The organism is Rhodococcus sp. BH5 (assembly GCF_027583855.1).
Taxonomy (GTDB): domain Bacteria; phylum Actinomycetota; class Actinomycetes; order Mycobacteriales; family Mycobacteriaceae; genus Rhodococcus_F; species Rhodococcus_F qingshengii.
The window spans coordinates 57,672-173,014 of the sequence record NZ_JAJHVW010000001.1 but is presented as its reverse complement, the minus strand read 5'-3'; the positions used below and the strand labels follow the sequence as shown (position 1 = coordinate 173,014).

The following is a 115,343-nucleotide window of genomic DNA, read 5'->3' as shown; positions in this document are numbered from 1 at the left end:
GGCCAATTCGCCGCTGTGCGCTTCGTCGAGGGTCACTTCCGAGATCGGCAGCCACGGCACTTCGCCGTGCTCGGGATCCGAGCCGGCAAATCGTCCGAGGTAGTTGAACGAGATCTGCGGCGTGGGCAGCTCACGAAGTTCCTCGTTTCGATCGAGGTACTTCAGGATGCCGAACCCGATTCCGTTGTCGGGCAGGCCGAGCAGCGTTTCCTTGACGAGTTTCACGGCGGAGGCGGCGGTTGATCCCCCGGCCAGTGCATCGACGACATCGAGTCCGGTGAGATCGATCCGGACGGGGAACAAGGTGGTGAACCAACCGACCGTGCGCGAGAGGTCGGCGCCCGGTACGGCGTTCTCCTCCCGGCCGTGCCCTTCGAGGTTGACGAGCACGTCCCCGCTGCGCTGTCCGCGCGATCGACGCCAGGCGGTGACGGCAATCGCGAGAGCAGCGAGCAGTCCGTCGTTCACCGAGCCTCCGAAATGCTGAGGCACCGTCGAGATGACGTTCTCGGTCACGGAGGTCGGAACGTCGACGCTGACTCGGTCGACGGTGGCTCCGACATCGACGGCTGGGTCGAGCCCGCGTGCCCCGAGCAATGGCTCGTCGGTCCGCATTCTCGACCACAGGTCGATCTCGTCGCGTCGCAGCGCAGCGGTCTCGGCGAGCGCTGTCGCCCAGCGACGTATCGACGTTCCGCCCGGCGGAAGTATGGGTGTTTCTCCGTCGAACGCCGAGGCATAAGCAGTGACCAGGCCCGGGACGAGCATGCGCCAGGACACACCGTCGACCGCGAGGTGATGAAGGACCAGGAGCAACCGTCCGGCTTCGGCCCGGTTGCCGTTCGAGCTGACGGGATCCAACCAGACTGCGCTGATCATCTTCCCGTGCTCGGGATCGAGGCGGCTGGATGCGTCCTGCATCGCGGTTTCCGCAGCGGCGACGAATTCTTCGCCGCTGGTGGACACGATGGGGGTTCGGCGCAGGATGTCGGGGGCGGTGATGCTCCCTGGCTCGCGGATCTCGAGTTGGTGAGTCGCGGCGTCCAGGCGCGCCCGCAGCACGTCGTGACGATCGAGGATCGTTTGCAATGCTCGTTCCAGCGCGGGGCCGGAGACATCCGCGGGCAGTGCGATCAGCGCGCTCTGGCTGTAACTGCGGATCGTGCTCAGGTCACCGCGACTGCGTTCGACGAGCCACTCCATGATCGGCGTGAGCGGTAGCGGGCCGGCTCCCCCGCCGGGTAGCTCCGTGAGAACCGGTGCCGTTTCCGATGATTCGATGAGGAGCACTTTGGTGAGGCCGGCCACGGTCTTCGCTTCGAAGACGTCCCGCGGAGTGAAGACGAGGCCTGCGGACTTCGCCCGTGAGACGAGTTGGATCGACATGATCGAATCGCCGCCGAGACCGAAGAAGGAATCGTCCACTCCGATACTGCCCCGACCCAGCACCTCCGCGAAGAGGTCCGCGAGGACCGCTTCGGTAGCGGTGGCCGGCGCCCGCGTCGCCTCGGTTGGTCCCGTGACGGTGAAGTCCGGAGCCGGGAGGTTGCGTCGGTCGAGCTTTCCGTTGACCGTCAGTGGAAGCGATTCGAGGACGACGATCGCGGTGGGCACCATGTACTCCGCGAGTTCGGCGGCGACGAAGTCGGTCACCGTCGCTGAATCGACGGTACTGCCTGTTTCGGCGACCACGTACCCGACGATCCGCGGTGACGCTCCCTCTGTCCGAACAAGTGCTACCGAGGCAGCGACGCCGGGGCAGCGGAGCATTGCGGCTTCGATCTCTCCGAGTTCGATGCGGAAACCACGCACCTTCACCTGGAAATCACTGCGGCCCACGTACTCCAACTGCCCCGCGTCGTTCCACCTCGCCAGGTCCCCGCTCCGATACATTCGATCCCCCGAACTACCGAATGGATCGGGAAGGAACCGCACCGAAGTCAATGCGGGTTTCCCGAGGTATCCCCGAGTCACCTGATCACCGGCGACGTACATTTCGCCGACGACACCTGGTGGTACCAAGTTCAGTCGCCGATCGAGTACGTAGACGGACAATCCCGGTACTGCTCGCCCGATGATGCTCGCCGACGCGTGCTCGCTGTCGTTGCGGTCGAGTGCGATTCGACTGACGTGCACTGTCGTCTCGGTGATCCCGTACATGTTGACCAACGTCGGAGCCGTGTCGGCCCGCCTGTCGTACCACTTGCGTAACTGCCCGAGGTCGAGCGCTTCGCCACCGAAGACGACGTAGCGCAGTGCAAGGTCGGGATCCGTGCCGTTCGGTGAGTACGCACGGTCGGCTTCGGCGAGTTGGTAGAAGGCGGTGGGTGTTTGGTTCAGCACCGTCACTCGCTCCCTGCGGAGCAGTTCGTGGAACATGTCCGGTGATCTGGTCGTGTAGTAGTCGACGACGACCAGCCGGCCCCCGTGTAGCAGCGGCCCCCACAGCTCCCAGACGGAGAAGTCGAATGCGTACGAGTGGAACATGGTCCACACGTCCGTGTCGTCGAACCCGAACGTCGGGGCGGTGTTGTCCATCAGAGTCAGGACGTTGCGGTGGCTGACCTGGACACCTTTGGGGCGCCCTGTGGATCCGGAGGTGTAGATGATGTACGCGATCGCGTCGGGCAGAAGTGGTGTCGTCCGGTCCGCGTCGGTGATGCGATGGGGCGCGGAGTGATCGAGGCGTACCGCGATCTCCGGCGATCCGAGTTCGACGACGTCTATGCCGGATTCGATGATCTCCGAAGGTAGGTCGCTTCGGAAGTCTCCGGTCGTGACCAGGCATACCGGCCGCGCGTCGTCGAAGAGGAACCGCATGCGCTCGGCCGGGTAGGTGATGTCGACCGGCAGGTATGCCGCTCCGGTTTTGATGACGGCGACGAGGGCGAGCACGAGATCGGTGGTTCTGGGCATTGCAACGGCAACCACGGATTCCGGACCGATACCGCGGCCGATCAGGAGTCGGGCCAGGCGGTTAGCGCGCCCGTCCAGTTCGGCGTACGTCATGGCGCCGTCGCTGTCGTTGACCGCGGTCGACGACGGATGTGCTGCAACAGCCTCGAAGAATCGGTCCGCGATGTTGTCCGCTGGAGCCGGTTCGGCGTGAGTGTTCCACTCGGTCAGCATCTGTCGACGCTCGTCGGCGCCCACGACGTCGATGTCACCGGTAGGAGTCGACGGCTCTCGGGAGACCGCCTCGAGGATGGTGAGCAGTCTGCGTGAGAACGAATCGATCAAGTCACCGTCGAACAGGTCTGTGGCGTAGATGAATTCGGCGTCGATTCCATCCGTTCCGCCATCCGCGTCGTAACGCTCGGTGACCGAGAGTTGCAGATCGAACTTGGCGACGGGTAGGTCGAACTCGACTCCCGAGACCGACAGCCCCGGCAATTCGAGTTGTGGGAGTGCATTGTTGCGGAACTCGATGAGGATCTGGAACAACGGAGTGTGCGAAGTCGAGCGTTCCGGGTCGAGTGCGTCGACCAACCTTTCGAAGGGCAAATCGGTGTGCTGGAACGCGCCGAGGTCGCCTTCGCGAACCTGGGCGAGGACGTCCTCGAACGACGCGTCGGGCGTGATCTGTGTTCGCAGCACGAGAGTGTTGACGAACATACCGACCAGGTGATCGAGTTCGGCCTCGCCGCGGCCGGCGACGGGTGTTCCGATGGCGATGTCCTCGGTACCGGCCAGGCGCGCCGCAAGTACCGCCAGTGCTGCGTGCATGAGCATGAACATGGTGGTGCCGTGCTCACGTGCCAGGTCGGTCAGCGCCCGATGGGTCTGCGGCGATACCGCGAACCGGTGGACCGAGCCGACCATGGACGGCTTTGCCGGACGTGGGAACGACGTCGGCAACGCGATCGGCTCGCCCAGTCCCGCGAGTCGGTCCTTCCAGTAATCGAGCTGACGGGTCAGAGCCGAGTCCGGATCTTCCTCGGAGCCGAGCACTTCGTGCTGCCACACAGCGAAGTCGCCGTACTGCACGGCCAGTTCCGACCAGTTCGGCGCACTGCCGGCACTGCGGGCCGCATAGGCCGCTGCCACGTCCGCTGCCAGGGGGTTCATCGAGAACCCGTCGGCGACGATGTGGTGGACGACGATCACGAGTACGTGCCTGCGCTCGTCCCCGTCGACGCGCAGGACCGCGCAGCGAATCGGAACTTCGGCCGAGGCGTCGAAGCCTGCCGAGGCCAGCTCGAGGATTCGATCGGACACTCTGGCAGCAGTGACGATTTCCGGTTCCAGGATCGGCATGACCTCGTCGCTGGACATCACCTGCTGAACCGGCTGTCCGTCGATCGAGGGGAACTTCGTCCGCAAGCTCTCGTGGCGCCCCAGTACGTCCGCTACCGCGGCCTGCAATGCGGCGAAGTCCAGATCGCCGTCGAGGCGCACTGCCAGGGGAACGTTGTAGGCGGGAGACGTCACGTCGAACTGGTTGAGGAACCACATCCGCTTCTGTGCCAGTGACACGGGCAGTGGGTCCGGGCGGGATCGCCGAGTCAACGGTGGTCTGGGGTTCTCTCCGCGGCCGACGCTCTCCGCCAGACGCGAGAGCTGCCGAACTGTCGGAGACTCGAACAGTCCTCGAACGCCGATGTCGGTGCCGAGAAGTGCGTTGACGCGGGCGATGACGCGGGTCGCGGTCAGTGAGTTTCCGCCGACGTCGAAGAAGTGAGTGTCGATACCGATCGGAGACACTCCGAGCACGTCCTCGAAAACGCCCACCACCAGCCGTTCCAACTCGGTGGCCGGTGCAGTGAGTGTCTCGGCATCGGTGTCGAAACGAGGCGCCGGAAGAGCAGCCCGATCGACCTTGCCGACGCCGGTCAGCGGTAGTTCGTCGAGCACGACGACGCTTGCGGGCACCATGTGTGCCGGCAGTAGATCCCGTGCCGCCGCCCGGATGTCCTCGGCGCTCACCCGGCGTTCGTCGTCGCAGACGACATATGCCGCCAAGGCCTGCTCGTCGGAGGGTCCGCGCACCGCCAACGTGACCGCGTACTCCACGCCGGGCAGCTGACCCAACGCCGTGTCGACCTCGCCGAGTTCGATACGGAAGCCGCGGATCTTGACCTGGAAGTCGCTGCGTCCGAGGTACTCGATGGTGCGGTCGCTGCGCCAGCGCACCACGTCGCCCGTGCGGTACATCCGCTCCCCCGGCTCGCCGTACGGGTTGGCGACAAATCGTTCGCTTGTCAGTGGTGAGCGCCCGTGATAGCCGCGCGCGAGTCCGACTCCGGCGACATACAGTTCGCCGGGAACTCCGACGGACACCGGTTGAAGTCTGCGATCGAGGACGACCTCGCTGAATCCGCGGTTCGGCGGTCCGAGATAGACCTTCTCGCCGGCCGGGATGGGGTCGCTGAGGTTGCAGGAGATGGTGGTTTCGGTGGGTCCGTAGACGTTGACGAACGATCTTCCCGGCGCCCAGGTGCGCACCAGGTCCGCCGAGGGCGCCTCGCCGCCCACCGTGATGGTGGTCAGTTCGTCGATTCCCTCGGGATCCACCGACGTCAGCGCTGCAGGCGTGATGAACGCGTGGGTGACATGTCCCTCGCGGAGAACGTCGGCCAGTTCGGTTCCTCCGTAGACGGTGGTGGGAGCTACGACCAGTTCGCCGCCGACGGCGAAGGCGAGCAGGTACTCGAGAACGGAGGCGTCGAAGCTCGGAGAGGCGAAATGCAGTGCGCGTGAATTCTCGGTGAGACCGTAGCGATGACGCTGTTCGTCGGCGAAGTTCTCGAGACCGGTGTGCGTGACGACGACGCCCTTGGGTCGGCCGGTCGAGCCCGAGGTGTAGATGAGGTAGGCAGTGTTCTCCAACCGCGGGGTTCCTCGACGCTCGTCCTCGCGTAGCGGCGCCGCGGATACTCCGGAGAGCCGAGCGATGCTCGTCGGGTCGTCGAGTTCGAGCCACTTCGTCACACCGCCGTCGCCGGGTCTGTGGGCAGCCGTGGTCAATCCGAGCGAGGATGCCGAGTCCTCGAGCATGAACGAGATCCGGTCACTCGGGTAGCGAGGATCGATCGGCACGAAGGCGGCGCCGGTCTTGGTGATCGCCCAGACCGCTGCGACGGATTCGAAGGAGCGTTCCACACAGATCGCCACCCGTGAGTCCGGGCCGGCGCCTTCCGAGATGAGCACGCGCGCCCACTGGTTCGACGCCTCGTCCAGCTCTCGATAGGTCATCTTTCTGTCACCACAGGACAGTGCGACCCGTTCGGGGAATCTGCTCGCAGTGTCCGAAAAGATGCGATCGAGTGTCCTGACCGAGCGGCCCTGCCGGCCGCGCGCGGGAACCAATTGCTGCACTTGCGAATCCGGCATCAAACGCAGTTTCGCCAGCGGGAGATCCGGTTGCGCGGTGATCAGCTCGAGGGTGCGGAGCAGCCGGTCGGCGATCGCGTCGATGTCGTGATCGCCCAGGACTCCCGGGAAATACTCGAATTTGAGCCGCAGTCGCCCGTCTGCCGCAGAGGCAACGATCGCGAGTGGATAGTGCGCGGCATCCTCGGCGTCGTGGACGTCGAGAACGTGCATTCCGGCTATGTCGGTGCCGGAGGAGAGTCCACCGCGGTCGACGGGATACGACTCGAACACAGTCAGCGTGTCGAACGATGCAGCGGACCCCACAGCCGAAGTGATGTGCGAAAGCCCGACATGATGGTGATCGGACAACCGCGCCTGTTCCGCTTGGACGCGAACGCACAGCGCCGCCAGGGACTCTCTTGGATCGAGGCGAACTCGGACGGGGACGGTGTTGATGAACAAACCCACCATCGACTCGACGCCGGACACCTGGGGTGGTCGGCCGGAGACGGTTCCACCGAAGACGACGTCGTCGCGGCCGAGGAGTTCGGCGAGCACGATTCCCCAGGCCACCTGGATCAAGGAGGCTGTCGTCAGGCCACGGGAGCGGACGAATCCACGCAGAAGTTCCGTCTCACGTTCTCCGAGCGCTGTGGTCGTCGAGCGTGAGGTAGCGCCGTCCTCGTCGACGGCGTGAGTTCCGGTGAGCAGCGTCGGGTCGTCGAGTCCGCGGAGTGCTTCGCCCCAGGCCTCGATCGACACGCTGTCGTCGCGAGTGCTGATCCAGCTCAGATAGTCCCGGTAGGGGTGTACGCGTGGGATGGCACTGTGATCACTGTCTGTCGCGTAGAGCGTCAGTAGGTCGCGGACCAGCAGCGGCATCGACCATCCGTCGAGGAGGATGTGGTGGTTGGTCAGGATCAACCGATACGCGTCGTCACCGGTTCGCAGAAGCAGGAACCGCAGCAGGGGCGGAGTGGCCATGTCGAAGCCGCGGACCCGATCCGCATGGAGAAGCTCGCGTATCTCGGTCGCTTGTTCGGTGGGGGCCAACGGAGAGATGTCGATCTCGGTCCACGGCACGTCAACGTCTGCGTTGATCACCTGCACCGATCGTCCACCGGTGTCGGTCGTGAACGCCGCGCGTAGGTTCTCGTGTCTGTCGAGCAGTGCCTGTGCGGCACGGTGCAACCGGGACGCGTCGACGCCGTCGAGTTCGAGTGCGAGTTGGACGGTGTACGCGTCGACTGTGTGTTCGGCGTAGCGGGCGTGGAAGAGCAGTCCGGATTGCAGCGGTGAGAGGGACCAGACGTCGGTCAGTGTCGGGAACTCGCGCTCGAGGTGGTCGATGGAATCCTGGTCGAGGTCGATCAGGTCGATGTCGGACGGGGTGAGTCCCCCGCGTTCGCTGTGTTCGGCATAGGTGGCCAGCGCGCGCAACGCCTGCACCCAGAGGTCGGCGATGGCGCGAGCATCGCGCTCTGCCAGCACGCCGGTGGGATAGGCGATAGTGGCACCGATGTGCGGTGCGCCCGAGATCTCGGTGGTGACGACGTTGACGTCCAGGACCGAACCCACTGGCATCTCGGACCGCGCTGCCGCTTCCAGATCGACGTCCCGGGCCAGTGCCCAGTCCCCCAGTGACTCTCCTGCTTCGGTGCCGGAGAAACGGCCCAGATAGTTGAACGAGATCTGCGGTTGGCGGAGGTCTTCGAGTTCCGCTCGACCCACCTCGTCGAGGTAACGCAGAACTCCGTAGCCGATGCCGCTGTCCGGAACACCCAAGAGTTCTTCCTTGACACGCTTGAGCACCACCGCTGCCTCTGGGGCGCTGCTCATCACTTCCGCGATGTCGATGCCGGCGAGGTCGATCCGCATCGGGAAGACGCTGGTGAACCAGCCGACCGTGTGCAGGACGTCCGCACCGGGCACCACGTGAGCTTCGCGTCCGTGGCCCTCCATCGAGATGAGTACGTTGTCGGTTCGTATGCCCTGTGCCTGCCTCCACTGCGTCAGTGCCAGTGCGAGAGCAGCAACGAGACCGTCGTTGACTGATCCACCGAAAAGCGCCGGAAGCGTGGTCAGGACTGTGTCGGACAGTTCGACGGGTACGTCGGCGACAACTCGGCCGACCGAATCGAACGTGTCGAGCCGCGGGTCCAGCGGCCGGGTTCCGATCAGCGGGTCGGCACCTTCGAGTATCGAACGCCACCGGGGCAATTCGACTCTTCGATCGGGCGCGATGTCGCGGAGCGCATGCGACCAACGACGAACCGACGTGCCCGAGTACGACGGCTCCGGTTCCTCGCCTGCATCGATGCGGTGGAAAGCCGACGCAAGTTCCGGCACGAGGACGCGCCAGGAGACACCGTCGACGGCGAGGTGGTGGATCACCAGGAGCAGCCGGCCGGTGTTGCGCACGCCGGACAACCAGACGACCCGCACCATCACGCCCCGGCCGGGGTCGAGTTCTCGACGCGCACCGCCCAGTGCGTCGACGATCGCCCCGTCGAACACCGCGGTGCCCGGCTCGGCCTCTACCTCGATCACCCGGCAAATATTCTCGGCTGCAACAGATCCCGGCTCGCCGACAACAAGCCTGCGCTCGCCGTCGAGCTCGAGGCGTGCGCGAAGGATGTCGTGACGATCGAGAACAACTTGAAGAGCCGCGGTCAACTGCTCCACACTGTGAAGCCCGTGCGGCGCGTTGAGAAGAGTCGCTTGGGAGAACGAATCGAGACCTCGGAGATCGGAGCCGAGCCGGTCGAGCCACCACTGAGCCACCGGCATCAACGGCACGTGGCCCACGCCGTCTCCGGGAAGTTCCTCGAGCACCTCGGGTTCGTCGTCCTTGGTCGATGCCAGCAAAACCGCAAGACCGGCGACCGATTTCACCTCGAAGACGTCACGCGGGGTGAAGACGAGCCCGGCATCGCGGGCACGGGCGACGAGCTGAATCGACATGATCGAATCGCCGCCCATCGAGAAGAACGAGTCGTCGACGCCCACCGATTCGACACCGAGGACATCGACGAACAAGGCGGCCAGCGTGCGTTCGGTATCGGATTCGGCGGCCCGCGAGCGTGCCTGGGTTGCTCGCAAGTCGGGAACCGGCAGGGCTCGGCGGTCGAGCTTTCCGTTGGCAGTCATCGGCAGTTCGTCGAGAACGACCACGACCGCAGGAACCATGTACGGGGCCAGAGCCGAGCCCGCGAACGCGATGACGGCCTCGGGATCCACAGTCTGAGCGTCGTTGGCAGGCACGACGTATCCGACGATCCGTGCGGCGCCTCCGTCACGTTCGAGCGTGGTCACCACGGAATGTGCAACGCCGGGATAGCGAGCCAGAACTGCCTCGATCTCGCCGAGTTCGATGCGGAATCCGCGAATCTTGACCTGGAAATCGCCTCGACCCTGGTACTCGAGTTCTCCGTTCTTGTTCCACCTGGCGAGGTCGCCGGTTCGGTACATCCGTGTGCCCGCACTGCCCGCGGGATTGGGCACGAATCGTTCGGCGGTCGTGCCGGCGCGGTTTCGGTAACCGCGGGCGAGTCCGTCGCCGCTGACGTACAGCTCTCCCGTCACTCCGACCGGGACGCGGTGCAGGCGATTGTCGAGGACCCACGCGGTGATGCCTGTCGACGGGCGACCGATCGTCACTCGATCGGTCGGGGACATCGGCTCGGTGAGGCTGGCGACGACCGTCGATTCGGTTGGTCCGTAGGCATTGATCATGATCCGGTGATCGCTGACCCAGGCGGCGACGAGGTCGGGTGGGCAGACGTCGCCGCCGGTTCCGATGCACACCAGCTCGTTCAGTCCGCTCGGATCGACCGTGGCCAGTGCGGCTGGTGTGATGAAGGCGTGCGTGACGTGCTGGTCGGCGATCAGGCTCGTCAGTTCGGTTCCGCCGATGATGCTCGGTGGGGCGATGACCATCGTGGCGCCGGCACCAACAGCCATCAGGAGTTCGAGAATCGAGGCGTCGAAGCTCGGTGAGCTGAAATGCAGCGTGCGCGAGGTCGACTCGACGCGGAAGCGACTGCGTTCCTGCTCGGCAAGTGCCGAAAGCCCACGGTGAGTGACCATGACGCCTTTGGGGACGCCGGTGGAACCGGAGGTGTAGATGACATAGGCCGGGTTGTCCAGGGACACCGCAGCCAGCAGCTCCGAGGCATCTATCCGCTGATCACCGATCTGTTCGAGGGTTGCGAGTGTCTTTGCCTGATCGAGCAGAACGGCGTCTGCCTCGTCGGGGACGACACCCACATGCTCGGCGGTGGTGAGAACGACGCCCGCTCCCGAGTCGTTGATCATGTGGTGCACGCGGTCGACGGGATACGCCGGGTCGACGGGTACGAATGCAGCGCCGGACCGGGCAACCGCCCAGATCGCGACCACGGATTCCAGTGAGCGTGGTAATGCCAGGGCGACAACGGATTCCGGACCGACCCCGCGGCTGATCAACAGTCGTGCAAGCCGGTTGGCGCGGCGGTCCAGATCGGAGTAGGTCAGATGGCGGTCGCCGAAAATCAGTGCAGTCCTCTGCGGTTCGTCGACGTACTTCCGCTCGAGCAACGTCGAGAAGTGAACCTGCTCGGGAAGTTCCGGTGTGACGGCGCGAATCGTGTCGAGATCACTCACGAGATCGATGTCGCCGACCGGCGTGTGCGGTGATTCGGTGACAGCACCGAGAATCCGAACCAGGTATCGAGCGAAACCTTCGACGGTCGACTCGTCGAACAGGGCGCTGGCGTAGGTGAACCCGGCCTCGATTCCGGCCGGCCGGCCGTCGTCGTCGAAGGTCTCGGCAAGCGTGAGTTGCAGATCGAAATTCGAGACGGCGGATTCGAGTTCGAGGACCTCGACGTCCAAATCCGTCAGACTAACTGCTGGCCGAGTGGTGTTCTTGAACTCCAGCATCACCTGGAACAACGGTGAATGCGATGTCGACCGCTCCGGAGCCAGCGCATCGACGACGCGCTCGAAGGGGACGTCTGCGTGAGCGAAGGCGTCGAGGTCGGTGCTGCGAACTCTGGCCAACAGATCGGTGAACGAGGCGGCGGGGTCGACGTCGGCGCGCAGGACCAACGTGCCGACGAACATACCGACCATCGGATCCAGCAGGGCATTTCCGCGCCCGGCGATCGGTGAGCCGATCGTGATGTCTTCCATGCCGGACAATCTCGCCACGAGCACTGCGTATGCGGCGTGTACCGCCATGAACATACTGCTTCGGTGTTCGATCGCGGTTTCGCTCAGACGGCGGTGGATGCCGGCATCGATGTCGAATCGAACGACGCCGCCCGAGAGATCCTGCACACGCGGACGCGGTCGATCTGCGGGGAGCGCAAGAAGTTCGGGAACACTCGCCAGTTGACGTGTCCAGTACTCGAGCTGACCGGCAAGAGTGCTGTCCGCTTCGTCGATCCGACCGAGAGCCCTTTCCTGCCAGATGGCGAAGTCCGCGTACTGGACCGGAAGAGGAGACCAGTCGGGCGCCTCACCTCGATCCCTTGCCGAGTACGCGCTCATCACGTCGAACGCCAACGGTGCCATCGAGAATCCGTCGGCGCAGATGTGATGGACGACCACGGTCAGGACGTGATCTTCTTCGTCGACCTCGATCAGTTCCGCCCTGATCGGTGGAGCCTGCGTGACGTCGAAGCCCCTCGAGGTGAGACGTTCGATCTCCCCGAGTACCGCTTCGGCGTTTGCGGCGACAACCGGCAGCGCGCCCAACGCTTCACCGGGTTCGACGATCACCTGCGCCGGCACTCCCTCGATCATGGGAAACAGCGTGCGCAGCGATTCGTGGCGAGTAAGCACGTCGGTGATCGCGCCCTCCAACACGGCAACGTCCAACCGGCCTCTCAGCCTGATCGCTATGGCGACGTTGTACGCCGCGGACGTGACGTCGAATTGATTGACGAACCACATGCGCTTTTGTGCCAGCGACAGCGGGATCGTCTGTGGCCGCGGCAATGCCTCGAGCGGAAGGACTGCCGGTCCCCCTCGTGCCGTGGCGCACTCGACCGCCAACTGCGCAACGGTCGGCGCGTCGAACAACTCTCTGATCGACAAGTTCAACGACAGCGAATCGTTCACGCGCGCCACAGCGCGTGCAGCGACGAGGCTGTTTCCGCCGATCTCGAAGAAGTTGTCGTGAACACCGACTGCCCCGGATTCCAGAAGCTCCTCGAAGATCGCCGCCAACTGCGCTTCGAGCGGTGTTCGCGGCGCCAGATACGTCTGCGAGCTGTCGAAGCTGGGCGCGGGCAGAGCCTTCCGATCAAGCTTGCCGGTCGAACCGAGAGGGAACACGTCGAGGGCGATGACCACAGCGGGAACCATGTAGGCCGGAAGGAGACCTCTCAACTCGGTGCGTAGGCCGTCCGTGTCGATCGAAGTGCCGGTGTCGGCGATGACGTAGCCGACCAAACTGTCACCGACCACGTCGTCGTGATGGACGAGAGCAGCAGCTTGCGCGACACCGGGCAGCCTGAGCAACGCTGCTTCGACCTCGGCGAGTTCGATGCGCTGCCCGCGGATCTTGACCTGGAAATCGCGTCGACCGACATAGTCGAGCAGCCCGTCGGCGCGCCACCGGACGACATCACCGGTTCGGTACATCCGGGTGCCAGACGGGCCGTACGGGTCGGCCACGAACCTGTCGGCGGTGAGATCGCTGCGCCCGAGGTATCCACGCGCCAGTTGCACTCCCGCCAGATACAGCTCGCCGTGAACGCCGACCGGAACCGGATGCAGCCGCCCGTCGAGGACATAGAGCTGGGTGTTCCACACGGGCGCACCGATGGGAACGGTGACGGTCATGTCGGGGGTGAATTCGGCGGCGCTGACGTCGACGGCAGCCTCCGTGGGTCCGTACAGGTTGAACAGTCCCGCAGAACTCAGACGGGTGAACGCCTCCGCAGTGGTAGGCGCGAGCGCTTCACCGCTGCAGAACACCTGACGCAGGCTCGCACACTGCCCGGCAGTCGCGGCAGCGACGAATTCCGCGAGCATCGACGGAACGAAGTGCGCCGTCGTGACGCCTCTGTCGGCAATCAACGCCGACAGGTACCCGGGATCACGGTGCCCGTCCGGTTCCGCGATCACCAACTGCGCGCCGGTCTGCAGGGGCCAGAACAGTTCCCACACCGAGACGTCGAAGGTCACCGGGGTCTTGTGCAGCACCACGTCCGACGCGTGAAGGGGGTACGTGTCCTGCATCCACAGCAGGCGATTGACGATCGAACGGTGTGATACTGCAACACCTTTCGGTCGACCCGTCGATCCGGACGTGAAGATCACGTAAGCAGCATTGTCCGGGCGGAGGGGTCCGAGCCGATCAGCGTCGGTGATCGGCGCCGTCGTGGACACCTGACGATCGAGATCGACGTCCACGATCGGGACTCGCGCGGGAAGAGCGCCGTGGTCCTGGGGCCGGCTCAGCACGCAGATCGGTTCCGCGATGTCGAAGACGTACGCGATGCGCTCGGCGGGATGATCGGGATCCACCGGGACGTATGCCGCACCGGCACGGATCACGGCGTGGACCGCGACGAGTAGTTCCGGTGACCGTCGAATCGACACCGCGACGCGCATGTCCGGGCCGACCCCGCGGGCGATGAGGGTTCTGGCAAGTTCACCGACCCTCGCGTCGAACTCCGCATAGGTCAGTGTCCGCTCGCCGAAGACCAGCGCGGCCCCCTCGGGTGTCCGGGCTGCCTGCTCCGCCACCAGGTCCGAGAGGGTGGTGATCGGTACGGCGTGTTCGGTGGCATTCCAACGCTCGAGGACCAGTTCCGCCTCGCCCGGAGCTGTGAGATCGACGTCGCCGACGACGGATTCCGGGTAGGCAGCTACCGCGTCGAGGAGCATCGTGAAGCGATCAGCGAGGCCGGACATGGTGTCCGAGTCGAAAAGCTGGCTGGCGTAGTTCAACTGGCCGTCGAGATGGTCGCCGCGGTCGGTGAGAATGACCTGAAGATCGAACTTTGCCGCGCCCGTCGACAGTTCGTCGACCGTGACCTCGAGCTCGGGCAAAGTGACCTCGGTGGGAGCGGCGCCCTGCATCACCAGCATCACCTGGAACAGCGGCGCCTGGTTGTCTGCGAGGGATTCGACGAGTACGTCGTACGGCACTTCGGTGTGCTGCAAGGCCGCCACGTCGACGTCGCGGACGCGGGTGAGAACTTCACCGAAGGTGAGTCCCCCCTCGAGAACCGTCCTCAGCACCACCGTGTTGACGAACATTCCGACGACGTCGTCGAGAGCGCGCTCGCTCCGCCCGGCCACCGGAGTGCCGATCGTGATGTCGTTCGCTCCGGATTCTCGGCTGAGCAGGACGGCCAGCGCGGCGTGGATCACCATGAACACGCTGACATCGCTGCGCGCCGCGATCTCGCCGACCCGGCGGTACGTCGCGGAGTCGATCCGGAAATCGAGATCGTCACCGCGCAGCGAGACACCCGCAGGGCGCGGATGATCCATCGGCAGTTCCGCGAGCTCACCGCGTTCGGTGAGCGTGTGCGACCAGAACCGCAACTGCTCGGCAAGAATCGAATCCGGGTCGGACGCTTCACCGAGCGCTCCGCGTTGCCACTCGCTGAAATCGCCGTACTGCACTTCGAGTGGCAGCCACGCCGGCACGCGTCCGCTCGCCCGCGAGGCGTACGCCACCATCACGTCACGAGCCAGCGGCGCCATCGACAGGCCGTCTGCTGCAATGTGGTGCACGACGAGGACCAAGGTGTGCTCGCGTTCGTTCACCTCGAGCAGAGTCGCGCGGATCGGCACCGATTCGCTGACGTCGAATCCCTCTCGCGCGAGCTCACTCGCCCGCGCCGAGGTCGCTGCGGCAGGTACCGTTTCCACCTCGAGATGATCGAACATCTCGTCCACATCGAGAACGTGCTGGACGGGGCCACGCGCACTCTCGGGGAAAACGGTCCGCAAGATCTCGTGTCGAACGATGACGTCCCGCAGCGCGGTGAACAGTGCATCGACGTCGAGATCGCCGGTCATCGAAACCGCGATCGGAATGTTGTACGCCGGCGAACTCGGATCGAGTTGATTGGTCAGCCACATTCGTTGCTGCGCCAGAGATACCGGTATCCGGTCAGGGCGATCGATACGCGTCAGTGCCGGGGCACGTGTGTTCCGCGAGTCCGCGAGGTCGGCACGTGCTGCCAGAGCGGAGACGGTCGGCGCCTCGAAGAGGTCGAGAACGCTCAGCGTCGTTCCGAGAGCTCCGTTGACTCGCGACACGACGCGGGTCGCGATCAACGAGTCACCGCCGAGGTCGAAGAAACTGTCGTCTGCTCCCGCCCGGGTGATACCGAGCAGATCGCAGAACACCGCCGAAATTCGCTTCTCGGTCGAGGTCTCGGGGGCACGGTATTCAGCCGACCCGCCCACAGAATCGATGTCCGGTAACGCTTTCCTGTCGATCTTTCCTGCCGGAGTCAACGGAATGGAGTCGAGGACGACGATCCGCGCGGGAACCATGTGGGCTGCCAACGAAGATCTCGCGTGGGCGACCAGCTCGGAGTTGTCGATGTGTGTGCCCGCAGCCGCCGTGACGTACGCCGCCAACAGTGTTTCCCCACTCGGGCCCGCAACTCCGGCGGTGACTGCCTGTGCGACGCTCGGGTGGCGGCGCAGCACGTCGTCGATCTCGCCGAGCTCGACGCGGAAACCGCGGATCTTGATCTGGAAGTCGCTCCGGCCGAGGTACTCCAGCTCACCCTCGCCGTTCCACCGCGCGAGGTCACCCGTGCGGTACATGCGCTCTCCCGCAACACCGTTGGGGTCGGCAACAAATCGTTCGGCCGTAATCGTGGCACGCGCGTGGTACCCGCGCGCCAAACCGACACCGCTCACATAGAGCTCGCCGGCGACACCGATCGGCACCGGTTGAAGCCGCGAGTCCAGGAGGACGGTTGCGGCTCCGCGCATCGGCTTCCCGATGGTGACGGGAACATCGCTGCTCAGCGGTCCGGTCAGAGTGGCGACGACGGTGGTTTCGGTCGGTCCGTACGCGTTGAACATCGAGCGTCCGTGTGACCACTGATCCACCAGCGCGGGTGAGCATGCGTCGCCGCCGGTCACGACCACTCGTAGATCCGGTAGGCCGGCGGGATCGACTGTTGCCAGCGCGGCCGGGGTGACGAAAGCGTGGGTGACCCGTCCGATACGCATCACCTGTGCCAGTTCGTCGCCGCCGTACACGGTGGGCGGCGCGATCACCATCGTTGCCGCGCCCCCGAAGGCAAGGAGGAGTTCGAGGACCGAAGCGTCGAAGCTCGGCGAAGAGAAATGCAGGGTGCGGTCTCCAGGTTCGACTCCGAACCTGACTCGTTCTTCGTCGGCGAAGCTGCTCAGCCCGCGGTGACTGACCACGACGCCTTTGGGGACACCGGTGGAGCCGGACGTGTAGATGAGGTATGCCGGATCGTCGTAGCTCAGGCGCGTACGCCGCTCGGCGTCGTCGACCGGTGCATCGGAATGGTGCGAGGTGTCCAGTTCGTCGAGGAGCAGCCAATCCACCGAATCGGCGAGCCCGCCGTGGTGCTCCCCCACACTGATTCCGACTACAGCTCCCGAATCGGTGAGCATGTGCCGAATACGATCCTCGGGGTAGTGCGGATCGATCGGGAGGAAGGCACCGCCGGTCTTGGCCACCGCCCACGTCGCGGTCACCGATTCGAGAGACCTCGACAGCGCAAGGGCGACATAGGTGCCGGGGCCGACTCCCCTGTTGATCAGTTCACGGGCGAGTGTGTTCGACTCGGCGTCGAGATCCCGGTAGCTCACCTCACGATCACCGAAAACGAGCGCTGGGGCATCGGGGTTCACAGCCGAGGCCCGGCGCAGAATATCGGGGAGAGTCAACGGGGAGGACGCGGTCGCCCCCCGCGCCGGTACCAGGGACTCACGCTCGAAGTCGTCGAGGAGATCGAGGTCTCCGACCGGCGTTCGCGGGGCTGCTGCTGCGCCTGCAAGGATCCGCACCAGTCGCGAGAGGAAGGCTCGGACCGTGGATTCGGCGTAGTGCTGCGTGGAGTACGCAACCTCGAGGGCGCCGGTATCTGCGTGGACGTCGATCGCCACGTCGAGGCCGGCAATCGTGGTCTCCTGCGAGCCGTCGTTGAGGTGGACGTGCAACTCGGGCAGTGCGGGGACACCTGCCGCCGATCGAATCGACAACGTATCGCGTTCTCGAGCAAGAGAACTCACGAACTCGTCGAACGGCGCCACCGGATCGACCTCGCAGCGCAGGGGCAGAGTTCCCCACTCGGTCCTCGTTCCGATCAGCACGTCCCGGCGCTCGGTCGATCTCGACAGCAACGTAGCAAATGCGGCATGGACAACGGCAAAGAGGGAGACGCCTTCCGTGCGCGCAAGTTCGGCGACCGCGGGATCGAGTGGGACGCTCAGCCGATTCGTACCGGTGGGCTCCGATTCGGCGTCGATTCGCTCGAGGCCCAGTGTCTCGAGGTCCAGTGTGGAGCCCTCGTCGGAGTCCCCCAGGTATCTCGCCCAGAACCGCTCGAGTTCCCTGCGCTGTGCACTGCGCGCCCCTGCCTCGGCACTTGCCGGATGAATCCGGTTCATCGGCGTACCGGCCGATGCTGCTGTCAGTTCTGCGACCAACTCGGTGAACGCCCGGTGATGCTCGGCCAGTTCGTCGTGTCCGTAGCGATTGGGGTTTCCGCGAAAGTCGATCAACGTCTGCGCCGGATCGCCGCTCTGGTACACGTTGACCAGCAGATCCTCGACCGGACCCGACGTGACGATGTGATACTCACCGGTCAGTGGCCCGAGGGTTATCTCCTGCCGGAAGAGCATCACATTCATCATCGGGCCGGACAGACGCGCGTCGCCGACGGTCAGACCGGCATCACGCCGGATGTCCTCGAGGCTGCATCGCTGATGACGAAGCGCACCGAGAAGTTCGAGTTGCACGCGCCCGACCAGATCGTCGACACTTTCGTCCGGGTTTACGTGGATGTGTAGCGGCGCGACGTTGACCAGCATTCCGCCGGACCGCTGCAGCGGTGCCGTCGTCCTCGCGGAAACCGGCAGGTTGATCAGCACGTCGTCGTAGCCGGTACTGCGGGACAGGTAGCACGCCAGTGCCGAAATCAACACTGCGGCCGGAGTTGCACCGGAACGTGAATTCCACTCGTCCAAGGCAGCAAGGCTGTCCGCCGACATCGCGGCACTGACGAGTTCACTGCGTGCAGTCGGGGGTCCCTCACGGGTGGCCAACGTCGAACCGTGTTCGACGCCCGACACACGCTGGGCCCAGTACTCGCGGTCGGCTTCGAATCGGCTCGATTCGCGGTACTTCTGGTCGAGCTCGGACAGCGTCGTGACGTCGAGCGCCTTGTTCACCGCAGGTTCTCGACCTTCGACGGCTGCGGTGTAGATCGCCGCAATCCGATTGACGATCGTCATACCGCTGTAACCGTCGAGAGCGACGTGATGAATCCTGGTGTACCACAGGTAATCCCGATCACCAGTTTGAAGAATTGTCATCTCGACGAGACGATCGCGAGTCAGATCGAGCGTCGTCGCGTAATCGTTGTCCATCCACTCCGAGGCAGCCTGCCGAGGGTTCTCACGCTCGCGGAAGTCGAAGTAGTCGATGCCCGGGTCGATCGTGAAGTCCACGATCTGGCAGGGCTCCCCATCCGGGTACATCAACCGTAGAAACGGTGATTCGAACTCGTGGGCAGCCTCCACCGCGGCGCGACTGAGCAGTTGCATGTCCAAATCGCCGTGGAACTCGATGTACTGCGCGATGAAGTACGGGACCGTCGGGTGAAGTTGCTGCGCAAACCACATGCTGCGCTGCACCGCAGACAGGGGGAACGCTCCTGCCGGCAGGCTTCGCGATCCGGTGAGCGGGTCGATCCTCTTGTCGGTATCCATCACGACCACCCCCACACAGCGTTGTGACGATCAGCGTTGTCACGATCAGCGCCGGGAAGTGTGGCTCGGGGATTGAAGAGAAACATCGCACCGCCTCGATATCGAGTGGAAACCATGTGGCGATCCTGCGAGAGCGCAGCCGAAGGTCATCGACCTCGACGAAGGGTCGCTTCGAAGTCCGAACCTCCCCGAAGGTCCGAACTCAGGATCAAAATTTGTCGTCGTCAGGCGTCAGGAGCGCCGCAGTGTTGCAGTGCTCGACGCAAGGCTAGAAACCGGTTGCCCACACCTGCTCTACCGGAAACGTTCGGCTTCGCGGGCAAGTTCGGTCAACCGTTCACACAACTGTGTGAGCTCTGAACTCTCTGCGCCCTCGGCAACTGCTGTCGCCACATCTTCGGCAGCGCATCGGACCTCGAACATCCGATCCACGAGTTCGACCGCTTCGACTGCGGTCAAGATGACGGCGTCAGCCGGGATCGACGTGCCCTTGACGGCATTGCGCTGCTCGTACGCACGCTGTCGACAAGACTGGCTGCAGTACCGGCGTCGACGACCGACACCGGTCACCGCGACCTCTCGACCACACCACACACACGGGTTTCCCGAACGCGCAGACTGCGGTGATCCGACGCGTGTGCTCTCAGCCATGAATCGACACTGTACTCGAGATTCGGACGCCTTCGATGAACGCGCACGGTACCCGGTAAGATGGAGAGGTTGCGTCTTCTCGCCACACGGGAACCAATCGGGTGCTCGTGGCGTTGTAGATGAGTGTGAGCGTCTACTCCCCAAGTCAGGGCGCCCACCAGCGGTGACGAACGAAGAGAGGACACCACCATGGCAGATCGCGTACTTCGAGGTAGCCGACTCGGAGCTGTGAGCTACGAGACCGACCGTGACCATGACCTCGCGCCCCGTCGTATGGCCAAGTACAAGTGCGAGAACGGCGAGATCTTCGACATCCCGTTCGCGGACGAAGCCGAGATCCCCGGCACCTGGTTGTGCCGAAACGGCCTCGAAGGCACCCTCATGGAGGGGACTGCTCCCGAAGCCAAGAAGGTCAAGCCTCCCCGCACCCACTGGGACATGCTGCTCGAGCGTCGCTCGGTCGAGGAACTCGAAGAGCTCCTCAAAGAGCGTCTCGATTTGCTGAAGGCCAAGCGTCGCGGCGCATGAACTAGCACTTCGATCAAGACCGTCCGGTTCTACACCGGGCGGTCTTTCTCGTTCTTCGGGGAGTGATCGTTCACAAGTCGACGTCATACTTCGGCCCTTCTTCGACGTGGCAACTTCAGGATGCTTCGCGGTCCTCAAAGACACTTCAGGGCAACGTCATTCAGCATCCAGGCGCACTCGCGGGCCGACAGTGCGCAAATCCTGGACTTGCGCTGGAGAACCATCGGCACTGCTTCGTGCACCAGTGTGAGCTGTATCCCCCACCCCGCGACACACCAAACTTCGGTACACCAAACTTCGATACGGAGTGAACTGGTAGCCCAGTCACTCGGCCGGGTTGCTTGCCAAGTGACGATGGCAAGCAACCCGGCCGACTGGGGTGTGGGTGAATGTTTTGCGGTGCTGAACGGTTCTTCCGCTACTTCCCGGTCACCGAGTGATGCTCTGTGCCGCGGTTCCTTGGCGGAGGCGGGTGATTTCGTTGCGTGATTCGACGACCTGGGGGCTGTCGTCGCCCTTGCTGACAGCTAGGTCGCTGCACAGATCCAGCGCGGCACGAACGATATGTCGTCGTTGGCGACGTTCGGTGCGAGTGGGTGCGGCTTTCGCGTAAGTGCGTTGTTGTCGCCATCCGCCGGCGGCTGTCACCTCGGCGTCGGTCAGGACGCCGGACTCGATTTCCGGGGCGAGAATGTCACGGACGAAGTGGGATTCACGTGGGTGCGCCCAGACGAACGCGATCCACAAGGCAGTGAACGCGAAGACGATGTCGCCGATCATGATGACGAACACGAGCGAACTGCTGCCGCCGGCGATCGCGAGCATGGAATCCCACACGCCGTGGATCAGGATGGGTGCCACGATCAACGCCAATCCGCGTCCGATCCGCCGGGGCTGGGCCGGGGTGCCGATCAGATAGATCACGCCGGCGCAGAAAAGGGCGGTGAACAGGGGATGAGAGACGATGTCGGAGTAGGTGCGGGTGGCGATGGAACCGAGCAGGCCGTCGGTTTGGTGGGCGCCGAAGCCCTGTGTTGCGCCGGCAATCGAGTACAGAAAGTCTTCGCTGGTCTGAAATCCCAAGCCGATGAAAGCACCGAGGAGCAGGCCGTCGGTTGCGGTGCGCACCAGGCGTGGTGCAAGCGCGAGGAGGACTACGATGCCGATGCCTTTGGCGGTTTCCTCCACGAAGGGTGCAGAGAGGCCCGCATGCCAGTCCTGAGCCCATACCTGCCCGAAAATCTTCGAGTAGAGCGAACCGACTGCTCCGTTCGCGGGTACTGCGATAGTGAACGTTGCTGCGGTGGCGCCCCAGATGAAGCCGGTGACCACTAGTCCTACGGGTTGGCGTTCGTAGCGGTCGATGTGCCGGAACCACCATGTCCAGACCGCGGCGCTGATGACGCCGACGATGCCGGCAACGAGGAGTGCGCGCCCGAAGTATCCGGCGAAGGGAGCAAACATCTGCCAGCCTTTGACGAGGCCGAATCCGCACATCCACAGGTATATCCAGAACACGACGTTGCGTGGCTGGAAGAAGTGAAATTTCTCGCCCCAGGCCGTCGTATCGAATGCGCGGGAGCGGGTTTCGAGGAGATCGGTGCTCACTTGGTGTCTCCCTCGTGTGTGCCGATAGAGGCGATCATGTCGGTGATTTCTCGACTGCGGGCGGCGATCTGATCGGGTGGGCCGACTACCTGTACCCGAATTCCCTTGCCGTCGACGACGAATGTGGTCACCGATCCGGCGGACCGCGGAGTGTCAAAGCTGACCTGGACGCCGCCCAGACCCCCGGCGGTGCTGATCGGCTGGCGCGCACCGGAGACCGCAAGCACGGAACTGCCGTTCGTCGCAAGACTCACGGCATCTGTTTGGGAGAGGAGCTCGTCGGCAGTTCCACTGAATGTGTCGGCGTCGACGCTCACGGTGACGGTGCCATCGGTCAACGTCACACGTGGGAGCGAATCGGACGCGCCATGTTGGTCGGTTCGGAAACCACTGTCGACATTCCAGCCCGCAGGTGCGGCGAAGGAGACCGTTTCGGTCACGGCCATCCGGTCTCCGGCTCCGGTTGGATCTTCGGAGGAGACAGCGGAATCGATGGCGGGCACGATCACGGTCCAGAGCATCCACACCGCCAAGATCGCGAGGGCGTGTGGAAAGACTCGTGTGTCGAATCCGAGGAAGCGGTGATCCGCTGGTGGACGTCTTCCGTGTAGGGGCTCGTGCTTGTGTGCAGTACTCGAAATAGCGCTCAATTTCCCTCGTTTCCATTGCACGGCAGGTGTACTGACTATCGCAGAAACGGACAAATTCCGTGCATCAGCCGGCACCTGCCGGTCATCGAGACGATCGTGCACCAAGTTCCCGTAGGCGCGAGATCACCGAGAGCTCCTAGTCGACGGTGAACCGTCGCATCGCCAGATGTCCGAACACGCCGACCAGAATCAACGTGACGCCTGCGGTCACGGAAACGGAGTCGGTCACCAACCCCGCGATGCCGGTCACGGCTACGAACACCGGCAAAAAGTCGAACAGCCTGAAAATCGACTGCGGTGGTTCGGTTTCGAGGCCCTGAGCCTGAGCGGCCTTGTTCGGCGCATACTCGGGGTACCACTCGGTGAAGGAGATCGCGAAGAAGGTTCCGAGCAACTGCAGAATCCATCCGGTCCAGAAGTTGTCACCGTCGTGCAGCAGTGCGTCTCCGAACAGGCCCACTACGGCCGACCAGGTGAAGGCGAGAGCCCACACCGCCGTAATGACGTAGTTGATGTGCAGAAACAGTGGCGTCGTCCAATACTCTTCGGGCGTCGACTCTTTCGCGTACTGCAAAGTGAAAGGATTGCGGAGCAGGATCGATCCGAAGGCAAAGACCACCAGCGCGATGTTGGTCAGTTCGCCTCCCCAGAGTTCGAACCACCGAATCGTGTTCGCCGACGCGAGGAGGCCGATGGCCGCCAGAACGCCGAAGAACACGACGTCGAAGACCTCCAACAGCTTCACGGTGCCGCCGCGCCGGTGACTGGCCGCCAAGATCAGCAGCGACAACCCGAGGGCTGCGGCCGCGGATTCCTCGAACCTTCCCGGCCCGGAGAGCAAGGACAGCAAGATCCACGGCGACAGGCCGGCGAGCGGTGACTGCAGAACCGCGTCGACGACACTGGTTTTGTGAACTGCATCCCGGGGCTCGGACTTGTCTGGCTCGGTTTTCTCAGGCTCGGTCACAAGAAGCCGCCTTACGCAGGAACGGGTGGCACAGCGAGTACCCGCGTAGGCGCTCCTCGGAACATCGGCAGCCCTAATATCCGATGCTCGGCTCAGATTGCCGCGGTCTCCTCGGGTGAGTGCTCAGCCTGATCTCGGCGCCGGGCCAGCACTGCCATGGCAATCGCGCCGACCGCGATGATGCTGAGCACGATCTCCGGCACCGGACCTACTCGGCTGGCAAGGGTGGAGCTGGTCGAGAGCGGCACCTTCGCCACCAGGGCCGCCGGCACGAACAGGTCGGTTTGCGAAGTCACCGCACCGTCGGGAGCGATAATGGCGCTGACACCACTGGTTGCGGCGACAACGACGGCGCGGCCGTGCTCGACTGCCCGCACACGCGACATTGCCAGCTGCTGATAGGTCATCTCGGTGTCCCCGAAAGTAGCGTTGTTGGTCGGTACCGCCAGCAACTGTGCACCGTTGCGCACCGATTCCTGGAACGCCCGGTCGAACGCCACCTCGTAACAAGTCGCGACACCGATGGGTACCCCCGCTGCATGGACAACGCCGTTGCCCTCGCCGGGAACGAAATTGCCCGCGCGATCGGCGTACGAGGAGAAGTTCCGGAAGAAGCTTCGGTAGGGCAGGTATTCGCCGAACGGCTGAATGATCTTCTTGTCGTGCTGTTCCTGAGGACCGTTGGCGCCGTCCCACACGATCACCGAATTGGTGGTCGTACGATCGGCATTCACGAGTACGGTGCCGACAAGAATCGGCGCTCCGATCGCTTCGGAGGCCCGGGTGATGTCGGCAGCGGCATCGGCGTTTCGCAGGGGGTCGATGTCCGAGGCGTTCTCCGGCCAGATCACGACGTCAGGCTGATCGACGCGGCCCGCGTCCACCTCGGCAGCAAGTTTCACGGTTTCGGCGACATGGTTGTCGAGGACCTGCTTGCGTTGCGAGTTGAAGTCCAAGCCCAACCTCGGAACGCTTCCCTGAATGGCGGCGACGGTGATCGTTCGATCACCGGAATCCATGGTGGACAAGAACGGCGACACCACGAGAGCAATGATCACGGGCACGAGGGCAGCGGCAACAGCTCCGAAGAATCCTCGGTCCCATCGTTTGGCCGCGACAGCGACTGCAACTGCTGCCAAGCCGGTACCGGTCAGGGCCACCGCGAAGCTGAGCAGCGGCGCACCGCCGACACTCGCAAGAGGGAGGAGCCACCCTTCGGATTGACCGAATGCGAGCCTGCCCCAAGGAAATCCGCCGAAAGGAACGCTGGAACGAAGCCACTCGGTGAGCGTCCAGGTCGCAGCAATCCACAAGGGTGCCCATGGCAACCTCGCCACCAGAACCGCAAGCAGCCCGAACAGTCCGATGAACAACGACTCCACCGCGGCCAACGCGATCCACGGGACCGCACCTACGAACACACCGATCCACGGAAGCAACGGCACCAGAAATCCGAGACCGGCCAAGTATCCGTAACCGAAGCCGGCACGAAGGCGCAGTCCGCCGCGCCCGAAGTTCGTCAACACACACGTCAGAAGAGCGATCCCGACGGGCGCCAAGAACCACAGCGGGCGGGGTGGGAACCCTGCGAAGATCAGGAATCCACCAGCGGTCGCGTAGAGCGAACGTAGCCATGCGGAACCGGTGAGCACAGCGCTCACACGGGAGCGATCACCGACAGACGCCTCTGCGCCGGCCTCACTCACTCGACGAGCCGCGCTGATAGACGACGCGTCCGCGATGCACCGACTTGATGCAGACCGGGATCGGCGCATCTTCCGCCAGCCTCGGCAGAGCGGGTACGCGCGAGCGCGGATCGGTAGACCATCGCTGAACCGAGTCGGCGGGTGCGCTCACTTCGAGTTCGCCTGCCTCCCACAACACGTAGGAGGCCGGTGCGCCCGGATTGAGGGTTCCCGCGGCGCCGTCCCGCACTCCGCCCGCGCGCCAGGCGCCGCGAGTGGCCGCGGAGAAGGCCGCACGCGGCGAGATTCCACTTCCGTCGGTGCGGTGCTGGACAGCGGCGCGCAGCATCGCCCACGGCTCGATGGGGGTGACCGGGGCGTCGGAGCTGAATGCGAGCGAGACACCCTTACCGGCAGCAGGTGCAAACGGATTCAACGCTGCTGCGCGCTCTACTCCCAGGCGCGTGGCGTAAAGACCGTCGGTGCCACCCCACAGTGCGTCGAACACTGGTTGGACGCTAGCGATGACACCCAAGGCGGCAAAGGTTTCCGCGTCGGCCATAGACATCATTTCCGCGTGCTCGAGGCGGTGACCCAACGCGGCGACCTTGGGGCCACCCAGTTCGTCGGCGACCCTGCGGAACGCGGCAGCTGCCGACGAGACGGCGCCGTCACCGATGGCATGGAACCCGGCCTGGACGCCCGCGAGGGTACAGGCCCGGATGTGTGCGGCGATCGCGTCGACGTCGAGGTAGGCATTGCCCGTCGAATCAGGTTGGTCTGCATAGGGTTCGAGCAACCACGCGGTATGCGAACCGAGCGAGCCGTCGATGAAGAGATCCCCGCCGAGTCCGTCTGCTCCGGTTTTGTCGAGGAGCGCGCGAGCATCCTCTTCGCTGTCGACACGCTCACCCCAGTAGCCCCGAACCTCCACGCCGTGATCGTGGGCCAACAGTTCCTGGAAATCGGTCAATCCCGAGATGTCCGGTCCCCCGCACTCGTGAACGGCCACGATTCCGCGTGAGGCGCAGAGATCGAGCGCAGCGGTACGAGCAGACGCGCGCTGAGTTTCCGTCAGCAGATTCCGAGCGGAATTGCGCGCCAGGTGGTGTGCGTCGAACGTCAACGGGCCTTCGGCTGAGTATCCAGCGGTGTCGGCGAGGCCGGAGATCCCGTCGCGCAATGCGCTCGAGCACGCGGCCGAGTGAACGTCGATCCGCGAGAGATACACCTTGCGGCCAGGGGCGGCCGCGTCGAGATCTGCGGTCGACGGCGGGGTCTGCTCGGCCCACTCGGTGTCGTCCCAACCGTGTCCCCAGATGACTGCGTCGGGATGGGCAGTTTCGGGGTTCGCGGCTGCGAATGTTCGTACTCGCGAGAGACATTCGTCCAGAGAGTTCGCGCCCACGAGATCGAGGCCGACGAGATTGAGTCCCAGTGCGGTGATGTGTACGTGGGTGTCGACGAACCCGGGAGTGACAAACGCACCACCCAGGTCTTCGATCTCCGCGGCGGGGTGCAACGCCCGTCCGGCGCGCTCGTCGCCGACCCACACGACGGTGCCGTCGGTGATGGCGATCGAGGTCGCGTCAGGTGCAAATGAACTGTAGATCCGGCCGTTGACCAGCAGACGAGTAGTCACGAGCACCCAGTCTGCCTGTTAGTACTGCGGCCCCCGCGAACGGGTGGGTGTATCCGTGTCCAGAATCTCACCCTCGAGGACGAGTTCCTTGCCGTTGCTGGCGACGTACTCGGTGGTTTCGGGTGTCTCGACGATGATCTCGCCGTCGATCACCTCGCCGTTTCCGCGCATCCGCGCCGCGTAGCCGACGGTTCCGGCGAAGGCGTCACCACCGGCGGCAAATGCTGCTGCGCGCTTACCTGCCAGGAGCACTGCAAGCGGGCGCAGCGCCCAGCGGGTCGGCGGAATCAGAAGCAGCAGGCCCAGAACCGAAGTCACGAGTCCGGGTACGAACATCAACGCGGAGCCCGCCGCGACCAAGGCGCCGTCGGCGACCGCCAGTGACGGCGATCCCTCACCCCGCGTGGCCTTACGGAACCCGTCCATGACCCGTCGCCACTGCGAGCGCATGAGGATCAATCCGACAAGCGATCCGGCGAGAAACAGCAGCACTGTCCAGGCGACACCGATGGCGTTGCCCACGATGACCAAGGCTGCGATCTCGACGATCACGTAGAGGAGAAATACGGCGGCGATCATGACGTCCCCTTTCAGACGGTCTATTCGTTCAACGCTCGAGAGGCCGGTTTTTCTCCCGACAACGACGCAGAGGTGCAAAACAGGTGGGTGCCGTGAGTCACACGGGCCTTCTCTCACGCACGTGCGACTTGCCTGGCGTTAACTAACGCTCCGCTAACGATTCTAAACCTCAAGTTGACGTTGAGACTCTGCGCATGGTCAAGTCACTTCGGACCGCATTTCCCGGCCTCATGAAATGAAGGAGCCCGACATGAGCCGACTCCCCGGCAAGACACTCGCCCGACGCATTCCCGCTGCCATCGCCGGCACTGCCGCCGTCGTGGCACTCACCGCCGGCAGCGCGATGATCAGCGCGGGAACCGCGGCCGCAGAACCGGTGGTACCCGAAGGAATTGCCGCACTGATCGCGCAGGCCGCAGCCATCTCCCCCGAAGCCTCTGCTGCTGTTCAGCAGTTGATCGGCACGGCAGGCGCTGATCAGATCACGACCGCTCTCGATCTCCCGGACATCGGCGTCACCAAGCCGCAGTCGTTCATGTACCCCGCACCGACGGTCGGGTGTGGCGTGGCCGGTGAACCCGTCACCGTCACCCTCAGCTCCGCACAGGCCGGTCCGAACTTCCCGTTGCCGCCGTGGGTCGAGGCCGACCATCTCCGGTTCCAGGCAATCCCGGGTTACGTCGGCATACCCAAGACCTCCGGGTTGAGTGTTGCCTGGATCAACGTCGGCACGTTCAAGGGCGGCATCGTCCCGTTGGACGAGAAGTTGCCCGTACTCGATACGCCGTTGCTCTCGAAGGTCGTCGACACCGGTGACGGCAAGGTGTTTGCCGCTCTGTTCGGCAATGTCGATTACGCAGACGGGAAGACCTGCATCGTGCTGCCAACAGTGGGCGCTTTTGATGCTTGAGCAGAGCGAAACGCTCGCTGCCTGACAGGCGGCTGGCCTACGCGCCCGGAGTCACCAGTCCGGTCTCGTAGGCCAGCACCACAGCCTGCACACGATCACGCAGATCGAGTTTGGTCAGAATGCGTCCGACGTGCGACTTGATCGTCGATTCGGACAGGTACAGCTGCTGTGCGATCTCGATGTTCGACAGCCCCGTGGCCACGTGTCCGAGGACTTCGCGTTCGCGTTCGGTCAGGACGTCGAGAACTACCGGATCGCGCCGGGGCGCTGGACCGTCCACGATGAACCTCGACAGCAGACGACGTGTCACCTTCGGGGAAACAACCGCGTCACCGGCTGCCACGCTGCGGATTGCCGACACGAGATCCTCGGGCGGGGTGTCCTTGAGAAGGAAGCCGCTGGCTCCGGCGCGCAAGGCACCGAGAGCGTGTTCGTCCAGGTCGAAGGTCGTCATCACCAGGACCCTGGATTCGATCCCGGAGGCAAGAATCTGCTCGGTCGCTTTCACCCCGTCGACAATCGGCATCCGCACATCCATCAACACGACGTCAGGCTTCAGCGCCACCGCCGCTGCGACCGCCGCGGCCCCGTCGCCGGCCTCACCGATAACCGAGATGTCTTCATGTGCTTCGAGCACCATGTTCAGGCCCATCCGCATGAGTTCCTGGTCGTCGACTAGCAGCACGGTGATGGGCACGGCGTAAACCTATCGGGCCTGAGACGTCGGTGCCAATGCGATTGCGGCGAGCCGGTATCAATCGTGGATCTCGAGCGGCAGCTCTGCGTACACACGCCAACTGCCGTCGGGGCGTCGTCCGGTCTCGAGCGTCCCGTGCAGTACCGCCACCCGCTCACGCATTCCGACCAGTCCATTCCCCGAACCGTGGGAGAAGGTCGAACTCGACGTTCCGTTGTCGACGACCTCGAGTAGTACCGCGGTGTCGGTGCGGCGCACGGTGACTCGTGCCTTCGGGTTTGCGCCGGCGTGGCGGAGGACATTGGTCAGTGATTCCTGAACGAGGCGATGAATTCCCAGGCTGACTGAAGGACTGACGTCGTCGAGCTCGCCGGTCAGCTCGAGGCGCACGCCGAGACCAGCGGCCCGCATCATCTCGACGACCTTGGCGATGCCGGCAGTTCCGTGTTGCGGCATCGCATCACTACTGACCTCGGTGCGCAGCAGCGAGACGGTCCGGCGAAGCTCGGCAAGGGCGTCGCGTCCGGTGCTGGAGATGTTGCCGAGCGCCTTCTTGGCCAACGCGGGATTGGAATCGACCGCATACGACGCGCCGTCCGCCTGGACGATCATCACGCTGACCGCGTGGGCGACGACATCGTGGAGTTCGCGGGCGATTCGGGTTCTTTCCGTGGCCACCGCATCCTCGGCACGCCGATCCCGTTCGTATTCGGCCACTTCGAGTCTGGCGGCCACTTCCTCGTCGTAGGCGCGGCGGGCGCTCAAGAACTCGGCGGTGATCCAGGCCAGTGCATAGAGCAGGGTCGCGATGATGATCGTGAGGATCACGTCTTCGCGGATGACGAGCAACGAGAGTGTCATGTCCAGGGCAAGGAAGCACGCGAAAATCGCCCCGGTGCGTCGATCGACATACGCAACGAGTGTGTAGAGCGAGACCCCGAGCGCCAACAGGCCTGGATGTTCCGCAGCCGGATCCCCGGTCGCCCACATCATCAAGGTTGCGAAGTACGACATCGACAAAATGGACGCAGCGGACACACGCGGATATTTGCGACGCCACACGACGGGAAGGCAGATCAGAAATCCGACGACGAGCTGAGGCCACCGCTCCTCACGCGGCGAACTGACGAACGTGACTACCTCGAGCGCGAAGAACACGAGCGCCAGCGCGCTGTCCGCGATCATCGGCTTTCCTCGCAGCCACAGGCTGAACCTCCGCATGTGCTCAAGAGTGTCACAGCTGTGAAAGAGTCACCGCCGTGGATATTGCTGATTGGGGACTGCTGATGACGGCAGCGACGGCGGCGGGTTGGGTCGACGCCGTGGTCGGCGGCGGTGGATTGATTCTGTTGCCGGCGCTCTTTCTGGTCGCACCCCAATTGACCCCACAGGCGGCACTGGCCACCAATAAATTGACGGCATTCACCGGGACGAGTGCTGCGGTGTACACGTTCTCCCGTCGAATCCCGATGGAGTGGCGGCAGATGGCGCCGGCAGCCGCGTTGGCTGCGGTGACGGCCGCGTGCGGGGCGGCGGCCGTTTCGCTGATCGACAAGAAGTACTTCATTCCGATCGTGATGGTCGTCCTCGTCGCCGTCGCCGTCTTCGTGACCATGCGTCCGACGCTGGGCACCACGATCGCGACCCATCGTCCGACGCAGCGCAAGACCGTCCTCGTCCTGCTGCTCTCCGCCGGACTCATCGGCCTCTACGACGGTCTGCTCGGACCCGGCACCGGCACCTTCCTCATCATCAGCTTCGCGACCTTCCTCGGAACCGAATTCGTTCGGAGCGCAGCGATGGCGAAGGTGATCAATCTCGGTTCCAATTTCGGCGCGCTCGCCTACTTCGCCGTCACCGGGCATGTCTGGTGGAGTTTGGGTTTGGCGATGGCGGTGTGCAACGTTCTCGGCGCGGTCATCGGTTCGCGGATGGCGCTGAGCAAGGGATCCGGATTCGTGCGGATCACGCTGTTGGTGGTCGTGATCGCCATGGTGATTCGCCTCGGATGGCAGCAGTTCGGCTGAGATCGGCGGTCGTCGGCTAGCGTCGTGTGCGTGACCGTCACCCGAGATGTCGATGCAGATTTCCTCGCCCTCCCGCTGCGAGCTGTCGCTGATGCGGCGCTGTCGGCAGCGAGAACGGCCGGCGCCCAGCACGCCGATGTTCGTGTCCACCGCGTGCTCACACAGTCGATCAGGTTGCGCGACGGCGTAGTTCAGGCGGTGTCCGACGGAGACGAGATCGGGGTCGCCGTCCGTGTGATCGTCGACGGCACGTGGGGATTCGCCTCGCACGCCGAGGTGTCCCCCGATGTCGCTGCTGCGCTGGCACGCCAAGCGGTCGAGGTCGCGAAGGCATTGCGCTCGCTCAATCGGGATCCGGTCACCCTCGCCGACGAGCCCGTCTACGCCGACGCGACGTGGGTGTCGCCGTACCTCGAAGATCCCTTCGCGACACCGACGGCCGAGAAGGTAGGCCTGCTGGTCGACTACTCCGGACGGCTTCAAGCCGCCGACGGCGTGGATCACGTCACGGCGAGTGTCCTCCAGGTCAAGGAGCAGACCTTCTACGCGGATCTGGCCGGTTCGTCGATCACCCAGCAACGGGTGCGTCTGCACCCCGAGTTCGAGGCGACCGCCGTCGACAAGTCGGCCGGCAGCTTCGAATCGATGCGCACCTTGGCGCCGCCGGTAGGCCGCGGATGGGAGTACCTCGGGGCGGAGAGCACATGGAACTGGGGCGATGAGCTCGCGCAGATCCCGGAGTGGCTGGCCGAGAAGACCAAGGCACCGACCGTCGAAGCAGGTCCGACCGACCTCGTGATCGATCCGACCAATCTGTGGCTCACGATCCACGAATCCATCGGACACGCCACCGAATACGACCGCGCGATCGGCTACGAAGCGGCCTACGCCGGTACGTCGTTCGCGACGCCGGACAAGCTGGGAACGCTGAAATACGGAACGCCACTCATGCACGTGACCGCCGATCGTAACGAAGAGCACGGCCTGGCCAGCGTCGGATTCGACGACGACGGCGTCGCCTCTCAACGGTGGGATCTGGTGGCAGAGGGAACACTGGTCGGGTATCAACTAGACCGCGTGTTCGCGCCGAGGCTGGGGCTGACGCGTTCCAACGGTTGCTCGTACGCCGACTCCGCACATCACGTTCCCATCCAGCGTATGGCCAACGTCTCGCTCTCCCCCGATCCTCACACGGACACGTCGACCGCAGACCTGATCTCGCGAGTCGAGAACGGCATCTACGTCGTCGGAGACAAGTCCTGGTCGATCGACATGCAGCGCTACAACTTCCAGTTCACCGGTCAGCGGTTCTTCAAGATCCGTGACGGAAAGCTCGACGGTCAGGTGCGCGACGTGGCGTATCAGGCGACGACGACGGATTTCTGGGGCTCGATGGAAGCCGTCGGCGGTGAGTCGACCTGGCGTCTGCAAGGCGCATTCAACTGCGGCAAGGCGCAACCCGGTCAGGTTGCGGCGGTCAGCCACGGCTGCCCGTCCGCACTCTTCCGCGGAGTCAACATCCTCAACACTCGTTCGGAGGCTCAGCAGTGATCGATCCGCAGCAGGTCGTCGAGCGTGCACTGGCCGCGAGGACGGTAGACGAATCGTTGGTGATCGTGACCGATGCGAGTGAGGCGTCGCTGCGGTGGGCCAACAATTCGATGACCACCAACGGAGTTTCGCTGTCCCGGACGTGGACGGTGATCTCGATCGTGCGCGAGGGTGACATCGCGAAGGTGGGCACTGTCAGTTCCAGCAGTGTCGATCCGGAGCAGATTTCCGCACTCGTACAGGCAAGCGAAGAAGCTGCGCGCACAGCCACTCCGGCTGACGACGCGTCCGACCTGATCACGCAGTCGGCGGCGGAGACCGACTGGGACCTGCCGGCCGCCCTGACCGACATCGATGTCTTTGCGCCGTTGGCTGCCGACCTGTCCACGGCCTTCGACGGCGGCGACCAGTTGTTCGGCTTCGCTCACCACCAGTTGCACACCACCTGGCTCGGCACTTCGACGGGCGTGCGACGTAGAACGGCTCAGGCCACCGGCTCCGTGGAAATCAACGGCAAGCGCGGCGACGCCAGCGCCTGGGTCGGATCCGGAACTGTCGATTTCAGCGATATCTCGATACCGAAGCTCTTGTCGCAGTTGACCACTCGACTCGACTGGGCGGGTAACTCCGTCAGTCTGCCTGCCGGCCGCTACGAGACAATTCTTCCGCCGTCGGCTGTGGCGGACCTGATGATCTATCTGATGTGGACCATGGAGGGTCGCGGCGCCGAAGAGGGCCACACCGCACTGTCCACCACCGGTGGTACCCGGATCGGCGAGAAGCTCGGATTGCCACTGACACTCACCTCCGACCCCGGCGCCGAGGGCTTGCAATCCGCGCCGTTCGTGATCACGACGTCGTCGAGTGAATCCGTCTCACTGTTCGACAACGGTATGGAGATCGAACCCGTCGACTGGGTCCGAGACGGCGTCGTCAATGCGCTGGCGTACCCGCGCCACGCTGCACGAGAATTCGGTCGACCTGTCGCAGTTCCCGGCGACAATCTCGTCCTGACCGGTGGTGACGACACCTCGATCGAGGACATGATCGCAGGTACCGAGAAGGGTCTACTGCTCACAACCCTCTGGTACATCCGTGAGGTGGATCCGACGACGCTGCTGTTGACCGGACTCACCCGTGACGGGGTGTATTTGATCGAGGACGGCAAGATCGTCGGCGCCGTCAACAACTTCCGTTTCAACGAGAGCCCTCTCGATCTCCTGCGGCGGGTCACCGAGGCTGGACGTACCGAGATCACGCTTCCCCGGGAGTGGAAAGATTGGTTCACCCGCACGGCCATGCCGCCCATGCGGATTCCCGACTTCCACATGTCCTCGGTCAGCCAGGCGCAGTGATGACGAAGGTCGTGATCGCCGGCGGCACCGGCGCTCTCGGCCGCCGGATCAGCGACGATCTCGCGGACCGTGGGTATGACGTCGTGGTCCTGACTCGCTCACCGAAACCTGGCAGGCACAGGCAGGTTCAGTGGGACGGTGTCACGGTGGGCGACTGGGCGGGAGAACTCGGCGGCGCCGCGGTGATCAATCTGGCCGGCGAGTTGGTCGATCGCCGACCCACCCCGGCAAACATCGCACTACTCACCAACTCCCGGGTCGATCCGACCCGCGCGCTGGTCGAAGCGTCGAAACTACTGGCGAACCCTGTTCCGGTGTGGATCCAGGCGAGCACGCTCGCGATCTACGGCGATGCGGGTGAGGCACGATTGGACGAGGATTCTCCCCTCGCTGACGGGCCACCTCAGATGACCGACGTCGCAAAGGACTGGGAGGCAGCGGTCGAGGGTGCAAACGCGTCACGAGTGGTGATCCTGCGAACCAGTGTCGTGTTGGAGAAGGGCACACCGGCGCTCGAGCGATTGCTGTTGCTCGTGCGTCTCGGACTGGGCGGACGCGTCGCCTCGGGTAGGCAGTGGACCAGTTGGATTCACATCGAGGACTGGCTGTCGATCGTTCGTTGGGCACTCGAACCCGTTTCGGCTGCCTCGGGGGTGGTCATCGCGACGGCTCCGGATCCCGTCCGAAACTCAGAGCTGATGGCCGGGCTGCGCAAGCACCTTCACCGGCCACCTGCGCCGCCGACGCCCGCTTTCATGGTCAGATTCGGCGCGTTCCTTCTTCGCAGCGACGCTGCCCTGGGCCTGACGGGTCGTCATGCCGTATCGAAAGTGTTGGCGGACAAAGGCTTCCCCTTCACGTATCCGCGGTTCGATTCAGCGTTGGACGATCTGCTCGGCAACTGACGCGCGGTCAGGCTGCAGTGATGGCAAGTCCGATCGTTCCGGTCTTGCCGCGGCGCAGGAGACTGCCTTTCATGGTGATCCAGCCGAGGATTCCGTACCGACGTGCTATCGCGTCGCGAGCATGATCGGTGCCCGGTCCGTCGAGGATCTCGGCGACGGCGGCCACCGGTTCACCCTTGGGATTTCCCCGAGCGTCACACGCAGCGACGGTGACCGACGGGTTTCGCCTGATGCGCTTGACCTTGTAGGAATCGGTGACGGTCCACATGAGGAGCTTGTCGCCGTCCGGCGCGGCCCAGAGTGGAGTCGCCACCGGAGTTCCATCCTTGCGGAAGGTCGTGAGTAGGACGTACTTGGCCTCGGAGACGCGCTTGAAGTCGGGGTTCACTCCTTGAGGATAGGTGCGAGCGCCTCTCGCTGAACACCGACAAGATTCCGCGACTATCTGGTGACCGATCAGTACCACCCAGGAAGTGCCACTTATGCACGTTTTATCCGGTTCTTCATGACGTCAGACACGCCGTTTCGTCCCCGAACTCCATCTCGAGTTATTCCGAGGCAAACCGTCGAACTGGGGAGTCGAATTTACACATGCAGCGCCGTGACATGCAGCGTCGTGACTTTTTCAAAGCCGCCGGGGCGGGGGCGGCAGTTGCAGCCGCGGCGCCGCTCATGTCGACGTCGACCAGCCACGCCACCCCCGCACCACTGCGGGCGCTCCCGATGGGTGCTGATCACTACCGCGCGCTCGTCCCCGAGTTGTTCGCACCATCTCCTACTCCCCCGGAGCATTCCGAAGCCATCGTCATCGGGTCCGGATTCGGCGCAAGCGCCACCGCTCTCCGGTTGGCGCAGAGCGGCACCCAGGTCACCATCCTCGAACGCGGACTCCGATGGCCGCATGATCCGCAACGGGAGATTCACACCTCCGACATGCTGGCCGACGGCCGCGGAGTTTTCCGGCGCACATCGTTCACCAACCTCACCGGACTCCCGGTGGTGTGCGACTACTTCAGCGGCGTCCTCGATGCCACCGACTACGAACACATCTCGGTCTGGCGCGGCGCTGCAGTCGGCGGTGGTTCCATCATCTTCACCGGCGTGATGATCGCGCCCGAGCGCCGATTCTTCGACGCAGTCTTCGGCAACTCCCTCGACTACGACGAGATGGCGTCCACCTGGTACCCCAAAGTGCGCCAGATGCTGCGTCTGAGCCCGTTGCCCGAAGACATTTACCAAACCCCGAACTTCGGCCACTCGCGTCGTTGGGATCAGGACGCTCGTCGTGCCGGATTCGATCCGCAGCGGATCGACGGGATCTGGAACTGGGACGTGGTGCGCTCAGAACTCGGCGGCCGAACCCGAGCCTCGGCCACTGTCGGTGACAGCAACATGGGTAACTCCAACGGCGCGAAGTTCGACCTCACACAGAACTACATTCCCGCCGCCGAAGCCACCGGACGAGCCACCGTCTGTTACGGACATCAGGTGCTCGCGATCAGTCGCGAACGTGATGGACGCTACGTCGTCGACGTCGAATCGACGGATCCGACGGGTGGCGTTCTGGCCCGGAAGACTCTTACCTGTGACCGTCTGTTCCTCGGCGCCGGCTCGATCGGCACCTCCGAACTGCTGGTACGCGCCCAGGCGACGGGCGCGCTGCCGAACCTCAACGAACACGTCGGTAAGGGCTGGGGAACGAACGGCGACGCCGGGATGGTGCGCTCGTTCGGCTTCAGTGACGGCACTGCGCAAGCCTCACCGTCGGCATCACGCATCGTCGACGAGTCGGGAATGCCACTCTCCCTCGAGAATTGGTATGTCCCCGGCTTGCCCGTCAACATCGGCATGCTCGGAACATTGGGGATGACCCTCGACTCGCAGCGCGCCGACTTCGCCTACGACGGCGGCTCCGATCGGGTGGTGCTGAACTGGCCGAAGAACGGCAACGACGCCACCGTCGAGGCACTACGCGCCGTCCAGAACAAGATGGCCTTCGCCGGCACCACGCTGCCGTCGGCGTTGCCGTTCGCGAAGGACGTCAATTCCTCGTTCACCGCGCATCCCCTCGGCGGTGCGGTTCTGGGCAAGGCCACCGACGGTTACGGGCGAGTCAAGGGCTACGACGGCCTGTACGTGATGGACGGCGCCGCTATTCCGGGCAGCACCGGCACCGTCAACCCGTCACTGACCATCACCGCTCTGGCGGAGCGGAACATCGATCAGATCATCAAGTCCGGACGCTGACTCACTTCAGCGCCCGGATCTGCCGGTGATCGAGGTTTACTCCCCCTCGAGTTCGCCTTCGGTTTCGAGGTACACCTGACGCAAGCCGTCGAGTGTCTTCTGCTCGGGGTGCTCCCACATGTTGCGCTCGGCGGCTTCGAGGAGCCGCTCGGCGATTCCGTGCAAGGCCCACGGGTTGGACTGCGTCATGAACTTCTGGTTCTGCTCGTCCAGAACGTAGGTCTCGGCGAGCTTTTCGTACATCCAGTCCGCGACCACGTTGGTGGTGGCGTCGTACCCGAAGAGGTAGTCGACCGTGGCCGCCATCTCGAACGCACCCTTGTACCCGTGACGGCGCATCGCGTCGAGCCAGCGGGGATTGACCACGCGCGCCCGGAAGACACGTGCGGTCTCTTCCGAAAGTGTGCGTGTGCGAACCGATTCCGGCCGAGTGCTGTCGCCGATGTACGCCTCGGGCGACTTTCCGGTCAGCGCGCGCACGGTCGCAACCATGCCGCCGTGATACTGGAAGTAGTCGTCCGAATCGGCGATGTCGTGCTCACGCGTGTCGGTGTTCTTGGCCGCCACGTTGATTCGACGGTATGCACTGCGCATGTCGTCGGCTGCCGGGATTCCGTCGAGCCCACGGCCGTACGCGAAGCCGCCCCAGTTGGTGTACACCTCGGCGAGGTCGTCGTCACCGCGCCAGGTCTTGGAGTCGATGAGTTGCAGCAGGCCGGCGCCGTAGGTTCCGGGCTTCGAACCGAAGATGCGAGTGGTCGCACGCCTGGCATCGCCGTGCTCGGCAAGGTCGGCCTGCGCGTGGGCGCGCACGTAGTTCTGCTCGTCCGTCTCGTCCAATGCGGCGACCAACTGAACAGCGTCGTCGAGCAGTGCGAGCACGTGCGGGAACGCATCACGGAAGAATCCGGAGATGCGGACGGTGACGTCGATGCGCGGGCGGCCGAGCTCTTCGAGATCGATGACCTCGAGGTTGACCACGCGTCGGCTTGCTTCGTCCCAGACAGGGCGAACACCGAGGAGCGCGAACACTTCGGCGATGTCGTCGCCGGAGGTACGCATGGCGGCGGTACCCCACACGGACAGACCCACCGAGCGCGGGTACTCGCCGTGATCGGCGAGATATCGAGCGGCGAGCGACTCGGCCATCGCCTGACCGGTCTCCCACGCCAGTCGTGAGGGAACTGCCTTGGGATCGACGGAGTAGAAGTTACGACCGGTGGGAAGCACGTTGATCAGGCCGCGCAGCGGTGACCCACTCGGGCCGGCGGCGATGAAGCCGCCGTCGAGCGCGTGCAGGACCTGCTTGATCTCGTTGTTCGTCTGTCGGAGGCGTGGAACCACTTCGGTGGCCGCGAACTGAAGGATCTTCACGACGGTCTCGTCGTCGCTGAGTTGTTCTGCCGCAGCGGGGTTCCAATCGGCGTCGTACATGCCGCGAACCAGAGCGTGCGCCTTTTCCTCGACGTCGTCGACACGGTTGCGGGACTCGTCGCCGTCTTCGCTGAGCCCGAGAGCTTCGCGCAGACCAGGGACACTCTGTTCGCCGCCCCACATCTGACGGGCACGGAGCATGGCCAGGACCAGTTCGATTTCGGCGTCGCCCTCGGGTGCGCGGCCGAGAATGTGCAGACCGTCGCGGATCTGGACGTCCTTGATCTCACACAGCCAACCGTCGACGTGCAGGAGCATGTCGTCGAACACGTCTTCTTCGGGACGCTCCGCGAGGCCGAGGTCGTGGTCCATCTTGGCCGCCCGCATCAGCGTCCAGATCTGCTGGCGAATGGCCGGCAGCTTGGACGGGTCCAGTGCGGAGATGTTGGAGTGCTCGTCGAGCAGTTGCTCGAGACGGGAGATGTCGCCGTAGCTTTCGGCGCGGGCCATCGGCGGGATCAGGTGATCGACGAGAGTCGCGTGGGCGCGACGCTTTGCCTGTGTTCCTTCACCCGGGTCGTTGACGAGGAACGGGTAGATCAGCGGCAGGTCGCCGAGGGCTGCGTCGGTACCGCAGTTGCTCGACATGCCGAGTGTCTTGCCGGGCAACCATTCGAGGTTTCCGTGCTTGCCGAGGTGCACAACGGCGTCGGCGCCGAATCCGCCGTTGTCCGGTGTTGCAGCGATCCAGCGGTAGGCCGCGAGGTAGTGGTGGCTCGGCGGCAGATCCGGGTCGTGGTAGATCGCGACGGGCTTTTCACCGAATCCCCGCGGCGGCTGGACCATGAGCACGATGTTGTTGAATCGCAGTGCCGCGATGACAATTTCGCCGTCGGGATCCTGCGAGCGGTCGACGTACAGCTCTCCGGGCGCTGCGCCCCAGTGCTCTTCGACACCGCTGCGCAGTTCCTCGGGCAGGGTGGCGAACCATTCGCGGTACTTCGCTGCCGAGATGCGGATCGGATTGCCCTCGAGCTGCTCGGCAGTGAGCCAGTCGGGATCCTGTCCGCCGGCCGCGATCAGGGCATGGATCAGCGCGTCGCCGTCCTTCGCCGCCAGGCCGGGAACTACGTCCGGACCGTCGACCGGACCGAGATCGTAACCGGCAGAACGCATTTCGGTGAGCAGGTCGATTGCGCTCGCCGGAGTATCGAGACCGACCGCGTTGCCGATGCGGGCGTGTTTGGTCGGGTACGCCGAGAGCATCAGAGCAACGCGACGCTCGGTGGTGGGAATGTGGCGCAGCTTGCCGTGACGGACCGCGATCCCGGCGACACGGGCGGCGCGCTCGACGTCGGGGACGTAGGTGGACAGTCCGTCGGAGTCGATTTCCTTGAAGGAGAACGGGACGGTAATTATGCGACCGTCGAACTCCGGCACCGCCACCTGCGTCGCGACGTCGAGAGGCGACAGTCCGTCGTCGTTCTCGTCCCAGGTGGCGCGGCTACTGGTCAGGCACAGCCCCTGCAGAATCGGGACGTCGAGTGCAGCGAGTGCGGCGACATCCCAGGCTTCGTCGTCCCCACCGGCGGACGCGGTGGCGGGCTTGGTGCCGCCGGCGGCGAGAACTGTCACGACCATGGCGTCGGCGCGGCGGAGCATGCTCAGAAGTTCGGCTTCAGCTGTTCGCAGAGATGCACAGTAGATCGGGAGCGCGGTGCCACCGGCCTCGGCGATCGCGTCGCACAACGCCTGGATGTACCGGGTGTTGCCGGCCAAATGCTGAGCGCGGTAGTACAGAACTGCGATGACCGGACCGCTCGCCGAGTCGAGATCGGGCGCGAAATCAGCGATGCCCCAGGAAGGCAGGTGAGCCGGCGGCTCGAACCCGTGGCCGGTGAGCAGGACGGTGTCGGACAGGAAGTGGTGCAGCTGTGCCAGATTCTGTGCGCCACCCTCGGCCAAGTAGTTGTGAGCCTCGGCAGCGACACCGGCGGAAACCGTCGAGCACTCCATGAGGTCGGCGTCCGGCGCGTGCTCGCCGCCGAGAACGACTACGGGGAGTCCGGAGGCGAGGACCATGTCCAGGCCGTCTTCCCAGCTGCGACGGCTACCGAGGATACGAACGATCACGAGGTCGACGCCGTCGAGCAAGGGCGGCAAGTCCTCCGAGACCAGCAAGCGTGAGGGGTTGGCCCAGCGATAGGAGACGCCGTCGCCGGCTTCCTGGCTGGCGCGGGCGCTCAGCAGATCGGTGTCGGACGTGGAGAGCAGAAGAATCACGGGTGAAGCCTTCCTGGGGTTTCGCGCCCCGTGGCACAGATCTGTCATCGACGGCGGTTGAGGGTCTGACTCGTGTTTCCGAGCGGAAACACGTCCCGCTCGAGCAACACTCACAGTGGCGCGACCGCACCGGACTTTCACCGGTTTCCTCAACTGCCGTCACTGGTGGTGGTGATGCTACCGGTCCGCAGAAGGCACTCATGACAGGTCGTACCCTGGAGCCATGCCCACGGACCGTTCACAGCCAGACGCGTGCCCGGGTGCACTGCAAGTTCACCACGCCGCCGACGGCGCACTGGCACGCGTGCGCCTACCCGGCGGACTCCTCACCCCCACCCAGTTGCAGACGCTCGCCGACGCGGCGCGCGATCTGGGCAACGGGCAGATGGAACTCACCTCGAGGGGCAACGTACAACTGCGCTCGGTCTCGGACCCCGAAGCCTTCGCGGCGCGTATCGCTTCGGCCGGTCTGCTGCCGTCCGCGACGCACGAGCGAGTGCGCAACATCCTCGCGTCCCCACTGTCCGGCCGTATCGGGGGCGTCGCCGACATTCGTGAACTGGTCCACCGTCTCGATTCGGCGATCCAAGCGGATCAAGCGTTGGCAGATCTGCCAGGGCGAACCCTGTTCACCCTCGACGACGGGCGCGGAGACATCACCGGGCTACGGGGCGATTTCGGTCTCCATGCGCGCAGCGCCACCGAGCATTCACTGGTGCTCGCCGGTCACCACACCACTCATCTCGTCCAGGCGGACGACGCCGTCGAATTGCTCCTCGAGGCGGCTCGATCATTCCTCGACGTTCGCGACAAGCACTGGCGCCTGGCCGAGGTTCCGGACGGAATCGAACGCACCCTCGAGCAGTTGGGTCTGAGCGCCGAGTCCACCGGTGCTGCGGACCTCACGCCGGATGCACGGCCTACTATCGGCTGGCTCGAGCAGCGCGACGGGACCGTAGCTCTGGGCGGCGGCCTGCGATTCGGACTGCTCGACGCTCGGCTGGCCGAGTTCCTCGCCGCCGTCGACAAGCCCGTCGTCGTGACACCGTGGCGATCGGTGCATATCTTCGACCTCGACGAATGGGCAGCCGAGCAGGTAGTCCGGGTGCTGGCACCCATGGGGTTGATCTTCGACGAGAACTCACCGTGGCTCGAGGTCACCGCCTGCACCGGAAGTCCGGGATGCGAGAAGTCGCTCGCCGATGTGCGCGCCGACGCGATCACCGCCGTCGAGCAGGCAGAACTTCCCGTTGTCGGGCGCCAGCACTGGGCCGGGTGCGACCGCAGTTGTGGACGTCCCCGCGGGGACGTAGCGGATGTGATCGCGACGGGTGACGGTTACCGGGTGAATCCGCCCGATCGGTGATGCCTCTATCGTGTGGCACATGATCGAGTACATCCGTGACGGCGCGGAAATCTATCGCCAGTCCTTTGCCACCATTCGGGCCGAAGCCGACCTGAGCCGTTTCCCGGCGGATGTCTCGCAAGCTGTAGTGCGCATGATTCATGCAAGTGGCCAGGTCGATCTCGTCGACGACGTCGCCTTCACACCCGGTGTCGTCTCGGCTGCGCGCGCAGCTCTGCGCGACGGCGCGCCGATTTTCTGCGACGCCCAGATGGTGGCTGCCGGCATCACGCGCAAGCGTCTGCCCGCCGGCAACGACGTCATCTGCACCCTCGGCGATCCGCGGGTTCCCGTGCTGGCGTCGACCATCGACAACACTCGCTCGGCGGCTGCTCTCGAACTGTGGGGAGCCAAGCTCGAGGGCGCTGTTGTCGCGATCGGAAACGCACCCACCGCACTGTTCCATCTCCTGAACCTCATCGAAGCCGGCGCACCCCGTCCGGCCGCCATCGTCGGAGGTCCGGTCGGTTTCATCGGCGCTGCCGAGTCGAAGGAAGCCCTCATCGAACACGCCAGCGGGATCGATCATCTCGTTCTCCGCGGCCGACGCGGCGGCAGCGCGATCACCGCCGCCGTCGTCAATGCGATTGCGAGCGAAGTCGAATGAGTGCAGGCAAGCTCTGGGGTGTCGGTATCGGCCCCGGCGATCCCGAATTGGTGACCGTCAAGGCCGCCCGCGTCATCGGCGAGGCCGATGTGGTTGCGTTCCACTCCGCGCGGCACGGCAAGAGCATCTCCCGCGGAGTTGCAGCGCCGTACATGCGCGAAGGACAGATCGAAGAACACCTCGTCTACCCCGTGACCACCGAGACCGTTGATCATCCCGGCGGATACCAGGGCGCGATGGACGAGTTCTACGAAGCAGCTGCCGAACGGCTGGCAGTTCACCTCGCGGCCGGTCGAACCGTCGCGTTGCTCGCCGCCGGCGATCCGCTCTTCTACAGCTCCTACATGCACATGCACAAGAGACTGGCCGATCGCTTCGACGCCGAAGTGATTCCCGGCGTCACCTCCGTCAGCGCGGCATCTGCTGCACTCGGAAAGCCGCTGGTCGAGGGTGAAGAGATCCTCACGATCCTGCCCGGAACGTTGCCGCAGGCCGAGCTGACCAGGCGGCTCAAGGAAACCGACGCCGCGGCCATCCTCAAGCTCGGACGTACCTACCCACCGGTCCTCCAATCGCTCGAGGATTCCGGCCGCTTGGATGAAGCTCACTACGTCGAGCGCGCGAGCACCACACGTCAACGCGTCGAATCCGCTGCCGAGGTCGACCCGGACGGAGTTCCGTACTTTTCGATCGCCATCGTTCCGAGCCCGTCGAACAACCCTCGACCCGCAGCCGAGTCTCGCGGCGAGGTGGTCGTGGTCGGACTCGGGCCGGGCGACACCGCCTGGACCACACCCGAAGTGGCGCATGAGCTTTCGTTGGCAACCGACCTCGTCGGCTACGGCCCGTACGTCGATCGCGTGCCGACGCGTCCGGGCCAGCGTCGCCATTCCAGCGACAACCGCGTCGAAGCGGAACGCGCCGCGATGGCGTTGGACCTGGCGAAGAACGGCGCCCGTGTAGCTGTCGTCTCGTCGGGAGATCCCGGCGTATTCGCCATGGCTGCAGCAGTTCTCGAAGTTGCCGCCGAAGACCAGTGGCGCGGCGTGCCGGTCCGCATCCTTCCCGGCATGACGGCGGCAAACGCTGTCGCCAGTCGCGTCGGTGCTCCCCTCGGGCACGACTACGCGGTGCTCTCGTTGTCTGATCGCCTCAAGCCGTGGGATGTCGTCGCGCGCCGTATCTCGGCAGTTGCAGCCGCGGACATGGCGTTTGCGGTCTACAACCCGGCGTCGAAGTCCCGGACGTGGCAGGTCCAAGCCATGAAGGACCTCGTGCTCGAGCACCGCTCCCCCGAGACTCCCGTCGTCATCGGCCGCGATGTTGCCGGTGCCGAGGAATCAGTTCGCGTCGTGACCCTCGGCGAGCTCGAGCCTTCCGAGATCGACATGCGGACGCTGCTCATCGTCGGTTCGTCGATGACAACCGTCGTCGAAACCGGTTCGGGCCGTCAGGTGTTCACCCCGCGGCGCTACCCGGAGTGAACGCCGCACGGCGATAGCATGGCGTCATGCCCGTCAACCGGACCCGGAAAGCAAGATACGCGCGTAAACGGAAACGCCGGATGGATTTGGTGGAGCACGATCTGTCCGTCGAGCAGTGGTCCGCGCTCAAAGCGGCCTGGGGTGGCTGCGCGTACTGCGGCGAGTCGGACGAGTCGCCGCAACGTGACTGCGTGCTGGCGATCTCCCGCGGTGGGCGCTACACACTCGACAACATCGCACCGGCGTGCCGCTCGTGCAATGCAAGCAAATGCAACAGCGAGGTCACTCTCTGGTTGCGGCGCAAGGGGTATGACGAGAAGGCCTTCCTCCTGCGACACGCGGAGATAGGGATCGAGATGAGGGCGCAGTTCTCGGAGCAGTCGTGACGACCCCACACGAGTTTCGCCCGATCCTCGACGAGTTGATGGAGTTCGAACCTCTGTTTCACCGAACTCGAGTAGCGATGTCACGAGACGAGTTCGATGCGGTCGTCGACCCGCAGTTCCGGGAGATCGGAGCCTCCGGCGCTCGATACACCCGCGACTACGTGCAGTCGGTAGTTGAGCGCCGACGCCTCCGCGGCGAGGTGAACGACGCCGCCGAACTCGGGTGGACGGCCGACCGGCCAGCGCTGAGCCGGATTGCGCCTGACACGTATCTGGTGACGTACCGGCTGGCGCAATTGCAACGAGTTACCGAGCGATCATCCATCTGGCGGTTCACCGAGAATCGATGGAGCGTGTTGTTTCATCAAGGCACAGTCGTCGAAAGTGGTCTGGAAGCGTGAACGAATCGACCCCCAACCCCACCATTCCGCTTTGGATGGACATCACCTTCACCGTCTTCGTTCTTGCCTGGATCTTCATCACGATTAGCGCGCTCGTGGCGATCGTGCGCACCGATTTCGACCGCTTGGGGAGCAAATTCTGGTGGTCGGCACTGGTGATCGCGGTGCCTGTACTCGGTGCGCTCGTCTGGTTACTGTTCGGTCGACCCCCGCGTGACTCCAGGTCCCGAACCTGATCTACACCGACGGCCCGGCAGTAGTCTGAGTACGGTCCGGTGCTGTCACTCTGCGCGTATCAGGGGAGAACAACAAGATGAGACCACTTCGATACTCGATCAACGTCACCCTCGACGGCTGCTGCCATCACGAGGCGGGGCTTCCACCCGACGAGGAGTCGATGCGCTACTGGACCGCTCAGATGGAACGAGCCGATGCTTTGCTGTTCGGCCGGGTGACCTACGAGATGATGGAGTCGGCGTGGCGGCGGCCCGCAACGGGGGCGTGGCCTGACTGGATGGACGAGTGGGAGATCCCGTTCGCCGAGGCAATGGACCGGGCTAAGAAGTACGTCGTGTCGAGCACGCTGAGCGGGGTCGATTGGAATGCCGAACTCGTGCAAGGCGACTTGGGGTCAGCGATTCAACGGCTCAAGGAGCAGCCCGGCGAAGGTCTGTGGGTTGGCGGCGTGACACTCCCCCTGGCATTGGCAGACCTGGGACTGATCGACGAGTACGAGTTCGTTGTGCAACCGGTCCTTGCCGGACACGGACCGACGTTGCTCGCCGGTCTGCACGAGCGCATCCAACTCGAACTCGTCGATCGCCACGAGTTCCAGTCGGGTGCAGTCGCCGTGCGATATCGGCCCACTCAAGTACCGCCCCCAGGTCAGGTATCGGACGGTTAGTCGACGCATGGCTGGAAATGCGCGGTTGAAAGACATGTCGTCGCCTCAGGTCGGACACGAGAAAGTTTCCAGTCTTGTTCGATGTTCGGTATTGACCGGACACTCGGCACAGCACGAGCATTAGCCACCGAAGTCTCCGGACAACCCTCGACGAGATCGAAGCATCGAACTGGATCACGAACAAGTTCGTTCCGCCCGGCGGACCGTAAGGACCACTTGTCGCTATCGAACACTCTGGCCCCTTATTCCACGGGCACTGCACCTCGAGCTGTAAGCACCCCCGGTCGAGGGCCATGCTTGCGCGCACCCTCGCGCGCCTCAGCAAAAATGGCCAAGCTGGACGGCTACTAGCGAGCGAAGGATCGAGATCGTATCGGCGTCCGACACAGGCCGGACGCCGATACGAGTTCACGTCAGCTCACAGGAGCGCCACCGCTCCCGCCGAGGTGGCGGGCGAAGAACCGAGCCGAACTGTCGCGCTCGTAGTCGGGCACCGGATAGTGCCTGCCCGAGTAGGCGTGCAGCGTCTTCTCCTTCGAGCCGAAGGCATCGAACAACGCTATCCCCGACGTGCGGTCGTAATCCTTGTCGTCCCAAGGGATCCGGTACTCGACCGGGACCGCGAGCTTTCGTGCCGCTTCGATGAGGGAGTCGTCCACAAAAACTCCCCCGAAGCTCACGGCAGCGATCCTGGATTCGACCGGGGCCAACATGAGCCCGGTCACGACCCCTAGCGACACGCCGCCGAAGCCGATCGGAGCGTCGGCGTTGACGTCGGGCAGCGTTTGCAGAGCGTCGATGGTCGCCTGCCATTCCGGCACTGCACGCTCCGCCAACGATCGGTTGTACTCGACGACGATCGGGGCGATCGGCTCGTGGGCCGCCCTAGCCTGGTGGATCGCCTCGACCCACTGTTCGTCCTGTGTGTTCCGCGGGCGGTCGCCGTGTCCGGGCGCGTCGATCGCGGCGACTGTGAACCCGTGGGAGCTCACACTGTGGAGTGCGCTGGCAACCAGTCCTGGTGCCTTCTTGTGCATGCCGCCGGAGTGCCCGGACAGCAGAAGGGGTGATTCGACAGATCCGGACGCGGGTGACCAGAGCACACCGGTGATGTCGTCCAGAAGGAAATGGCGTTCGACGACCCCGTTCGACGTTGTCTCGGAAGTGAATTCGATGGTCTGAGAATTGGATTGCATGGTGTTACCTTTCGGGATTGCCTACTCGAGGCGCTCCCGGCGACACCTACGTCAATCGCCGATCCGTGAACACGAGTGGGAGCACCCACATGGTTACAGCGTTCATGGGTCTCACCTCCTGGCGTGTTGTCACGGTCTCGCACAAGCTATCAACCCCAACCGAAGCTCGTCCAATCATTTTCCGGGCCACTGATCCGACAGACGGCCCTGTCAGTTCTACGATCGTGTGTAGTAGATTCCAAATGACAACCAACCGGTCGTTATGAGGAGTCTGATGTCGGTCGATCCAGTTCTCGCGCAGTACAGCGACTACGCCTTCGCGTCGTCTTTCGCGATTTACGTTCTCGCCCTGGTTCTTTCCGTCGTCGACTTCTCCAGCACACCCCTCTCTGCCACGGTGCGACCGGCACTCGCACATGCCGGAAGTGCATCGAATCCTGCATTGCCCGGCCGGATCGCATTGCTGCCGAATCGAACCCGCGCCCATCGTGCGGGTCGCGCTGCCATGTCTCTCATCGTCGTCGCCCTGGTCCTCAACGTCACCGCGCTTGCACTTCGCGGCATCTCGACGCACCGATGGCCTCTCGGAAACCTCTACGAGTACGCGCTTTTCCTCAGCGCGGCATTGGTGGCATGCTGGCTGGTCATTCTGCGGCGGTACCCGATTCGATCGTTGACCATCTTCGTTCTGTCACCCACCGTGGTGCTTCTGTTCGTCGCCGCCGCAAGCATGTATGCCGAGGCAGCGCCGGTCGTACCCGCTCTTCGTTCGTACTGGATCGGCGTGCACGTCACGATCATCGTCGCCGCCTCCGGCATCCTTACGTTCGCAAGTTCGGTCAGCGCACTTTTCATGATTGCCGAGGTGGGCCCGCAGTCGAAGAAACGCGCGTTGCGTTGGATTGCGGCACGACTGCCGTCATCCGAATTGCTTGACCGCGTGGCCTACCGAACAACGGTCGTCGGGTTCCCGTTGTTCAGCATCGGGGTGATCTGCGGGGCGATCTGGGCGGAGGCCGCGTGGGGACGTTTCTGGGGCTGGGACCCCAAGGAGACGGTCTCGTTCATCTCCTGGGTTCTCTATGCCGCGTACCTCCATGCGCGCGCTACCGCCGGGTTGAAGAACATGCGTGCGGCATGGATCAATGTTGCTGCGCTCGCCACCATGCTTTTCAACATGTTTGCGATCAACTACGTCGTGTCGGGATTGCATTCGTACGCTGGATTGAATTGACGCCTACAACGGGTCAGACCCGCGATCGGGCGACGCTCTGGCGGACGGCACGGATGTAGCGGCGCGTGACAAACGCCTGTACTCGACGTCCGATCGGAGCGCCGAGACGCACCCACCACGTTCCGGGCTTGGAGAACGCAACGATCTCGATACGAACCGCTTGGCTGGCCTCGTCGAACTGGACGACAAACAATTCCTCCCCGCATTCGGGGTGGCCCGCGCGGGTTCCGTACGCGAAGCCCTTGCGATTGGGTTCGTCTACGACATAGACGATCCGAACGGGGATAGTTACCGGACCGAGTCCGAAGGTCGCATCCTGACCCGCCACGGCGGTCGGGGCTGCCGTCCGTACGGCCAGTCCGGCTCCGCGGTGCATTCCCCAATTCGCGACGGTTCGAGCGGCAACCTCGAAATCCTCCCGTCCGGATCCGACCGTCGCGCTCTCGTGAACGTGGTGATAGCCGGCGGGGAGAACGCCTGACGTTGCGCCCACCTCGAGGTACGTCAGCCCGCCCGGGCGGGACGCCATCATTGCTCGCGTCGGTGGCTGAGGATGTTGACCACGTGGCCGTCGGGGTCGGCAGCGAAGAACCTGCGGACACCCCACGGCTCCTCGGTGACGGGATAGACGATGGTGTCGCCGCGCTGCACCGCGGCCTCGTACGCCGCGTCGAGATCGTCCACCTCGACGGAGACGTCCGGTACTACGGGCGCATGAGCGTCGTGCGTCATGACGCTGATCTGCAATGACGGATCCGTCGGCGAAGCCAACGTCACGATCCACCCGTGATCCATGACAACTTCGAGGCCCAGCACTTCGGTGTAGAAGCGCTGCGCGGCCTCGAGCGAACTACTCGACAGATCCGAAACTATCCGCGTGACGGCCATGTCCCGCAGGCTACGCCGCCGCCGGAGTCCACCGCGACTTGACGAGGCGCTCGATGTCACCGGAAAGTTCGTCGCTGACGATCCCCGGAAGCAGGATCTGCCACATCTCGTCGACACGATCCGGAAGATCCGAGCGTCGGGTGAGAACGTTCGAAACCAGCTGTACCCCCGTGAATGCCGAGGGCATGAACCTGCCGAACGATTCTGCGCTGACCGATTTTCGGATTTCACCTTCCGCCTGAGCTCTGGCGGTGAGATCGGTGATTGCCGAGATCCATTCGGCGTACGGTTCCACCGGCCCCTCGTACGTGCTCAGTTCCAGCGTGAGGCGGATGCCCGCGCGAACGATCGGCTCGTCGACAATCTGGCGTGCCATTTCGTGCGTGAGCATGATCATCTGTTCCAACGGGTCCTTGCCCGTCGCGGAAATCGCCTGCACCGACTCGATCGAGAGCCGATGCTGTTCGGCAATGATGAATTGCGCGAGCTCGTCCTTCGACGCGAAATGGAAATACAACGCGCCCTTGGTAGTACCGGCCCCCGAGACTATGTCGGCCATGCTGGTGCTGCCGTAACCAGTCTTCTCGAACTGCGCGGCCGCGCCGGCAACGATTTGCTGCCGAGTCAGCTCGGCGCGTGCTTGCTTGACCACTGAATCCCTCTCGTCCTCCAAAGGCCCCCGCCCAGCAAACCCCACGGTTCGCGCCACACTCCAGCTATACCCAAAAACTTCACAATTGCCCCACATTACCAGCGCTCCTTCCATTGCTTCAATTACGAATGCAACAAAGTCGCTGGTCAGACGTCCGATTTAGAGGGAATCTCCTCTCCCCAACGTGCTTTCGTCAACCCGCGCACGGTCCACCAACTCTCCGACGAGGAGCGTCAACTCCATCATCTGGTCGGTGATTTCCTCACGCAACTGCGTTGCATCCGCCTCGGAAATCGCGCCGGACTTGGTATCGAAAGACATCAACAACTCGATATTGGTGCGAAGTGCAGTCAAAGGAGCCAGAAGGTCCTGGCCCGCTTCGGTGATCAGACTTCTCTGGCGTGCCCGCGATTCCGACAACGTCCCGAGCATCCGATTGAAACTGACTGTCAACGACGCCAACTCGTCGTCACCGGTCACCGGGATCGGCGCAAGATCATCCGTTTCGGCGACCCGCCGCGTCGCCGCAGTAAGTCGCGCGATCGGCCGTAATCCTGTGCGTGCCACAGCATCTCCGGCTGCGTAAGCTAGGGCGATTCCGGCCGCCCCGAGTGCCGCCAACACCACTGCCAGTCGCTTGAGTACCGAACGCGTCGGCCCCAGGGATTGCGCGACAACCAAAGTCTGGCCCGCAACCGAGGGCTCGACAAGAATTCGATACGCATCAACCGTCGCGATTGTCTGCGACGAATTGCCGTCTGCGATCGACCTGATGGCGTCTGCGCTCGTGCTGAACGGCGGCAGACCGGGAGTCGCCGTCACCAAGGCGCCGTCGGCAGTAAGAAGCCCCACCGCCTGGATGACCGCTGTATCCGCGCCGGCCGTCAATCCCAGAACCGGTGTGACACCGCCGAAATTGACGGTGTCGGTGATCGCGTCACTCGTGCGCTCGAGTTGCCGATCGACGTTGCCTTGCAAATACGCGTTGAACACTATGTACACCGCCGACGCCGACACGATCACCGCGATCGCCACCAGGCCTGCAGTCAGCAATTTCACGCGAGCATGGAGCGTCCGCACGTGAATTCCCGATGGTTTTCGACGGCTCATTCCGGGAACCGACACTCTCATGCGCGGTCCCGCAGTGCGGCGTCGAAAAATCCCAACATCCCTCCAGTATGGTCACGGAACCTTAGACGAACCTGAAGCGAACGCGATGTCGGCCTCACAGCGCCGTTCCACGACCGAAAGCCGTGAGCCAGTCCATCGCCTCGGCTTCGGTATCGAATGCCGGGACGGTCGCCGGGATCGGTGGTCGTTCGACGACGATCACCGGGATCGACAATTGCCTGGCTGCGGCGATCTTTGCGTACGTCTGCTCGCCGCCACTGTTCTTGGTGATCACGACGTCGATGCTGTGAGTTCGCATCAGATCGACTTCCGCTTCGATGTCGAATGGACCACGTGCGAGCAGCAATTGCGAGTGAGGCGGCAATGTCCCTGAAGGCGGATCGATCGAGCGCACGAGAAACGAGACGCTCTTCACGCGGTCGAACGCCGAAACTCCTTGCCTCCCGATCGTCAGAAAAGCGCGTGAGCCGACCGTCGGCACCAACTCTGCGGCGTGATCGAGATCGTGTGCCGGAAGCCAAGTGTCACCGAGTTGCTCGCGCCAGGGCGGGCGTCGGTACATGGCGTACGGCACGGAATTCGCAAGGCACGCTTCGAACGCATTCTGGGTGATGCGAGCGGCAAACGGATGCGTGGCGTCGAGCACTGCACGAATATCATTGGCCGACAACCACTCCGACAGCCCTTCGGCTCCCCCGAACCCACCGATGCGCACTTCCCCCTCCGGCCATCGAGGATCACGAACCCGGCCGGCCAGCGATGTGACAACTTCGAGGTCGGCCGAACCGGCCAACCGAGAAGCGATCACTCGACCTTCACCCGTGCCGCCGAGAATGAGCACGCGACGACGAGTACCTGTCGGGGTCAGTGTGTGCTTCTCTCACGCGCCGCCGAGTAGAGATAGCTGTCCGGGAATCCTTCAGCAGTCAACACTCGGCCGACGATCACAACGGCCGTCTTCGTGATGCCGGCTGCATGAACAAGTTCGACGATCGTCTTCAAAGTGCCTCGAACAACGATCTCCTCGGGCCGTGAGGCGAAGGCGACCACCGCGACCGGGCAATCCTCGCCGTAACTGTCGGCCAACTCGGATGCGATCTGTTCGATGCGATGAGCGCCGAGGTGAATCACCATCGTCGCGCCGCTGCGGCCGAGGGACCGCAGATCCTCGCCCTCCGGCATTGCCGTCGACAAGGTGGCGACTCGGGTGAGAACAATGGTCTGCGAGACGCCTGGGACAGTCAGCTCGCGCCCCAGCGCGGCTGCTGCCGCGGTAAATGCAGGAACACCGGGAATCATGTCGAAATCGACTCCTGCGGCGTCCAGGCGACGAGCTTGCTCTGCCACTGCACTGAAGATCGACGGATCACCGGAATGCAAACGCGCGACGTCCAGCCCAGCGGAATCCGCTTCGACAAGAATCGCGGTGATCTCGTCCAGGCTCAGCCGAGCAGTGTCCACGACCTGAGCTCCGACCGGGCACCACTCGAGCAACTCCGCTGGAACAAGGCTGCCTGCGTACAAGCACACAGGGCTCGCAGCGATGATGCGTTGCGCGCGGACAGTGATCAGATCTGCCGCACCGGGACCCGCACCGATGAAATGAACGGTCATTGTGTGGATTCCTCCGGCGTATCTGTGTCTGCGCCTGCAGACGGCTGACGTTTTGTGACGGACCATTGGACCACCGGAAGTTGCGGTCGCCAAACGTTGAACGTTCCCAACGGCTCGGCGCGCTGCACCTGAAAGCGTCGCAGCGTCCCACCATGGCGACTCATCCAGCCGAGCAGCAACGATTCGGACTCGGCGGTCACGGCGTTCGCGACCAGACGACCACCCACGCTCAACTGCTCCCAGCACGCTTCGAGCATTCCCGGTTGCGTGACGCCGCCGCCGACGAACACCGCATCGGGACGTCGAGTTTCGTCCGCAAACGCCTCCGGCGCGGCCCCTTTCACGTTCAACGCGGGCACGCCGAGATTGAGTGCATTGGCACCGATCTGCGACACGCGGCTCGCCACCTTCTCGAATGTTGTTGCAGTGCAACGTGGGTGAGTTCGCATCCACTCGATGGCGACGGTTCCCGACCCACCGCCCACGTCCCAGAGGTGTTCTCCCGGCGCCGGGGCAAGCGCGCACAACGTCAACGCACGGATCTCCTGCTTGGTCATCTGACCGTCGCCGACAAAAGCAGCATCCGGTAGCCCCGGGATTCGAGTCAGCCGCAAGAGAGGATCGGCCGCGATGCACTCGACGGCCAGAACGTTCAACGCGTCCACGTCCTCGTCCGCGTGATCCCACTCGTCTGCGACCGTGACGGTCCGCGATTCCCCGGCCCCGCCCAGCTGGGCCAGCACGGTCACGATCGATCGACCGAAGCCCGCGCCGGACAACAGACGTGCCACCTCCCCCGGTGTCGAGCGCCCGTTGCTCAACACCAGCAGTCGCGCACCGTCAGTCACGGAAGCCAATACTGTCGCCGAGTCTCGGTTGACCAGGCTCACGACGTCGATCTCGGCCGATGCCCATCCCATTCGCGCGCTCGCCAACGCCGCCGACGACGGGTGGGAGATCACTCGCACGTTGTCCGCGCCGAGCAGCCTGACCAATGTGACACCGAGACCGTGGAACATCGGGTCACCGCTGGCGAGCACGCATACTCTGCGGTCCGCGTTCTCGGCGAACATCGACGGCAACGCCGGAATCATCGGAGACGGCCAGGTCAGCCTGGTGGGCGCACGCCGTGCCCCGAGATGTGTCGCCGGGACCAAGTCCAATTGGCGCGGCGACCCCATCAGGACCTCCGCGCCCAGGATTGCGCCCTTTGCGCTCTCGGACAGCCCATCCCAGCCGTCGGCGCCGATGCCGACGATCACCACCGGGTGTGTGGTCATCGCGGCATCCGGCGCCAGATCGTCTGAGGCAGAAGCCGCATGACGAAGAACACCGGCTGCAGAACTCGCGGTACCCACACACGCGTCGCCCCGGAGTTCAGTCCCCGCACGACGGCGTCCGCGACCTGCGACGGAGTGCTCGACATCGGGGCAGGCGACATTCCCTTGGTCATCTTCCCGATGACGAACCCTGGCCGTACCAGCATCAACTGCACGCCCGAACCGTGCAGCGCGTCGCCCAGACCGCTGGCAAAACCCTCCAAGCCGGCCTTTGCGCTCCCGTAGACGTAGTTGGCGCGGCGAACCCGAACGCCGGCGACGGACGAGAACACCACGATCTTTCCGGTTCCCTGTCGGCGCATGATCTCCGCGAGGTGCGTGAGGATGCTGACCTGAGCCACGTAGTCGGTGTGCACCACCGCGACCGCATGCGCCGCGTCGGTTTCGGCACGCGCCTGATCGCCGAGAATCCCGAAGGCCAGCACTGCAATCGAAATCCGACCGTGCTCGGCGACTACGGCGCCCAGGAGGTCTCCGTGCGTGTCGACAGCGTCGGCGTCGAACTCGACGGTGGAGACTTCGACAGCGCCGGCGTTTTTGAGCATCTGCTCCTGCTCCGACAGCTCTCCGCTGCGTCTGGCAGCCAGAACGATGTTGCGGCCCGGCGCGAGCCTGACCCCGATCTCGAGGCCGATCTCACTTCGTCCGCCGAGGAGCAGTACCGTCTCGATGTCATTCACGTTCCCACCCGCAGTCACCGCTCCAGTGTCCTGGATTACCGTCGTGGCATGACGCTCACCCCCTCCACCACGCCATCGTCACAGCAGACTCTCACCGAAGACGGGCTGAAGTTCGTCGGTGAATACCACCTCGCGACACTCACGACGTTGCGTCCTAACGGCACCCCACACGTCGTTGCCGTCGGGTTCACCTGGGACCAGGAAGCCGGAAAAGCGCGCGTGATCACCAGCGGTGGCTCACAGAAGGCGATCAACGCAGCGCGTAGCGGATACGCCGCCGTCAGTTCGGTCGACGGTGGCCGCTGGCTCACGCTCGAGGGGCCGGCACGCGTGCTCACCGACGCGGACTCCGTGGCCGACGCCGTTCGGCGCTATGCCGAGCGGTACCGCCAGCCACGGGTCAATCCCGCGCGCGTGGTCATCGAAATCGACGTCACACGCATACTCGGGTCCGCTGCGTTCAAGAAAAGCTGATCAGGCGAGGACAGTCAGGCCGTGCGGACGGTTGTTGAACGACTCGCAACCGTCGGCGGTCACGACGACGATGTCCTCGATACGGGCACCCCAACTGCCGCGGAAGTAGATTCCCGGTTCGATGCTGAAGGCCATACCTTCGACGAGTTCGATGGTGTTGCCCTCGACGATGTACGGCTCCTCGTGCACGGACAGCCCGATACCGTGACCGGTGCGGTGAACGAATACCTCTGCAAGACCTTGTGCGGCAAGCACTTCGCGGGCTGCAACGTCCACGGATTCTGCGGATACTCCCGGCCGCACCGAATCGACGGCGGCCTGCTGCGCCGCCTCGAGTACCGCGAACTGCGCTGCAACCTCCGCGGACGGCTGCCCCATGCTGTACGTGCGGGTGGAATCAGAGTTGTATCCGGGCTCGACCGGTCCGCCGATATCGATGACCACGATATCGCCGCTCTCGATCACCCGGTCCGAAACCTCGTGATGTGGATCGGCGCCGTGCGGGCCCGAACCGACAATCACGAACGCCGCCTCAGTGTGCCCCTCTTCGAGAATCGCCGCCGAAATCGCCTCGCCCACTTCAGCTTCCGTACGTCCGACGACCAAGAACTCGGCCATGCGGGCGTGAACACGGTCGATGGCCGCACCGGCTCGCCGCAATGCCTCGATCTCGGCGCCGTCCTTGACCATCCGCAATTCGCGCAAGACGCCGGTGGCGAGAATCGGCAACGCGCCCAAGGTGTCTGCGAGCGGGATCAGATGCAGCGCAGGCATCGCATCCGTCACCGCAACCTTCGCGCCGGTCGGGAGTTGCGCCGCCACAATCGCATACGGGTCGACACCGTCGACCCAGTCGAGGACGGTCAACCCGAGATCGCCCACTGCCGATTCCTTCAGCGACGCCAACTCCAACCGAGGAAGTACGACGGACGCCTTCGCCGTGTCCGCGGCGATGACCAACGCGGTCAAGCGCTCGAACGAGTCAGCCCGAGAACCCGTCAGGTACCGCAGATCCGGACCTGGAGTCACCACCAGACCGTCGAGTCCTGCTGATCGAGCCAACTCCGCGGCGCGAGCGATACGTGCGCCGTACACGGCGTTGGAGAATCGGGAATCCTGTTCGGCTGGAGACGTCATGGCTTACAGGTTAGTGCCGACTGGCAGGATGGTGACCATGAGTGGGCCATTGCTTCTCCTCGACGGTGCCAGCCTGTGGTTTCGTGCGTTCTACGCGCTGCCCGAGTCATTCGTCGATCCCGACGGAAGACCTGTCAACGCGGTGCGCGGTTTCACCGACATGGTTGCTTCCCTGATCACCAAACACGAGCCGAGTCGTCTCGCCGTGTGCCTGGACTTGGACTGGCGACCGCAGTTCCGCGTCGATGCAGTCCCGACGTACAAAGCACATCGCGTCGAGGAAGGCTCTGACGGTGCGTCCGAAGAAGTTCCGGACACGTTGACGCCTCAGGTCGACATGATCATGGACGTGCTCGCTGCAGCGGGTATCGCGACGGCGGGTGCAGTCGGACTCGAAGCCGACGACGTACTGGGAACGCTTGCCGCCACCGAGCGCGAAGATCTCACCATCGTCGTCAGCGGTGACCGCGACCTACTGCAGGTCGTCACCGACGAGTACGTACCTGTCCGTGTCCTGTACGTGGGCCGTGGCCTGTCCAAGGCGGAACTCTTCGGACCGGTCGAGGTTGCGGAGAAGTACGGAGTACCCGGTGACCGTGCGGGCGAGGCTTACGCCGAACTCGCGGTACTGCGCGGAGACGCCTCCGACGGTCTACCCGGCATCAAGGGTGTCGGTGAGAAGACTGCGTCGACACTGATGCTCCGTTACGGCTCGTTGGCCGGACTTCGGGCGGCCGCAGCTGATCCTGAATCGGATATGGCCAAGGGGATTCGCGCAAAACTGACCTCACCTGAGGCAATGGCTTACCTTGATGCTGCGTTGCCGGTCGTACGAGTGGTTCGCGACGCGGACGTTCAGTTCTCGAAGGACGACCGACTCCCGGCGACCCCCGTCGATCCCGCACGCCTCGAGGAAGTGGCGGCCTCGCTCAACATCGAGCGCTCGGCCGGCCGGCTTGCCGCCGCGCTCGAGGCTGCGGCGGCAGGCCGTTCCGACCAATAGGGCGTCAGCTCGGGCGGCTGACCTCGTACGTGCCGTTGTCGTCGACAAACGTCACGGTCACGTTCGACTTCACACCCGCGATCGAAAGCGTGCAGGTGAACTTGTTGCCTGACTTGACTTCCTGGTCCGCGGGGCACTGAACGTTGCTCACGTTCTTCGCCCCGTAGGACTCGGTGACGATCTTCTCGACGCCGGCCTGAGCCGCGCTCTGATCGAGTGTGTTCTTGCCGAAGACTCCGAACACCAGGGCCACCACGACAGCGGCAAGAACGACGAGAACGCCGATCGCACCGAAGATCAGGGGCTTCTTCGACTTACCCGACTGGTTTCCGGGCGCACCGGGACTCGGGAACGGCTGAGCCTGGTTCCACTGGTTCTGCTGTCCCGGAGTCTGCCCGGGGGCCGTGGCGCCCCACGCCTGCTGCGGTGCGGCAGCCGGAGGATGACCCCACGCCTGGGTTGCGTCAGGTGACTGCTGTTGCCCGGGCTGACCCCACGGCTGTGCGGGAGGTTGTTGCTGGGGTTGTCCCCACGGCTGTTGCTGGCCGGGTTGTCCTTGTCCAGGCTGTTGCGGCTGACCGTACGCAGGCTGACCACCCGGCTGGCCGTAGGCAGGTTGTCCCCACGGCTGTTGCTGGCCGGGCTGCTGACCGGGCTGCGGTGTTTGACCAGTCTGACCCCACGGCTGTTGCTGGCCGGGCTGCTGACCAGGCTGCTGTTGTCCGCCCGGCTGCTGAGGATTCTGCCCCCACTGCTGCTCGTTCGGCTGCTGCTGATCACCAGGACCCCATTGCCGATTCGGATCGTTCGGTCCGTAAGGCCCGCTCATGTTCGCCTCCCACTCGAAATACCAGTCTGCGAATCAAACCACATAGTTGCGGTCATGCTGCGTCGACAGCAACTACCCCGCGACGAATTGCAGCTACCGCCCGCGCCGCAGTCTTCGCGACGTCGGCATCCGTCGAAGTCAGGCGGACCTGATCGAGGAGATCGATCACCTGACGACACCAACGTACAAAATCACCTGCAGACAGCGCACGACCCTGCACTCCGGCCGCGATCAGTGCGTCGACAAGCGAGTTTTCGCTCGCCCAGTGATAAACGGCAGTGACGAATCCGAGATCCGGTTCCCGCGTCGGCGGCAGCTTGTGGCGAATCTCGTCCGACCGCAGTTCGCTCCACAATCGTTGAGTGTCGTTGAGGGCGTGACGAAGCGCCGCTGTCGGCACTCGATCCACGGTGTCCCCGTCCCGACGTGATTCGTAGACCACCGAGGACACGACGGCCGCCAACTCGGCCGGGCTGAGACCTGTCCACGCCCCGGTCCGCAGGCATTCGGCGACCAGAAGGTCGCTTTCCGAGTAGATGCGGCTGAGTCGTCGTCCGGATTCGGTGACTTCGGGCGCTGCTTCGGCAGTCATGTACTCACGCTCTTTGAGTAGCGCAATGATGCGGTCGAACGTCCGCGCCAACGAGTTGGTGGTGGCCGCAGCCTTTTCCCTCATCGACTGCGTTTCCCTGGCCAGCCGGTTGTAGCGCTCACCGATCCGGCTCAGATGTTCACGATCGGGCCAGCTATGGCACGGATGCGAGCGAATAGCACGTCGCAAAGTAGCGACCTCGGCATCTTCGGACGCGCCGGCCTTGTGGCGCTTCTTTCGCCGGGGGGCACTGATCCCGGTACTACGCAACGCCGAGGCCAGATCGCGCCGGATCCGGGCGGTGTGGTGATCGACATGCTTGGGCAGTCGCATCTTTCCCAGAACGTCGGCTGCTTCCGGGAAATCACCCGAGGAGAGTCGGCCGGCCCACTGGTCGGCAGTCAGAACCAGCGGACGCGGGTCCTTCGGATCGTTGTCCGGGACGAGGACCACCGCCACCCCGGAATGACGACCGATGGGAATTGCGATCACGTCACCGCGGGCGAGTGCACGAAGGGACTCCACCGCATCTCCGCGTCGGTCTTCGCGGCCCTTACGTTCGAGCGCGCGCTCGCGCGCACTGAGCCGCTCACGCAACGACGCGTATTCGAAGTATTCGCCGTCCGCACCGCCGAGTTTCTCCTGCAAACCCTTCAGTGCTTCTTCGTTCCGCTCGATGCCACGCACCAGGCCGACCACCGAGCGATCCGCTTGGAACTGCGCGAAGGAACGTTCGAGCAGCTTCCGTGAATCCGCCGCGCCCATGCGCTCGACGAGATTGATCGACATGTTGTACGAGGGGCGGAACGAACTGCGGAGCGGGAACGTCCGTGTCGACGCCAAGCCGGCGACATCCGTCGGCTCGACCCCGGGCTGCCACAGGACCACAGCGTGGCCTTCGACGTCGATGCCGCGTCGGCCGGCCCGACCCGTCAGCTGCGTGTACTCCCCCGGCGTCAGTTCGGCGTGCGATTCACCGTTGTACTTGACCAGACGTTCGAGCACCACCGTGCGTGCCGGCATGTTGATGCCGAGGGCCAGCGTCTCGGTCGCGAAGACCGCCCGCACGAGTCCCTTGACGAACAGTTCCTCGACTGTCTGGCGGAATGCCGGCAGCATGCCGGCATGGTGAGATGCCAGTCCGCGTCGTAGTGCCTTGCACCAGTCCCGATATCCGAGAACTTCGAGATCCTCTTCGGGTAGTTCCCCGGTGTGTTTCTCGATGATGGTGTCGATCTCGCGGACCTGCTCCGGCGAAGTGAGATCCAGTCTGGACCGCAGGCACTGTGCAAGAGCCGCATCACAACCGGCGCGGCTGAAGATGAAAGTGATGGCCGGGAGCAGTCCGGACTGATCGAGCTGAGCGATGACGTCAGGTCGTGGCAAGGGCCGGAAATCGTTGGAGCTCTGGTAGCTGCCGCGTCGTCCGCGGCCACGCGGCTGCCAGCTCTCGACGCGTTCGAGAGCCTGACGCTGCTTGACGTGGCGAACCAGATCCTGGTCGACGAGCACGGTCTTCGGCCCGGCAGCAGGATGACTACGACTGTCGAAGAGATCGAAGATTCGCCTACCGACCATGATGTGCTGCCACAGCGGGATCGGCCGAGTCTCGTCCACGACCACAGTGGTGTCGCCGCGGACGGTTTCCATCCAGGCACCGAATTCTTCGGCATTGCTCACGGTCGCCGACAAACTCACCAGGCGTACGTCCTCGGACAGGTGCAGGATCACTTCCTCCCACACCGCCCCACGGAACCGGTCGGCCAGGTAATGCACTTCGTCCATGACGACGTGCGAAAGCCCGCGCAGTGCCTCGGAGTTGGCGTAGAGCATGTTCCGCAGGACTTCGGTGGTCATGACGACCACCGGTGCGTCGGAGTTGATACTCGAATCACCCGTCAGCAGACCGACTTCGCCGGGGCCGTACCGCTCGACGAGTTCGGCGTACTTCTGATTGCTCAACGCTTTGATCGGCGTCGTGTAGAAACACTTGCGGCCCGCCGCCAGAGCCAGGTGGACAGCGAACTCGCCGACCACGGTCTTGCCTGCACCGGTCGGCGCGCAGACAAGGACGCCGTGGCCCGCTTCGAGCGCAACGCATGCCTTCACCTGGAATGGATCGAGTTCGAACTTCAGGCTGGACGCGAACGTGCTCAGTTCACTCTTGTTCATAACCACCTCGTCAGGGTTTCACACGCCGCCGACGTGGTGGCACGGCGCTCAGAGAGTGTCAGTGAAATCCTGGCCGGGCGCGTTGTCGCCGGCGGTGTCGGATTTCTCCGCGACCGGAGCCTTGGACTTGGACCTACGTCCGAACAATCCACTCGATTCGGCCTTGGGTTTGGTCGGATTGTCGAAAGCCTCGTTCAGATCGGACGGAGCCGAGATGGAGGAAGCTTCCTCGTCGGACAGTGCGCCCCAGTCTTCACCGGCGCGCTTGGCCTTACGTTTGTCGTTGAGGCGAGCGATCTGTACCGCGACCTCGAAGAGAAGCGTCAGAGCCAGCGCGAGCGCCAACATCGAGAACGGATCCGACCCTGGCGTGGCAACTGCAGCGAATACGAAGAGCCCGAAGATCAATCCTCGACGCCAGGCCTTCAAACGCTCGTACGTCAGAATGCCGGCAAAGTTCAACACGACGACGAGCAGTGGAATTTCGAAGCTGACGCCGAAGATGAGCAGCAGATTGATGATGAAGCCGAAGTACTCAGAACCACTGAGCGCGGTGATCTGGACGTTGTCACCGATGGTCAGGAGGAAGTGCAAAGCCTTCGCCACGACGAGGTACGCCAGGATTGCGCCGAGAATGAAGAGAGCGGCACCTGCGGTGACGAATCCGACCGCGTAGCGACGCTCTTTGGCGTAGAGGCCCGGGGTGATGAATGCCCACAATTGGTAAAGCCACACCGGGCAGGCAAGAACGATGCCGGCGGTGAGCGCCACTTTGAATCGCAGCATGAACTGCTCGAACGGCCCGGTCGCCAGCAATCGGCACGCGTCGTCGGTGCTGAGGTTGGCGCGACTCTCGGACGGAAGCTCGCAGTACGGTCCGCGAAGCAGATCGCCCAGACTTTCGAGACCGAGTATCGAGTGTGAATACCAGAAGAAGCCGAACGCCGTGGTGATGATCACGCCGAGGAATGCGAACAACAAACGAGTCCGCAATTCGTACAGGTGGTCGACCAACGACATGGTGCCGTCTGGGTTGACCTTCCGCTTGCGGTTACGCGGGTCTAACGGAATACGCACTGTGCATCCTGGTCTTGGTCAGCAGACAACCGGGGTGAACGAATATTTCACCCCGGCTAGAACGCAGTGTGTACTAGAGCGGCTTGACTTCAGTCGGCTGCGCAACAGGTGCTGCTGCACCGTTTGCGACGACCGCGGTGTTGGCCGTCGGCAACTGTGCCGGAGCAGGCTGTGCGACCGGCGCGCTTGCGGGCGCCGCATCGTCGTTCTGCATTTCCTTGACTTCGCTCTTGAAGATGCGGAGGGAACGACCCAGACCGCGTGCTGCATCGGGAAGCTTCTTCGACCCGAACAGAATTACGACGACAACAGCGACAATCAGCCAATGCATCGGCTGCATTGCACCCATAACGACCTCCCATGATCAGATTCCTCGATGCTACCGGACACAACCGGCGCTCGGAGGTGCCAAAGCACTTACTTCAGCTACCTTTTACCTGTTTGTTTCCTGCGAACTCACTGAACGTGAAGTTTCCCGAAGTTTTACGAACCGATTACGTCATAGGCGTCGAGCGCCGCAACGGCTCGATCATGGACTTCGGAGACCAGTTCCGGCGGATGAAGGACCCGAACGCCCTCACCGAATCCCAACACCAGCCTTGCCATCCATTCAAGTGTTCCGAAACTCATCGTCGCCTCGACCGACCCGTCGTCGTTCACGTGCTCGACGTCCAACGGGTAGTAGTCGAGCATCCACACCCACTCTTTGGTGATGAACAACCGCGCTTCCGGAAGGGAACCGTCGCCGCTGAACAATTCGAGATTCGAATCCTCCTCGAGGGCCTGCGGCGGCGGGTCGGCGGGCTCGTCGAGTTGGACGGCGGCGTCGATCCGATCGAATCTGAACAACCGCACTCCCTCGGCTTGACGGCACCACGCCTGGAGGTAGCTGTAGTTGTCGACCAACACGATACGAACGGGGTCGACGATGCGCTCGGAGACCGCGTCGCGCGAGGCGGAGTAATACGTCAATCGCAGGGCGGTCTTGTCTGCGAGCGCGGCTCTGACCGTCGCTGCTATCGGGTCTTCGGCGATGTCCGGCGCCGGCGATGTGTCCCGGTCCTGACCGATGGCTCGTGCCGCGGCCGAGCCTGCTGCGTCCTCGATCTTCGCGATGGCACGCTGCGCCGAGGACGGATCGACCATGCCGGGCATTTCCACCAAGGACCGCAGGGCGATCAGCAACGCCGTCGCCTCCGTCGAGGTGAGGCGCAACGGGCGATCGATCCCGGCCGAGAACGTGACCTCGATACTTTCCTCGGAGAAGGACAGGTCGATGAGATCACCGGGACCGTAACCGGGCAGTCCGCACACCCACAGTTGATTGAGGTCGGTCATCAGTTGAGTGGTGCTGACACCGAGCTCCTCGGCGGCCTCGGCGGGACTGATGCCAGGATTTGCGATGAAGTACGGCACGAGGTTGAGCAGCCGTGCCAACCGCGACGACAGTCGATTGCTCATCAGTGGTCCCCCTGTCCATTGCCGGTGATCGGGCTCGCCGCGGCGGCGCGCAGCTTCGCGACGACCTCAGCACGCAAATCCGGTGGGTCCAGCACCAATGCGTCCAACCCGTGACCGGCGATCAACCGAGCGGTCCATTCCCAGGATCGGACGGGGATGGCCAGCACGCTGCCGTCGCGATCGGTCAACCGCCGTTCGGACGACGACGTCGCAAGCCGCCGAAGCTCATGGGCGCGGCCGTCTGCGACCCACACCGTAGCCGTCCCGGTCACGACGCCCGAACCGGTCACGCGATCGACGACCTCGCGAAGGTCGACACCTTCAGGTTTGTGAACCGAACCGGCCGGGCCGAACTCCCTGACGTCGTCACCGATCCGTGAGAGCCGGAAGGTCCTCACCGCATCACGGTCGACGTCGTGCCCGACCAGGTACCACTTGCCGTTGTGCGTGACGACGCCCCACGGTTCGACGGTGCGCTCGGTGAACGGTTCGTTCAATGCGCCGCGGTGCTGAAAATGAACTGCTCGGCCGGCGTCGACCGCTGCAAGAAGCTTGCCGAGCGCGGGCTCCGAACCGCGGGTGCGCGCGGGAATCGCGGTGACCGGGGCGGCACTGACTTCTGAGTCGACCTGGACGCCGGCCGCTCGGAGTTTGAGTAGTGCACTCTGGGCTGCCGAAATCAGTTCCGGCGACTCCCACAACTGCACCGCGACGGCGACTGCAGCAGATTCCTCGCTGGTGAGGTCCACGTCCGGAAGCTCGTAGGCATTGCGATTGATCCGATACCCCTCGACGGTCGAGAACCGTCCTGCCAGACCGGTTTCCAACGGGACACCCAGGTCACGAAGTTCGTTCTTGTCGCGCTCGAACATGCGACTGAACGCTTCGTAGTTCGCGGAATCGTTGTACCCGGCCACACTGTCACGGATTTTCTCCGCCGTGAGGAACTGTCTGGTGGACAGCAACGCGATCACCAGGTTCATCAACCGCTCGATTTTTGATGTCGCCACGCCGAAATCCTAGTGGCTATCCGATAACCGAACGCGCGCCGGACACTTTCGTGCCCGGCGCGTCGCCGCAAAACAGACCTGCTGTGTTGTAAATCGTGAAATTGGGTGACCTACATCGAAGCGATCAAACGCTCGACACGCTCGTCGACGGAGCGGAACGGGTCCTTGCACAGCACCGTTCTCTGTGCCTGATCGTTGAGCTTGAGGTGAACCCAGTCGACTGTGAAGTCCCGGCCTGCTGCCTGGGCTGCGGTGATGAAGTCGCCCCGCAATTTGGCGCGCGTGGTCTGCGGCGGATTCTCGACGGCGTCGTCGATCGTCTCGTCCTCGGTGACCCGCTTGACCAAGCCCTTGCGCTGGAGAACGTCGAAGACGCCCCGGCCGCGTTTGATGTCGTGGTAAGCCAAGTCGAGCTGCGCGATCTTGGGATCGGACAGGTCGAAACCGTGACGGTCCTGGTAGCGCTGGAACAGCTTGCGCTTGATGACCCAGTCGATCTCCGTGTCGACCTTCGCAAAATCCTGAGCTTCGACGGCATCGAGGGTGCGACCCCACAGGTCGACTACCTGCTCCACCTGCGGGTCCGGTTCGCGGTTACGCAGATGTTCGACTGCCTTGGCGTGGTATTCGCGTTGAATATCGAGGGCACTGGCCTGACGTCCACCAGCAAGGCGAACCGGCTTTTTACCGGTCACGTCGTGACTGACCTCGCGGATGGCACGAATCGGGTTGTCCAGCGCGAAATCGCGGAACGACACCCCGGCTTCGATCATCTCGAGCACCAGTGCGGCAGAACCGACCTTGAGCATCGTCGTCGTTTCGGCCATGTTCGAATCGCCGACGATCACGTGCAGGCGGCGGTACTTCTCGGCGTCCGCGTGCGGTTCGTCGCGGGTGTTGATGATCGGACGCGAGCGAGTGGTAGCCGACGAGACGCCCTCCCAGATGTGTTCCGCGCGCTGCGAGAGGCAGAACGTCGCGGCCTTCGGAGTCTGCAGTACCTTTCCGGCGCCGCAGATCAACTGGCGCGTGACGAGGAACGGCAACAAGACATCCGAAATGCGGGAGAACTCACCGGCGCGCGCGACGAGAAAGTTCTCGTGGCAGCCGTACGAGTTTCCGGCCGAGTCGGTGTTGTTCTTGAAGAGATAGATGTCGCCACCAATACCCTCCTCGGCGAGTCTCGCCTCGGCGTCGATCAGCAGTTCTTCGAGCACACGCTCACCGGCACGGTCGTGATTGACCAGCTGGATGAGGCTGTCGCACTCGGCCGTCGCGTACTCCGGGTGCGAACCCACATCCAGGTACAAGCGAGCTCCGTTACGGAGGAAGACGTTGGAGCTGCGACCCCACGACACGACACGACGGAAGAGGTAACGAGCAACCTCGTCGGGGCTCAGTCTCCTGTGCCCGTGAAAGGTGCAGGTAACGCCGAATTCCGTCTCGATACCCATGATTCGTCTCTGCACACTTCGACAGTACAACCAGAATGCGAGGTTCACCCGTGTACTTCGATCGCGTCGTAAGTCACGACTCGACAACGTCGGGCGGCAGCATAGTGTGACGGTGTGAGCCTTATTCGCCGAAAAGTTGTCCGAAGCGACGTCAAAGTCATGGAAAGCACTGGAGCACTGCGCCCTTCCGTGCTCGACCCGACCATGCGGTTTCTCTCCAGAGCCGCCGATCACGGCGTTTTGTGGATGGTTGTCGCCGCCTTGCTCGCGATGATCGGCGGGCGGCCCCGTAGGGCAGCAGCACGCGGGCTGCTCGCACTGGCCGGTTCCAGCGCGCTGGCCAACGGCATACTCAAGCCCCTCTTTCCCCGCCGACGCCCACCGGCACGCGTCTGGCTGAGCCCGAAGCGAGGCGTCGACATTCCGACGTCGTCCTCGTTCCCCTCCGGACATTCGTCTTCGGCCGCGGCATTCACCGCGGCAGTGGCCATGGAGTCCCCGGTTGCTGGAGCTGCTCTCGCACCACTGGCCGCAGCAGTGGCGTACTCACGCGTTCACAACGGAGTCCACTGGCCGTCCGACGTCTTCGCAGGCCTCGCGGTCGGCGGTGCTATCGCTGCCGGCACGCGTCGTTGGTGGGCGGTGCGCGACGAAGAACCCGCCGAACTCGGACCCGAGTGCGTGGTTCCCGCGCTCCCGCGCGGAGAAGGCTTGTTGGTCTTCACCAATCCTGGTTCAGGCTCCGAGGACGACGGGATCGTGGAATCGATTCGAGAACTACTACCTGCGGCGATCGTCTACGAGTTCGACGCGGACATCGACTTCGACATGCAGATCGATGCCAAGATCCCCGAGCTCTCGCCGAAAGCGTTGGGTGTATGCGGCGGCGACGGAACAGTGGTCACGGTCGCGACCGCGGCGACAAAGCACGAGCTACCACTTGCGGTTTTTCCCGGCGGAACATTGAACCATTTCGCCCGCGACGTCGGGGCGGTGAATGTCGAGGAGACCGCACAGGCAGTCGAGTCCGGTCAGGCGGCATTCGTCGACCACGCGGTGGTGCGCACGGATTCCGGAGTGACTGCACGGTTTCTCAACACAGCCAGCCTCGGTGGATACCCGGATGCTGTGCGCCTGAGGGAAAAATGGGAACCACGATTCGGTAAGTGGCCGGCCGCAGGAGCCGCGATGATCCGGGTTCTCGCAGCGGCGGAGCCGATGACGGTCACCATCGACGGGAAGCGGACCACCATCTGGATGCTGTTCGTCGGAAACGGGCGATACTCCCCCGCCGATCAGGTGCCGATGTCGCGTCCGGAGATGAACCGTGGACTACTCGACGTCCGCTATCTGCGCGCGGACAAGAAATTCTCGCGCTCACGTCTGCTGTTTGCGGCTGCCACAGGAACATTGGGCAGCTCGCGGGTCTACGTTCGCGAACTCGTCTCGTCGATGTCGGTTCGAGTCGCCGATTCACCGGTAGCCATCGCCACCGACGGTGAAGTGGTGGCAGACGCGCGCCGGTTCGATTTCGACACCGAACCGGGCGCGGTGGCCGTCTACCGAGTCACTCAGTAACTCCAGACCTGCAGTAACTCCCAGACCTACGGAGTATCTACGAGGGTGCGTCGCCGTTTGCCGGCGGCGCATCCTCGACTGCTGCCGGAGCTGGAAGCATCTCTTCCAAAACCGTTCCAGCGATCCGTTTGAACGCACGGCGTGGACGATTGCTGTCGAGTACGGCAACCTCGAGTGCACTCACATCGAGAGTTCGTGGTTCCGCCTCAGTGGTTCCGGCCGGTGCCGGGCCGCCCTTTTGGAGCGCCCCGACTGCAATCCGCACTGCGGATTCGAGGTCGAGGTCTCGCTGGTACGACTCGCGCATCGCCGTCACGATCGGTTCGGTCGTGCCGCCCATGACCACGAATTCCTGCTCGTCCGCGATGGATCCGTCGTACGTGATCCGGTAGAGCTGAGCCGGCGTACTGCTTCCGAAGCGACCGATCTCGGCAACACAGATCTCGACCTCGTACGGCTTGGGCTGCTCGGTGAAGATCGTTCCCAGGGTTTGTGCGTACGCATTGGCGAGAGAACGCCCGGTTACGTCCCGACGGTCGTACGAGTACCCACGCATGTCTGCGTGGACGATGCCCGCGCGGCGCAGATTCTCGAACTCGTTGTACTTGCCCACTGCCGCGAATCCGAGACGGTCGTACAGTTCGCTGACCTTGTGCAGAGCACGCGACGGGTTCTCGGCGACAAAGAGCACTCCGTCGCGGTAGGTGAGAACGACGACGCTGCGCCCGCGGGCAATTCCCTTGCGCGCCAATTCCGAACGATCGCGCATGATCTGTTCGGCTGATGCGTAGTACGGCATCGTCATAGCGCAGACTCCCCTTCCGGACTCGCGGTCGCCGTGCGAGCCGCGACGATCTCCCGGGCGATCTCGGCAGCCCTGCTGGGCGACAACTCCACAGCGCCGGCCGAGGTGATGGTGACCGCCGTCGGATAGATCCCTCGTGTCAGATCAGGACCACCGGTAGCCGAATCGTCATCTGCCGCGTCGTAGAGCGCCTCGACGGCGAACCGAAGCGCGGTGTCCTCGTCGATTCCCGGTGAATACAGCTTCTTGAGCGCCGATTTCGCGAACAGGGAGCCGGATCCGACTGCGTGATAGCCCGCGCGCTCCTCGTATCGCCCACCGACGACGTCATAGGAGACGATGCGACCGGCGGTGGACGGATCGACCGCGTCCAGGTCGTAACCCACGAGCAGTGGCACAACCGCCAAACCTTGCATCGCTGCTCCGAGATTTCCTCGAACCATCGACGAAAGTCGATTGGCCTTGCCGTCGAACGTGAGTGGGACGCCTTCGATCTTCTCGTAATGTTCGAGCTCGACCGCGAAGAGCCGGACCAGTTCGATTGCGATCCCGGCCGTACCGGCAATACCCGCAGCCGAGTAGTCGTCCGTGACGTACACCTTCTGCACGTCACGGCTGGCGATGAGATTGCCCATCGTCGCTCGGCGATCACCCGCGAGCAGAACACCACCCGCATAGCTGATCGCGACGATGGTGGTGCCGTGCGGAGCTACGTCTCCCCCGCCCATGACAACACCTCCTGTGTCGGCGAAGCGGTTCTGCGGAAGATGCTCCGGTGCATGCACCCGAAGGTATTCCGAGAATGACGACAGATTCGAGCCGAAGCTCAACCGTGTGTCCCCGTCTGTGATCCGGGGCGCGCGATCCACCGTCACTGGCCGCCCTTCTGGACGTAGGCACGGACGAAGTCCTCGGCGTTCTCTTCCAACACGTCGTCGATCTCGTCGAGCAGGTCGTCGGTTTCTGCAGCGAGCTTCTCGCGACGTTCCTGGCCGGCACTGCCGTCGCCACCAGTGGTTTCGTCGTCTTCGCCGCCACCGGCACGCTGCGTCTGTTCTTGAGCCATCGCCGTCGACCTCCTTGTGTGAAGGGAGCTCTCGCGAGCATCCTGTTCGGCCCAGCAGAGTCGGTAACTGATCCCGCTCGGACCTTCACCCTACCGAGCGGCACCGTCAGGTGTGGAGAGACGCGACGGCGAGCCGCATCGGCTGATTTCAGTGAGTGAGCTGATCAACCAGTTCCGCGGCGCTGTCCACGGAGTCGAGCAACGCTCCGACGTGCGCTTTGGTACCTCGAAGCGGCTCGAGGGTGGGGATACGGATCAACGATTCACCGCCGAGATCGAAGATGACCGAATCCCAGCTCGCGGCCGCGATATCGGCCCCGAATCGGCGTAGGCACTCGCCCCGGAAGTATGCGCGAGTGTCGGTGGGAGGGTTCGTGACCGCGTCGAGAACCTGCTGTTCGGTGACAAGCCGCTCCATGGAGCCGCGAGCAACCAGGCGGTTGTACAGGCCCTTGTCGAGTCGCACGTCGGAGTACTGCAGATCCACCAGATGCAATCGCGGCGCCGACCACGCGAGTCCCTCACGATTGCGGAACCCTTCGAGCAGACGCAGTTTGGCCGGCCAGTCGAGGATGTTCGCGCACTCCATGGGATCGCGCTCGAGGAGATCGAGAACCATCGCCCACTTGGCGACGATATCGTCCGCTCGCGGATCACGATCGGCCTCACGGTCGAGGAACTTCGAGACACGTTCGAGGTAAATGCGTTGCAGCGCAAGCCCTGTCAGTTCACGTCCGTCGGCCAGCGCAACGGTCTTGCGCAGAGTGGGGTCGTGACTGATGTGGTGGACGGCCGTGACCGGACGCGCCAGTTGCAGATCGGTGAGGTCGACACCTGCCTCGATCAGGTCGAGTACCAGCGCCGTTGTTCCAACCTTGAGGTACGTCGACATCTCCGCGAGGTTCGCGTCACCGATGATGACGTGCAGGCGGCGATACTTGTCCGCATCCGCGTGCGGTTCGTCGCGGGTGTTGATGATTCCGCGCTTGAGAGTGGTCTCGAGGCCTACTTCGACCTCGATGTAGTCGGATCGCTGCGAAAGCTGGAATCCGGCCTCGTCGCCGGACTGACCGAGACCCACACGACCGGAACCGCAGATCACCTGCCGGGACGCGAAAAACGGCGTCAATCCGGTCACTATCGAGGCGAACGGGGTCTCACGTGAGCAGAGGTAGTTCTCGTGCGTGCCGTACGAGGCACCCTTGCCGTCGACGTTGTTCTTGTACAGCTGGAGCCGAGGCGCACCCGGCACGCTGGATGCGTGCCGCGCAGCCGCTTCCATGACGCGTTCGCCGGCCTTGTCCCAGATCACGGCGTCGAGCGGGTCAGCGACCTCGGGCGCCGAATACTCCGGATGTGCGTGGTCGACGTACAACCGTGCCCCGTTGGTGAGAATCATGTTCGCGGCGCCGATCTCGTCCGCGTCGATCACCGGCGCGGGACCGCTCATTCGCCCCAGATCGAAGCCTCGGGCATCTCGCAGCGGAGATTCGACCTCGTAATCCCAGCGTGTGCGCTTGGCCCGTGGCACGCCCGCTGCGGCGGCGTAGGCAAGCACCGCCTGGGTTGAAGTGAGAATCGGATTCGCCGACGGCTCACTGGGTGAAGATATTCCGTATTCGACCTCGACACCGATGATCCGCTGCATGACACAAGAGCCTATGTGATTGCGGCGCGGCACCCACAGGCGTGGCACAGTTGGAGGAATGCACCAACCTCTCACCGCAGACCTGAATCCCGCGGACGAGGTAGTCGCCGTGTACGACCGGACGGGTAATCCGATCGGCCGAGCACCACGTTCGGTCGTCTACTCGGGTGGGCTCTGGCACGCGAGTGCGGGCGTCCTGGTTCGTACCGGGGACGGCTCCCGCATCTACGTCCATCGCCGAACCGACACGAAAGCGGTGTTCGGGGGCTATCACGACTGTCTTGCCGGAGGTGTCGTCGATCCAGGTGAGACGCCGCAGGAAACTGCGATCCGTGAAGTCGGTGAAGAACTCGGAATCTTCGGAACGGCAGACCAGCCACTCCGACTGACGGAGATCGCTCGAAAATCCTGGGACGGCGAGTGGAACAACTCTCCGTTGCGCTGTCACCTGTTTGCGTTCGAACTCAGATACGACGGGCCGATGGCACATCAGCCCAGCGAGATCGCCGAAGGTTGGTGGTGGACGCCGAAAGAACTCGGCGCCCACCTGCAGGACCCGTCGTGGCCGTTCGTTCCGGACTCACGCGCGCTGCTGGCCGACTATTGCTGGAGCTGAACACCGCTGGGACTGAACACCGCTGGGACTGAACACTGGTGGGACCTGTGATCAGCCCGGGGTGATCGCCGAGAGCCAAGCAGCGAACGCGCTGGGGTTGCGGGTCTGCGCGAGAACGCGTCCTGGGCCGGTGAAGTCGAAGACAAATCCTTCACCGGACTTCATCGACTGAATGGTGCGCCCCTGAACGGCGCGCCGCATGTTGAAATTCATGCCGAGGTCGTAGGCGACCACGTGACCGGTATCGATCGTGACCGTCTCGCCTGGCTGCAAGTCGATGACGTCGATCGCGCCGTAGACGGCCAGCACTACTTCACCGTCGCCACTTGCCCGCAGGCCGAAGCCGCCCTCACCGCCGAAGAGGTTGGACATGCCGCCCCACTTGGACTCGACCGTCACACCGTAGGAGTTGGCCAACCAGGTTCCACGGTTGAGGAAGAACGGGCGATCAGAGGTGATGGTCAGCGGGATCAGATCTCCGGGAAGCACACCAGTCACGTCGACCCAACCACCTTGCTGCGGAGCGGTATACGTCGTGACGAAAAATGATTCGCCGCTCAGCATCGACCGCTTGAGTCCCTGCAGGACGCCGCCCTGCGCCTTCGCTTCGAGTACTACGCCGGCAGAATGCGCGAGCATCGCCCCGCTCTCCACGCGCAGCGGTTCGCCGGGCGCGAGGTAGCAGCGAGCGACTGTGGACGACGGATTGTGTCGAAGATGTATCTGCACGGCGGGACTCTAAACCAGCGCGACCGACCGGTCCAATCGCAACGAAGTCAACGGCAGCGACGCAGAGATCGGGCCGACAACTCTCGCGGAGTGGCCGGCCCGATCGATGTTCGTTTCGTTACAGGTACTGGCCCGTGTTCGACTCCGTGTCGATCGCGCGGCTCGCACTGGCGTTCTTGCCCGTGACGAGAGTGCGGATGTAGACGATCCGCTCACCCTTCTTGCCCGAAATACGTGCCCAGTCATCAGGATTGGTGGTGTTGGGCAGATCCTCGTTCTCGGCGAACTCGTCGACGATGGAATCGAAGAGGTGCTGCACACGCAAGCCCGGAGCACCGGTGTCGAGTACCGACTTGATCGCGTACTTCTTGGCGCGGTCGACGATGTTCTGGATCATCGCACCCGAGTTGAAGTCCTTGAAGAACAGAACTTCCTTGTCGCCGTTGGCGTAGGTGACCTCGAGAAAACGATTCTCTTCGCTCTCCGCGTACATGCGATCGACGACGCGAACGATCATCGCCTTCAAGCATGCAGTGCGATCGCCACCGAACTCGGCGAGGTCGTCCGCATTGATCGGCAGACCGTCCACCAGGTACTTCGAGAAGATGTCCTGAGCGGATTCCGCGTCGGGGCGCTCGATCTTGATCTTCACATCCAGTCGGCCGGGACGCAGGATGGCCGGGTCGATCATGTCCTCACGGTTGGACGCGCCGATGACGATGACGTTCTCGAGCCCTTCCACGCCGTCGATCTCGCTGAGCAGCTGCGGAACAACCGTTGTCTCGACGTCGGAGGAGACTCCCGAACCACGGGTACGGAAGATCGAGTCCATCTCGTCGAAGAAGACGATCACCGGAGTGCCCTCGGACGCCTTCTCACGAGCACGCTGGAAGATCATCCGAATGTGACGCTCGGTTTCGCCGACGAACTTGTTCAGAAGTTCCGGGCCCTTGATGTTCAGGAAGTAGGACTTGGCGTCCTTGCTGTCCTGACCGCGGGCTTCTGCGATCTTCTTGGCCAACGAGTTGGCGACGGCCTTGGCGATGAGCGTCTTGCCGCAACCAGGCGGACCGTAGAGCAGTACACCCTTCGGCGGCCTCAGCGAGTACTCGTGGAACAGATCCTTGTGGAGGAACGGGAGTTCGACGGCATCACGGATCTGCTCGATCTGACGCCCGAGACCACCGATGTCGTCGTAGTGAACGTCCGGAACTTCCTCGAGAACCAGATCTTCGACCTCGGCCTTCGGGATGCGCTCGAAGGCGTACCCGGCCTTGGTGTCGACGAGCAACGAGTCGCCCGGACGCAGTTTCCTGGTCGGAGAATCGGCGTCGTACGCGATGATATCGGCTTCGGGGTCGGCGAAGACGGCTGCCAACGGCGCTGCGAGCCAGACGATGCGCTCTTCGTCGGCATGACCGACCACCAGTGCGCGCAAGCCGTCGTCGAGTACCTCACGGAGCGTGCTGATCTCACCGACCTGCTCGTAGGTGCCGGCCTCGACGATGGTGAGTGCCTCGTTGAGGCGAACCGTCTGCCCGAGGGCGAGGGTGTCCGTGTCGATGTTCGGTGAGCACGTCAACCGCATCTTGCGACCCGACGTGAACACGTCGACGGTCTTGTCCTCGTGTACCGAGAGAAGGACTCCGTAACCGCTCGGCGGTTGACCGAGTCTGTCGACTTCTTCACGAAGCGCGATGAGCTGCTGACGGGCCTCTTTGAGGGTGTCCATCAACTTGCTGTTTCGGATGGACAACGAGTCCACCTTCGACTCCAGCTCACGCACCTGCTCCGGCGATTGTGCAAGTTGTCGGCGCAGTACTTGTGCTTCCACTCGTAGCGCGTGGAGTTCTTCTGCTGCCGCAACCGAATCCGGGTTCTCTGTCGAGCTCATGTGCGTCTCCTCCCAGTGCGATCCATCAACGCTACCGGCATAAGGCCCCAACTGTCGCCAGACACGGTGCGCGAGTGCGAATTCACACCTGCGCGCGGACCGTGCCGACTGGTCTCGAGCCAGAATTTGGTCATGTTAGCCTTGCCTACAAGATGGAGACAGCGCCTGTCTCTCTTTACAACGAAAGGTAACGCTGTGATCATCCGCAAGACTCTCATCAGCGCTTGTGCTGTCGCTGCCGTCCTGACCATGGGTGCATGCAGCTCGGACGACAACAAGGATTCGACGGCTGCAAGTTCGACTTCCGCCGCCGCCTCGAGCACCACAGCCAAGGCCTCGGCTTCCGCCACGACGTCAGCTGCCGCTGCCGCAGCGGCTCCGACGGCCGAGGAGCTCAACGCTTCGCTCGTCGCTCTCATCGATCCGGCCAAGCCGATCGAGGAGAAGACCGCTCTGGTGGTCGACGGAACCAAGCGTCAGGCCAACATCGAGACGATGAGTGCTGCGCTGGGCGGTAACCCGGCCTACGCGATCACGTTCAACGTGGACAACGTCAAGGTCGACGGTCAGACCGCAACCGCAGACGTCGCCGTCGTCAGCCCGCACGGCGCCGCCCCGGCCACCCCGTGGACCTGGGAGCTCGAAGACGGCTCCTGGAAGCTGTCCGACACCTCGGCATGCGTGCTCCTGGAAATGGGCCGCGCTTCCTGCACCGCATAACTTCCAGCTACGACAAGAGCGGCGATCCGGATACCGGATCGCCGCTCTTGTTGTTTTCGTGTGACTACTTGGCCGCGGTGTTCGAGCCCTTGCCCGCACGCCGCTGCGGCTTCGGGGTGACAGTTCCTTCGGCGAGACGACGAGCGCTCACGAGGAACGCGGTGTGGCCTTGCATCCGATGTTCGGGGCGCACCGCCAATCCGACGACGTGCCAACCGCGCACGATCGATTCCCACGAGCGGGGCTCGGTCCAGCATTCCTGCTCCCGCATCGCCTCGACGACCTTCGAGAGCTGAGTAACGGTCGCGACGTAGACGATCAACACGCCGCCCGGCACGAGTGCCTGCGAGACGGCGGGCAGGACGTCCCACGGGGCCAGCATGTCGAGTACGACGCGATCGACCTTGCCTCCGTGCGCTTCCGGATCGAACTCGGCGAGATCGGCGATGGTCAGTTCCCAGTTCGGCGGACGTTCCCCGAAGAAGGTCTCGACGTTGCGAACCGCATGTTCGGCATGATCGTCGCGGACCTCGTAGGAGATGACCTTGCCCTCGGGTCCGACGGCACGCAGCAGCGAACATGTCAGTGCGCCGGAGCCGGCTCCGGCCTCGAGCACGCGTGCCCCTGGGAACACGTCGCCTTCGTGGACGATCTGAGCTGCGTCCTTCGGGTAGATGACCTGGGCACCGCGCGGCATGGACAGCACGTAGTCCACCAGCAGGGGGCGCAATGCGAGATAGGGCGTGCCGTTGACCGACTTGACGACGCTGCCCTCGTCGGCACCGATCAGATCGTTGTGAACGATTCCGCCCTTGTGGGTGTGGTATTCGCGGTTCGCCTCGAGAACGATCGTGTAGTGGCGTCCCTTGCCGTCGGTCAGCTGTACTCGGTCGCCGACGCGGAACGGACCTGACGGCCGCTTGCCCGGCGCAGTGAGATCAGCTTCTGGAAGCTCTTGTTCGGGAATCTCGGCGACAGCGGACTGCACAACCTCATCCACTTCGGTCGTGCCTTCTTCTGGTTGCAGCTCGTTCGCCATGCGCAGATGATCCCTGTTCGCTTGTTTCCGGTGTCCTCGCCACCGGCTCCGACGGAGTTGTCGGACCAACCGCATAGCCTGCCAGGTGTGAGCTCTGTCGAATTGCCAACCCCCACTCCAACGGGTGCAACATCACACGAGCGCCCGCGTAGTCGGCCGGCGCTCTCTCCGTCTCGGGCGGGTGACTACAAACAATGCCCCCTGCTCTATCGCTTCCGAGCAGTCGACAGAATTCCGGAAACGCCAACCAGAGCCCAGGTCAGAGGCACCGTCGTACACGCGGCACTGGAAGCACTGTTTGCACTCCCGACCGGTCACCGGGTTCCCGATCGCGCAGCCGAACTCGTCCGTCCCGCGTGGGAACGTGTCAGTGCCGAGTCTCCCGAGGCCGCTGACCTTGTTCCGGAGGGCGAGCTGGATTCGTTCCTCGACGAAGTCGGCAAGCTCGTCGCGACGTACTACACGCTCGAAGATCCCACTCGATTCGATGCCGAGGCGTGCGAGGTCTACGTCGAGACCGAATTGGAGAACGGCGTTCGACTCCGCGGCTTCGTCGACCGGATAGACGTTGCACCGACGGGTGAGGTGCGGGTGGTCGACTACAAGACCGGAAAAGCGCCTCGCGAGTTCACCGAATCCAAGGCGCTCTTCCAGATGAAGTTCTACGCGCTCGTACTGCTGCGCACTCGCGGAATCGTTCCCGCACAACTGCGCCTGATCTATCTGGCCTCCGGCTCGATTCTCACGTACGCCCCGGATCACGACGAGCTCATCCGATTCGAGCGAACCCTCTCCGCCATCTGGAAAGCGATCCTCGCAGCAGGTGCGACCGGAGACTTCAGACCCAAGCCTGGCAAACTGTGCGACTGGTGCGATCACAAGTCACTGTGCCCCTCGTTCGGCGGAACACCTCCGCCGTATCCAGGTTGGCCGGACCTGCTGAGCACCGAACCTGTTGCCGCAAAGGAGAATTCATAACATGACGGACAGTTCGTACTACCGCTACCTCGGAACGACGGAGGAAGGGCACGAGCGGTTCGCGAGCACGCAGGCAACTGTCAGCATCTGGGGCCCGACACTGCAGCACGGCGCTCCCCCGTCGGCGCTGTTGGTACGAGCCCTCGAGCGGTGCGGTGCGCGCGACGAAACCCGTCTGACGCGCGTCGTCGTCGAGATTCTCGGACCGATTCCGATTGCCGACCTCGAAGTCCGGTCCTGGATCGAACGACCCGGTCGCCGAATCGAATTGATCGTCGCCGAACTGTGGGCAACCACCGCCGACGGATCTGCACGCGCGGTTGCGCGCGGTACGGCGTGGCGGATGGAGACGGTGGATACCGGCGACGTCGTCCACGTAGTCGATCCCCCGCTCGAACCCCGCGACAGCGGCACCCCGGGCGTTCTCGAGGGTCTGTGGAGCGTCGGCTATCTCAAGACCCTCGACTGGTCCTGGATTGCTCCGATCGGGTGCGTGGGAACCGGCAAGGTATGGGCGCGCCCCAAGCCAGAGCTGGTCGAGGGTGAGAAGATGTCTGCTCTCGAGCGTTTGTTCGCGGTGGCCGACATCTCAAACGGGGTCGGCGCCAAGCTCGACCCGGAGCACTGGACGTTTCTCAACACAGATCTCACGGTGCATATCTTCCGTGTGCCCGAGGGAGAGTGGGTCGGTGTCGCCGCCGAAACCACAACGGGTCCGGACGGCGTCGGCATGTGTGCGGGCGTGCTCTACGACGAGCAGGGTGCCGTGGGCCGTATCGCCCAGACTTTGCAGATTCGCGCCCGTTCCTGATTTCCAGGAACGGGCGCGAATGCGCGTAAATCTATTCAGGCAGTGATCAGAAAGCGCGTACCGAGCGGATGTTCGACGCGAGGATGGCCTTGGCACCGAGTTCGGCCAAGGCATCCATCACCTGGTTGTGTCCCTTGATCGGGACCATCGCGCGAACCGCGACCCAGTCGGGATCGGCCAACGGTGAGAGGGTCGGCGATTCCATACCGGGAGTCATCTTGATGGCGTCGTCGAGGATGGTGCGCGGGCAGTCGTAGTCGATCATCAGATTCTGCTGCGCGAAGACAATTCCGCGTACGCGTTCGATGAGCTGGTTGCGGGCGGGATCGTCCTGCGGAGCGCCGGTGCGCTCGATCAGGACACCTTCGGAATCGCAGAGCGATTCACCGAAAGCCACGAGGTTGTGTTGGCGGAGAGTACGACCCGATCCGACCACGTCGGCGATCGCGTCGGCGACGCCGAGCTGAATCGAGATTTCCACTGCTCCGTCGAGACGGATGACGGTGGCGTCGAGTCCGCGATCTGTGAGGTCCTTACGGACCAGGTTCGGGTACGACGTTGCAATGCGCAGGCCGGACAGATCCTCGACGGCCCAGTCCTTGCCGGCCGGTGCTGCGTAACGGAACGACGAACGGCCGAAGCCCAGTGACAGACGCTCGGATACGGGAGCACCCGAGTCGCCGGCGAGATCACGACCGGTGATGCCGAGATCCAGCTCACCGGAGCCGACGTAGATCGCAATGTCCTTGGGGCGCAAGAAGAAGAACTCGACCTGATTGGCCGGATCCAGGACCGTCAGATCACGGGAATCGGTGCGTCGACGGTAGCCGGCCTCGCTGAGAATCTCGGCGGCGGACTCGGACAGTGAGCCTTTGTTGGGAACTGCTACGCGCAGCATGGTGGATGTCCTTTCGGAAGGTGTGGGTGACGTGAGACGACATGAATCGGAAGCCCTGGACGAGCGAGACGGAGTACACCTCGCTGGTCAGCTCCGATCACAGATGTCGGTACACGTCCTCGAGGGTCAGTCCGCGACCGACCATCAACACCTGCGTCCAGTACAGCAGCTGGGAAATTTCCTCGGCGAGCTGCTCATCGCTCTGGTATTCCGCAGCGATCCACACTTCACCGGCTTCCTCGATGACCTTTTTGCCCTGAGCATGCACACCGGCGTCGAGGGCGGCGACAGTGCCGGACCCCTCGGGGCGAGTAGCAGCGCGCTCGGTCAATTCGGCGAACAAGGATTCGAAGGTCTTCACGGGTAGCTATTCTTTCACGAGGACGGAAGCGGTTTTCACACGCCCACGAACAGCGGTGTTCACAAGCCTGCGTCGAGGCTGCGCGAACTCACGAACCTGCGGGTCTGCCCGGTGATCGGATCCGGGTACTCCAACGCTCGCGCCAACAATCGCAACGGAGTCGAGAAGTCACCGGGCACTGCGGGCAGATACTCCGGATAGTAGTTGTCACCGACGATCGGGACGCCCAGCGAGTTGAGGTGCAGCCGAAGCTGATGGGTCCGGCCGGTCCGTGGGAGCAACCTGTATCGCCCGAGCGTCCGGCCAGCCGAGTCGGTGATCACCTCGATCAGTTCGATCGAGGTCTCACTGTTCGGCTCGCCCGCGATTTCGGTAGCCGTCATCTCGCCGTGAACTTTGTTGATGCGGCTGCGCACCGTGCGAGGGAAAGTCAGTTCCGGATCGAAGCCCGCAATCGCCTCGTACTCCTTGACGATCCGCTGCTCGGCAAAAAGTTCCTGGTACGGCCGTCGTAGGTCCGGTGTCACGGTGAACACGATGACACCCGCCGTCATCCGGTCGAGGCGGTGAACTGGCGCAAGATCCGGAAGGTCCAGGTCACGACGCAGGCGCACGACTGCGCTTTCGACGATGTGCGCTCCCCGTGGAATGGTCGCCAGGAAGTGCGGTTTGTCGATCACGAGAATCGAGTCGTCGCGGTACAAGATCTCGATCTCGTGCGGAACCGGAATCTCGGGGGCCGGCTCGCGGTAGAAGTACACGAACCGGGTCGGCTGATAGGGCGTTCGGCTCGTGATCTTCCGCCCGTGCTCGTCGACGACGTCCCCGGCGCTGACGAGGTCCGCCCACAGGTCCCGCTCCCCGGGATGCTCGCCGACCAGGTGCTCGAGGACGGTCCGCGCCGACGACTCCGCCGGCATCCGCAGCCGGTCAGGTCCGAGACCATTTCGGATCGGCAACGGAGCCTTGGGCACAGCTCAGTCCTGCTCGAGGTCTGGTGAACAACTCTCGCAGAGCAATTCGAGGGTTCGGCCGTCGCCGTCGATCCGGTTGCGGTACCGCGGGGTCGGAGTACCACAATCGACACACACGCCGAGTGTCTTGGCTTCGGATGAGAACTCGATGTTCATCCGCTTGTCGAACACGTACAGGGAACCGTCCCAGAGGCCGCGGTCGCCGAAAGTCTCGCCGTAACGGACGATTCCGCCGTCCAACTGATAGACCTCGTCGAAGCCACGTGAGCGCATCAGCGAAGACAACACCTCACAGCGCACTCCGCCGGTGCAGTACGTGACCACGGCTTTGCCCTTGAGATGGTCGTATTTGCCACTGTCGAGTTCGTTGACGAAATCCCGAGTGGTGGCGACGTCCGGAACTATCGCATCTCGGAAACGGCCGATCTCGGCTTCGAAGGCATTGCGCCCGTCGAAGAACACGACGTCGTCACCGCGAGTGTCGACGAGTTCGTGTAGTTCCTTGGGCACCAGGTGAACTCCTCCGCCGACCACACCGTTCTCGTCGACTTTCAGCTCGTCGGGGGCACCGAACGTCACGATCTCCGAGCGTGCCTTGACACTCAGACGAGGGAAATCGTTCCCGAGGCCGTCCGACCACTTGATGTCAGCGGTACGGAAGGGTTCGTAACCACGCGTACCACGGACATATCGCTTGACATCCTCGATGTCTCCGCCGACCGTCGCGTTGATCCCGTGCGGCGAGACGATGATCCGGCCCGTCAGGTTGTTGGACTCGGCCAGGCTGTGCTGCCACAGCTTGATCGCTTCCGGGTCCGCCAACGGCGTGAACTGGTAGAAGAGAACAATTTTCGGAATAGCCACAGCAAATCCAGCCTAACGTGCCGCGCTCGAGTGAACGTCGTGAAGATCGTGAATGGACAAGTCCAACAGGGACTCTCGAAACACGCGTCCAGGGCCGGCGGGGACGTCGACCTCACACGGAACGACGAGCACCGCGCAACCCGCAGCGCTGGCCGACGCCGTGCCGGTCGGCGAGTCCTCGATCGCGAGGCACTGCGCCGGCTCGAGTCCGAGCAGATGCGCGCCGCGCAGGTACGGATCCGCTGCCGGTTTCCCGTTGGGGACCTCGTCGCCACACACCGAATGGTCGAAGAACTCACGGCCGAGCATGCCGAGTGCCCGATCGACCAGAACTCGCTCGGTGTTGGTGACCAGTGCAGAACGCAAACCACCGTCACGCACGGTCGACAGTGCGTCGCGAGCACCCGGCCGCCAGGTCACGCCGTCCTCGAACAGATCGCCGACGCGGGTGTACATCCAGTCCTTCGCCTCGGCGATGGCATCGGGATGCTTCTCCAGGCCGAGAGCGTCGAACACCGTCGCAAGGGCGAAGGGGCTCGACGCACCGATGACGGCAACGCGTGTCGCTTCCGTCATCGGTCCGCCCAGGCGTAGGGACAGCTCACGAAGCGCGATGTCCCACAGCTTCTCCGAATCGAGCAGGGTGCCGTCCATGTCCCACAGGACACCACCGAGCGTTGATTCGGATACTTCGGTCAACAACTCAGACATTGAAATACTTTGCTTCCGGGTGGTGCAGGACAAAAGCGTCCGTGGACTGCTCGGGATGCAGCTGCAGCTCCTCGGACAATTCGACGCCGATTCGTTCGGGTTCGAGCAACGCAACCAACTTGGCTCGATCCTCGAGATCCGGGCACGCGCCGTATCCGAACGAATAACGAGCGCCGCGGTACTCGAGATCGAAGTAACCGGCAACCTCGGTGGGATCCTTCTCCGCGACGGTGTGACCCTCGGGAAGCACTAGCTCTTCACGGACGCGTCGATGCCAGTACTCGGCCAGAGACTCCGTGAGCTGGACACCGATTCCGTGAACCTCGAGGTAATCGCGGTACGAGTTCGATGCGAACAACTCGTTGGCGAAGTCCGCGATCGGCTGACCCATCGTCACCAACTGGAACGGAAGAACGTCGACCTGCCCGGTGGCCTCGGCGTCCTTGCGCGAGCGAACGAAGTCCGCGATGCACAGGAAGCGGTCGCGGTGCTGGCGCGGGTAGGTGAACCGGAACCTTTCGGGTGCATCCGGTTTCGGCTCGGTGAGCACGATGACGTCGTCGCCCTCCGAGATCGCCGGGAAGTACCCGTACACGACCGCGGCATGCGCGAGGATGCCCTCGGACGTCAACCGATCGAGCCAGTACCGAAGTCGCGGACGGCCTTCCGACTCGACCAATTCCTCGTACGTCGGACCGTCGCCCTTGCGCTGACCGCGAAGGCCCCACTGGCCGAGGAAAAGAGCGCGCTCGTCGAGCAGCCCCGAGTACTCGGACAGCGAGATTCCCTTGACGATGCGCGAGCCCCAGAAGGGAGGTGTCGGCACCGCGATGTCGGTTGCGACATCGGAACGCTCCGGCAGGACCACGGGAACCGCTGCAGCCTTACGCTTTTCGGCGATGCGCTTGGAACGCTCGTGACGTGCCTTACGCTCGGCAGCCTTCTCGCGAGCAGCGATGGCCTCCGGGCTGTCCGGCGCCGGGCCGCCACCACGCTTGGTCGTCATGATCTGGTCCATCAAGTTCAGACCCTCGAAGGCGTCGCGGGCATAGCTGACGTCGCCCTCGTACACCTCCTGCAGGTCGTTCTCGACGTAGGAGCGCGTGAGCGCCGCACCACCGAGCAGCACCGGGAACTTCTCGGCGACTCCACGTGCGTTGAGTTCCTGGAGGTTTTCCTTCATCACGACAGTGGACTTCACGAGCAGTCCGGACATGCCGATCACGTCGGCTTTCTTGTCCAACGCGACGTCGAGGATGGTCGCGATCGGCTGCTTGATACCGATGTTGACGACCTCGTAGCCGTTGTTGCTCAAGATGATGTCGACCAGGTTCTTGCCGATGTCGTGAACGTCGCCCTTGACGGTCGCGATCACGATGCGACCCTTGCCGTCCTCGTCGCTCGCTTCCATGTGCGGTTCGAGGAATGCCACGGCAGCCTTCATGACCTCGGCCGACTGCAACACGAACGGCAACTGCATCTGTCCGGAGCCGAACAGCTCGCCGACGGTCTTCATGCCCGAGAGCAAGGTCTCGTTGATGATGGCCAGCGGAGGCTTGATCGTCATCGCCTCGGTGAGGTCGTCGTCGAGGCCGTTGCGCTCACCGTCGACGATGCGGCGTTCGAGCCGGTCGAACAACGGAAGTCCCGCCAGTTCCTGCGCACGAGACTCACGCGCCGACGCTGCCGAAACGCCCTCGAACAGAGCCATCAGCTTCTGCAGCGGGTCGTACCCCTCGCTACGACGGTCGTAGACGAGGTCGAGTGCAGTTTCACGCTGCTCGTCCGGAATTCGGGCCATCGGCAGAATCTTGGACGCATGAACGATCGCCGTGTCCAGACCTGCCTCGGTGCACTCGTGCAGGAACACCGAGTTGAGGACCTGACGAGCTGCCGGGTTCAAACCGAACGAGATGTTCGAGATACCCAGGGTGAAGTGGAGTTCCGGGTACGCAGCCTTGAGCTGACGGATCGCTTCGATGGTCTCGATGCCGTCGCGTCGTACCTCTTCCTGACCGGTCGAGATGGGGAAGGTCAAGGCGTCGACGATGATGTCGGACTCGGCGAGTCCCCAGTTTCCCTTGATGTCCTCGATCAGACGCTTGGCGATGGCGACCTTCGTCTCGGCGGTGCGAGCCTGGCCCTCTTCGTCGATGGTCAGGGCGACGACCGCCGCGCCGTGCTCCTTGACCAGAGTCATGATCTTGTGGAAACGCGATTCGGGGCCGGCGCCGTCTTCGTAGTTGACGGAGTTGACGGCGCAGCGGCCACCGAGGTGCTCGAGGCCGGCTTGCAGCACGGCAGGCTCGGTGGAGTCGAGCATGATCGGCAGCGTCGAGGACGTCGCCAGGCGGCTGGCAAGTTCCGACATGTCGGCGGCACCGTCGCGGCCCACGTAGTCGACGTTGAGGTCGAGCATGTGTGCGCCGTCGCGGGTCTGGTCCTTGGCGATGTCCAGGCACTTCTGGTAGTCCGCGGAGAGCATCGCCTCGCGGAAAGCCTTGGAGCCGTTGGAGTTCGTGCGTTCGCCGATCATCAGGATGCTGGCGTCCTGCTCGAACGGCACCGCCGAGTACAGCGAAGAGGTGCTCGGCTCGTGGATCGGCGTGCGCTGGGCCTTCTCGACCTGACGAACCGCGTCGGCGACCGCGCTGATGTGCTCGGGCGTCGTACCGCAGCAGCCACCGACGAGGCCGAGTCCGAACTCGGAGACGAAACCACTGAGGGCTTCGGCCAATTCGTCGGCAGTCAGCGGATACTCGGCACCCTTGGGGCCGAGCTGCGGCAGGCCGGCATTGGGCATGACCGACACCGGCAGCGTGGAGTACTTGGACAGATGACGGAGATGTTCACTCATCTCGGCCGGCCCGGTGGCACAGTTCAGACCGATCATGTCGATACCGAGTGGCTCGAGTGCCGTCAGCGCCGCACCGATCTCACTGCCCAGGAGCATCGTTCCGGTTGTCTCGACCGTCACGTGCGTGATGATCGGCAACCGCAGTCCGAGTTGCTCCATCGCACGCTGGCTGCCGAGGATTGCAGCTTTCACCTGAAGCAGGTCCTGGCAGGTTTCGACGAGGATGGCGTCGGCGCCACCGTCGATCATGCCGAGCGCAGCTTCGGTGTACGCGTCACGCAGGACTGCGTACGGTGCGTGTCCCAGGCTGGGGAGCTTGGTTCCCGGTCCCATCGAGCCGAGTACGAATCGGGCCATGCCGTCGCGGCCTGGTCCCATCTCGTCCGCTACTTCACGGGCGAGAGCAGTGCCTTTTTCCGCGAGTTCGCGGATCCGGTGAGAGATGTCGTAGTCGGCGAGGTTGGGCAGGTTGCAACCGAAGGTGTTGGTCTCGACGGCATCGGCACCAGCGGCGAAGTACGCACGGTGGATGTCTTTGAGCACGTCGGGACGGGTGTCGTTGAGGATCTCATTGCACCCCTCGAGGCCGAGGAAGTCGTCCAGGGTGAGGTCCGCGGCCTGCAACATGGTGCCCATCGCTCCGTCGCCGATGACAACGCGCTGTTTCAGCGCATCAAGCAGGGCAGAGTTAAATGGGGCAGACATGCCGTCCAGAGTAGTGGGCGCACCGACAAGCTCTGGCCGTAGGCTGGGTGGGTGAGTCCAAGTGAGTTCCCCGTCACTCCCGACGGCCCGGTCGATTTCGATGATTCCGCGGCCTTCGAGAGCCCTGACGGCTTTGCCGTCGACAGCAGCGACCGCCTCGAGGGCGACATCCCTGTCCTACGTGATCCCATCCTCGTTGCAGCTTTCGAGGGCTGGAACGACGCCGGTGACGCAGCCAGCGGTGCGGTCGAACATCTCGAGCTGATCTGGGATGCCCAGCCGCTCGCCGAACTCGATTCAGAGGACTACTACGACTATCAGGTCAACCGCCCCACAGTCCGGCAGGTCGACGGTGTCACTCGCGAAATCGTTTGGCCGGCAACACGTTTGTCGGTCTGTTCGCCTCCTGGCAGCGAGAGCGACATCGTCCTGCTTCGCGGGATCGAGCCCAACATGCGGTGGCGCAGTTTCTGCGAGGATCTGCTCGAGCTGATCGACCAACTGAACGTCAAGACGGTCGTCATCCTCGGCGCCCTGCTCGCCGATACTCCGCACACCCGACCGGTCCCGGTGACGGGCACGGCCTACAGCAGTGAATCCGCCGCCCGATTCAACCTGGAACAGACGCGGTACGAAGGCCCGACGGGCATCACCGGGGTTCTTCAGGACGAGTGCGTTCGTGCTGGTGTACCCGCTATTTCGTTCTGGGCGGCGGTTCCGCACTACGTCTCGCAGCCACCCAACCCGAAGGCCACAGTGGCCCTCCTTCAACGAGTCGAGGATGTTCTCGACATCGAGGTCCCACTCGGGGAGCTCCCGGCTCAGTCGGAGGATTGGGAGGAAGCGGTCAACGAAATGACCGCGGACGACGAGGAAATCGGCGAATACGTGCGCACCCTGGAAGAACGGGGAGACGCCGAAACCGACATCAGCGAAGCAATCTCCAAGATCGACGGCGATGCCATCGCCGCGGAATTCGAGCGCTACCTCAGACGGCGAGGCCCCGGCAGCTTCGGACTGTGAGCAAGAACACTCCAGAAGAAGGTGGAAGTACGCAGCGCCCACTGCGCCTCCGGCTTCAACTGATCGCGCTGTACGCCGGCGGGTTCCTCGGCCCGTTCGGCGGCGGCGTGGTTGCTTCGATCCTTCCCGAGATCGGTGACGATCTAGGGGTCGGTCCGTCGGCGGCCGCCTCTTCCCTCACCGCGTACCTGCTCCCCTTCGCCGCTCTGATGTTGGTGTCCGGGACGCTCGGGACGCGGTGGGGCAAGGTTCGGACGGTGCGCATCGCATACGGCGTCTACGTCCTCGCGTCGTTGGCATGCTTCCTCGCCCCGACACTCGAGATCTTCCTTGCCGCCCGGGTACTGCAGGGCTCCGCGAACGCATTCACCACGCCGCTACTGCTTGCCTCGTTGGCGGCCGCAACACCGCAGGCACGGCTGGGTCGAGCCCTCGGAGCCTTCGGCGCTTTCCAGGCCGCAGGGCAGTCGTCGGCTCCGTTGATCGGCGGACTGGCGGCCGAATTCGACTGGCGTCTGGCCTTTCTCGTCATCGCAGTGGTCGCGGGCATTCTGGGAGCCGTCGGACTTCCGAAGTCCAAAGCACCGGCAGCGACCACTCCCGCCCGTCTCCGCGATGCATTACGCCCCGAAGTGCTCCGCATCGGTATCGCTGCATTGCTCGGCTGGGGCGCCCTCGGTGGACTGAGCTTCCTGCTCGCCTTCCGCTTCGAAGACGAGTTCGGGCTGTCCCCCACCGTCCGCGGCCTACTGCTCACCGTCTTCGGCGTGGCCGGCATCCTCTCGGCCCGGCGCATCGGAATCCTCATCGATCGCATCGGCGCACGCTCCTCCGTGATGATCGGCGCCCTGGGCGGAGCAGTTCTGGTCTCCGTAGTCGGCCTTGCCGGCTTGGTGCCGGTGATCGCGATCGCATGGTTTGTCGCAGGCGTCGCGAGCCAGTTCGTGCTGGTCGGCGTCAACGCGGCGGTCCTCGGATCCGCGGGGCCGAACCGTGGCGGCGCCGTGTCCGTCGTCCAAGCGATGCGCTTCGGCGGCGCCGCTCTTGCTCCCCTGGCCCTGACACCGATTTACGACTCTTCGCCTGCCGCGAGCTTCCTGATCCCCGCACTACTGCTCGCCGTCGTCGCTCCCCTGATCATGCCGAAGCAACGCTGATCGGTCTCGGCAATTTCGAATTCGAAGTTGTGTAGGTAGTGAGTTTCTCGGGAAAGCGACCACCGTTGTCGTGAGGCTGTCAGGCCGAACATTATTCGGAAAATCTTGTGTTTCCGTCGTCGACAGATATTGATACCATTGGAACATGAGCGAATCTGAGTCGGAACCGGAACGGCCGATCGACATTTTTCGGCGATCGGTTGCCGTCATCGAAGAAAATTTGCCTCCTACCTGGTCTTTGTCGACGCAGCGCTCCCCCGACCTGTCCGAGGCGCCACTCCGACTCGACCTCCGCTCCCCTGACGGCTCGGTGGCCAAATTCGGCGTGTACGCCGCTCACGGTGTCCTGAGCAGCGACGTTCCCGGTATCGCCGATCGCTTCCCCACCGGTCAATCGGGCTTCGTGTGCGCAAAATATCTGTCCGAGCCGGTTCGCCGGCAGCTCGATTCCCACGCGATCTCGTACGCAGACGCCACGGGCAACGTGTCGTTGACCGCTGATCGACCCGCCGTCTGGGTGCGTGGACGCGGAGCCGACGCCGATCCGTGGCGGGGGCCCGGACGTCCTTCCGGACAGTTGACGGGCGATCCGTCAGCTCGCGTTGTGCGAGCGCTTGCCGATTTCGCGGCGCCACTGGCGATCACTGCCTTGGTGCGCCTGGCCGGTGCGTCGACGGGAGCAACCTATCGGGTGGTTCAGACACTGTCGGATCGTGAACTGGTGACCAGGCTCCCCCGCGGTGGGATCGGTGACGTCCGCTGGCCGAAGATGCTTCGTGAATGGGCGGCTGAGGCCGGGGCCAAAGCGCCGACGCCTCACGGCTTTCACGCGCCGGACGGGTTGGAAGCACTCTTCGATCAACTGCGTCAGCTCAGCGGTCACATCTACGCCGGTACCGCCTCGGTGGCCGCCGCACCCTTTGCTCGGTACGCGCCCACTCGACGTGCCCACTTCCATGCCGACAACGTCGATCAGTTCGCCGACGCTCTCGGACTACGGCGGGTGGAATCCGGCGGTGACGTGTGGATCACCGCTCCCCTCTCACCGTCTGCCTTCGACCGATTGCTCACCCGCGACGGCATCCGCATCGTCGCCCCCAGCCAAGCGTTCGCCGATCTGCTGGTCGGCCCGGACTCCGACGAGGCGGCGGCCGAGCACCTGCTCACGTGGATGATCGAGAACGAATCGCAGTGGAGACGCGCCGCATCCCCTGCTACGGATCGCCCGTAGGAAAAAGAGGGGGCGTCTCTCGCCTACCCTGTCATGGTGGAAGAAACGAGTGCGCCCGATTACGCCGCGTACGCCGACACCAATCGACTGAAGCTGTTTTCGTTCACGATCGCGGAAAAACGGGCCGAGTACCTCTGGGTACTTCGTGCCTTCGACCATGCTCGCGCCAACTACACCGTCCTGCTGCATGCCGGAGCCGTCGCGCACATCCTCGAGAAGATCGGTGGATCGGATCCGGCGGCCGATCTGTCGGCAGCAGAGGTCACTCCCCTGTTGGATCAGCTCCACGTGTGGGAGATCCTCGAGCGCAGCTACGACGGCACCCGCGCGGCCACGCTGGCCGAGTACCGCAATCGCCACTTCGTCTACCAGTTCGGTCAGGCCGGATACCAGGTCTATCGATCAGTCGAAGACGTTCTCGCCGCACGCCTGGACTCGGCGTCGCTCTCGCGTCTCGCTTTGCCGGACCTGCTCGCAGACATGTCCGAACTCGCCGAGGCCAACCGAAGCTCCGACGGCGATCTGATCTTCCGCAAGCTCAAGCGCCTCGACTCGACACTCTCCGACATGGCTGATCGCGCCGCGCACTTCTATCTGACCCTCGGGGACCTCGTACGGACCACGGAGATCACTCCGCAGGCTTTCCTCACGCACAAGGACGCTCTGCTCACGCACATGCGGGAGTTCAGCTCCGATCTGGCGCGCTACGCCCCCAAGCTCAAGGAAGCGATCGAGCACGTCGAATCCACCGGGGTCGATCGCATGATCCGCCTCGCCGCCGCCAGTGACGAACGGGTGTTCGTCCCGATCACCGAACGCGAAGACGACTGGGCTGCGCGTTGGCGAGGATTGACCGCCTGGTTCGTCTCCGCGGAATCGGGGATCAGCGAGTCCGAGCGTCTACGTGAGGGCACGATGAGCGCGATCGCCGCGGTTCTGGCGCTCCTTCGCCGCGTCACGGAAACCCGTCGCGGCGGCGTCAGCCGTGAGAGCCAGCTCCGGCACCTCGCCGGCTGGTTCGCCGCCACGCCGTCCGAAGACGCAGCTCATGCTCTGTTCCAGGCAGTGTTCGACCTCGGTCGTCCACGCCATCTCTCGATGGTGCATCCGGACGCCGACATCATTTCGCACTCACGCTCGTGGTGGGAGGCACCGCCGGTCGAGATCGCGCGAACACTCGCCGAAACCGGCCGCCCGCCCTCACCCGGCTTGCCGAGCAAAGTCGCCCGCAACGACGGCAGCATCCGCCGCCTGCGCGAAGAGCAATTGGCGGCGCAACGTACGCGCAGCGCCGCGGCGCAATCACTCGCGTCGAACGGCGTCTATCAGCGTGAACTCAACGAGCAGGAGACCGAAGTTTTGCTGAGTCTGCTCAATGCAGCACTGACCGCGCGCGTTCCGGTAGTAGGACGCGTCAAGAGCTCCACCGGTAGTGAGAACGGGGTGAAGCTGACGCTCAGTCCCTCGGACGGTTCGACCACCATCAAGACCGCCCGCGGGCGTATGCACCTCGACGGCATCGAGGTCAGTGTTCGATGAGAGCTCGCGAGATCACGCCCCTTGCCCTCGACTCGTATCAACGCGCGGCGCGAGTGATCCTGTCCAACCACCTGATCACCTCGACGTACCCGGATCGAATTGCGTTGCCGCTCTTGCGCCGTTGGGCCACCGAGCTGCGTGACGACCTACTCGAACTGTTCGGCTACCGCCTCGAGGTGACGGAGACCACCGCGCGCCTGTTCACGGTGTCGGATCGACTCAACCCGTCGGCACCGGCCCGAACTGCATCCGAGCGAACCTTCGATCGCACGCGTTACGCCTATCTGGCACTGTGCCTGGCCGCGTTGGGCCGCGCCGGGAACCAGATCACGTTGTCGGAGTTGGCCGATCACGTCGCGGCCGACGCTGCACAAGTCGACGGCGTCGAACTCTCCACCGATCGTGCGTCGGACCGCGACGCCTTCGTCGACGCAGTGGGCTGGCTCGGCGTCAGAGGCGCCATCGCACTCGCCGACGGTGACGCAAACGGCTGGGCGTCCAATCCCGAAGCGGGAGAAGCGCTCTACGACATCGACCGTTCCGTCGTCGTAGCCCTGTTCCGTCCGCCGCGCGCCCTGCAGCACCTGCACTCCATCCGCGGACTCCTGGCCACGGAGACCTCGAGCGCTGCCGAGGACGACGGAATTCCTGTGGACGCGAAAGAGATCGGACGCCGAGTGCGTCGGGCGCTGGTCGAGCGGCCGGTCGTACTGGCGGGTGAACTCGATCAGCACGAATTGATCGCCTTGGCGCAGCCCAAGACCGCGTCGGAAGTCGAACTACTGACGGGGTTGGTGGCCGAGCGTCGCGCCGAGGGAATCGCGATGATCGATCCCACCGGTCGCCTCTCCGACGTCCGCTTCCCGAGCACCGGAACTATCGCCCAGGTAGCTCTACTCCTCGCCGGCGAGATTGCCGACCGCGTACTCGACGTCGACGCTCCTGAACTGCCGAAACTTCCGATCCCGCACGTGTCGGACGATCACCTGATCGAACAACTCGATGCCGCCATCCCGGAGGCCGGGATCTTCGAGGACCTCGCCGACGAGGACGACGACTTCGTGTTGCCTGCCGGCGAACCGGCCGAGCCCCCGGAACCCGTCACGTACCCGAAAATCGACGACGACTGGCTCGCCGACAAGGTCAGCGAGTTGGTGGACCAGTTCGGACGCACGTTCGCAGCGCAATGGCAGGCCGATCACAACGGGCTGCGCAAGCAGGCGCTCGGGTTGCTGCAACGTCTGCGCCTGACGCATGCGGTCGACGGCGGCGTACTGGTGTTGCCCGTCCTTGCCCGGTACCGCGACGTCGTGGTCTCCGTGCGCGAACGCGATCCTCAGATCGACTTCGCGGTGGACAACTCCGCACCGGATCCGGTCGACGAATTCGGCCCCGAACCTTCCCCCAACGGCGAACTATCAGAGGTAGAGAACGTATGAGCAACGCCCGCTTCCGACCTACTCGGGCTGGAATCATCAACCTCTGGGATTACCGAGACCAAGAGTTCTCGTTCGCCGACGGTCGACTGGTTCTGCGGGGACCCAACGGATCCGGCAAGACCAAGGCCCTCGAGGTCCTGTTCCCGTTCGTCTTCGACGGCCGCATCGAACCGCGGCGCCTCAACCCGTTCGCCGGTGAAGAGCGCACGATGAAGTCCAACCTGCTCTACCGGGGCCAGGACAGCGCGCACTCCTACGTGTGGATGGAGTTCTGCCGCGGCTCCCTCGAAGATCCCGAGTCGGTGACCGTGGGAATCGGCATGCGCGCAACACGCACCAACGACAAGGTCACCCGCTGGTACTTCGTCGCCGACGGCCGCGTCGGAGTCGACTTCTCGCTGATCGGCAACGACGATCGTCCTCTCACCAAGAAGCAGTTGGCCGAACAACTCGGCAGCGATTCCATCACCGACCGTCCCCTCGACTACCGCACAGCCATCGACGCGCGAATGTTCGGTCTCGGTGTGCAGCGCTACGACCAGCTGATCAATCTCATTCTCACGCTTCGCCGCCCCCAGCTCGCGAAGAACCTCGACCCGAAGGGCCTTTCGCAGGCACTCACCGACGGTCTCCGTCCACTCGACGATCAGTTGGTCCTCGAAGCTGCGCGTTCGTTCAGCGACATGGAGGAAGTCGGCCGCGCGCTCGAGGGGCTCGCGGCCGCCGATCAGGCAGCCCAGAGTTTCATCGGGGTCTACACCAAGTACCTGCGTCAGCAGTCTCGCGGAGAGATCGAACAGGTCAGCACCCGCCTCGCAGCGGTCACCAGAGGTGTTGCCGCCATGGACGAGTGGTCGCTCGCCCAGACCCGCAGCCGTGAGGCGCGGGCAGCAGCCGAGGAGCGCTTCAACCAGGCCGAGCAGGCACTCGAGAACGCGCGCGCCAATGTCGAAGCACTGCAACGCTCGAGCGCGTACGAAGGCAAACAGCAACTCGACGACCTCGCCCAGGCCGTCGCGACGCTCAAGCTCTCGACCGAGCAGCAGGCAGACAAGTCCCGGAAAGCGCAGGCCGCACTTGCTCAACGCGGCGACGAAGCCGACAAGGCTGCATCGTCGGTCAAGCGTGCGGCCGAAGCACTCTCGCGCGCCGAGGACGAACTTCAGGCAGCAGCCGAGGACGCCGGCATCGTCTGGACTCCCCTGCCCGACGGCTCACGCAGTGACCAGATCACGGCAGCCGTCCGTGGCCATGCCGAGGAGCGTGACGGTGACGTACGCGTCGTCCGCACCGCACTGGCGACCGTCGAGAAGGCGGCGACCGAACGAACCCGGGCCGAAAACAGCTCTCGCCGTGGACAAGAGCTGCTCGAAGCGTCCAAGGCCGCGGTACTCGAGGGCGAAGCTGCCGTGGAACTCGCACGCAGTCAGTGCGCCAGCGGGCTGCGCGCGTGGTGGACCGATCACTCCTCCCTGTTTTCGGCTGTCGGCGCCGACACGTCGCTGTTCGAAGCTCTCGACGCGGCGCTCGCCGAGGTCGGCGACGAAGACGCTCCGGCGCTGTCCGCAGTTCTCGCCGAGCACACCGAGGCCGGCACCGAGACGCTGCGCGAGCGTCGACGTGAGGCCGAAGCTGAAATATCTGCATCACACGCCTCCATCGCGGCTCTCAAATCCGAGCGCAAGGCCGTCTCCGCGGAACACGACGACGCTCCGCCTGCCTTCCACGCACGCTCCGACAACCGCAATGAACTGGGTGGTGCACCGCTGTGGCAGTTGGTGCGCTTCGCCGATTCCGTCGAACCAGACGTGGCCACGGGAATCGAATCCGCACTCCAGGCGGCAAATCTGCTCGACGGCTGGGTCTGCCCGGACGAGAAGATTCCCGAGCACGTCAGCGAGCAGTTCCTGACGGCTCTGCCCGTCAAGCAGCGTCCGAAGGGACGAACGCTGGCCGACGTCCTCGAGGTCGAAGGCAATGCCGACGTACCCGACGCTCGGGTACAGGACATTCTCGCGTCGATCAGTCTTGTCGAGGCGCCAGGCGACTCCGATGCAAGCGTCGCGATCGGCGTCGACGGCCGCTTCTGGCAGGGCGTCGCGCGTGGCCGGCACGTCAAGGCCGATGCCGAGTACATCGGCACCACAGCACGGGCGCGTCGACGCGAGGCTCGGATCACCGAGATCGACGCGGCTCTGGAAGAACTTGCCGCGGCAGTCGATACGGCCAAGGCACTGGTGGCGCAGACCAACGAGCAACTGAGCCGGATCAACTCTGCGGCAAAGGAATTGCCGAAGACAGGTTCGATCCAGCGCGCACTCAAGACGGTCACCGAATCTGCCGGCGCACTCCGTACTCGCTCGGAGGCCACGGAAACGGCACAACGCGAACTCGATGCGGCGATCGCTGATCTCGCGGCGAAGGAAAAGCAACTCCGAGCGACGGCGTCGCAGCACCGGACCCCGCATATCGGCCGTGAACTCGACTCCCTCGCGGCGGCGATCCGTCATTTCGAGAAGCAGGGGGAACTGGCGCTGCGCTGCCGACGGGAGCATGCCAAGGAAGTCGAACTCGAACGCGAGTCTCGCGACCGTCTCGACGAATCACGCGCCAATGCGGAGGAATTCGCCGAGGAAGCCGCCATCGCCGAGGAGAGTCTGCTCCAGCAGGTGCAGCGTCTCGAGACGCTGCGCGACACCCTCGGTGCCAGCGCCGAGCAGATCGACCTGGACCTGGCAAAAGCCCGCGCGAAGATCGAAGAATGCAAGGTCGAACAGCGTGCGGCGCGAAAGGCGTACGACGCCGCCGTCCTCCAGATCGGCACGGCGGAGGGTGCGTACAACACTGCCGTGGAGACCTTGCGTCACACCCTGACCGAAACCCGCAGTGATGCAGAGCGACTCGCACCCTACGCGCGCCCGGACCTTCTCGAGTTGTTGGGCGTCAAGGAACATCTGAGCTGGCCGGCAAGTTCAGCGGCGTGGATGAGCCCCGATCAGTTGGTCTACCGCATCCAGAACGAAGATCGCAGCGAGGACGCAGCCCACCCGCCTGTCCTCCCCGAAGACGTCGACAAGTTGTACCGAGCGCTCGAGGCTGCGACCTCGGCAGTCCGAGTCACCGACGGCGCCCGAAAGGCAACCCGCACGGCACTGACCTCGGCGCTGCAGGACTTCGACGCGCAACTCGCAGCAGCCGGACAGGACTACCGTCTGCAGTGGGATGCACCGGATGGGCTGACCGTCGTACGAGTCCAGGACGATCAGGGCTATTCGTCGATCGGCGAGTTCGCAACGCGGATCCACGACGCTCGCGGCGATCAGGAGCAGTTGCTCACCGAATCCGAGCGTCGCATTCTCGAAGATGCCCTGTTGACCGGATTGGCTCAGCAGATCCACGAGCGCACGGTCGACGCACGCGAGTTGATCGCACAGATGGGCACCGAGATGCGTGAGCGTCGGATGTCCTCAGGCAATACCATCGGCGTTCACTGGGTGCTCGCCGACAACCTCGACGACAGCTCGCGGGCGATCTCCAAGCTGCTGGATCGAGACGCGTCGGCCCTCGGCGTCGATGAACTAGCTACTCTGCGAGCACATTTCGCGACGCAGATCCGTACCGCCCGCGCGGCGCACCCCGAACGCTCGTACCCGGAGATTCTGTCCTCGGCGCTCGACTACCGTCAATGGCGCGTGTTCTCGTTCACCCTCATCAGCGGTGAGGGCAAGGAAGACCGTCTTACCGTCGCGCGGCACAGCGCGCTGTCCGGTGGCGAGCAGTCCGTCTCGCTGCACCTTCCTTTGTTCGCCGCGGCGCACGTCATGTTGGACTCGGCCGACCCGCACGCCCCGCGTCTGCTGGCACTCGACGAGGCCTTCGCCGGTGTCGACGACAACGGTCGCAGCGAGCTTCTCGGCTTGAGCGTTCAGTTCGACCTGGACCTCTTCATGACCGGCTACGACCTGTGGATCACGTACGCAGACGTCCCCGGCTGTGCGCACTACGACCTCGCGCACTCCACGGCCGAACAGGCTGTCAGCGCCGCGCTGCTGGTCTGGTCGAACGGTGAGCTGCTCGCCGAGCACGACGGAACGGATCTGGCGAGGGCATTGGGCTCGCCGCTACGGCGCCGGGTGCCGACACCCGCCGAAGGTGCGTTGGACTACGCCTAGAAACTGCTGTGCGCCTTTATTAACCGCGGGCGGTTAATAAAGGCGCACAGCAGGGGTTCAGCGAAGCGAAATACCCAGTAGGGCGTCGACGGCATCGGCGAACTCGCCGGGTGCCTGCGTGTCGGATCCGCCGCCCTCGATGGCGCGGCGGGCCCAACCGTCGAGCGCGTCGAGCGCCTTCGGGGTGTCGAGATCGTCGGCCAGGTGCTGACGCAAACGCGCAACAGTGTCAGTGGCAGACGGCGCAGAACCGAGAGCTGCTGCCTCGCGCCACACCTTCAGGCGCGACTGAGCATCCGCGAGGACCTGATCGGTCCACGCGCGATCCTGGCGGTAGTGGCCGGACAGAAGTCCGAGACGGATTGCCGCTGGGTCCACCCCCTCGCCGCGCAGCTTGGAGACGAAGACGAGGTTTCCGCGACTCTTCGACATCTTCTCGCCGTCGAGACCGATCATGCCGGTGTGCACGTAGTGCCGCGCGAATCGGCGATCACCCGTTGCCGATTCGGCATGCGCAGCCGAGAACTCGTGGTGCGGGAAGATCAGATCGCTGCCACCGCCCTGGACGTCGAAGCCGGAGCCGATGCGGTTGAGTGCAATGGCCGCGCATTCGATGTGCCAGCCGGGGCGACCCGGTCCGAAGGGTGAGGGCCACGAGGGCTCGCCCGGACGCTCCGCACGCCAGACAAGTGCGTCGAGCGGATTGCGCTTTCCGACGCGATCGGGATCTCCACCGCGTTCGGCAAAGAACTTCTCCATCGTCGCGCGGTCGTAGCCCGACTCGTAGCCGAACTGCTCGGTCGCGTCGGCACGGAAGTAGACGTCGGGGAACTCCGCGTCGTCGACGATGTACGCGGCGCCGGACGCCACGAACTTCTCCACCAACTCGACTACTTCGTTCACCGATTCGACGGCGCCGATGTAGTCCTTCGGCGGAAGCACACGCAGCGCTTCCATGTCCTCGCGGAAGAGTGCCGTCTCACGCATGCCGAGGACGATCCAGTCCTCGCCGTCGCGATTGGCTCGCTCGAACAGCGGGTCGTCCACGTCGGTCACGTTCTGGACGTAGTGGACATCGTGTCCGGCGTCGCGCCAGATGCGGTTCACGAGGTCGAACGTGAGGTACGTGGCCGCGTGGCCGAGGTGGGTGGCGTCGTACGGGGTGATGCCGCAGACGTACATCGTCGCCTTCTCGCCCGGGGTGACGGGGCGAACCTGACGGTCGGCTGTGTCGTACAGCCGCAACGGCGGCCCCTGACCGGGAACGGACGGGAGTGCGGTATCGGACCAAGACTGCATGCTGCCGAGCCTAGTGGAGACTGCTCTGAGGCTGGGAAGGTGCTGGCTGATCCTGCTCTGGTTCGGGCGTCGACGCGAGCTTGCTCGGCCACCAGATCTTCTGACCGATGTCGTAGGTCAAGGCCGGGACCAGCAAGGATCGGACGATCAGAGCGTCGAGCAGGACACCGAACGCCACGATGAACGCGATCTGGGCGAGGAACAACAGAGGGATCACCGCCAACGCCGAGAAGGTTGCTGCCAGAACAACTCCGGCAGATGTGATCACCCCGCCGGTCACCGTGAGTCCCCGCAGAGCGCCCGCCCTGGTGCCGATCTTCAGCGCTTCCTCACGCACCCTCGTCATGAGGAAGATGTTGTAGTCGATTCCCAGAGCCACGAGGAACACGAACGCAAAGAGCGGGACCACCGGATCCGCGCCGGGGAAACCGAAGATGTGGTCGAACACCAGCGACGAAATGCCCAGTGTCGCAGCAAACGAGAGCACAACGGTGCCCATGAGAAGCAGCGGTGCGAGAAGCGAACGCAGCAAGAGCGAGAGAATCACGAACACCACGATGATCACCACGGGAATGATGAGTGTCCGGTCCCGTGTCGAGGTGGTCTTCGTGTCGAGGTCGGTCGCAGTGACGCCACCGACCAATGCGTCGGCGCCCTCCACTGAGTGAACTGCATCACGCAGTCGCACGATGGTGTCTTCGGCCTCGAGCGAGTCGGCAGCGTCAGTCAACGTCGCCTGCAGGGAGACTCGCCCGTCGACGACCAGTGGGGCTCCCCCGTTCTGCACGACGCTCACGTCGCTGACACCCTCGACGCGACTGGCTGCCGCAACGGCATCCACTTGGTCTGCATTCGCGATGACCACGGCCGGTGAACCCGAACCCGCGTCGAAGTGCTCGCCGAGAATCTCCTGGCCTGCAACCGAATCGACATCGAGCAAGAAGATGTCGGACGACGAGACACCGCTGGCTTTGAACTGCGGCATCATCATCGCGAAGATCACCAGCACCAGAGTCGACGCCACCCAGAAGCGGCGCGGATGCCTACCGATTCGAGCAGCGAGCCCGGCCCAGAACCGGTGATCGTTCGCCTCGTCGTGGTGCTCGCGGTCTGCATCGAACTTCGGCTTGGTCGGCCAGTACGCCGTCCTCCCGAACAGAACCAGGACAGCAGGTAGGAAGGTCATCGATGCGAGGAAGGACGCGGCGATACCGATGGCGGCCACCGGACCGAGTCCGCGGTTCGAGTTCAGGTCGGAGAGCAACAGGCACAGAACGCCCGCGATGACCGTTCCTGCAGACGCTGCGACAGGTTCGAGCGTCGCGCGCCACGCAGTGCGCATTGCTGCGTACTTGTCCTTCTCGATCCGCAATTCTTCCCGGTAACGTGAGACCAGCAGTAGCGCGTAGTCGGTGGCGGCACCGAACACGAGGATGAACAGGATGCCCTGGCTCTGACCGTTCAGTGCGATGACGTCCGCGTCCGCGAGCAGATACACGAGCAAGCTCGACAATCCGAGTGCGAAGATCGCCGAGAAGATCACCACGAACGGCAGGATCGGGCTTCGGTAAACGATGATCAGGATCACGATCACGACGGATCCGGCTACCAACAACAGCAATCCGTCGATACCGGCGAATGCTGCCGACAGATCCGCAACCTGCCCAGCGGGGCCCGTGACCTTGACTGTCAGTCCGTCAGGGCTCGACTCCAGCGCCGCGCGCAGCGCTTTCACGCTGTCCTTGACTTCGAGGGTGCTGTCGACCGGCAGGAACATCTGGAGTGCCTGGCCGTCGGCCGACGGGATCGGCGGCGATGAGGCGTCGCCGAATCCTTCGGTACCGACAAACGAATCGACGGTCTGGGAAAGGAAGGTGGAGTCGGCGGGCTCGAGGCCACCCGGTCGTTCCGCCACGATGATGGCCGGCACGAAGCGCGTGTCCGTGAAGCTCTCTTGAAGCTTTGCCACCTCGGTCGCTTCGGCCGACGCGGGCAGGAACGACGTGTTGTCGTTCTGCTGCACCGTGCTGAGCTTTCCGGCGAACGGACCGCCGAATCCTCCGATTGCCAGCCAGCCGATCACGAGGAGAGCTGGCACAATCCATCGAAGGCGACGAACAGGACGATTTTGTACTGGTGTGCTCACTGGGTCTCCAGGGATCGGCAGCAGAGGACTTGCCGACTATTTTGTTCAGCATGCTGAGTAATTGCAAACGGAAGGCAGAAAAATGAGCAGCGACGGCCTGGACGACTGGCCCACCGGCCGGCTGTTGTCCACCGCTGCACGCCTGGTGGAGCACTCGTGGGAGAAGGTCTTGCGGTCTCAGGACATGACGCACGCGGGCCTGATCGTGCTCCACTCGATCGCCGGTGGGGCGGCGTCTCAACGCGACATCGCGAAGAACGCCCGAGTCACCGATCAGACGATGAGCCGCACGATCGACCGTCTCGAACGAGCGGGTTACGTCACTCGTGACACCGATCCGAGGGACGAGCGTCGGCGCGTGATCGCGATAACCGACGCCGGAAGACTGACGTACGAGCGACTACTGACGCTCGAGAAGGAAGATGCGGCGTTGACCGTCGGCGTCGGGGATGTCGCCGCGCTGCGCGAACAACTACTGCGATTGGTTCGCTCACCCGGATTGACGGCAACTCGCGAACAGCAGGAAACGTCTCGCGACTAGAAGGCCGGCCAGGGAATCGTTCGATGGCCGTTCGGCTCAGGCATCACAGCGGACTCGGCGAACTGCATCGCCCGCACCGCCAAGGCCACGATTTCCTCTTCGGTGATCAGTTCGGACAACTCGTCGCCGAGATCCCCGTCGAGAGTTGTCGCGAATTCGGCGACGTCGGCGATCAAAGCACCGGGTACGGGCTGCCCGGCCCACCCCCACAACACGGTCCGCAGCTTGTTCTCCGAGTGAAGACAGATTCCGTGATCAACGCCGTACACCGAGCCGTCGACGCCTTCGAGGGCGTGACCACCTTTGCGGTCGGCGTTGTTGATGAGGACGTCCAGAACGGCCATTCGCTGCAGCCGTGGATCGTCCGCATGGATCAGGGAGACTGGTTCACCCTCCGAGTCGAAGGCCTGCAGGACCTCGAACCACCCCGGCGGAACGTTGCCGGGACTGCACAGGTCCACCATCTCGAGTCCGCCAGATCCATCCGCGCGGCGATCGACGGTGTCGATCCATCGCTGCACCATGCCTGGACCGAAGGGGCCGTCCCGCAACACTGTTCGCGGAATCACTCCCCAACCCAGCGCCTCGGACACGCGGTACGACGCGACCTCACGCCCCGCCAGAGTGCCGTCCGGGAAATCCCACAGTGGGCGTTCACCCCGCACCGGCTTGTAGACCACACGGGTGGACTGCTCCCCCAGAGTCGACTCACATACCAGCGTGGCGTTGCTCGCTGTGGTGATCTGACCGATCAGAGTCAGATCACCCTCGAGCAGCACGTCCGGCACACCAGGTTCGGACACGACGTCAGACCTCGTCGTCGTCTGCGTCGTCGATCGCGAAACCGAAGGACTCGCCGCGTCGGTACCCATTGGTGCGGATGCAGACGTGCCCCTCGGGCGCCAACGGTTCACCACACAGCGGGCACGGCGCGCGTCCCGCCGCGATGACGCGTTCGGACCGCAGCGAAAACTCGCGCGCTTGCTCCGGAGTCAGGAACACACGGACTGCGTCCGGACCGTCGTCGGCGTCGTCGAGGACAACCGATTCGTCGAACTCCGTCTCGCTGACGGCAAGCAGCTCCACGACGACCGCCCCGGCATCGGCGTCCCAACCGAGCCCCATCGTGCCGACCCGGAACTCCGCGTCGAGTGGTGTGACCAGCGGGCTGAGGTCGGAGACGTCGTCGGCTTGTGGCGGAACCTCGGTTCCGAAGCGTCGATGCACCTCTTCGAGGAGTAAGCCCATGCGATCGGCGAGAACCTGAACCTGCTGCTTCTCGAGCAGCACACTCACCACCCGTGATTCGTGCACGGCCTGGAGATAGAAAGACCTGTCACCGGGTTCGCCCACCGTTCCTGCGACAAATCGGTCAGGAGTGCGAAATACGTGAATCGCGCGCGACATTGCACCTCCTCGAGTTCGAGCAGAACATCACTGAATACCCATTATCCGTCACAGCTCACGCACCGACCTCTCCGCCGGGGACGGACTCCTGCGCGGGAGCCGAACCGTTGGTCGCGGCCTTCGCTGCACCGATCGCGGCGAGCACGTCTCCGGTGTCGTTGACGCGAAGAACGAACGGCAGTGTCGCCGTGTAGCGAATCACACTGACCGAGGCGGGCTCGGCGACGATGCGCTGGAACGAATCGAGATGCATCGCAAACGCGTCGGCGAGAACCGATTTGATGACGTCACCGTGCGTGCACGCGATCCAGACGACGTCCTTGCCGTGTTCTTCGGCCAGCCGTGCGTCGTGCTCTCGGATCGCGGCAACGGCTCGCGCCTGTACCTGGGCCAGCCCTTCACCGCCGGGAAACACTGCACCGGAAGCGTGGCGCTGCACCACTTTCCAGAGCGGTTCTTCCAAGAGTTCCTTGAGCGGGCGACCCGTCCAGTCGCCGTAATCGACCTCGATGAGGCGATCCTCGACCACCGGCGTCAGACCACGGTCGACGGCAATGGGGCCGACCGTCTGCTCACACCGCAACAGCGGCGAGCGGACGATCTCCGCGATGTCCAGACCGACCAGCCGATCGACGACGCCTTCGGCCTGTTTCCGGCCGTGGTCGTCGAGTTCCACACCCGGCGTTCGACCGGCCAGGGTATGGGCAGTGTTGGACGTCGACCGCCCGTGCCGCAGTAGGACAACTGTCATTCCACAACCCTAATGGGGCGGTGGCCGCACGGACGGGTGGTCGACGTCGAAACGGGCCCTATGTCGCGGACACGACCCCTGTGGCCAGCAACGCAAGGACGACTACGCCGAGAGCGATTCTGTATCCGACGAACCAGTACATTGAGTGATCGACAACAAATCGAAGCAGCCAGGCGATCGCTGCGTAACCGACCGCGAAGGCGATGACGGTTGCCACCAGCAACTGCGGACCGCTCGCGTTCAGACCCTCACCGGCCGGCTCGAAGGCATCCGGGAGGCTGAACAAACCGGAGGCGAGAACTGCCGGAATCGCCAACAGGAACGAGTAACGGGCTGCGGCCTCACGGGTGAGTCCGAGGAAAAGGCCGGCACTGATCGTGCCACCCGAACGTGAGACACCCGGGATGAGCGCGAGCGCCTGAGCCGAACCCATGATGATGCCGTCGCGCGCTGTGAGCGATTCGATCGGGCGCGTCTTGCGTCCGTAGTACTCGGCAGCAGCGATGACGAGCGCGAACACGATCAGCATCGTGGCAATCAGCCACAGATTGCGTGCGCCGGTACGGATCTGGTCTTTGAAGAAGAACCCGAGGATGCCGACCGGGATGGTGCCGATGATGACGTACCAGCCCATCCGGTAATCGAGATCGCCCCGGTGCTCGGCATTGAACACACCTCGGAACCAGGCAGTGATGATCCTCACGATGTCGCGTGCGAAGTAGATCAGGACCGCCAACTCGGTGCCGAGCTGCGTCACCGCGGTGAACGACGCGCCGGCGTCACTGCCGAAGAATATCTCCGACACGATTCGCAAATGTCCGGAAGACGAGATGGGCAGGAACTCGGTCAAGCCCTGCACGAGGCCCAGGATCACGGCCTGGAGCCAGGTCATCGCTTCGCCCATCACTCACCGATCCCGGCTGATTCGAATGGGGTTACTGCACACAGGTTTCGTGTGTCGGGTTCACGTTTCACCGGCGCCACGCTACCGGGGCCCACGGCGCCGCGCCGCGCCCGGCACGTCCGTGTCCGAATACCCCGACTCGAGGCGAGCGCCTACTAGTCTGCACGTGGTGAGATCTCTCGGGTGCCGCACTTGCGCACACGAGTCGGGCGCGAGATGCAGGCGGTTATGAAGCACAGATCTGTCGGAACGAGCGGACTTCGGGTCTCGCGACTTGGGCTCGGCACACTGACATGGGGACGCGACACGGACGGCGACGAGGCTGCTGCGCAGCTACTCGCGTTCGCCGAGGCCGGCGGAACCCTGGTCGACACCTCGCCCGCCTACGGCGCCGGTGCGGCGCAACGAATCCTCGCCGAGTTGCTCGACGACGTCGTTCCACGTGACGAACTCATCATCAGCTCGAGCGCCGGCATCGACCCCACACCGATCGGCACCGACCGCGTCGACTGCTCGCGGCGCGGATTGCTCCGCCAGCTCGACGCGACTCTTCGTGAACTCGGAACCGACTTCCTCGACATGTGGCAGGTCGCAACCTGGGATCCGCTCACGCCCGTCGACGAGGTTGCAGCAACCCTCGACTACGCCGTCTCGAGCGGCAAGGTGCGGTACGTCGGAGTGCGCGGCTACCTCGGCTGGCAGCTCGCGACGGCCGTAGGAGCCGGTGGCGCAACAACACTCGCCGCGACGCAGGCCGAGTACTCGTTGCTCGCACGCGGCGTCGAGGAAGAATTGTTCGCAGCGGCGGCCCATCACGGCGTCGGAGTGTTCGCCGCAGTACCCCTCGCGGGCGGTGTGCTGACCGGCAAGTACCGCGACGGCATTCCCGTCGATTCCCGCGGCGCCGACGAAGCACATTCGCAGGATGTGCAGAGCTATCTGACCGATTCCTCGATCCGGGTGGTCGACGCAGTCGTTACCGCTGCCGACGGTCTGGGTACTTCCCCACTGGCGGTGGCACTGGCCTGGGCGCGCGATCGCGCCGGGGTGGCCAGCGCCGTCGTCGGCACGCGTGATCTCGCCCAGTTGACAGGAGTACTGGCAACCGAAGAATTGGAACTTCCGAAAGCGATTGCCGCGGCTCTCGACGATGTGAGCGCTTGATCTGTCTCGCTGATCGAAATACCGGAGGTATCGCGTTGGCGAGGGCAGGCTAACCTAGTAGGCAACGCTTGACTACAGCCTCAGGAGAATCAATGACCACGCTCGACGTAGACAGCCTTTCCGCAGACGCAGGCCCAGCCTTCTCCGAACGAATCAAGACCGAGACGGACGCAGCACACCGCGAGACGGAGCAGTCGCGATTCGTAGGCGCACTACTCGGCGGTGAGCTGACCACGGCTGGCTACGCCGCACTTCTGGGACAGACGTACCTCGTCTACACGAGCCTCGAAGAGGCCGGCCGCACACACGCCGACAACGAGTTGGTCGCCCCGTTCCTGTCCGAGGATCTGTTGCGCGTGGCTTCACTCGAGGCCGATCTCGAGTTCCTCGGCGGACCGAACTGGCGCGACGAACTCGTGGCACTGCCGGCAACCGAGCGCTACATCGCCCGCCTGAAGGAGGTGGCGTTCGACTGGCCTGCCGGCTTCGTCGCACATCACTACCTTCGGTACATGGGCGATCTCTCGGGCGGACAGATCATCCGCCGGATGCTCGAACGCGCCTACGGATTCGAGACCGACGGACTTCGCTTCTACATCTTCGAAGGCATCCCCAAGCCGAAGCCTTTCAAGGACGACTACCGCTCGAATCTGGATGCACTGCAGATTCCTGCCGAGGAACAGCAGCGTTTCATCGACGAGGTGAATCTGGCGTACCGCCTCAACGGCGACTTGTTCGCCGACCTCGAAGGCGACATCGAGAGCTACCTCGTCAAATGATGAAGCGCTTGGCCGCGGCGGCTCTGGTCGCAGCAGCCGGTTTCGGTCTGGTGGCTTGCGGGTCCAGCGACACTCCGACGACATCTCAGGGTGCCAGGACCGCGGTACTCGAAGATTCCAGCCCGGTTCCCGTGTCCGACAACCCGACCGCGACACTGCCCGTGACGGTGAAGAGCTTCGACGGCGTCGACGTGACCATCACCGACAACAGCCGGATTGTTGCGGCCGACCGCTACGGGACGCTCGCGACGACGACGGTGGCGCTCGGCCTCGGTGACAATCTCGTCGGCCGCGACACCGCCGCCAAGTTCCCCGCAGTCGCGGACGTGCCGGTTGTCACGGTCGGCGGCCAATCGCTCAACACCGAGGCAATTCTCGACCTCAATCCCACCGTTGTTCTCACCGACACCAGTATCGGGCCCAAGAGCGTCCAGGATCAGTTGCGCGCCGCCGGTGTTCCCGTCGTCTTCTTCGATCCGACCCGAACACTCGAGGGTGTGCCAGGACAACTCCAGGCCGTCGCCGACGCGCTCGGCGTCCCCGCCCAGGGCGCGGCGCTGGTCGATCGGACCGAATCGGAAATCGCTGGAGCTCGTGACCTGGTCCCCACCGAGGGCGATCCACTGAAAATCGCATTCCTCTACATGCGCGGATCGGCCATCACCATGATCGGCGGTGAAGGGTCCGGAGCAGATTCCTTGATCGAGGCACTCGGCGCCACCGATGCAGGAACCGCCTCGGGCATCACACAACAGTTCGTGCCCATCACCAGCGAAGCGCTCATCGCCGCAGCGCCTGACGCCCTGCTGATGATGACGGACGGATTGGCATCGATCGGCGGAATCGACGGCCTCGAAAAGGTCCCTGGCATCGCGCAGACGCCGGCTGGAAAGAACAAACGAGTAGTCGACATGGCGGACGGTGTACTGCTCAGCTTCGGGCCCAACACCGGACGCGTCATGGCGGCACTCGCCGAAGCGATCTACGAGCCCGGTGGATCGTGAGCAAAGATTCGTGAGTGCTGATTCGTGAGTACAGAGACAGGTAGTTCCGAAGCAGGTAAGACTGTGTCGGCCGAGGATTCACACGACGTCGGGGGCGCCGACAAGTCGGCGTCTGCCCCCGCGTCGCGGTCGCGGGTGAGTGCGGTTCTGGTCAGCTTGACTCTCGCCCTGGTGATCGTCGCGGTGCTGTCGGCGTGCATCGGTCAAGTTCCGACGTCGCCACTCGAGGTTTTGGGCAGCATCCTGCATCGCATCGGGCTCGACCTCGGTCCGATGCCCGCCCATCCCAGCGGTGAAGTGACTTTGTGGGAGGTTCGATTCCCCCGCGTCGTGCTCGCCATCTGTGTCGGCGCGGCGCTGGGATGTTCCGGTGCGCTCCTGCAGGGTGTGTTCTCCAATCCGCTCGCAGAACCCGGAGTGATCGGAGTGTCTGCGGGCGCGGCAGTTGGCGCGAGTGCTGTCATCGTCGTCGGGGGAACGTTCGTGGCCGGCTGGGCCGTTGCTGCGGCTGCGTTCGTCGCCGGGCTGGTCACCACCGCGGCGGTCTACCTGCTGGCTCGGCACGAAGGCCGAACGGAAGTAGTGACGTTGGTGCTGACGGGCGTCGCGATCAACGCGTTCGCCGGCGGGCTCATCGCGTTCTTCACCTTCGTCGCCAGCCCGTCCGCTCGCGATCAGATCGTGTTCTGGCAACTCGGCTCACTCAACGGCGCTTCCTGGAACGCAGTCCTGATCGTGGCGCCGATGACCGTCGTCGGGATCGCCGCGACCACGATGATCGCCCCACGTCTCGACCTGCTGGCGCTCGGTGAACACGCGGCCCGTCATCTGGGCGTCAACGTCGAACGGCTTCGCCAGTTCGCGGTACTGATCGTCGCTCTCTTGGTCTCGGCGAGTGTTGCCTTCACGGGAATCATCCTCTTCGTCGGCCTGGTCGTTCCGCACCTGATGCGCATTCTCGTCGGACCTGGCCACCGCGCGCTGATTCCGGCGAGCGCCCTCGCCGGCGCACTGGTTCTGCTTGTCGCAGATCTGGGCTCGCGGTCGCTGATCGACAACGCAGACCTGCCCCTCGGAATGCTGACCGCTCTGGTGGGCGGCCCCTTCTTCTTCTGGCTTCTCCGACGCACGCGCGCGCAACAGGGCGGGTGGGCATGAGCAGCCTCGTAAGAAACTGGCGCGAACTGTTCGGCCGCGTCACCCCCGAACCGAAGAGCCCAGCCGTCGGTGATGTCACCCTCGAGGCGCGCGACATCACAGTCGAACGCGGTGGTCGGCAGATTCTGGAAGGCGTGTCCATCGAAGTCCGGGCAGGCGAGCTAGTCGTTCTCGTCGGACCGAACGGCGCCGGTAAGTCGACTCTTCTTGCGGCGTTGGCCGGTGATCAGCCCGTCATCGCTGGGCGGGTGGACGTTGACGGCACCGACCTCACTCAGTGGTCGCCGATCGACATGGCGCGCCGACGCGCGGTGCTCCCCCAGAAACACACCATCGGATTTTCGTTCAGCGCTCGCCAGGTGGTTCGTATGGGACGTGCGCCATGGACCGGAACTCGCCGAGAAGACCGCGACGGCGCTGCTATCACCGCGGCGATGAAGACCTGCGATGTCGAGGGGTTCGCCAATCGGCCGTTCGCCGTGCTGTCCGGCGGCGAGCAAGCGCGGGTCGCGCTGGCCCGGGTACTGGCACAGGAAACGTCGACCATCCTGCTGGACGAGCCGACTGCAGCTCTCGATCTCGGACACCAGGAAGCGGTGATGTCCGTGGCGCGCGCTCGCGCTGCGGACGGCGATGCCGTCGTCGTCGTTTTGCACGACCTCGCGTTGGCAGCGGCGTACGCGGATCGGATCGTCGTGCTCGAAAACGGCCGCATCGCCGCTGACGGTCCCCCGGAATCGGTGTTGCACGAAGAGCTTCTGACCCGCGTCTACGGTTATCCGGTCGAGGTCTTCCCGCATCCGACAACCGGAGCAACGCTGGTCATCCCGCGCCGAGAATTCACCGAACAGAATCGATGATCGATCCCAGCCTGTTCAGGACGGCTCTCACCGTCGGCAGGCTGCGACCGTCGCTCTCACGAACTCCGTCACCGGGACCGGGCTGTGACCAATCAGCCTCCGTGGACAGAACTGCGTCGCGGACCACACCGGCGATGCTTCGCTCGTCGGTCAGATCGATGTCGGTCACCGATCGCTCCGCGGTGGCGACAACGTCTGCAGGGGTCGGCACACTGTGCTCGCAGTATTCGCCGTATACCTCGACGAACAGCATGCTCTTTCGTACGCGGAACGCGAAAGTTCGACCGTCGGACCTGCCGAAACCGTGTGCATGGGCGCCGACGGTGAGGTCCTCGATCTCGAAGCCCGGCCGCGCCGGTTCGGGCGACTGCGCGCCGGAATCGGTGGGTTCTGTGGGAATCACAATGATCTCCTCGGTGATTGCAGCGTCAACCGCAATCGCTGTTCGTACGGTATCGCGTCAAGGGTGTGAGCGGAATGGTCGGTAGTTCCTCGACGCGATGAACGGCGCCCGACTGCGATCAGGGATGATCGATGACAGTCGCACTGCGTGAAGAACAGATGACAAGAAAAAGAGGAACTACACATGGCTCGCCTAGGGATCCGCACCACTGCAGCAGCAATGGGGGCGGCGGTTCTGCTGGTCACAGGATGTTCTTACGGAGATGGCGGAGACGACCTCATCACGATCGATCCCGCAACGGCAGCGGTCTCACCGGCCACCATCAGTACCCCGGACGGCGTGGTTCACCCGTATTCAGGTCTGATCGATTCCATCACATTCGACCCGATCACGCGTAGCGCTGTAGTGGTTGCCAACGACCCCCGTTCGGTGCTGGTCGTTCCTTCGGACGGTTTGGCCGGCGCCGACCCCGCCTCTGCAGGCCGTCCAACAGCCCTGGATTCCGACGTACGCGACGTTTCGATCGGCTCTGACGGTAGCGCTCTTCTGTCGATGGATCGCCAGGTCGTGAAGCTGAATCTGACTTCGGGCGAACAGACGTCCATCCCGGTAGACGGGCAGGCGAATTCAGCGGTCGAACTCAACGACGGCCGCATCGCGATCGGCACGGACAATGGTTCAGTTCACATCGTCGACCCGAAGACCGATCAGTCACAGACGGTTTCGGGATTCGCATCCGTCGACGAACTCGCGGTCACCGGCGACAACCTGAGCGCCCTCGATCACCGTCAGACCTCGTTGACGGCGATCAACCTCGAAGACGGCAAACTCGGCGTCGCTCTCCGCGCCGGTGAGGGCGCAACTCATCTGGCCACCGATCGCTTCGGACGCATTCTGGTCACCGACACCACCGGCAACGAACTGCTCGTCTTCACTGCCGATCCGCTCCTGATGCACCAGCGCTACCCCGTCGGCGAGTCGCCGTACGCCGTTGCCTACGACGAGACCGCGGATCGGGTGTGGGTGACACTGACCGCGACCAATGAAGTGGTCGGCTTCGATCTGTCGTCCGGCATCCCCGTGGAGACCGGACGGTTCAAGACGGTGCGACAGCCGAATTCGTTGGCCGTAGACTCTTCCAACGGCAATCTGATCGTCGGATCGGCAACCGGTGACGGGCTGCAGGTCATCCCGTCACGGGAGAACTGATGGAAAAGCGAGCGCGCGGGATCCCCGCGCAGTGGGAGACGTCGGACGACAAGTTCGACTATGTGCCCCTTCGACTACCGCCGAACGTTTCGCGGGTCACGGCGTCGATGCGTCTGGCGATCTCCGCCGAGTTCGGCGGATGGGAACTCTCCCGAGTCCGTCTCTACCCCGACGGCAGTCGTCGCGTGCTCCTCAAGCGAAAGAAGACGCCGCTGCACGTGACCGATCCGGACGGCATTCAGCACTGATCGTCCAACAGACGACCAGAGCCCGCCGCTGACAAAATCACACCATCGAAGAGCTGGAGAATCGTGTACCAACTGCTGCTGAGCCTGATGTTCCGGGTCCCACCGGAACGCATCCACCACATTGCCTTCACCGCGATGAAACTGGTGACACGGTTCGCTCCCCTTCGCTGGCTGGTCGCAAAAGTCCTTGTCGTCGACGACCCGGTACTGCGGAGTCAGGCATTCGGTCTGACGTTCCCGGCACCTCTCGGCCTGGCCGCAGGATTCGACAAGGACGCCACCGGAGTCGACGCCTGGGGCCCGTTGGGATTCGGTTTCGCCGAGGTCGGAACAGTGACGGCCCAGGCTCAGCCCGGTAACCCCGCGCCGCGTCTCTTCCGTCTTCCGGCCGACCGCGCTCTGATCAACCGGATGGGCTTCAACAACCACGGCGCTGGTCACGCGGCGAATTTCCTGCGACAGCGCCGCGTCACGGTGCCGATCGGTGCCAACATCGGCAAGACCAAGATCGTCGAAGCCGCCGACGCCGCTGCCGACTACACCGCCAGCGCGCAGCTTCTGGGTCCGCTGGCCGACTTCATGGTCGTGAATGTCAGCTCGCCGAACACACCTGGACTCCGTGATCTGCAGGCCGTCGAATCACTGCGCCCGATCCTGCAGGCCGTGCTCGACACCGTCAGCGTGCCGGTACTGGTGAAGATCGCGCCCGACCTCTCGGACGAGGACGTCGACGCGGTCGCCGATCTGGCAATCGAACTCGGACTTGCCGGAATCGTCGCGACCAACACCACGATCCGTCGCGACGGTTTGAAGACCCCGGACGCCGAGGTAGCTGCACTCGGCGCAGGCGGGCTGTCCGGTGCACCGGTCGCCGAGCGCTCACTCGAAGTACTTCGGCGCCTGTACGCCCGAGTGGGCGACAAGATGACCATCATCTCGGTCGGCGGTATCGAGACGGCCGATCAGGCGTGGGAACGGATCCTCGCCGGCGCGACACTGGTGCAGGGATACACCGGCTTCATCTACGGCGGACCGTTCTGGGCTCGCAGCATCCACAAGGGGATAGCCAAGCGGGTCCGCGCAGCGGGTTTCTCGTCGATCGCCCAGGCTGTGGGAGCTGAGAACCCTCGCTAGAGAGTGCTGTGCGCCTTTATTAACCGCCCGCGGTTAATAAAGGCGCACAGCAAAGTGACTATTCGACCTCGAACGTCCCGGTCAGGGTTGCACGCGCAATCGCGTGATGGAACACGTTGAAACCGAGGAACGCCGGCGACGAATCAGGGGTGACTCCGTCGAGCGTCTCCACGTCGAGGGCATGCACCGCGACGATGTAGCGATGCGGACCGTGCCCGGGAGGCGGGCCTGCACCGATGAAACCGAACCCACCACCGTCGTGGCGGAGTGTGACGGTTCCGGCGGGCAGGACATCGCTGTCCGCCGCGCCGGCACCGGCCGGGAGCTCGGTGACGGAAGCGGGGATGTTCGCCACGGCCCAGTGCCAGAACCCCGACGCAGTCGGTGCGTCCGGATCGAACACCGTCACCACGAAGCTCTTCGTCTCGGCCGGAAAGCCGGACCACGAGAGCTGCGGTGAGATGTCTTCGCCACCGGGGACACCGAAGGCTCCACTGGCCTGAGCAAGCTTCAGCGGCTGGCCCGCAGTGATGTCGTCACTGGTCAGCTCGAAACTCGGCAACTTCGGCAATGGTTCGTACGGATCGTGCGCCATGCGAATCCTTTCTGTGACAAGAGAGCTCGATGTGCGTCGAGCTCACGGATCTATCTACGTGCTCGTCAGGAATTGAGCAGGAAATGTTCCAGAACACGTGTCCCGAACAGTAGTGCGTCCACCGGAACTCGCTCGTCGACGCCGTGGAACAGCGCGCTGAAATCCAGCTCGGGCGGCAACTGCAACGGCGCGAAGCCGAAGCAGCGAATGCCCAGTTTCGCGAATGCCTTCGCGTCGGTTCCGCCGGAGAGCATGTACGGAACTGTGCGAGCCTCCGGATCGTGGGCGAGGATCGCCTCGTTCATGGCGTCTACGAGGTGGCCGTCGAACGTTGTTTCGTACGAATCCAGCTTGGTGATCCACTCGCGGGTCACGTCGGGACCGATCAGTTGGTCCACCGTGCGCTCGAATTCGGCCTGCCGTCCCGGCAGCACGCGGCAGTCGAAGACCGCCTCGGCAGTCTGCGGAATGACGTTCGCCTTGTATCCGGCCTTGAGCATCGTCGGGTTCGCCGTGTCACGGAACGTCGCCCCGATGATGTTGGCGATCGTCCCCAACTTCGCGAGAGTCCCGTCGATGTCGGGTGATCCCGGATCGAAGTCCAATCCGGTCTCCTCGCCGACGGCGGTCAGGAACTCCGCGACCGAATCAGAGATCACGATCGGGAACTGGTGGGCAGCAAGCCTCGAGACCGCGCCGGCGAGTGTCGCGACCGCGTTGTCGTCGTGGAGGAAGGAGCCGTGCCCGGCGCGTCCCTTGGCAGTCAGACGCATCCAACCTAGGCCCTTTTCCGCAGTCTCCACGAGGTAGAGCCGGCGGTCGGTTCCGTCAGGCCGCGGAACCGTCAGCGAGAAACCGCCGACCTCACCCACGGCCTCGGTCACTCCCTCGAACAGATCCGGGCGGTGCTCGACCAGCCACTGGCATCCGTACTTTCCGCCAGCTTCCTCGTCCGCCACGAAGGCGAACACCAGATCACGCGGCGGTACGACGCCTTCCGCCTTGAACTGTCTGGCGAGGGCCAGGATCATCCCGACCATGTCCTTCATGTCCACGGCGCCGCGCCCCCAGACGTAACCGTCCTGGACGGTGCCGGCAAAGGGATGGACGCTCCAGTCGGCGGGCTCGGCCGGAACTACGTCGAGGTGACCGTGAAGCATCAACGCACCACGACCAGACTCGGCTCCCTTCAAACGAGCAAAGACATTTCCTCGGCCGGGTGCTCCGGACTCGACGTATTCCGTCTCGTAACCGACTTCTTGAAGCTGCGCGGCAACCCACTCCGCGCACGCACGCTCGCCTTTGGTGGTTTCGAGTTCTCCCGTGTTCGAGGTGTCGAAGCGGATGAGGGAACTGACCAGTTCGACTACTTCTGCTTCGGCTCTGCTCGGATTCGGATTATTCGGGGTTGTGGTCATTCCACTTTCCTACCATCGAATCAAACGACGCGGGCGACCGGAATGCCCCGCAACCTGGCGATTTGGGGCAGCTCACCTAATCGGATACTCTTTCCCAGCACCGAGAAATCGGGGCCGAGTCCGAGTGGCGGAATGGCAGACGCGCTAGCTTGAGGTGCTAGTGTCCTATTAACGGACGTGGGGGTTCAAGTCCCCCCTCGGACACTCGAATACAGCAGAAAGACCCCAGCCTGATCAGGTTGGGGTCTTTTTGCTGTGCGCCTTTATTAACCCCCGGCGGTTAATAAAGGCGCACAGCAGTGGGGCGATTTGGGACCTGGGGATGGCATCGGATACTCTTTCCCAGCACCGAGAAATCGGGGCCGAGTCCGAGTGGCGGAATGGCAGACGCGCTAGCTTGAGGTGCTAGTGTCCTATTAACGGACGTGGGGGTTCAAGTCCCCCCTCGGACACTCTGTGTTGAGACAGACAGGAAAAGCTCCGGTTCATCGAACCGGAGCTTTTCTCGTAATTGGCGAAGTTCCCGCACCAGGGAACAGTCCGCGCGAGCGGCGATCGAGATGGAACAGAAGTTCGAAGTGGATACAGACACCAAGAAGTCGGATGCACTGCAGGCAGATTCGCTGGAAACAGCCGATTCAGAATCTGCTCGAGCCGAACTCACCGGACTCGACCCCGCAGAACTCGAAATCTGCCTGAAGGTCCTTTCCGAAGCCGCCGAACTCGACGACGAGCATCCCGATTCGATCACCATGCAGCGCGCTGTCGGCCATCTGTTCAAGCGACTCAAGAAGAAGCGTCGCCTCGCCTCGCGCGCAGCCGTCAACGAAGCCGACCGCCAAGTGGTCGCTGCGACTGCCACCGGTTCACCCGATCGCATCGACGACGAGACCGCAGGCATTCCGATCAAGTCGAACACCGCGGGCGCTTCCGCCGGCACGCTCATCAAGGCGCGGCCGTGCTACATCTGCAAGCAGCGCTACACCGCAGTCGACGCCTTCTACCACCAACTGTGCCCCGATTGCGCTGCCACCAGCCGCAGCAAACGTGATGCCAGCACTGATCTCACCGGCCGACGCGCACTTCTGACCGGCGGCCGCGCGAAGATCGGCATGTACATCGCGTTGCGCCTGCTGCGTGACGGCGCACATCTGACCATCACGACGCGATTCCCCAACGACGCGATCCGCCGATTCAAAGCGATGGAAGACAGCAACGACTGGATTCACCGTCTGCGCATCGTCGGCATCGACCTCCGCGACCCCGCCCAGGTTGTTGCACTCGCGGATTCCGTTGCCGCACAGGGTCCACTCGACATCCTCATCAACAACGCCGCGCAAACCGTCCGACGCTCCCCCGGTGCCTACGGCGCTCTGGTCGACGCCGAGTCCAGTGCGCTTCCCGCCGGTGAACTCCCTGATGTCCTGACTTTCGGCAAGACGAGCGACGCCCACCCCGCGGCTCTGGCCGGATCGCTGTCGGACGTCGCAAGCATCACCTCCGGAAATCTGTCCGCCGACGCGGTCAGTTCACTCGCCCTCGTCGCCAAGTCGGCGTCACCCGATCGCATCGAGCAGGGCATCGCCATCGACGCGGGCGGGCTGCTGCCCGACCTCGCGCACACCAACAGCTGGGTTCAGACCGTCGAAGAGGTCGATCCAATCGAGCTTCTCGAAGTCCAGCTCTGCAACTCGGTCGCGCCCTTCATTCTCGTTTCGCGCTTGCGCCCGTCGATGGCCGCGGCCGCTGCACGACGCAAGTACGTCGTGAACGTTTCCGCCATGGAAGGCCAGTTCAGCCGCGCGTACAAGGGCCCTGGCCACCCGCACACCAACATGGCCAAGGCAGCACTGAACATGCTGACCCGCACCAGCTCCAAGGAAATGCTCGACGACGGCATCCTCATGACCGCCGTCGACACCGGCTGGATCACCGACGAACGCCCACACTTCACCAAGATGCGGTTGGCCGACGAAGGTTTTCACGCACCACTCGACCTCGTCGACGGAGCCGCCCGCGTCTACGACCCCATCGTTCAGGGTGAACTGGGCGTCGACCTGCACGGCTGCTTCCTCAAGGACTACAAACCCTCGCCGTGGTGATGGGCGGCACCGCCGCGGTGGTGACAGGCAGCACCTAGCCGCCCCGATGTGGCGATCTCGTCACCCCCAAACCCCCGTGTCGAGTAGCTCATTTCAGGTAGAGCACAGCATTGCAGGCGATAATGGAGTGCGTACCTGCTCACCGACTCGGAGGAACCATGACGATCGCCGTCGTACACAAGGACAGCCCGGAAGGCCGCGCCGCAATCGTGGCCGCCGCACGGGAATCCGTGGGTCGAAGCGAGGAACTGCTGGTTCTGCACGTCCTGGACGACGTCAACATCGGAGGCACGGTCAACCTCGGAGACACCGAGGACGATCGGGCCGCTCTTCGCGGCGAGATCCAGTCAGCGCTC

At 63.9% G+C, this 115,343-nt stretch carries 90 protein-coding genes, 2 tRNA genes and 1 riboswitch (2 of these 93 cut by a window edge); of the genes, 41 read left to right on the top strand and 51 right to left on the bottom strand.

Features of this window, described 5'->3' with window-relative positions; translation table 11 throughout:
• On the bottom strand, nt 1-19,260 hold the 5' portion of the coding sequence (locus tag RhoBH5_RS00735) for a non-ribosomal peptide synthase/polyketide synthase (RefSeq protein WP_270007849.1). Its footprint begins 7,317 nt before the window's first position; the window shows 19,260 of its 26,577 coding nt (coding positions 1-19,260); it begins with the start codon at nt 19,258-19,260; its stop codon lies beyond the left edge, outside the window.
• 294 nt (nt 19,261-19,554) lie between these two features.
• Nucleotides 19,555-19,911, bottom strand: coding sequence for a hypothetical protein (locus RhoBH5_RS00730; protein WP_042450945.1), 357 nt, complete (start codon nt 19,909-19,911; stop codon nt 19,555-19,557).
• Nucleotides 19,912-20,100: 189 nt separating this feature from the next.
• Between RhoBH5_RS00730 and RhoBH5_RS00725 the strand changes: the two genes are divergently transcribed.
• Nucleotides 20,101-20,439 (top strand): RNA polymerase-binding protein RbpA, encoded by a 339-nt coding sequence (locus RhoBH5_RS00725; protein ID WP_003944971.1) that lies wholly within the window; start codon nt 20,101-20,103, stop codon nt 20,437-20,439.
• A gap of 429 nt (nt 20,440-20,868) precedes the next feature.
• Here RhoBH5_RS00725 and RhoBH5_RS00720 read toward each other — a convergent pair whose 3' ends face one another.
• The 6 genes from RhoBH5_RS00720 to RhoBH5_RS00695 form a co-directional block, all read right to left on the bottom strand.
• Nucleotides 20,869-22,047: a PrsW family intramembrane metalloprotease gene (locus RhoBH5_RS00720; RefSeq protein ID WP_003944910.1), complete on the bottom strand. Its 1,179-nt coding sequence runs from the start codon at nt 22,045-22,047 to the stop codon at nt 20,869-20,871.
• Nucleotides 22,044-22,697: a hypothetical protein gene (locus RhoBH5_RS00715; protein WP_249342658.1), complete on the bottom strand. Its 654-nt coding sequence runs from the start codon at nt 22,695-22,697 to the stop codon at nt 22,044-22,046. The genes RhoBH5_RS00720 and RhoBH5_RS00715 overlap by 4 nt, the downstream gene beginning before the upstream one ends.
• A 136-nt stretch (nt 22,698-22,833) precedes the next feature.
• On the bottom strand, nt 22,834-23,664 hold the full coding sequence (locus RhoBH5_RS00710) for a hypothetical protein (RefSeq protein ID WP_192712409.1): 831 nt from the start codon (nt 23,662-23,664) through the stop codon (nt 22,834-22,836).
• A gap of 92 nt (nt 23,665-23,756) precedes the next feature.
• On the bottom strand, nt 23,757-25,325 hold the full coding sequence (gene lnt / locus RhoBH5_RS00705; RefSeq protein WP_042919976.1) for an apolipoprotein N-acyltransferase: 1,569 nt from the start codon (nt 25,323-25,325) through the stop codon (nt 23,757-23,759).
• 37 nt (nt 25,326-25,362) lie between these two features.
• Complete coding sequence (locus RhoBH5_RS00700; protein ID WP_270007848.1) at nt 25,363-26,997, bottom strand: amidohydrolase; 1,635 nt, start codon at nt 26,995-26,997, stop codon at nt 25,363-25,365.
• A 12-nt stretch (nt 26,998-27,009) separates the two neighbouring features.
• A complete protein-coding gene (locus tag RhoBH5_RS00695) occupies nt 27,010-27,570 on the bottom strand; it encodes an FxsA family protein (RefSeq protein WP_003944915.1) in 561 nt (186 codons plus the stop codon).
• A gap of 250 nt (nt 27,571-27,820) precedes the next feature.
• Here RhoBH5_RS00695 and RhoBH5_RS00690 point away from each other — a divergent pair, with 250 nt between their 5' ends.
• The gene (locus RhoBH5_RS00690; protein ID WP_003944837.1) at nt 27,821-28,480 is read left to right on the top strand and encodes a hypothetical protein; all 660 of its coding nucleotides are present in this window, start codon (nt 27,821-27,823) and stop codon (nt 28,478-28,480) included.
• Nucleotides 28,481-28,517: 37 nt separating this feature from the next.
• On the opposite strand, the gene RhoBH5_RS00685 is transcribed toward RhoBH5_RS00690, so the two are convergent.
• Complete coding sequence (locus tag RhoBH5_RS00685; protein WP_003945024.1) at nt 28,518-29,177, bottom strand: response regulator; 660 nt, start codon at nt 29,175-29,177, stop codon at nt 28,518-28,520.
• A gap of 57 nt (nt 29,178-29,234) precedes the next feature.
• The gene (locus tag RhoBH5_RS00680) at nt 29,235-30,398 is read right to left on the bottom strand and encodes a sensor histidine kinase (RefSeq protein ID WP_030536362.1); all 1,164 of its coding nucleotides are present in this window, start codon (nt 30,396-30,398) and stop codon (nt 29,235-29,237) included.
• Between the two features lie 38 nt (nt 30,399-30,436).
• Here RhoBH5_RS00680 and RhoBH5_RS00675 point away from each other — a divergent pair, with 38 nt between their 5' ends.
• From RhoBH5_RS00675 to RhoBH5_RS00660, 4 genes are read left to right on the top strand one after another with little or no spacing between them, the layout of a single operon-like run.
• A complete protein-coding gene (locus RhoBH5_RS00675) occupies nt 30,437-31,204 on the top strand; it encodes a TSUP family transporter (RefSeq protein WP_030536361.1) in 768 nt (255 codons plus the stop codon).
• 30 nt (nt 31,205-31,234) lie between these two features.
• Nucleotides 31,235-32,755 (top strand): TldD/PmbA family protein, encoded by a 1,521-nt coding sequence (locus RhoBH5_RS00670; protein ID WP_042919756.1) that lies wholly within the window; start codon nt 31,235-31,237, stop codon nt 32,753-32,755.
• The gene (locus tag RhoBH5_RS00665) at nt 32,752-34,110 is read left to right on the top strand and encodes a metallopeptidase TldD-related protein (protein ID WP_192712406.1); all 1,359 of its coding nucleotides are present in this window, start codon (nt 32,752-32,754) and stop codon (nt 34,108-34,110) included. Before RhoBH5_RS00670 ends, RhoBH5_RS00665 begins: the two co-directional genes overlap by 4 nt.
• A complete protein-coding gene (locus RhoBH5_RS00660) occupies nt 34,110-35,015 on the top strand; it encodes a TIGR01777 family oxidoreductase (RefSeq protein ID WP_042919754.1) in 906 nt (301 codons plus the stop codon). The genes RhoBH5_RS00665 and RhoBH5_RS00660 overlap by 1 nt, the downstream gene beginning before the upstream one ends.
• A 7-nt stretch (nt 35,016-35,022) precedes the next feature.
• On the opposite strand, the gene RhoBH5_RS00655 is transcribed toward RhoBH5_RS00660, so the two are convergent.
• Nucleotides 35,023-35,403 carry a PPOX class F420-dependent oxidoreductase gene (locus tag RhoBH5_RS00655; protein WP_054188250.1) on the bottom strand — a complete coding sequence of 127 codons (381 nt, stop codon included), beginning with the start codon at nt 35,401-35,403 and terminating at the stop codon, nt 35,023-35,025.
• 203 nt (nt 35,404-35,606) lie between these two features.
• On the opposite strand from RhoBH5_RS00655, the gene RhoBH5_RS00650 reads away from it, so the two are divergent.
• A complete protein-coding gene (locus tag RhoBH5_RS00650; protein WP_192712405.1) occupies nt 35,607-37,262 on the top strand; it encodes a GMC oxidoreductase in 1,656 nt (551 codons plus the stop codon).
• Between the two features lie 36 nt (nt 37,263-37,298).
• Here RhoBH5_RS00650 and cobN read toward each other — a convergent pair whose 3' ends face one another.
• The gene (gene cobN, locus RhoBH5_RS00645; protein ID WP_270007847.1) at nt 37,299-40,919 is read right to left on the bottom strand and encodes a cobaltochelatase subunit CobN; all 3,621 of its coding nucleotides are present in this window, start codon (nt 40,917-40,919) and stop codon (nt 37,299-37,301) included.
• 39 nt (nt 40,920-40,958) lie between these two features.
• Nucleotides 40,959-41,091: riboswitch (cobalamin riboswitch) on the bottom strand.
• Between the two features lie 51 nt (nt 41,092-41,142).
• Between cobN and cobG the strand changes: the two genes are divergently transcribed.
• From cobG to RhoBH5_RS00610, 7 genes are all read left to right on the top strand, one after another.
• Entirely contained in the window at nt 41,143-42,285 is a 1,143-nt protein-coding gene (gene cobG / locus RhoBH5_RS00640) for a precorrin-3B synthase (protein ID WP_042450957.1), read from the top strand.
• Nucleotides 42,286-42,304: 19 nt separating this feature from the next.
• Nucleotides 42,305-42,931: a precorrin-8X methylmutase gene (locus tag RhoBH5_RS00635; protein ID WP_007729839.1), complete on the top strand. Its 627-nt coding sequence runs from the start codon at nt 42,305-42,307 to the stop codon at nt 42,929-42,931.
• Complete coding sequence (cobJ, locus tag RhoBH5_RS00630) at nt 42,928-44,415, top strand: precorrin-3B C(17)-methyltransferase (RefSeq protein ID WP_270007846.1); 1,488 nt, start codon at nt 42,928-42,930, stop codon at nt 44,413-44,415. The genes RhoBH5_RS00635 and cobJ overlap by 4 nt, the downstream gene beginning before the upstream one ends.
• A 26-nt stretch (nt 44,416-44,441) precedes the next feature.
• Complete coding sequence (locus RhoBH5_RS00625; protein ID WP_076948440.1) at nt 44,442-44,801, top strand: HNH endonuclease; 360 nt, start codon at nt 44,442-44,444, stop codon at nt 44,799-44,801.
• Entirely contained in the window at nt 44,798-45,202 is a 405-nt protein-coding gene (locus RhoBH5_RS00620; protein ID WP_192712402.1) for a nuclear transport factor 2 family protein, read from the top strand. The genes RhoBH5_RS00625 and RhoBH5_RS00620 overlap by 4 nt, the downstream gene beginning before the upstream one ends.
• Nucleotides 45,199-45,438, top strand: a complete 240-nt coding sequence (locus RhoBH5_RS00615) for a PLDc N-terminal domain-containing protein (protein WP_007729843.1) — start codon at nt 45,199-45,201, stop codon at nt 45,436-45,438. The genes RhoBH5_RS00620 and RhoBH5_RS00615 overlap by 4 nt, the downstream gene beginning before the upstream one ends.
• 77 nt (nt 45,439-45,515) lie before the next feature.
• The gene (locus tag RhoBH5_RS00610) at nt 45,516-46,106 is read left to right on the top strand and encodes a dihydrofolate reductase family protein (protein ID WP_042450962.1); all 591 of its coding nucleotides are present in this window, start codon (nt 45,516-45,518) and stop codon (nt 46,104-46,106) included.
• Between the two features lie 413 nt (nt 46,107-46,519).
• Here the strand turns inward: RhoBH5_RS00610 and RhoBH5_RS00605 are convergent, their stop codons facing one another.
• Complete coding sequence (locus tag RhoBH5_RS00605) at nt 46,520-47,302, bottom strand: alpha/beta hydrolase (RefSeq protein ID WP_192712401.1); 783 nt, start codon at nt 47,300-47,302, stop codon at nt 46,520-46,522.
• A gap of 274 nt (nt 47,303-47,576) precedes the next feature.
• Here RhoBH5_RS00605 and ccsB point away from each other — a divergent pair, with 274 nt between their 5' ends.
• Entirely contained in the window at nt 47,577-48,536 is a 960-nt protein-coding gene (ccsB, locus tag RhoBH5_RS00600; protein ID WP_007729846.1) for a c-type cytochrome biogenesis protein CcsB, read from the top strand.
• Nucleotides 48,537-48,549: 13 nt separating this feature from the next.
• On the opposite strand, the gene RhoBH5_RS00595 is transcribed toward ccsB, so the two are convergent.
• The 8 genes from RhoBH5_RS00595 to RhoBH5_RS00560 form a co-directional block, all read right to left on the bottom strand.
• Nucleotides 48,550-49,065, bottom strand: coding sequence for a DUF1990 family protein (locus tag RhoBH5_RS00595; RefSeq protein WP_007729847.1), 516 nt, complete (start codon nt 49,063-49,065; stop codon nt 48,550-48,552).
• Entirely contained in the window at nt 49,065-49,424 is a 360-nt protein-coding gene (locus RhoBH5_RS00590) for a VOC family protein (protein ID WP_007729848.1), read from the bottom strand. Before RhoBH5_RS00590 ends, RhoBH5_RS00595 begins: the two co-directional genes overlap by 1 nt.
• Before the next feature lie 10 nt (nt 49,425-49,434).
• Nucleotides 49,435-50,076 carry a ScbR family autoregulator-binding transcription factor gene (locus tag RhoBH5_RS00585; protein ID WP_019748499.1) on the bottom strand — a complete coding sequence of 214 codons (642 nt, stop codon included), beginning with the start codon at nt 50,074-50,076 and terminating at the stop codon, nt 49,435-49,437.
• Between the two features lie 159 nt (nt 50,077-50,235).
• Nucleotides 50,236-51,156 (bottom strand): HAMP domain-containing protein, encoded by a 921-nt coding sequence (locus RhoBH5_RS00580; RefSeq protein WP_007729850.1) that lies wholly within the window; start codon nt 51,154-51,156, stop codon nt 50,236-50,238.
• 145 nt (nt 51,157-51,301) lie between these two features.
• Nucleotides 51,302-52,048 carry a cobalt-precorrin-6A reductase gene (locus RhoBH5_RS00575; RefSeq protein WP_192712400.1) on the bottom strand — a complete coding sequence of 249 codons (747 nt, stop codon included), beginning with the start codon at nt 52,046-52,048 and terminating at the stop codon, nt 51,302-51,304.
• A gap of 23 nt (nt 52,049-52,071) precedes the next feature.
• On the bottom strand, nt 52,072-52,821 hold the full coding sequence (cobM, locus tag RhoBH5_RS00570; RefSeq protein ID WP_192712399.1) for a precorrin-4 C(11)-methyltransferase: 750 nt from the start codon (nt 52,819-52,821) through the stop codon (nt 52,072-52,074).
• Complete coding sequence (gene cbiE, locus RhoBH5_RS00565; protein WP_192712398.1) at nt 52,818-54,101, bottom strand: precorrin-6y C5,15-methyltransferase (decarboxylating) subunit CbiE; 1,284 nt, start codon at nt 54,099-54,101, stop codon at nt 52,818-52,820. The genes cobM and cbiE overlap by 4 nt, the downstream gene beginning before the upstream one ends.
• Nucleotides 54,098-54,859, bottom strand: a complete 762-nt coding sequence (locus RhoBH5_RS00560; RefSeq protein WP_270007845.1) for an SDR family NAD(P)-dependent oxidoreductase — start codon at nt 54,857-54,859, stop codon at nt 54,098-54,100. The genes cbiE and RhoBH5_RS00560 overlap by 4 nt, the downstream gene beginning before the upstream one ends.
• A 30-nt stretch (nt 54,860-54,889) precedes the next feature.
• Between RhoBH5_RS00560 and RhoBH5_RS00555 the strand changes: the two genes are divergently transcribed.
• Nucleotides 54,890-55,315 (top strand): PPOX class F420-dependent oxidoreductase, encoded by a 426-nt coding sequence (locus RhoBH5_RS00555; RefSeq protein ID WP_192712396.1) that lies wholly within the window; start codon nt 54,890-54,892, stop codon nt 55,313-55,315.
• Here RhoBH5_RS00555 and RhoBH5_RS00550 read toward each other — a convergent pair whose 3' ends face one another.
• Nucleotides 55,316-56,452 (bottom strand): M24 family metallopeptidase, encoded by a 1,137-nt coding sequence (locus RhoBH5_RS00550; protein ID WP_270007844.1) that lies wholly within the window; start codon nt 56,450-56,452, stop codon nt 55,316-55,318. It abuts the gene before it with no gap.
• A 37-nt stretch (nt 56,453-56,489) separates the two neighbouring features.
• On the opposite strand from RhoBH5_RS00550, the gene RhoBH5_RS00545 reads away from it, so the two are divergent.
• The gene (locus RhoBH5_RS00545) at nt 56,490-57,455 is read left to right on the top strand and encodes a 5'-3' exonuclease (protein WP_192712395.1); all 966 of its coding nucleotides are present in this window, start codon (nt 56,490-56,492) and stop codon (nt 57,453-57,455) included.
• Nucleotides 57,456-57,459: 4 nt separating this feature from the next.
• Here RhoBH5_RS00545 and RhoBH5_RS00540 read toward each other — a convergent pair whose 3' ends face one another.
• The 7 genes from RhoBH5_RS00540 to pafA form a co-directional block, all read right to left on the bottom strand.
• Entirely contained in the window at nt 57,460-58,284 is an 825-nt protein-coding gene (locus tag RhoBH5_RS00540; protein ID WP_192712394.1) for a DUF4333 domain-containing protein, read from the bottom strand.
• Between the two features lie 52 nt (nt 58,285-58,336).
• Nucleotides 58,337-61,048 carry a DEAD/DEAH box helicase gene (locus RhoBH5_RS00535; RefSeq protein WP_003944907.1) on the bottom strand — a complete coding sequence of 904 codons (2,712 nt, stop codon included), beginning with the start codon at nt 61,046-61,048 and terminating at the stop codon, nt 58,337-58,339.
• Between the two features lie 48 nt (nt 61,049-61,096).
• On the bottom strand, nt 61,097-62,125 hold the full coding sequence (gene tatC, locus RhoBH5_RS00530; protein ID WP_192712392.1) for a twin-arginine translocase subunit TatC: 1,029 nt from the start codon (nt 62,123-62,125) through the stop codon (nt 61,097-61,099).
• Between the two features lie 73 nt (nt 62,126-62,198).
• A complete protein-coding gene (tatA, locus tag RhoBH5_RS00525; protein WP_003944836.1) occupies nt 62,199-62,474 on the bottom strand; it encodes a Sec-independent protein translocase subunit TatA in 276 nt (91 codons plus the stop codon).
• Nucleotides 62,475-62,608: 134 nt separating this feature from the next.
• Nucleotides 62,609-63,586, bottom strand: coding sequence for a helix-turn-helix transcriptional regulator (locus tag RhoBH5_RS00520; protein ID WP_030536343.1), 978 nt, complete (start codon nt 63,584-63,586; stop codon nt 62,609-62,611).
• A complete protein-coding gene (locus RhoBH5_RS00515; RefSeq protein ID WP_003944939.1) occupies nt 63,586-64,596 on the bottom strand; it encodes a helix-turn-helix transcriptional regulator in 1,011 nt (336 codons plus the stop codon). The genes RhoBH5_RS00520 and RhoBH5_RS00515 overlap by 1 nt, the downstream gene beginning before the upstream one ends.
• Nucleotides 64,597-64,706: 110 nt before the next feature.
• Nucleotides 64,707-66,065 (bottom strand): Pup--protein ligase, encoded by a 1,359-nt coding sequence (pafA, locus tag RhoBH5_RS00510; RefSeq protein ID WP_007729869.1) that lies wholly within the window; start codon nt 66,063-66,065, stop codon nt 64,707-64,709.
• A gap of 144 nt (nt 66,066-66,209) precedes the next feature.
• Here pafA and RhoBH5_RS00505 point away from each other — a divergent pair, with 144 nt between their 5' ends.
• Nucleotides 66,210-67,628: a bifunctional phosphatase PAP2/diacylglycerol kinase family protein gene (locus RhoBH5_RS00505; protein WP_172827081.1), complete on the top strand. Its 1,419-nt coding sequence runs from the start codon at nt 66,210-66,212 to the stop codon at nt 67,626-67,628.
• 37 nt (nt 67,629-67,665) lie between these two features.
• Here RhoBH5_RS00505 and prcA read toward each other — a convergent pair whose 3' ends face one another.
• The 4 genes from prcA to dop all read right to left on the bottom strand — a co-directional run bounded on the left by prcA (nt 67,666) and on the right by dop (nt 71,147).
• Entirely contained in the window at nt 67,666-68,433 is a 768-nt protein-coding gene (gene prcA, locus RhoBH5_RS00500) for a proteasome subunit alpha (RefSeq protein WP_003945006.1), read from the bottom strand.
• Nucleotides 68,430-69,308, bottom strand: a complete 879-nt coding sequence (prcB, locus tag RhoBH5_RS00495) for a proteasome subunit beta (RefSeq protein WP_030536341.1) — start codon at nt 69,306-69,308, stop codon at nt 68,430-68,432. Before prcB ends, prcA begins: the two co-directional genes overlap by 4 nt.
• Nucleotides 69,305-69,499 (bottom strand): ubiquitin-like protein Pup, encoded by a 195-nt coding sequence (locus tag RhoBH5_RS00490; RefSeq protein WP_003944925.1) that lies wholly within the window; start codon nt 69,497-69,499, stop codon nt 69,305-69,307. The genes prcB and RhoBH5_RS00490 overlap by 4 nt, the downstream gene beginning before the upstream one ends.
• A gap of 148 nt (nt 69,500-69,647) precedes the next feature.
• Nucleotides 69,648-71,147, bottom strand: a complete 1,500-nt coding sequence (gene dop / locus RhoBH5_RS00485; protein WP_042450979.1) for a depupylase/deamidase Dop — start codon at nt 71,145-71,147, stop codon at nt 69,648-69,650.
• Nucleotides 71,148-71,205: 58 nt separating this feature from the next.
• On the opposite strand from dop, the gene RhoBH5_RS00480 reads away from it, so the two are divergent.
• Entirely contained in the window at nt 71,206-71,763 is a 558-nt protein-coding gene (locus tag RhoBH5_RS00480) for an NUDIX hydrolase (RefSeq protein ID WP_007729886.1), read from the top strand.
• Between the two features lie 51 nt (nt 71,764-71,814).
• On the opposite strand, the gene RhoBH5_RS00475 is transcribed toward RhoBH5_RS00480, so the two are convergent.
• Together RhoBH5_RS00475 and arc are read right to left on the bottom strand one after the other, a co-directional pair.
• Entirely contained in the window at nt 71,815-72,492 is a 678-nt protein-coding gene (locus tag RhoBH5_RS00475; RefSeq protein WP_064444616.1) for a TIGR00266 family protein, read from the bottom strand.
• A 118-nt stretch (nt 72,493-72,610) separates the two neighbouring features.
• Nucleotides 72,611-74,386 carry a proteasome ATPase gene (arc, locus tag RhoBH5_RS00470; RefSeq protein WP_003944870.1) on the bottom strand — a complete coding sequence of 592 codons (1,776 nt, stop codon included), beginning with the start codon at nt 74,384-74,386 and terminating at the stop codon, nt 72,611-72,613.
• Nucleotides 74,387-74,581: 195 nt separating this feature from the next.
• Between arc and RhoBH5_RS00465 the strand changes: the two genes are divergently transcribed.
• On the top strand, nt 74,582-75,106 hold the full coding sequence (locus tag RhoBH5_RS00465; protein ID WP_003944789.1) for a hypothetical protein: 525 nt from the start codon (nt 74,582-74,584) through the stop codon (nt 75,104-75,106).
• Nucleotides 75,107-75,170: 64 nt separating this feature from the next.
• Here RhoBH5_RS00465 and RhoBH5_RS00460 read toward each other — a convergent pair whose 3' ends face one another.
• Nucleotides 75,171-76,094 carry a tRNA (adenine-N1)-methyltransferase gene (locus RhoBH5_RS00460; protein ID WP_042919726.1) on the bottom strand — a complete coding sequence of 308 codons (924 nt, stop codon included), beginning with the start codon at nt 76,092-76,094 and terminating at the stop codon, nt 75,171-75,173.
• A 138-nt stretch (nt 76,095-76,232) separates the two neighbouring features.
• Here RhoBH5_RS00460 and RhoBH5_RS00455 point away from each other — a divergent pair, with 138 nt between their 5' ends.
• Both RhoBH5_RS00455 and RhoBH5_RS00450 read left to right on the top strand, forming a co-directional pair.
• Entirely contained in the window at nt 76,233-77,123 is an 891-nt protein-coding gene (locus RhoBH5_RS00455; protein WP_370852750.1) for a RecB family exonuclease, read from the top strand.
• Between the two features lies 1 nt (nt 77,124).
• Nucleotides 77,125-77,934 (top strand): thioesterase family protein, encoded by an 810-nt coding sequence (locus tag RhoBH5_RS00450; RefSeq protein WP_003944950.1) that lies wholly within the window; start codon nt 77,125-77,127, stop codon nt 77,932-77,934.
• Between the two features lie 46 nt (nt 77,935-77,980).
• Here RhoBH5_RS00450 and hisG read toward each other — a convergent pair whose 3' ends face one another.
• The 6 genes from hisG to metH form a co-directional block, all read right to left on the bottom strand.
• Entirely contained in the window at nt 77,981-78,832 is an 852-nt protein-coding gene (hisG, locus tag RhoBH5_RS00445) for an ATP phosphoribosyltransferase (RefSeq protein WP_003944905.1), read from the bottom strand.
• A gap of 97 nt (nt 78,833-78,929) precedes the next feature.
• Nucleotides 78,930-79,193: a phosphoribosyl-ATP diphosphatase gene (locus RhoBH5_RS00440; protein ID WP_003944933.1), complete on the bottom strand. Its 264-nt coding sequence runs from the start codon at nt 79,191-79,193 to the stop codon at nt 78,930-78,932.
• A 59-nt stretch (nt 79,194-79,252) separates the two neighbouring features.
• A complete protein-coding gene (locus RhoBH5_RS00435; protein WP_047270562.1) occupies nt 79,253-80,113 on the bottom strand; it encodes a pseudouridine synthase in 861 nt (286 codons plus the stop codon).
• Nucleotides 80,114-80,170: 57 nt separating this feature from the next.
• Nucleotides 80,171-81,031, bottom strand: coding sequence for an oxygen-dependent tRNA uridine(34) hydroxylase TrhO (trhO, locus tag RhoBH5_RS00430; protein WP_042450983.1), 861 nt, complete (start codon nt 81,029-81,031; stop codon nt 80,171-80,173).
• A gap of 12 nt (nt 81,032-81,043) precedes the next feature.
• Nucleotides 81,044-81,742: an HAD family hydrolase gene (locus RhoBH5_RS00425; RefSeq protein WP_007729900.1), complete on the bottom strand. Its 699-nt coding sequence runs from the start codon at nt 81,740-81,742 to the stop codon at nt 81,044-81,046.
• Nucleotides 81,735-85,304, bottom strand: a complete 3,570-nt coding sequence (metH, locus tag RhoBH5_RS00420) for a methionine synthase (RefSeq protein WP_270007843.1) — start codon at nt 85,302-85,304, stop codon at nt 81,735-81,737. The genes RhoBH5_RS00425 and metH overlap by 8 nt, the downstream gene beginning before the upstream one ends.
• Before the next feature lie 168 nt (nt 85,305-85,472).
• On the opposite strand from metH, the gene RhoBH5_RS00415 reads away from it, so the two are divergent.
• From RhoBH5_RS00415 to RhoBH5_RS00390, 6 genes are all read left to right on the top strand, one after another.
• Nucleotides 85,473-86,327 carry a PAC2 family protein gene (locus tag RhoBH5_RS00415; protein WP_223257810.1) on the top strand — a complete coding sequence of 285 codons (855 nt, stop codon included), beginning with the start codon at nt 85,473-85,475 and terminating at the stop codon, nt 86,325-86,327.
• Nucleotides 86,324-87,484: an MFS transporter gene (locus RhoBH5_RS00410; protein WP_047270512.1), complete on the top strand. Its 1,161-nt coding sequence runs from the start codon at nt 86,324-86,326 to the stop codon at nt 87,482-87,484. Before RhoBH5_RS00415 ends, RhoBH5_RS00410 begins: the two co-directional genes overlap by 4 nt.
• A 145-nt stretch (nt 87,485-87,629) precedes the next feature.
• A complete protein-coding gene (locus RhoBH5_RS00405) occupies nt 87,630-88,715 on the top strand; it encodes a hypothetical protein (protein ID WP_007733759.1) in 1,086 nt (361 codons plus the stop codon).
• A gap of 33 nt (nt 88,716-88,748) precedes the next feature.
• Entirely contained in the window at nt 88,749-90,254 is a 1,506-nt protein-coding gene (locus RhoBH5_RS00400) for a TIGR02677 family protein (RefSeq protein ID WP_007733760.1), read from the top strand.
• A complete protein-coding gene (locus tag RhoBH5_RS00395) occupies nt 90,251-91,693 on the top strand; it encodes a TIGR02678 family protein (protein ID WP_003946167.1) in 1,443 nt (480 codons plus the stop codon). The genes RhoBH5_RS00400 and RhoBH5_RS00395 overlap by 4 nt, the downstream gene beginning before the upstream one ends.
• Nucleotides 91,690-95,865, top strand: a complete 4,176-nt coding sequence (locus RhoBH5_RS00390; protein WP_270007842.1) for a TIGR02680 family protein — start codon at nt 91,690-91,692, stop codon at nt 95,863-95,865. The genes RhoBH5_RS00395 and RhoBH5_RS00390 overlap by 4 nt, the downstream gene beginning before the upstream one ends.
• A gap of 57 nt (nt 95,866-95,922) precedes the next feature.
• Here RhoBH5_RS00390 and mshC read toward each other — a convergent pair whose 3' ends face one another.
• Both mshC and RhoBH5_RS00380 read right to left on the bottom strand, forming a co-directional pair.
• Complete coding sequence (gene mshC / locus RhoBH5_RS00385; RefSeq protein WP_003946190.1) at nt 95,923-97,164, bottom strand: cysteine--1-D-myo-inosityl 2-amino-2-deoxy-alpha-D-glucopyranoside ligase; 1,242 nt, start codon at nt 97,162-97,164, stop codon at nt 95,923-95,925.
• A gap of 10 nt (nt 97,165-97,174) precedes the next feature.
• Nucleotides 97,175-99,265, bottom strand: coding sequence for an MMPL family transporter (locus RhoBH5_RS00380; protein ID WP_225320402.1), 2,091 nt, complete (start codon nt 99,263-99,265; stop codon nt 97,175-97,177).
• A gap of 127 nt (nt 99,266-99,392) precedes the next feature.
• Here RhoBH5_RS00380 and RhoBH5_RS00375 point away from each other — a divergent pair, with 127 nt between their 5' ends.
• Nucleotides 99,393-99,851, top strand: coding sequence for a MarR family winged helix-turn-helix transcriptional regulator (locus RhoBH5_RS00375; protein WP_042450996.1), 459 nt, complete (start codon nt 99,393-99,395; stop codon nt 99,849-99,851).
• Here RhoBH5_RS00375 and RhoBH5_RS00370 read toward each other — a convergent pair.
• From RhoBH5_RS00370 to RhoBH5_RS00355, 4 genes are read right to left on the bottom strand one after another with little or no spacing between them, the layout of a single operon-like run.
• Nucleotides 99,848-100,654 carry an SCO1664 family protein gene (locus tag RhoBH5_RS00370; RefSeq protein WP_003946172.1) on the bottom strand — a complete coding sequence of 269 codons (807 nt, stop codon included), beginning with the start codon at nt 100,652-100,654 and terminating at the stop codon, nt 99,848-99,850. The genes RhoBH5_RS00375 and RhoBH5_RS00370 overlap by 4 nt on opposite strands.
• Before the next feature lie 4 nt (nt 100,655-100,658).
• Nucleotides 100,659-101,258, bottom strand: coding sequence for a DUF3090 domain-containing protein (locus tag RhoBH5_RS00365; RefSeq protein WP_003946200.1), 600 nt, complete (start codon nt 101,256-101,258; stop codon nt 100,659-100,661).
• A gap of 55 nt (nt 101,259-101,313) precedes the next feature.
• Nucleotides 101,314-102,009 carry a histidine phosphatase family protein gene (locus RhoBH5_RS00360; RefSeq protein ID WP_003946173.1) on the bottom strand — a complete coding sequence of 232 codons (696 nt, stop codon included), beginning with the start codon at nt 102,007-102,009 and terminating at the stop codon, nt 101,314-101,316.
• A gap of 58 nt (nt 102,010-102,067) precedes the next feature.
• Nucleotides 102,068-102,913, bottom strand: coding sequence for an undecaprenyl-diphosphate phosphatase (locus RhoBH5_RS00355; protein ID WP_030537531.1), 846 nt, complete (start codon nt 102,911-102,913; stop codon nt 102,068-102,070).
• A 228-nt stretch (nt 102,914-103,141) separates the two neighbouring features.
• Here RhoBH5_RS00355 and RhoBH5_RS00350 point away from each other — a divergent pair, with 228 nt between their 5' ends.
• From RhoBH5_RS00350 to RhoBH5_RS00330, 5 genes are all read left to right on the top strand, one after another.
• A complete protein-coding gene (locus tag RhoBH5_RS00350; RefSeq protein ID WP_003946175.1) occupies nt 103,142-104,077 on the top strand; it encodes an aldo/keto reductase in 936 nt (311 codons plus the stop codon).
• Nucleotides 104,078-104,169: 92 nt separating this feature from the next.
• The gene (locus RhoBH5_RS00345) at nt 104,170-104,856 is read left to right on the top strand and encodes a biliverdin-producing heme oxygenase (RefSeq protein WP_003946162.1); all 687 of its coding nucleotides are present in this window, start codon (nt 104,170-104,172) and stop codon (nt 104,854-104,856) included.
• The gene (locus RhoBH5_RS00340) at nt 104,853-105,860 is read left to right on the top strand and encodes a heme/hemin ABC transporter substrate-binding protein (protein WP_042924733.1); all 1,008 of its coding nucleotides are present in this window, start codon (nt 104,853-104,855) and stop codon (nt 105,858-105,860) included. Before RhoBH5_RS00345 ends, RhoBH5_RS00340 begins: the two co-directional genes overlap by 4 nt.
• A gap of 63 nt (nt 105,861-105,923) precedes the next feature.
• Nucleotides 105,924-107,018 (top strand): FecCD family ABC transporter permease, encoded by a 1,095-nt coding sequence (locus RhoBH5_RS00335; protein ID WP_270008052.1) that lies wholly within the window; start codon nt 105,924-105,926, stop codon nt 107,016-107,018.
• Entirely contained in the window at nt 107,015-107,878 is an 864-nt protein-coding gene (locus RhoBH5_RS00330; RefSeq protein WP_007733386.1) for a heme ABC transporter ATP-binding protein, read from the top strand. The genes RhoBH5_RS00335 and RhoBH5_RS00330 overlap by 4 nt, the downstream gene beginning before the upstream one ends.
• Here RhoBH5_RS00330 and RhoBH5_RS00325 read toward each other — a convergent pair.
• Nucleotides 107,859-108,281: a hypothetical protein gene (locus RhoBH5_RS00325; RefSeq protein WP_042924727.1), complete on the bottom strand. Its 423-nt coding sequence runs from the start codon at nt 108,279-108,281 to the stop codon at nt 107,859-107,861. The genes RhoBH5_RS00330 and RhoBH5_RS00325 overlap by 20 nt on opposite strands.
• 183 nt (nt 108,282-108,464) lie before the next feature.
• Between RhoBH5_RS00325 and RhoBH5_RS00320 the strand changes: the two genes are divergently transcribed.
• The 3 genes from RhoBH5_RS00320 to RhoBH5_RS00310 all read left to right on the top strand — a co-directional run bounded on the left by RhoBH5_RS00320 (nt 108,465) and on the right by RhoBH5_RS00310 (nt 110,872).
• Nucleotides 108,465-109,490, top strand: a complete 1,026-nt coding sequence (locus tag RhoBH5_RS00320) for a hypothetical protein (RefSeq protein ID WP_270007841.1) — start codon at nt 108,465-108,467, stop codon at nt 109,488-109,490.
• A complete protein-coding gene (locus RhoBH5_RS00315; RefSeq protein ID WP_007733391.1) occupies nt 109,490-109,738 on the top strand; it encodes a DUF5703 family protein in 249 nt (82 codons plus the stop codon). The genes RhoBH5_RS00320 and RhoBH5_RS00315 overlap by 1 nt, the downstream gene beginning before the upstream one ends.
• Before the next feature lie 63 nt (nt 109,739-109,801).
• Nucleotides 109,802-110,872, top strand: coding sequence for a quinone-dependent dihydroorotate dehydrogenase (locus tag RhoBH5_RS00310; RefSeq protein WP_003946149.1), 1,071 nt, complete (start codon nt 109,802-109,804; stop codon nt 110,870-110,872).
• 58 nt (nt 110,873-110,930) lie between these two features.
• Here RhoBH5_RS00310 and RhoBH5_RS00305 read toward each other — a convergent pair whose 3' ends face one another.
• Complete coding sequence (locus RhoBH5_RS00305) at nt 110,931-111,467, bottom strand: YbhB/YbcL family Raf kinase inhibitor-like protein (RefSeq protein WP_007733394.1); 537 nt, start codon at nt 111,465-111,467, stop codon at nt 110,931-110,933.
• A gap of 65 nt (nt 111,468-111,532) precedes the next feature.
• Nucleotides 111,533-112,885: a M20/M25/M40 family metallo-hydrolase gene (locus RhoBH5_RS00300; protein WP_003946170.1), complete on the bottom strand. Its 1,353-nt coding sequence runs from the start codon at nt 112,883-112,885 to the stop codon at nt 111,533-111,535.
• A gap of 118 nt (nt 112,886-113,003) precedes the next feature.
• On the opposite strand from RhoBH5_RS00300, the gene RhoBH5_RS00295 reads away from it, so the two are divergent.
• From RhoBH5_RS00295 to RhoBH5_RS00280, 4 genes are all read left to right on the top strand, one after another.
• A tRNA-Leu gene (locus tag RhoBH5_RS00295) sits at nt 113,004-113,089 on the top strand.
• A 162-nt stretch (nt 113,090-113,251) separates the two neighbouring features.
• A tRNA-Leu gene (locus tag RhoBH5_RS00290) sits at nt 113,252-113,337 on the top strand.
• 108 nt (nt 113,338-113,445) lie between these two features.
• Entirely contained in the window at nt 113,446-114,987 is a 1,542-nt protein-coding gene (locus RhoBH5_RS00285; protein WP_231917352.1) for an SDR family NAD(P)-dependent oxidoreductase, read from the top strand.
• Between the two features lie 158 nt (nt 114,988-115,145).
• Nucleotides 115,146-115,343 carry the start of a universal stress protein gene (locus RhoBH5_RS00280; protein WP_003946198.1) on the top strand. The gene runs 234 nt beyond the window's last position, so 198 of the gene's 432 nt are visible here — the first part of the coding sequence; its start codon is at nt 115,146-115,148; its stop codon lies off the right edge, out of view.

What these genes read in the sequence shown, in the direction of transcription:
- RhoBH5_RS00390 (WP_270007842.1), top strand. Translation starts at nt 91,690, where the DNA reads ATGAGCAACGCCCGCTTCCGACCTACTCGGGCTGGAATCATCAACCTC.
- RhoBH5_RS00610 (WP_042450962.1), top strand. Translation starts at nt 45,516, where the DNA reads ATGAGACCACTTCGATACTCGATCAACGTCACCCTCGACGGCTGCTGC.
- RhoBH5_RS00680 (WP_030536362.1), bottom strand. Translation starts at nt 30,398, where the DNA reads ATGCGGAGGTTCAGCCTGTGGCTGCGAGGAAAGCCGATGATCGCGGAC.
- RhoBH5_RS00355 (WP_030537531.1), bottom strand. Translation starts at nt 102,913, where the DNA reads ATGGGCGAAGCGATGACCTGGCTCCAGGCCGTGATCCTGGGCCTCGTG.
- RhoBH5_RS00425 (WP_007729900.1), bottom strand. Translation starts at nt 81,742, where the DNA reads ATGTCTGAGTTGTTGACCGAAGTATCCGAATCAACGCTCGGTGGTGTC.
- RhoBH5_RS00555 (WP_192712396.1), top strand. Translation starts at nt 54,890, where the DNA reads ATGACGCTCACCCCCTCCACCACGCCATCGTCACAGCAGACTCTCACC.
- RhoBH5_RS00660 (WP_042919754.1), top strand. Translation starts at nt 34,110, where the DNA reads ATGACGAAGGTCGTGATCGCCGGCGGCACCGGCGCTCTCGGCCGCCGG.
- RhoBH5_RS00690 (WP_003944837.1), top strand. Translation starts at nt 27,821, where the DNA reads ATGAGCCGACTCCCCGGCAAGACACTCGCCCGACGCATTCCCGCTGCC.
- RhoBH5_RS00340 (WP_042924733.1), top strand. Translation starts at nt 104,853, where the DNA reads ATGATGAAGCGCTTGGCCGCGGCGGCTCTGGTCGCAGCAGCCGGTTTC.
- RhoBH5_RS00480 (WP_007729886.1), top strand. Translation starts at nt 71,206, where the DNA reads ATGCACCAACCTCTCACCGCAGACCTGAATCCCGCGGACGAGGTAGTC.
- RhoBH5_RS00595 (WP_007729847.1), bottom strand. Translation starts at nt 49,065, where the DNA reads ATGGCGTCCCGCCCGGGCGGGCTGACGTACCTCGAGGTGGGCGCAACG.
- RhoBH5_RS00695 (WP_003944915.1), bottom strand. Translation starts at nt 27,570, where the DNA reads ATGATCGCCGCCGTATTTCTCCTCTACGTGATCGTCGAGATCGCAGCC.
- cbiE (WP_192712398.1), bottom strand. Translation starts at nt 54,101, where the DNA reads ATGACCACACACCCGGTGGTGATCGTCGGCATCGGCGCCGACGGCTGG.
- RhoBH5_RS00405 (WP_007733759.1), top strand. Translation starts at nt 87,630, where the DNA reads ATGAGCGAATCTGAGTCGGAACCGGAACGGCCGATCGACATTTTTCGG.
- ccsB (WP_007729846.1), top strand. Translation starts at nt 47,577, where the DNA reads ATGTCGGTCGATCCAGTTCTCGCGCAGTACAGCGACTACGCCTTCGCG.
- RhoBH5_RS00375 (WP_042450996.1), top strand. Translation starts at nt 99,393, where the DNA reads ATGAGCAGCGACGGCCTGGACGACTGGCCCACCGGCCGGCTGTTGTCC.
- RhoBH5_RS00400 (WP_007733760.1), top strand. Translation starts at nt 88,749, where the DNA reads ATGGTGGAAGAAACGAGTGCGCCCGATTACGCCGCGTACGCCGACACC.
- RhoBH5_RS00535 (WP_003944907.1), bottom strand. Translation starts at nt 61,048, where the DNA reads ATGAACAAGAGTGAACTGAGCACGTTCGCGTCCAGCCTGAAGTTCGAA.
- cobJ (WP_270007846.1), top strand. Translation starts at nt 42,928, where the DNA reads ATGAGTGCAGGCAAGCTCTGGGGTGTCGGTATCGGCCCCGGCGATCCC.
- RhoBH5_RS00545 (WP_192712395.1), top strand. Translation starts at nt 56,490, where the DNA reads ATGAGTGGGCCATTGCTTCTCCTCGACGGTGCCAGCCTGTGGTTTCGT.
- metH (WP_270007843.1), bottom strand. Translation starts at nt 85,304, where the DNA reads ATGTCTGCCCCATTTAACTCTGCCCTGCTTGATGCGCTGAAACAGCGC.
- mshC (WP_003946190.1), bottom strand. Translation starts at nt 97,164, where the DNA reads ATGCAGTCTTGGTCCGATACCGCACTCCCGTCCGTTCCCGGTCAGGGG.
- arc (WP_003944870.1), bottom strand. Translation starts at nt 74,386, where the DNA reads ATGAGCTCGACAGAGAACCCGGATTCGGTTGCGGCAGCAGAAGAACTC.
- RhoBH5_RS00395 (WP_003946167.1), top strand. Translation starts at nt 90,251, where the DNA reads ATGAGAGCTCGCGAGATCACGCCCCTTGCCCTCGACTCGTATCAACGC.
- RhoBH5_RS00540 (WP_192712394.1), bottom strand. Translation starts at nt 58,284, where the DNA reads ATGAGCGGGCCTTACGGACCGAACGATCCGAATCGGCAATGGGGTCCT.
- RhoBH5_RS00320 (WP_270007841.1), top strand. Translation starts at nt 108,465, where the DNA reads ATGGCTCGCCTAGGGATCCGCACCACTGCAGCAGCAATGGGGGCGGCG.
- RhoBH5_RS00450 (WP_003944950.1), top strand. Translation starts at nt 77,125, where the DNA reads ATGACGGACAGTTCGTACTACCGCTACCTCGGAACGACGGAGGAAGGG.
- RhoBH5_RS00650 (WP_192712405.1), top strand. Translation starts at nt 35,607, where the DNA reads ATGCAGCGCCGTGACATGCAGCGTCGTGACTTTTTCAAAGCCGCCGGG.
- RhoBH5_RS00490 (WP_003944925.1), bottom strand. Translation starts at nt 69,499, where the DNA reads ATGGCTCAAGAACAGACGCAGCGTGCCGGTGGCGGCGAAGACGACGAA.
- prcA (WP_003945006.1), bottom strand. Translation starts at nt 68,433, where the DNA reads ATGACGATGCCGTACTACGCATCAGCCGAACAGATCATGCGCGATCGT.
- cobG (WP_042450957.1), top strand. Translation starts at nt 41,143, where the DNA reads ATGCCCACGGACCGTTCACAGCCAGACGCGTGCCCGGGTGCACTGCAA.
- RhoBH5_RS00520 (WP_030536343.1), bottom strand. Translation starts at nt 63,586, where the DNA reads ATGAGCAATCGACTGTCGTCGCGGTTGGCACGGCTGCTCAACCTCGTG.
- RhoBH5_RS00305 (WP_007733394.1), bottom strand. Translation starts at nt 111,467, where the DNA reads ATGGCGCACGATCCGTACGAACCATTGCCGAAGTTGCCGAGTTTCGAG.
- RhoBH5_RS00550 (WP_270007844.1), bottom strand. Translation starts at nt 56,452, where the DNA reads ATGACGTCTCCAGCCGAACAGGATTCCCGATTCTCCAACGCCGTGTAC.
- RhoBH5_RS00330 (WP_007733386.1), top strand. Translation starts at nt 107,015, where the DNA reads ATGAGCAGCCTCGTAAGAAACTGGCGCGAACTGTTCGGCCGCGTCACC.
- RhoBH5_RS00350 (WP_003946175.1), top strand. Translation starts at nt 103,142, where the DNA reads ATGAAGCACAGATCTGTCGGAACGAGCGGACTTCGGGTCTCGCGACTT.
- RhoBH5_RS00625 (WP_076948440.1), top strand. Translation starts at nt 44,442, where the DNA reads ATGCCCGTCAACCGGACCCGGAAAGCAAGATACGCGCGTAAACGGAAA.
- tatA (WP_003944836.1), bottom strand. Translation starts at nt 62,474, where the DNA reads ATGGGTGCAATGCAGCCGATGCATTGGCTGATTGTCGCTGTTGTCGTC.
- RhoBH5_RS00300 (WP_003946170.1), bottom strand. Translation starts at nt 112,885, where the DNA reads ATGACCACAACCCCGAATAATCCGAATCCGAGCAGAGCCGAAGCAGAA.
- RhoBH5_RS00285 (WP_231917352.1), top strand. Translation starts at nt 113,446, where the DNA reads ATGGAACAGAAGTTCGAAGTGGATACAGACACCAAGAAGTCGGATGCA.
- RhoBH5_RS00365 (WP_003946200.1), bottom strand. Translation starts at nt 101,258, where the DNA reads ATGTCGCGCGCGATTCACGTATTTCGCACTCCTGACCGATTTGTCGCA.
- RhoBH5_RS00345 (WP_003946162.1), top strand. Translation starts at nt 104,170, where the DNA reads ATGACCACGCTCGACGTAGACAGCCTTTCCGCAGACGCAGGCCCAGCC.
- RhoBH5_RS00635 (WP_007729839.1), top strand. Translation starts at nt 42,305, where the DNA reads ATGATCGAGTACATCCGTGACGGCGCGGAAATCTATCGCCAGTCCTTT.
- cobM (WP_192712399.1), bottom strand. Translation starts at nt 52,821, where the DNA reads ATGACCGTTCATTTCATCGGTGCGGGTCCCGGTGCGGCAGATCTGATC.
- RhoBH5_RS00605 (WP_192712401.1), bottom strand. Translation starts at nt 47,302, where the DNA reads ATGCAATCCAATTCTCAGACCATCGAATTCACTTCCGAGACAACGTCG.
- RhoBH5_RS00435 (WP_047270562.1), bottom strand. Translation starts at nt 80,113, where the DNA reads ATGCCGGCGGAGTCGTCGGCGCGGACCGTCCTCGAGCACCTGGTCGGC.
- RhoBH5_RS00505 (WP_172827081.1), top strand. Translation starts at nt 66,210, where the DNA reads ATGGAAAGCACTGGAGCACTGCGCCCTTCCGTGCTCGACCCGACCATG.
- RhoBH5_RS00725 (WP_003944971.1), top strand. Translation starts at nt 20,101, where the DNA reads ATGGCAGATCGCGTACTTCGAGGTAGCCGACTCGGAGCTGTGAGCTAC.
- RhoBH5_RS00590 (WP_007729848.1), bottom strand. Translation starts at nt 49,424, where the DNA reads ATGGCCGTCACGCGGATAGTTTCGGATCTGTCGAGTAGTTCGCTCGAG.
- dop (WP_042450979.1), bottom strand. Translation starts at nt 71,147, where the DNA reads ATGCAGCGGATCATCGGTGTCGAGGTCGAATACGGAATATCTTCACCC.
- hisG (WP_003944905.1), bottom strand. Translation starts at nt 78,832, where the DNA reads ATGCTGCGCGTAGCAGTTCCCAACAAAGGCTCACTGTCCGAGTCCGCC.
- RhoBH5_RS00730 (WP_042450945.1), bottom strand. Translation starts at nt 19,911, where the DNA reads ATGGCTGAGAGCACACGCGTCGGATCACCGCAGTCTGCGCGTTCGGGA.
- RhoBH5_RS00360 (WP_003946173.1), bottom strand. Translation starts at nt 102,009, where the DNA reads ATGACAGTTGTCCTACTGCGGCACGGGCGGTCGACGTCCAACACTGCC.
- RhoBH5_RS00315 (WP_007733391.1), top strand. Translation starts at nt 109,490, where the DNA reads ATGGAAAAGCGAGCGCGCGGGATCCCCGCGCAGTGGGAGACGTCGGAC.